The sequence below is a fragment of the Serratia sp. CY52157 genome (assembly GCF_052168495.1).
Lineage (GTDB): Bacteria > Pseudomonadota > Gammaproteobacteria > Enterobacterales > Enterobacteriaceae > Serratia > Serratia ureilytica.
Map to the genome: position 1 here is coordinate 1,470,381 of NZ_JBJNMO010000001.1, position 115,343 is coordinate 1,585,723.

Here is a 115,343-nt window from a genome sequence, read left to right on the forward strand (position 1 = left end):
AAAATATCGAACACCGAAATGTCGAAGCTCAGCGCGCTGAGCGCCAACCCGCGATCGTCCGCGCCGAGTTCCAGCTGGTGCAAGGTATCGATGATGCTGTTCACCGCGCCGCGATGTTCTATCGCCACCCCTTTCGGCGTGCCGGTAGAACCGGAGGTGAAGATCACATAGGCCAGCGCGGAAGGCGCCGGCAAGACCGGCTCACCCGGCGCCGCCGGCGGTAACGCGTTGACCGCACCTTGCGGATCGATCGTCAACAGTCTGGCGTTACCGTGGGCCGCCCACGCCCGGCTGCTGAGGATAATCCGGGTCTGCGACTGCGCAACGATATCCAGGCGGCGGCGTTCCGGCCAGGCGCCGTCCAGCGGCAAATAGGCCTTGCCGGCCATCAGGATCGCCAGCACCGCAATGATTTGCGCCCGCCCTTTGTCCACCATCACCGCGATGGTGTCGGCGCGCATATCCGCATGCTCGCGCAGCTGCAACGACAGCGCCAACGCACGCCGATACAGCTCACCGTAGTTCAGCTCACCCCATTCATCGACGATCGCCACCCGCTGCGGATCGCGCTCGGCCTGACGGATAAAATCATGATGGATGGCGCGTTCGAAATCGTAGGCCGGCGGACAGGATTGACGGAAGGCGCGCTGCCGCGCCGTTTCACTCGCCGATACCAGCGCCAACTGACTGACGCGCTGCTCCCCGTGATTGACGATCTGCGTGAGGATCGTCAGATAATACTCACCCAACAGCGCCAGCGTGGCCGGTGCAAACAGGGCGGTGGCATAGTTGAAGATCGCCCTGCCGCCTTGCGGCGCCGACTGTATGCTCAGCGTCAAATCGAATTTGGCCGCCTGATAGTGTGTCAACAGATCCTGCGGCGCCAGCCAGGCCGGCGCTTCACCCGCCTCTTCCAGCGCGAACAGCGTCTGAAACAGCGGATGGCGCGACAGATCGCGCGGCACCTGCAGCAGCTCAATCAACTGATCCAACGGTAAATTCTGATGCCGCTGCGCCTGCAGCACGCCGTCAAAGACCCGATGCACATAATCGTTCAGCGACGCCACATCGTCTATTTGCGAGCGCAACGGCAGCGTATTGACGAAGAATCCGATCGCCGAGCGGATCTCCGCCACCGGCCGGTTAGCGACCGGCGTGCCGACCAGAATGTCTTGCTGGCCGCTGAAGTAACCGAGCAGCAGATTAAAGGCCGCAAGATACAGCGCAAACGGCGTGACGCCTTGCCGCCGGGCGAACTGCGCCGCCTGCATCGTCAGGGCCTCCGGCAGCGCGATGACGTGATTGGCGCCGCGATGATCGAAGCGCGCCGGCCGCACGAAATCGAGCGGCATCTCCAGCGCCTGCCACCCATCCAGCGCTTGTCGCCAATACGCTTTCGCCTCATCCGCCAACGCGGAGTCCAGCCAGCGCCGCTGCCAGACGGCATAGTCGCCATATTGCAACGGCAACGCCGCCAGCTCAGCCTCCCGCCCTTGCCGCTGCGCCTGATACAGCGCATCCAACTCCTGCAGCAGCACCGGCTGCGACCAGCCGTCAAACGCCAGGTGGTGCACCAGGATCAGGCTGTAAGTCACCCGCCCGCCATCAGGCTGCACCACCTGGTAAACGCTCGCTCTGATCGGCAACTCCGCCTCCAGGGCAAACGGCCGATCGATATCCTGCCGCAGTCTGTCCGGCCAGCGCGCCGCCTCCAGCGCCACGCGCTCCAGCGAAAGCGTTTGTTCACAGGCCCGGGCGACGGCAATTTGGGACGGCTTCTGGGCAATCAGGCTGTGCAACACCTGATGCCGGGCGACGACCGCCTGCAGACTGTGCTCGTAAGCCGTCAGACAGACCTCCTCGCCGAGACGGAACAGCATCGGCACATGATAAAGATTGCCGCCGCCGTTCAGGTTCTCGATAAACCACAGCTGCAGCTGTGAGGCGGAGAGCGGATACTCGCGTTGCCGCAGCGGCGGGATCGACATCGGCGCGGCGCTCTCCCCCTGCCGCAGCAACGCACGGCACAATGAACGGATCGTCGGGAACCGGCCCAGCTCGCTCAACGTCACCTCGTTCCCCAACCGCTGACCGATCTGGTAACAGGCCTGGATCGCCAGAAGGGAATTGCCGCCCAGCGAGAAGAAATTGTCCTCCACGCCGATATCCTGCCGCTGCAACAGATCGCGCCACACCGCCAGGCAAGCGTTCTCCCGCTCGTTCTGCGCCGCGACAAACTCGCGCGCCGTCCTTTTCGGCGGCGGCAACGCCTGTCGGGCTATCTTGCCGTTTTCGGTCAGCGGCAGCTGTGCCAGCTGCATCAGTGCCTGCGGCACCATGTAAGGAGGCAGTTGGCTGCTCAAATGCTGCGCCAAATCCTGCGGGGCGATCGCCTCATCGGCAACGAAGTAAGCGGCCAGACAGGGCTGAGGGTCGGTGACGAGCACGCAACAACAGGCGGTCACCCCCGGATAGGCAAGCGCGGCATGCTCTATTTCACCCAGCTCGATGCGGTAGCCGTTCAGCTTGACCTGCTGATCGAGACGCCCCAGGAACTCCACATTGCCGTCCTCGAGCCACCGGCCCGCGTCGCCGGTGCGATACACCCGCTCCTGCAGCTCCTCATGCCAGAAGAAACTCTCGGCGGTGCGTTGCGGATCGCCGTAATACCCGCGCGCCAACCCTTCACCGGCCAGATAGATCTCCCCGCGCACGCCCGGCGCCGCGGGCCGTCGTCCGGCATCCAGAATGTAGCAACGCTGGTGCGGCAACGGTTTACCGTAAGGGATGCTGACCGAGCGAATTTTCTCGCCTCGCGACACCTCATACAGCATGGTGAAGATCGCCGCCTCCGTAGCGCCGCCGGCGCTGCAGAAGCGGACGTGCGGCGCCCAGGCCAGGCAGCGTTCCGGCAGCGAGGTGGCGATCCAGTCGCCCCCCACCATCACAGCCCGCAGCGCCGGCGCAGGCCCGGCCGCCAGCCCCTCGCCGTTTACATAGTCCAGCAACAGCTCCATCAGGGCCGGTGCGCTCAACCATTGCGTCACTCGATGTGTCATCATCAGCTGATACCAGGCTTGCGGATTGACCCGATCTCGCTCGGCCGGCATCACAACCGCACCGCCCGCGCTCAACGGGCTGAAAATATCGAAGATCGCCAGATCGAAGCTCAACGCGCTAAGCGCCAGGCTGCGATCCCGCTCGTTGAACCCGAAATACCGCCGAACGCCTTCCAGCATGTTCACCGCGCTGCGATGTTCGATCGCCACGCCCTTGGGCGTGCCGGTCGAGCCCGAAGTGAAAATGATATAGGCCAGGCTGTCAGGACCGGCCTCCACCGCCGGCAGGCGCCTCTCCGGCAGCGGCAACTGCGCCGCCAGCCCGTCGGCATTCAGTTCGACCAGGTTGATCTCGTCGCAGGCCCAGGGCGCATCGCTGAGCAACGTATTGATGCCGGCCTGCGCCATCACCTTCAGCCGCCGCTGCGGCGGCCATGTCGCCTCCATCGGCAAAAACGCCTTGCCGCACATCAGCGCCGCCAACAGGGCGATCGGCTGCCGGCGCCCCTTGTCGGCGACGACGGCGATGGCGTCGCCGGTCATCTTGCCCTGCACACGCAGTTGAGTGGCCAGCGTTAACGCCGCCTCGTGCAGTTCGCCGTACGTCATTTCCCCCTGCGCGTCGATCACCGCGACGGCCTGCGGATTGCGCTGCGCATGCCGCACGAAATCCTGTTGCAGGCAACGTTCAAACGCATAGCTAAAGGCCGGCGCCGCAGGCAGCGCCGGGCTCTGCGGCTGCAGACGAATATTTTCCAGCGGCCAGTCATCGTGGCGCGCCATCTGTTGCAATAGGGCGAGATAGTAGCCGGCCAACCGCTCCATCGACGCTTTGCTGAACAGCGCCGACGCGAAGTTGAAGCGCGCGCGCATCTGCTCCCCCTGCGGCGTCAGCGTGAGCGTCAGATCGAACTTGGCGGTGCGCTCATCCGCGCTCAGATCGACCACCGACAGCCAGTCCGGACGCGTCGGTGCGCCGCTCTCGCCCTCCAGCGCGAACATGACCTGGAACAGCGGATGCCGCGAAAAGTCGCGCGGCAGCGCCAGAGCGTCCACCAGCGCCTCCAGCGACAGCGTCTGATGCTGCTGCGCCCGCAGCGTCGTGGCCGCAACCTCTCGCACAAACTCGGCGACGCCCTGACGCGTGTCGATCTGCCGGCGTAAAGGCAGCGTATTGACAAAGAATCCGATCAGATTCCCCAGCTCAGGGCGATTGCGGTTCGCCAGCGGCGTGCCCACCATCACATCGTTCTGACCGCTGTAGCGGGCAAGCAACAGCATGAACCCCGCCAGCATCACGGCATGCAGCGTCACGCCCTCTCGGCGCGCCAACGCCTCCAGCGCCTTCACCAGCGCCGCCGGCAGCGGCACTTCGCTGTTGTCGCCGCGTACGTCGAAGACCGCCGGCCGCAAAAAATCCACCGGCAGCGAGAGCGGCTGCCAGCCCGCCAGCTCTCGTTGCCAAAAGGCCAATTCGTCGGCCCGGCGCTGCACATTTTCCGGCGCGTGTTGCCAGCAGGCATAGTCGAGGTATTGCAGCGCCGGCTCTGTCGCTTTACGCCACGTTCCCCGATAGCGCGCGTCCAGCTCCTGCAGCAGCACCTCAAGCGACCAACCGTCAAAGACGATGTGATGGAACACCAACAGACAAACGGCCGTTTCCCCGCCCGCCGCATCGCGGTAACGATAGCGCGTGGCGCGCAGCGGCAGCTCGCGCGTCAAATCCATCGGCCGGCTGCAGGCCTGCGCCAGCGCCATGTCAAACTCAGCGCTGCTCACCGTCAGCAAAGGCACCGGCAGCACGGCGTCGCTGACCCACTGGCTGGCTTCGCCCCGCTCATTCTGGCGAATCAGGCTACGCAAGATCTGGTGGCGCTCGACGATCGCCTGCAGACAGTCCGCAAAACGTTGGTCATCGATGTCCGGCGCCAGCCGCAGCAGCACCGGCGACAGATAGTGCGTGGCGTCCGCCGACAGTTGCTGAACAAACCACAATCGCGACTGCTGAAGCGACAACGGCCCCTCCCGCAGCCCGCCGGCGAGGATGGGCGGCTCATCCGACGGCGCCTGCCGTTGAGCGGCGATATGCTCGCTCAGCGCGGCCACCGTCGGATGCTGATTCAACGTCAGCACCGAGATCTTCGCCCCCGGCAATTTATTCACTTCGTGACACAGCCTGATGGCCATAATGGAGTTGCCGCCGAGGCGGAAGAAGTTGTCGTCCATGCCGACATGGCCGCCCAGCAGCCGATTGAACAGTGTAGAAAGCTGAGTCTCCAGCGGCGTGCCCGGTTGGCGAAACGCCGTTTGCCGCTCGACCGGCAGCGGTTCCGGCAATGCCCGGTAATCGACCTTGCGGCTCACCGTCAGCGGCAGCGCCGACAGCGCCGACAGCGCCGACGGCAACATATAATGCGGCAGCTGCGCCGCCAGGCGTTGCAAGATGTCGCCGGCCTGCGGCGTCGCGCCGGGCTTCGGCACATACCAGGCCGCCAGTTGGTCCGTCGTGCCGGGGCGCAGGGTCACCACCGCCTCGGCCACCTCGTGCAGCGCGCGCAGCTGCATTTCGATCTCGCCCAACTCGATGCGATAGCCGTTGATCTTGATCTGCTGGTCGTGTCGCCCAAGATAGTCCAGGCTGCCGTCGGCCAAGCGCCGTACCCGGTCGCCGGTGCGATACAGGCGCCGGTAAGGCTCACGCAGTTCAAAAGGATTGGCGACGAATGCGGCTTCCGTCAGCGCCGGCAGGTTCAGGTATCCGCGCGCCAGGCCGGCGCCGGCCAGACACAGCTCGCCCTCCGCCCCCAGCGGCAGCAGATTGTCATGCTCGTCAACCACATAACAACGCATATTGGCGATGGCGTGGCCGATATTGCGCGCGCCGTTGCGGCGATAAATATTCAGACTGGCGCTGACCGAAGCCTCGGTCGGGCCGTACAGATTGGCAACCTGCATGCCGCAGGCCAGGTAATGGTCGAGCGCCTCCTGCGCGGTCGCCTCGCCGCCGGTCGCGAGATAGCGCACCGAAGCCGGCAGGTCAGGCAAAGTGCCAAGCAGCGCCGGCGGCAGGAAACAGGCTTCGATGCCCCAGGCCGCCATTTGGCCGCACAACAGCGCCGGATCGCGCCGCTGCGCCTCGCCCGCGATGAACAGCCGGTGGCCGTTGCTCAGGGCCATGAACACTTCAAACACGTGCGCGTCAAAGGCCAGCGACGCGAACTGCAGGCAGTTGAGCGCGCCCGATTCATTGCGCAGCAAACGCTGCGTATGGCCCCTTACCATGTTGGCCGCGCCCCGGTGTTCACACAGCGTGCCTTTCGGCCGCCCGGTGGTGCCGGAGGTGTAAATCACATAGGCCAATTGCCGGGCTTCGACATGCGGCAGGCTCGCGGCATCCACATCGGCAAGCGGTTCATCCGCCGCCAGGCAAACACCGTCCGGCGCCAGTCGCTGCGCCGCCCCTTGCAATGCGCTTTCCGTCAGGACGATGGGGCTGTTCACCTCTTGCAGAATATATTCCAGGCGCTGCGCCGGCGCCGCGGGATCCAGCGGCACATAGGCGCCGCCCGCCTTCATGATGGCCAGCATCGCCACCACCGCTTCCGCGCTGCGCTGCAGATACAGCGGGATCAGCGTCTCTGGCGGCATGGCGGCGCCGCGCAACCGGCGATATTCTTCCCTCAGCCGTATTGCCAGGCGATCGCTGCGCTGCGCCAGTTGGCGGTAGCTGAGCGAACCGTTGGCATCGGTTACGGCGATGCGTTCCGGATGACGGCGCGCCTGGCGGGCCACGCCGTCGAGCAGTGTCGCCCCTGGATCGGCCGTGTCCGGCTCGCTCTCCCAGGCGTCGCGGCAGCGTAAAACCTGCTGCGCCGTGAGCTGCGGCCACGCGGCTATCGGCGCGTCCGGTTCGGCTAGCGCACGCTGCAATAGCCCGAGATACTGATCCGCCATCTCCGCCATTTGCGTGGCGTCGAACAGATCGGGCCGATAACGCAGGCGAAACTCAAAGGCCTGCTCGGTCGGCTGATACTCCAGCAGCAGTTCCGAACCGGCCAGATCGACGTTGTAACGGTGATTGACGCCGATGCGGCAACCGTCAAGCGCCAGCGGCGCATCTTTCAGGTAAGCCTGAGTGAAATTGACGTTCAGCTCGCGCACCGGGCTGAGGTTCAGCATGTCATAAACCGGCAATTGGCTGTGCCGCAGCTTGCCCGTCGCCTTGAGCGCTTTGCTGTAGGCCAGCGTCGCGCGGTACAGCTGGTTGAACGTGGCTTGCGGGGCGAGCGTTAAGGGAAACACCGCGGTGTTGACCTGGGCGCCGAAGAACAGCGGCTCGCCGCCGTCCGGCGCGACGGGATAACCGATATGCACCGTGTCCTGCGCGGATTGCCGGGCGATCAGCAACGCCCACAGCGTTTTGAATATCAGGAATGGGTTGGCATACCTGACGCCGGACTTCAGCGCCTGCCACTCGGCGAACGGCAACGTAAAGCGCACTTCGCCGGCGCCGGGGGCTTCGGGGGCTTCACCGGGGAGATAAGGCAACGCTACGCGCGGGGCGCATTCGGCCAACCGGTCGCCCCAGAATGACGCGGAAGCGAAGTCCTGCTTCAACGCCGCGATATCCGCCTCATAGCGCCGGTACAATCGACAAATGTCCGTTTCATCCGCCTGCGGCGGCGCCACGGCAGCCCCGCGATTGTAATAGGCGGAAACGGCGTTGTAGAACTCCTGGCCGGACAGGCCGTCGATCAGGATGTGATGAACGACAATGATCAAATTATAGCGCTGCGGCGCCAGCTTAATCAGGTAGAAGCGGCACAGCGGCCCCTCCCGGAGATCGAACGGCGTATTGATTAATTTACCGACATCGCAATCGGCATCAAGCGTTTCCAACGCAATTTTCTTCTCCGTCTTTACCCAGCGTAATTGCGGCGAGCTGTCGTCGAGGACATGGTGAAACAGAATATAGTCCCGGCACACGCCCTCGACCGCCGCGCGCAGTCGATCGACGTCCAGCGCCCCCTCAATGGTCTGATCCAGCACCAGGTTGTACTCGCAGGAGTGTGGATTAAGGACGTATTCATTCCAAAACGTGTGGGTATAGGGTGAAGCGATGATCGCGCCCATGAATCAATTCCCTTTTAATATATTCAAATAATATATGAATAGATATTTATGCATGGCATAAATACCGTGATGGTTATGCGATTGAGCTGTTAGGCGAAAACTTAAAAAACATAAGAGCGAATATTATTTTATTTTTATAAAAAATAAAGCCACAAAAAAATAAATAAACTAAACCCATTAAAAACAATGACATAAAAAATAATTTACCATTTAAAAATGAATCCTGGCTTTTCATTCATAAATAAAATAACTATTGTAAATAAATTAAAATCAAGGATGGGAATATATTTAATATAAATAAATCTAATTTAAAGGCATCGCAGGAAAAGCGATAAAAAAGAGAATCTTCTTAAATGAAAACACGCATCTTTCAGTTGCGCTATTCCAAAGCGTACGGTGTCGGAATATCCTATACTCGTTGCAGGATGCAGTTTCCCTCCCATTGAATGCCAGTACAGGGAGTCACAAATGGCTATTTTCGCCCACTTGCGGGCAATTTTTTCAGCATTATTGGCAGAATTATCTGATGAATAAAAAACGTCCCGTCTTGACCCCGGCAACCCTGTTATTGCTGCAGCCGGTCTGCATCGGTTCGGCCCTGGCGGCGGATCAGAAAGACAGCGATACGCTGGTGGTAATGGCGCAACCCATCGGATTGACCGAGCTGGGATCGCCGGTGTCCGTCAGCGTGATCGACGGCCAGGACCTGCGCAACGCCGCACCGCAGATTAACCTGTCGGAAAACCTTGGCAGCGTGCCGGGTCTGCAGCTTCAAAACCGACAAAACTATGCGCAGGACCTGCAGCTGTCGATACGCGGATTCGGCAGCCGTTCGATGTTCGGCGTGCGCGGGGTGCGCATGTACGTCGACGGCATCCCCGCCACCATGCCTGACGGCCAGGGACAAACCTCCAACATCGACATCAACTCCGTCGAGCGCATCGAGGTGCTGCGCGGCCCCTATTCCGCGCTGTACGGCAACGCTTCGGGCGGGGTGATCAACGTTGACACCCAGACCGGCGCCCAGCCGCCAACGCTGGAGGCCGGCAGCTATTTCGGCAGCGACAACACCTGGCGCTACGGGGTGAAAGCGACCGGCGCCACCGGCGACGGCACCCAGGCCGGCGACGTCAACTACGCTATCTCCGGCACCCGCTTCACCACTCAGGGCTATCGCGATCACAGCGCCGCGCGGAAAAACCTCGGCAACGGCAAGCTCGGCGTGCGGTTGGACGACGTCAGCACCCTGACGCTGATGTTCAACAGCGTCTCCATTGACGCCGGCGATCCGGGCGGCCTGACCGAAGCGGAATGGAAGGAAAACCCGCGCCAGGCGCCGCGCGCGGATCAATACAACACCCGCAAGTCGCTCGATCAGACCCAGGCCGGTCTGCGCTATCAGCGCCAGATGAGCGAGCGCGACGAACTGACGCTGACCGCCTACCACGGCGAGCGCCACACCACGCAGTACCAATCCATTCCACGCGGGCCGCAGCTCAACCCTACCCACGCCGGCGGGGTGATCGTGCTGGAAAGAAAATATCAGGGCATTGACACTCGCTGGAAGCATGAGGATACTCTCGCCTCGTTACCGGTAACACTGATCGGTGGTCTGGATTATGAAACCATGACCGAACGCCGGCAGGGGTTTGAAAACTTTATTCTGCGAGACGGCACAGTGGACTACGGCGAGAAAGGCGACCAGCGGCGCAACGAGAAAAACCGCATCTGGAACCTGGATCCTTACCTGCAAACCTCCTGGCAACTGACGCCGCACTGGACGCTGGACGCCGGCCTGCGCTACAGCACGGTCAGCTTCGACTCGACCGACTACTACATCACGCCGCGCAACGGCGACGACAGCGGCAGCAAACGCTACCACCAGTGGCTGCCGATGGGCTCGCTCAACTATAAAATCAATCCGGCGTGGAACGTTTATCTCTCCGCAGGCCGCGGCTTTGAAACCCCGACCATCAACGAACTCTCCTATCGCCCCGACGGCCAGGCCGGCCTGAACCTCGGCCTGCAGCCGTCCACCAGCGACACCGTCGAACTGGGCAGCAAACTGCGCCTCGGCAACGGCCTGGTGAGCGCCGCCCTGTTCCAGACCGATACCGACAACGAGCTGGTGGTGGCGGAAAGCAGCGGTGGGCGCACCAGCTACGCCAACGCCGGCAAAACCCGGCGGCGCGGCCTTGAACTGGCGCTGGATCAAGAGTTCGCGCTGGACTGGCGCCTGCATATGGCCTGGACGCTGCTGGACGCCACCTACCGCAGCGAAATGTGCGGTAAATCCGGCTGTACCCCCGCCGGCAATCGCCTGCCGGGCATCGCCCGCAACATGGGCTACGCCTCGCTGGCCTATGCCCCGCCGGAAGGCTGGCACGCCGGCGCGGAACTGCGCTACATGAGCGACATTCAGGCCAATGACGCCAACAGCGCGCAGGCTCCCTCTTACACCGTGGCCGGCGTAAACGCCGGTTATCGCTTTACCTGGAACCGCTGGGCGCTGGACGTGTTCAGCCGGGTGGACAATGTTTTCGATCGCCGATACGTCGGTTCGGTGATCGTCAACGAAGGCAACGGCCGCTACTTCGAGCCGGCGCCGGGGCGCAACTGGGGTGGCGGCGCCACCTTGTCTTATCGCTTTGAATAAGGCAAAGCACCTTAAGGTTAAAAAACGGGATGGGTTTTACGTCACCCTAGCGGCTTCTCGCTGAAATAATAGGGAGAAACCGCGTGTTTTTTCCGATTTGGCTTAATCTCTAAATCGGGGACTTTCATTTTTGGTAAGGGTATTGCTATGCAAAATAAAGCGTCACTATCGCCGCTTATCGTCATAACGGCGCTGTTTGCCGCGCTGAGCGGGCTTTATCTGCTCGGCGGCGGCATCTGGCTGGCCAAGTTGGGCGGTTCGCTGTATTACATCATCGCCGGGCTGGTGCTGCTGGCGACTTCCTGGCTGCTGTTCCGCCGCCGCGCCACCGCGCTGCTGCTGTACGCGGTATTCCTGCTGGGCACCACGATTTGGGCCCTGTGGGAAGTGGGCCCGGACTTCTGGGCGCTGACGCCGCGCCTGGACGTCACCTTCTTCTTCGGCCTGTGGCTGGTGTTGCCGTTTATCTACCGCAAGCTGGTGGCCAACGGCAAATTCGCCTACGGCGCGCTGAGCGCGGCGCTGGCGATCACCGTCATCGCGCTGGCCTATGCCGTGTTCAACGATCCGCAAGAGATTAACGGCACCCTCGACGCCGCCCAGGTACAACCGAAAGACGCCACCGGCGCCGACTGGCCGGCCTATGGCCGCACCCAGGAAGGCACCCGTTACTCGCCGCTGAGCCAGATCAACGACAAAAACGTTGGCCAGCTGCAAGAGGTTTGGCGTTTCCAGACCGGCGATCTGAAGACCGCCAACGATCCGGGTGAGATCACCAACGAAGTCACGCCGATCAAGATCCGCGATACCCTTTACATGTGTACGCCGCACCAGAAGCTGTTCGCGCTGGATGCCGCCACCGGTAAAGAAAAATGGAAGTTTGATCCGCAGCTGAAATACAACCCAACCTTCCAGCACATCACCTGTCGCGGCGTGTCTTACCACGAAACCGCCGCAGCCGCAGGCGCCGCCGGCGACGCCGCTCCGGCGATGTGCGCACGCCGCATCATTCTGCCGGTCAACGACGGCCGTCTGTTCGCACTGGACGCCGAAACCGGCAAACCCTGCCCGGACTTCGCCAACAACGGTGAGCTGAACCTGCAGAGCAATATGCCGTATGCGACGCCGGGCCACTACGAGCCGACCTCGCCGCCGGTGATCACCGATAAAGTGATCGTCGTCGCCGGTGCCGTGACCGACAACTACTCCAACCGCGAGCCTTCCGGCGTGATCCGCGGCTTCGACGTCAACAGCGGCAAGCTGCTGTGGGCCTTCGATCCGGGCGCGAAAGATCCGAACGCCATCCCGGCGGACGAGCACCACTTCGTGCCGAACTCGCCGAACTCCTGGGCGCCTGCCGCCTATGACGCCAAGCTGGATATCGTTTACCTGCCGATGGGCGTTTCCACTCCGGACATCTGGGGCGGCGATCGCACCCCGGAAATGGAACGCTACGCCAGCGGCCTGTTGGCGCTGAACGCCTCCACCGGCAAACTGGCCTGGTTCTATCAGACGGTCCACCATGACCTGTGGGATATGGACGTGCCGGCGCAGCCGACCCTGGCGGACATTACCGACAAGAGCGGTAAAAAAGTGCCGGTCATCTATGTGCCGACCAAAACCGGCAACATCTTCGTGCTGAACCGCACCAACGGCGAACTGGTGGTGCCGGCGCCGGAGAAACCGGTACCGCAAGGCCCGGCCAAGGGCGATCGCCTGTCACCGACCCAGCCGTTCTCCGAGTTGACCTTCCGTCCTGAGAAGAAACTGACCGGCGCCGACATGTGGGGCGCGACCATCTATGATCAGCTGGTCTGCCGCGTGATGTTCCACAGCCTGCGTTATGAAGGCACCTTCACCCCGCCTTCCGAGCAAGGCACGCTGGTGTTCCCGGGTAACCTGGGCATGTTCGAATGGGGCGGCCTGGCCGTCGATACCGATCGCGAAATCGCCATCGCCAACCCGATCGCGCTGCCGTTCGTCTCCAAACTGATCCCGCGCGGCCCAGGCAACCCGATTGAGCCGCCGGAAGGCGACAAAGGCGGCAGCGGCACCGAGTCCGGCGTACAGCCGCAGTATGGCGTGCCGTTCGGCGTCACCCTGAACCCGTTCCTGTCGCCGTTCGGCCTGCCGTGCAAACAGCCGGCCTGGGGTTACATTTCCGCCGTGGATCTGAAAACCAACGACATCGTGTGGAAAAAACGCATCGGCACCGTGCGCGACAGCTCACCGTTGCCGCTGCCGTTCAAAATGGGCATGCCGATGCTGGGCGGCCCGGTGACCACCGCCGGTAACGTGTTCTTCATCGGCGCCACCGCGGACAACTACCTGCGCGCCTTCAGCGTGACCAACGGTGAAAAACTGTGGGAAGCGCGCTTGCCGGCCGGCGGCCAGGCGACGCCGATGACCTATGAGGTCAACGGCAAGCAGTACGTGCTGATCTACGCCGGCGGCCACGGTTCCTTCGGCACCAAGCTGGGCGACTACGTGGTCGCTTACGCCCTGCCCGATCAGAAGTAACCACCGCCGTTAGTACCCCGCAAAGCACGCCGCAAGGCGTGCTTTTTCTTTTCCCGCCCCGCCGGCTGCCCCCTCGCAATACCCTTAATTTTTTCATCTCCATTATTGATAATGGTTATCATTCGCAATATTATACCTCTGCGGCCCCGGCAGCGGCTGCGATCCTCTCCAGCTTAATGGGCAATACAACGATCGGCCGCCTTTGGGCGGCCCTATTCGGAGGCGCATGGTCGACCATACTCGGAAGCATCGAAAGAAGATTTTGCAAGCGGCGGTGAAAACGCGACGCGCCGGCCTGACGTTCGCGCCGGCATCGCCAGCCACTTCGCCCTTTATCGGCCAGCACCGCCAGACGCAAGCCGTACTGATACACCTGATCGGCCATGATGACGCCCAGGAGGAACATGAATGAACCTGCAGCCCTTTACCGCCATGCTGATGTTCGCCTATGTGCTGCTGATGGTGCCGCTGCTCTACGTCATCGACAGCCGCCTGAGCGCCAGCAAACTGGTGCGCAAAGCCACGCAAAATCTCATCATCATCGCCTTGACGCTGTTGTTCTTCAGCGCGATGACGCTGCTGTATTGACGCTTCCTGCCCCTCAGGCGCCAAATTGAGCGCCTGAGCCGCCCTCTCATCCGCGCGCCCGCTCTACGGTTTTCAACCCGCCCAACCGCAACCAATGGTAGAGATCCGCATTGCGTTTAAATCCCAGTTTTCGCATCGCCGCCTGTTTGTGATTGCTGACGGTTTTCACGCTCAGATGCAGGTTGCGCGCGATGGCGGTCTGCGGCAATTCACAGGCCAGGTAGCGCATGACATCCTGCTCACGGCGGGTAATGCGCTGCCGTTCACACCAATAGCACCGGTGCTCTGCGTCGCGGTTCGTCCGCGCCGCCAATGCCCGCTCCAGCTGGCTTAATACGCTGTCCGGCGAGTCGTTGCGGAAAATAACGCCCGCCTCACTGATGCAACGCGGGTTATCGCGCCAGCGGGTATCGCCGGGTTCACGCAGCGCAAAGTTGAGCGGTTGGCCGCCGCTCACTGAACGCAGGCAGAAACGCGCCTGCCAATCACGCTCTACGGACTGGAACACCACATCCGCCCGATGCGCCTGTGTGGCGTCGAGCACCTGAACCCGCATGCCGCGGCGCGCAAAATACGCCAGCAGCAGCTGCTGCAATCCTTCAATAAAGAAACGGTCATTATCGATAAACGCCAGAGTGATGGTAGTTTCCATCGGCACGCTCCCTTTGAAATCATCCTTCCCGGTCGCCGCCGAGCGCGATTCCCCCCCCTGATGGCGGGTGACTCAACGGCATAATGCAACGGCGCGCGGCGCGGGTAATGCGGCTACGGCAACGCCAGAATGGCGACCGATTGCCCCGAGTAATTGCCAGCCTTGATCGTTCCCGTCACGCCAAGGGTGGAAGTGATCGGCACCGTGACCCCGCGCGTATCCGCGGTGAACTGATAACCCAGGTTGCCCAGGGCGCCGTTGATGCGCAGCGTGCTGTAGACGCCGGAATTCCCCAGATCCAGGCGGCCATTGCTGCCGACGCGGATATACATGACGATGTTCATCTTCTGCGAGCACACTACGCGCAGGCTGCCGCGCGCCGTATTGCCTACCAGGTCGGTATCCGGCAACACGCCGTGGTTCAGATCGAGCTGTTGCTCATCGATGCCGCAGACCCCGACCGGCGGCGGCGCGATGCCGCAGACGCTGCTCGGCATCAACCGTGCGCTGTTGCCTTCAACGGCGGAGGAGGACGAGGTGGTATAAAACAGCCCGACACACTCCTGAGTGATGGCATCCCCCACATGAGAAGTCGCACCGACGATCGGCAACGGATAAATGCTCTGGTAGAAGCGGCTGAGTTCACCCATCGTCCGCAGTTGGGTAATCTGCGGGTAGCGCCCCGACCCGACGATAGAGGCCGAAGGCGTCACGGCCGTGCTGCCGCCCGTATTGGCGCTGGTGTGCCGGTGGTTGATCCCCACAGCGCACATGCTTTGCTGGTAGCAAGGATTAGGCGATGAGTCATCCTTATCCCAGCTCTCAAGCACATACTCATAAGCCGCATTGCTGGGAGAGCCGGTACTCTTGGTCACATAGGAATAAATTTGCGCCGAGCACAGCCCCGGCAGCAGGCCGAGCAGTAAATACATCCCTCTGAAGTGAAAACGCTGCATCGCGTCATATCCTTATTCTGTTTTGCCGAAGCCCGGCGCTCATTGGTAGTCCAGGCTGAACGTCGCAATGGCGCTGAAAGCACCGCGACCGATGGTTCGCTTTGCCAGCGCTTCCGGTTCGCCGCGCACATAGGCCTGCACGCCAATCACCGTGCCGCCGTCCTGCAACGGGTACTTGCCGCCTGCGCTGTTGAGCGGTAAAGGCTGCCCCTGCAGCGTCTCCATGCCGATGGCGATCCCGCGCGCCTGGCTGCTCGCCGCCAAAGCCAAAAGCCCCGGCAGCTGCGCATTCTCCGTCCCTTTGAAGGTGATCGACACCGTCTTGCCCAGGCTGAGATCGCACTCCGCCAGCCGCAACTCGAACGGTTGCCCCTGCGTGCGCTGGTTCAGGTACAGGTACTTGTCGACCAGCGTGCCGAAATCCAGCGCGATGCTCTCGTCGCCCGGCTGAATGACGCAAGGTTCCGCCACCAGCGCCCCGCGCATGCGCAGATTGTCCGCGGCTTGCGCTGCGCCGTTCACGGCCAGCGCCAACAGCAACAGGCCGATAACGCCCCAGCCGCCTTGTGTTGTTTTCACGCTCGCCTCCTCCTTCATTGATAGTCGGCCCGCAGCGTCGCCGTGGCCTCGAACGCGCCTTCCGTCAGGGTTTCGCCCGATTTGCCGACCGGCACCGCTTCCAGCACCGGCGGTTTGGCCGGATCGATAGGCAGCGCGCTGCCCACTTTGAACGGCTGTGCGTTCTGGTAAATGCGGATGCCGAGATAGCGCCGGTTGGTTTGCACCGCCGCTTCGTCAAACGTTGCGGCGTTGCCGGTCAGACTCAGCAACATGTCCCATTTGCCGATCCCCGGCTCGCAGCGAATGCGGTAGCCGATGCTTTGCCGATAGTTCGCACCATCGACCTTGTTAATGCCGACACGATCGCCGAAGTTCACGTCAATGATCCCGTCATCGTTGATGGTGCAGGGCGGCGGCTCGATCAACGTGCCGCGAAACTGCATGTCGACCGTTTTCTCCGCCCAGGCGAGATGGCATGCCATCCCTGCGCACAGCAGCACGCTCGCCGTAAAACGTTGTTTCATGCTCTCGCTCCCGCGTTACTGATAATCCACCTTCATGGTGGCGCCCGCGGTGAATTCACCCGCCGCCAGCCTGGCGGTGGCCGATTTCACCGGTACCGCCTCAAGCGTCGGCGCGGCCGGATAGGTAAAGCTCAACCACTGGTTGATCGGCCAACGGCGGCCGCCGTTCAGCAACGCAATGCCCAAGCCGTCTTTGCTGGTGCGCAGCAGTTGGCCGTCGAAGCCGCTCGCCGCCCCCTGCACCTGCAGTTTGAGCCCGTTGCTGCTCTGCCCGCTGCACGTCAGCGTGTAACTCACCGCCCGCCGATAGTTGGCGCCATCAATGCGGGTGGTCATCACTTCATCGCCAAAGTCCACCTCGATCGGGCGTCCGCCGTTGATGATGCAGGGGGGAGAAAGCACGGTGACCCGTACGTTCACCGTGGTCGCCTGCGCCGGCAGTTGGCCCAGCGCCAGCACTCCCGCCAGCCAGAAAGGCACCCGGCCGCGTCTTATCCTCGGTACCATCGCCTCGCCTCAGTCATAATTCAGCCTAAAATCCACCGTCGCCCGATACGCGCCGGCCATCAGCGGCGCCGCGGTTCGCTCCGGTGCCACGCTGTAGCTCAACGCCTCTTGCCCTGGCGTCAGCAGCAGCGGCTCGCCGCGGCTGCCCAACCGAACGTCGCGACCGCGGCCGTCCAGCAGGCGCAACCCCAGCCCTGAAGTGCCCTGCGCTTTCACCAGCTGCGGATTGTCGCTGTCCGCCGTCGAACCGAAGCTGACCGTCACCGCCGGTTGATTCGGCGCCCAGACCAACGCGCCGGTACGCGCATCTCGCTGGCCCCCCGGCGTGCGCAGGCAATCCTGCAAACGCAGCTCGAACGCCACCGGCTGCCCGCGATCGCCGGCCTGACGCAAGCGCGCGGTGCCGGTCTCACCTAGCCAGATGTCCTGCCGCGCACTGCTCATCTCCAGCCGGCAGGCGCTTTCCGTCAGCGCGCCATATACCTGCAGTACGCCATTGGCGCCCTCCACCTGCCAGTTGTCCACCACGTCGGCCTTCGCCGGCGGCATCGCTATCACACCCAGGCTGAGCGCCAGCATCAACGCGCTCCCGCCGGCCTTTTTCCGTTCTCGTTTCATCCTTTCCCCCTGAATGGCTCTCCCGTCGGCACCGCCTGCGGCGGGTTATGACGCCGTCCGTTTCTCCGGCACCACCTTGCAGCTCACGCCGCTGCAGCTGAAGCTCAGCTGCGGCCGGCCGCCGTAATCGTTGATGTAGGTCAGCACCGGGCTACCGCCCAGCCCCGCTGCGCCCACGGTCAGGCGCGCCTGGCTCTTCGGTGCGATCATGAAAGGCTCAAATCCCTTTACGCCCTCCCCCCCTTTTTTGCTGCCCGCATCGACGATCGTGATGTAGTACGGCGTCGGGTTATTGACCTGATAGCTCTCCCCTTGCCGCGTCAACGTCAGCTGCTCTTGCCATGGCGTCGCCATATCGGTGCGGTTCGGCACGATCGCCGCCGGGCGATAGAACAGCTTGATGCGCGTCTGCAGCGCGATCTGCAACGTATTGGGCTTGTTGCTCTTCGGCGGTATCTCGCGCAGGTTGAAGTAGTACAACGTCTCCCGATCCTGCGGCAGCTGTTTGGCCGCCGGCAGCGCCTGAATCTTGATCTGGCTCGGCTTGCCCGGCTCGATGCGCTGCACCGGCGGCAACACCACCAGCGGGCTCTGGATCTTGTTGCCCTGCTCGTCCTCCAGCCAGCCCTGCGCCAGGTACGGCAGCTGCTTGTTCTGGTTGCTGAGATTCAGGCTGACCGAGTTCTGGCCGCCGTCGAAGATCACCCGGGTGCGATCGAGCGCGATTGCCGCCTGCGCGTGCTGCGCCGCCGTGCCGCCCAACAGCGCGAGCGCCGCGGCGGTTTTAAGAGAAAAAGTTTGCATGTTGTCGATAACTCCAAATTCAGGGTGATGGGTTTATTCAACCGGGGCCGATGGTGCCGCGGCGATCGGCCGACACGGCAGCAGCAGCGTACGCGTCAGCATGTCGGCCGGCAGCGTTGCGGGCAGCTGCACCTGACACTGTGCCGCGCCGCTCCAGTGCAGCGTCATGATCTCCCCGGCGTTGATGCCGCTCAGGTACACGCTGCCGCCATCGTTGACGATGCCGGTTTCTTGTTTGCGGGCGTTCAGCACCGTGGCGCCGAACGGCGGTGTACTGCCGTCCGCCAGTTTGACGATCGCCATCGCTTTTTCGCCCGCGATAACGTCAAACTGACGGTAGCCAATCGCCCCTTCGGTCAGGGTGGCCTGCACCACCGAACGGGTGGCTTCGGCGTTGTCGCCCAGTTTGTCCAGATCGATGCTGGCCTTGTTGCGGTAGTAGCTATTGACGTCCGCCACCACCGCCTTGCCGAAGCGGTTGGTGCTGACGGTGCTGCCGTAGCCGCGCACCGGCACACCGGCCACGCCGTTGGTGTCCACCAACAGGCGCGTACCGCCGATCATGCCGACGCGGTGCAACGCGCCGCCCTCCGGCGTCAGCGTCATGCCGCCCTGCGCAGACAGCCCCACGGCGCTGTAGCGCCCTTCCTGATAGCTGGCGTTGGCGCTCAGGCGCGCCGCATCGCCCTCGTGGTTGTAGTAGCCGCTCAGGTTAGCGCCGCGGCGGGCGCTGCCGGCGCTCAGTTGGTAGTTGTTGTGTTCATCGATTCGCTGGTAGTACCCCACCCGGTTCGTGGTGTCGTTGCGGTTCACCGTGCTGTTGTAGCTGAGCGTGGCGCCGTTGCCCCACGGCATCGACAGCGACAGATACATGCCGTCATCGTTGGTATCGTTGTAACGGTTGCGATAAGCCGACAACGACAGGTTCAGGTTTTTTATTTCGCCGAGATCGAAATAGCGCGACAGCGTCAGGTTGTAACGGTCGTTGGACGGGCGATCCCAATAGGTCTGGTGGCTGTAGTTGAGATAGCTGCTCAGGCCCCAGTCGCGGAACTGTTTGTTGAAGGTGATGGTGTACATCTCCTTGTTGTTGCCGACCCGGCTGCCGTAATAACGCGCGTCGAGATATTCGCTCATGCTCATGAAGTCCTCTTCCGAGAAGCGATAACCGGCAAAGGTGACCTGGCTGTCCAGTTCATCGAACGTCTTCGAATAGCTCACCCGATAAGAGCCACCGCTGAGCGTCTCCTCCCGCTGCGGCAACCGCGCCCGCGATTGGGTGGCGTCGAACGAGAGCGCGCCGAACATCATCAGATCGCGGCCTATCCCCAGCGACAGCGCGTTATAGTCGCCGCCCAGCAGTGCGCCGCCATACAGCGACCAACCGTTGCTGACGCCCCAGGAGAACTCCCCGGTGCCGAACAGCGGCCCGCGCGAATGGTGCTGCCAATCCGACGGTTTGCCGGCGGCCAGCTTGAAGCGCCACGATCCGGGCCGCGTCAGGTACGGAATGCTGGCGGTGTTGACCTTGAACGCCTGTACGCTGCCGTCCTGCTCCTCGACCCGCACATCCAGTTCGCCGGTGATGGCATCGTTGATGTCCTGAATGCGAAACGGCCCCGCCGCCACCTGGGTTTCATAGATCACCCGCCCCTGCTGGCTGATCGTCACCTTGGCGTTGGTCTTGGCGATCCCGACCACCTCAGGCGCATAGCCGCGCAGGTTCGGCGGCAGCATGTTGTCGTCCGATACCAGGCTCGCGCCGGAAAAACGGAAGCTGTCGAAAATCCCCGAATCCAGATAGTCTTCACCCAGCGTCAGGCGCGAGCGCAGCGCAGAAATGGCCCGATAGGCGTAGTAACGGCTCCAGTCCAGGCGTTTGTCGGTGGATTGCCCGCTGCCGGTCTGGTGATTGATCTGCCCCTGCCAGTCGGCACGCAGACGCCAGGCGCCCAGGTTGGCGCCGGCGGTGCCGTTGCCACTGACGCTGTACCCGCGCGTGCCGCCCTGCTGCTGCTGCCGACTCTGGGCGTTGACGTTGTAATCGAACAGCAAGCCCGGGATGCCTTCATCCCAGCGCGACGGCGGATCCCAGTCGTCGGAGCTGTATTCCAGATAAGCCTGCGGGACGCTCAGATACAGCGAGCCCGTCGCCAGATCGCCACGCGACACCATGCCTTTCAGGCTGGACTCATCCAGACATTCCCCCTGATGCCACCAGGTCAGCGCTTGCAATGCCGCTGGCTTCAACCCCAACTGCTCGACCAGCGCTTTGCCCACGCAGGCGCGGCTGCCGTCAGGAGCGTTGTCCGGGGGATAAAAAGGGATCTTCTGTTCGGGCAACTCGCTTTTATTGAGATGGACCACCATGCCGTAACTTCCCGGCATAATGTATCCGCTGCGGGAAAATTGGCTTAGGTCGATATTTTTGCGATCGTTCACGTCCAAAATGTCGGCATTAAATTGAATACCGTCTTCGGCATATACCCACGTTGATGAACTTCCCACCGCCAGCGTGATACATAACCCCAGTACCTGAAAACGAAATAGCTTCCCAGCAGGCGACAACATCATATCCCTAACCTTATATCGTATAATTCTGGCGTTGCGGCTTGCCGCAATAACAGCGCTCAGTAATAATCCAGCTTGAACCGCACGGCGGAAAAATAGTCCCCCGCATGCATCGGTTGATTATTGGCAACCAATTTAATGGAGTAATTAAGCGACATGCTGCCTGGCGTTATATCCCCCAGCGGCAACGGACGACCGGGCGCGGCGATATTCCCCATATCATCGGATATTTGCAGCGCGATGCCTTTCGCCTCCCCGTGCACGCCGAATAAGTCGCCATCGGCATCGCCATCGAAAACCACCTGAAATTGTCGCCAGTCCGGCAAATTCGGTTTCGGGCGTTCAAGCGTGCAGTTGATTAATTCGATGGTGAACGGATGCGTATTGCCTAAGCCATCACGCATGATATTTCCCGTCGGCATCACGGCCATATCGATAGTCTGCTCGCGGCTGCCGGCGGCAATAGCGCAAGCGGTATCAATAATGGCTCCTTGCATATTTACGCGTCCCCAGCCCTGAGAACCGGATGCCGCCGGCGCGGCCGGGCTCATCAGCGTAGCCGTCAATATGCAAGGAGACACTAAAGGGTGAATAAACCGGCGCATTGAACCTCCTGACACAGACCTTCCGTCTGGGAAAAAGCATGCGGGGAAGCCCCGCATGCAAAACGTCACGCCAATGGCGCAGGCTTACTGGTATGCCAGCTTGAAATCGGCAACGGCGGTGAAATCACCCGGAACGACGGTGGCGGAAGCGCCGTCACCCTGCAGGTAAGCCGCGAAGCGCAGCGTGTTGGTGCCGGTGCCCAGGTTCTGTGGGGCCGTTGCGTTGCCCAGTTTGATCGGGTTGCTGGCGGTGTCGGTGATGGCGATGCTGGCGCCGCTGGCGGTCCCGACGATGCCCAGCAGATCCTTATTGGCGGTAGAGGCTTTGCCTTCGAAGGTGGTGGTGACGGTTTTCAGCGTCGAGTTGTCGCACTGTTCCAGTTTGATATCGAACTGACGCGGCGCTGATTTACCGCCATTTTTCAACGCAACGTTGGATACCTGGCCCATATCCACGGTCTGGTCCACGGTCTCAGGAGAAATGGAGCAAGGCGCATCAATAATGGAACCGGTAAACGTCACTTTGCCATGCCCTTGGTCGGCGGCATGCGCCAGAGAAGAAACGCCAAACGCCAGAACTGCTGTCAGCATGATTTTGTTCAGTTTCATAATTCACTTATTCCTTTAATTTATGTAAAAAGCGCAGGATCGCTCCCGTTCCTTTAACGGTTATTTATACAATCCAGAATGAAAACGGTATTACCCGCAGCCAAAGCAAACCCTCACGATAATTAAATCGCGACCTTTATTTCATCATCACCCATTTTAGGTATTCAACGAAAACCACACTGATGAGAAAGAAAACAACCGAACCAGTAAATTCCCGCAAGATTTTAACCCTTGCCATGGGAATTACACTAAGATTCAACTTACCGCTTGTTTTGGCCCAAATATTGTTACAAAAATCGTTGTAATTTGAAAAGTCATTCAAGGCAAAAGTAATAAATACGAGATATAAGCCCAAAAACCACAAGACAACTATATTTTTTCGAGACAACAGATCGTAAAATTAATAACGATAGTAGATTATCTCGTAAAATATATATCACACGACATTATTGATCGCCTTTTTTCTATTTGCGGTATAATGATTTGGAAAAGAAAAGGGAGGCTTATCAATTCGGTCTGGTAAAAACCAGCACCGGGCAGTAAACCATGGAGAAAAACGATGAAGTACAGCCATTACGCACAGCAGGCTGAAAATTTGGCCACCTCATTACCGCTCCCGATCCGTGAACGCCGCTGGTTTATTGCAGTGGAAATATCGGGTTCAGGCAAGTGTTCGCTACCGGTTCAGGAAGAGTATTGCCGGGACAGGGCATTATTTTCCGGGCGACGCTTATCGTTATATCAAAATTCGGCTGAAGTTTAAGGGAGGCTGACATGATAAAACGCACGTCAAAACAACAAGAATTACAAAACCTGCAGCAGCATTTATTAACGACGCTGCACCGCCTCTGCCCTTCGGCCAACGGCACGGCGCCTCCCCCTCCCGGCGAGTGGCCCACGACCCGCCAGTTGGCGGAGTCTAACGACATCACGATCTATCAGGCGCGCAATCTGCTGTTGAATCTGGTCGGCCGAGGTAAGGTGTTGGTCACACCGGGGCCGGTCAAGAAGTCATTGCGTTGGTACCCTTCCCTCTGAATAGAGGTTCTTCCTGCCGGTGCCTCTCAGGCCGCCGGCAGGCTGCGCGCAGGCGAGCTTATTCGGCGTCCGAGCGCCTGGCCCGCGGATATTTCCACAGCCAGCGCCCGCTGACCATGCGCCAGTAGAATAAGGCGCCGCGCACCGCCCAATCGAGGAACATCCCCAACCAGACGCCCACCACGCCCATGCCCAGTTCGATGCCCAACGCGTAGCCGGCCACCACGCGGCACCCCCACATGCCGAGCATCGTCACCCACATGGCGAAGCGGGCATCGCGCGCGCCTTTCAACCCGGCGGGCAAGACCCAGGAAGCGGCCCAGATCGGCATAAAGGCGGCGTTGAGCCAGATCAGGGTTTTCACCACCGTTTTCACATCATCCTGCGAGGTATAAAACGCGGCGAACACCCCGGCCAGCGGCGCGGTGCCCCAGGCGATGGCGGTCAGCCCAAGGGTCGACAGCCAGAAAATATGGCGCAGCTGCCGCTCCGCCTGGCCGATCTCGCCTTTGCCGAGCCGCCGGCCGACGATAATGGTCGAGGCCGATCCCAACGCGTTGCCCGGCAGGTTGATCAACGAAGCGATGGAGAAAGCGATAAAGTTGCCGGCGATCACGTTGGTGCCCATGCCGGCGACAAACATCTGCGTCAACAGCTTGCCGCCGTTAAACAGTACCGACTCGACGCTGGCGGGAATGCCGATCCCCAACACTTCCCACAGGATACTCATCTTGAGCGGCGTGAAATAGCTTTTCAACGTGATGTGCAGCGCCGGATTAAAGCCGATCGCCAGCACGTAGAGTATGGCGATGGCGCCGATATAGCGGGAAATCGTCAGCCCCAGCCCGGCGCCGACGAACCCCAGGCCATGCCAACCCAGCATGCCGTAAATCAGGATGCTGCTGATGATGATATTGAGGATATTCATGCCGCCATTGATAAGCAGCGGGATCTTGGTGTTGCCCGCGCCGCGCAGGGCGCCGCTGCCGATCAACGCAATCGCCGCCGCCGGGTAGCTCCACACCGTGGTTTGCAGGTAAGAGAGCGCCAGCGCTTTCACCTCCGGCGAGGCCGCGCCGGCGATCACATCAATGATAGGCTCGCCCGCCAGGTGAATGCCCGCCGCCAACAGCAGCGCCACGCCGGTCATCAGCACCAGCGACTGACGCGCCGCCGCTCGCGCCCGCCGGCGATCGCGCTTGCCGAGGCTGAAGGCCACCACCACGGTGGTGCCGAGATCCACCGCGGCGAAAAAGGCGATGATCACCATGTTGAAACTGTCCGCCAGCCCCACCCCAGCCATCGCCTCTTTGCCGAGCCAGCTCACCAGAAAGGTGCTCAGCACCCCCATCAGCAGGACACAGGCGTTCTCCAGAAAGATGGGCACCGCCAGTGGCGTGATCTCGCGCCAGAACAGCACGCGGTAGCTTTTCCGTTTGGCGTACCAGCGCGTATTTTCCACGCGCTGACGCAGTGCGGCATACAGGTTCAAGATGGGCTCGATGGGTAAAAGTGAAACATCATTTCAAATGATGATCGATAAATCGTTATCCTGCAAAGAATTTTGGGGCGCCCATAAAGCGCGCCCGAAAGGCATGCCGGCGCGCTACTCCATGTAATCTTCCTGATCGGCCTGCGCCGCCGCGATAAAGCGGGCGGTGCTGCGGCTGAGCGCAGCGCATTTTTCCGTCAGCAGCTGATTGTCCTGTTGCAGGGTCAGGTAACGCGCCTGGGTAAGCGCCGGCAACTGCCGATACCCTGCCGCCTGCGTGTCCCAGCCGCGGCGCTGCGCCGCGCGCATTGCGGTGCGCTGCAGCTTCACATCGTCCGGTATCTCGCTGCGCCCGCAGTCCACGCGCAGGAAGTGTCCGCCGGCCAGCATCGAAGCGATGTGATCCAGCTGCGCCTGCAGCGGCGGCGCCGGTTTATGCGCCGTCTGCTGACAACCGGCGAGCAGCAGCAATGCCACCGCGCCGCAAAGAGACGTGCGAAACAGAGTCGACATGGGGGCTCCGGGAAAACCTGTGGGTGATGAGATGATCTTAGGTGGGCGGACGTCGGGCGGCAAGGCGAGCAGCACGCGCGGCCCGCTTAACGTCGGCCGCTGCTGACCTTGGTGGCGCGGGCGGGATTGCCGGCGACGAATTCCAGCGTGGGGGAATAGTAAAACGGCAGCCAGGCGTTATAGCCGCTCTCCCACTCCCATTTGACCGGGCAAGGCCACAGCATGTCTTCATGCAGGATGTAATAGATCCACCGCCCGGGCGGGCGGCGCGGTTTGCGCGTTTTCATAGCGGGTTCGACGGCCTGATGGAATGCGATAGGGTCAACTGCTGCATTTTACCGCGATTTTCGCCATGGGGACAGCCTGCATTGCCGGCTTCGCCCCGGCGCCGGCAAGCGCCCTTTATTCACCGCCGCCTGCCGGCGCGCCGTTCTCGGCCCCCAGCACCACTACCCTGTCGGCCGAGTCGATGGTCGACTTTCTGTGGGCGACGATCACGCGCGTAATATTCAGCGAAGATATCGCCCGGTTGATCGCCGACTCATTCTCAACGTCCAGATGGCTGGTCGCTTCATCCATAAACAGCACGCTCGGGCGGCGATAGAGGGCGCGCGCGATAAACAAACGTTGCTTTTGCCCGCCGGAGATGCCGTTACCCAACTCGCCGATCAGGGTTTCGTAGCCCATCGGCATCTGCATGATTTCATCGTGGATATTGCTGTGTATCGCGCAGGCCATGATCAGCTCTTTATTGGCATTGACCTCAAACCCGCTGATGTTTTCCGCAATGGACCCGGAGAACAGCCGGTCGTCCTGCAGCACGCAGGCGATCGCGTTACGGTAGTTATTCACCCCGACTTTATGGATATCCATCGCGTCGGCCAAAACCTGGCCGGAAGTGGGGCTGAGCAAACCGCACATCACCTTCAGCAAGGTGGTCTTGCCCGCGCCGGAGGCGCCCACGACGGCCACGCTTTCGCCGGCCGCAATACGCATGTTCAGGTCTTTGAAGATCGGCCGCGACAGCGCGTCATATTGATACGTAAGATTTTTTACCTCAATGGCAATCCCCGTGCCCGAGGGGAAAACCTGTCGCGGCGCGGACTCCGTCTCCGCATCGGTAAAGACGATGTCGGATATCCTCTCATTGTGCAGCGACAGCATGCGCAAGCCGATCGCCAGGTCGATCAGGCTCGAGGCCCGCTGAGAGAACTGGCCGCGATAGGCATTGAACGCCATGAACATGCCGAGCGTCATGGAATTGTCGATGACCATCATGGCGCCAAGCCACAGGATCGCCACCTGATCGAGCGTCGTGATAAAGGTATTGATCCCGCCGAACATCATATTGAATCGGGTGATTTTGATATTGGTATTGGCGGCGTCGACGTTCAGATTGAGCCAATAGCTGGAGCGCGTTTCCTTGATGCCCAGCGCCTTGACGGTCGAGATGCCGTACAGCGTCTCCATGAAATGCGAGTTGGCCTTGGCCGCCTTGACGATCTGCTCCTCCGAGAATTGACGGTAGGTTCTGTAAGTCATCATCCTGATGAGGATGTAGATCAGAGTGAAGCCCGCCACGACCCAGACCAGCCAGCCGCCGTAGACCATCATCATCGCGAACAGCCCGACCGTCATGATGCCGTCGATGATCCCGCTGACGATATTATTGGTAAAGGTGGTTCTGATCGCATCCAGCGAGGAAAAGCGCGATTGAATGTCCCCCAGGTGCCGTTTCTCGAAAAAATCCAGCGGCAGCTTCATCAGGTGTTCAAACAGCGTCGTCTTCCACTGAATATCGGTCAGCGTCCCGAGCACGATGGAGATCCAGGCCCTGGCGATGCTGACCACCGCGCGGAACAAGGTGAAGAAGATCAGCCCCAAACAGATGACCGTCAGCAGGCTGTAGTCATGCGCTTGAATGACATGGTCGGTCACCAGTTGGGTTCCCACCGGCAGCAGCAGGTTGACCGATTCGATGACTATCGATAACGCAAAGATCTTGAGCAGCGTCCCCGGCAGGCCCTCGATGTTTTTCATCAAATCCAGCAGGCGCAAACGGGTCTTGAGGGTCTCTTTTTGAAAGGCCCTGTCGGGCCACAGCTCCAACGCGATGCCGGTAAAATGATTCGACATCTCCTGCAGCCCGATCACTCTGCGCCCGAAGGCCGGATCGTGAATGACAAAACCGGCGCGCTGCACCTTAACCAACACCACGAAGTGATTCATATTCCAGTGCAGTATGCAGGGCGTTTTCAGCTGATTGATTTCGTCGATGTCCAAGGACAAGGCGCGCGTCTTCAGCTGGATTTGCGACGCGATTTGAGAGATCGTCCCCAGAGTCGCGCCCTGGGTGGAAATGCCGAATCGCTGCCGCAGGCTCAGCATATCCACATTAAACCCGTAATAGGAGGCGATCATGGCGAGGCACGCCAGGCCGCATTCCGATGACTCCGACTGCAAGATGCTCGGCACCCGCTTGCGCAGTGAGAATGTTAACTTCTCGTTGATCCGTTCAAAGAGATTATTGTCCTTCATCGACTCGCCCCACGACGCTGTTTTTTATGTCATACAAAGGCGCGATCGCCCACTGATAAAGCGGTTTCTTATCCAGGAAGACGATGACCCTGGCCTGCAGCCCGCTGCTGATTTCGAGATATTTGCCTTTATCGCTGAATTGCGTGTCGCTGATGGACGCCAGCACTTTGTAGTAGGCGTTCCTTTCCCTTTTATTTCCGCTGCTGTATTCCGACATTTCCTGCGGGGAGGCGGGGACCGACGAGATGGATTCTATTTTTCCCGGAAACTGACCGAATTTATCCGACGGGAAGGCTTCATAGCGAATGTTGATGCCATCGCCGATTTTCACGTAGGGCAAACTGTTATTCGGCAGCCATAGAACCAGATAATATTTGATGTTATCAATCGGTTTGATTTGCGCCAGACTGCTGCCGCTCTCGACCACCTGCCCGGCGGTCACGCTCAGCGACTCGATTTTCCCCTTGAGCGGCGCTTTGATAATGACCTGGCCGCCGGCATTGGACTCCGCCAGCTGGCGTTGTAAATCACTGCGTTGCGATTCGCTTTGCGATATCTGATTGTCGTAATCGGCGGCGCGAATCAGCAAATCGCTGCGCAACTGCGACAGTTGAATATTTTGCTGGATCTTTTGGCTGTAGAGCGCCTGATACGAGCTTTGCTGTTGTTGAAAGAGCGAGCGCTGATAATTTAACTGATCTTTGGTGATCAGGCCTTTCGTCAAATAGTGTTCGTAATTTTTCAGGCTATCGCGCATTTTATCCATCCCCTCTTTGGCGCTGAGGTTCAGTTTCTCGGTTTCTTTATAGGCGTTTTCATAGCTATTGATCTGTTTGCGCAAATTATCCAGCATGGCGGTTTTATTTTTATTCAGCTTGCTGATTATCGAATCCAGATTGCTAATCTGTTTGCTTATTTCGCTGGCCGCGATATGGCTGACATTGCCGGACGTGGTGCTTCTCGAGACATCAATCACATACAGCGGCTCGTCCTTTTCCACGACGTCACCGGCTTTATGGAATGCCTGGCTCACGTAACCGTATTGGGAGGAAAACACATTGGTGGAATGCGGGATGCTGATCACCTCGCCTTCAACATCGACCCGGCGCGTGTACTCGCAAAAATAGAGTGCGCCCGCCAGGATCAGAATAAAAGTGAAACAGGTGGCGGCAATCACATGGCTCGACGCGCCGGAAATTAACAGCGCCCTGCCGGTCCATCTTTGACGTTGATAATTGACCGCCTCCTGGCGGAAAATATTCCTGCTCTTATTATCACTCATAGGAAGAACCTGCGCTTGCCTGACCGGGAGACAGCCGCAGCGAGAACGCTGCGGCTTTGGACCGCGTATGGATTTAGCTGATGGTGCCGTTAATCAGCCCATCGAGGCCTTTTTTGGAGTATTCCAGCGTGGTGTCCCAGCCAATAACGGCTGCGGCCACGCCGCTGGCTACGCCGCCCAGGATGCCGCCGGCGACCATGCCGACGCCCTGGCCAATCGAGCCGACGCCCAGCAGGCCGCCGCCGTCGCCGCCGTGCTTACCGCCGATGACGGCGCCCGCCATGCTGCCCACGGAGGCGCCCAGAGCGATGGATGAAACGGCTTCCGCGGCATTGGAGACGGCGCTGCCAATCAGCCCCGACAGTCCATTGCTCATATCCCAGGAATAAGCGCCTGACACTTCATTCATTTCGATAACAGACAGTTCTTTCATTGGTTAATCTCCATATTTAAACGGACAAACACTGCCATACATGCGTGTTGTCATTGCATTGGCATCGGCCTGCAGCGCCTGATGCCACCAATAATGTCGCGCGAACAGACGACATTATATTTTTAATAGGGGTCTCTTTAATTCTGCGTAATGGTGAATGTCATCACCGCGTCGGCCTGTCCGGGGCTAATGGCTCCCGTTTGCTTATAGCGCGCCATCAAGGGGATCCTGATCTCTTTTTCAGCCGCGGTGTGGTAATTGATCGGTCTGGAAAACGTTAATGGATTACGGTTCTCATCCAACACTTCCACGGCGACGCCCTTCGCCGCATCGGCGCCGTCGGCGATATCAATCATTCCCACGCCTGGCGAATTTCCGGCCGCCTCGAACGTGACCTGAACCGGAATATTGTCCTCCTGACATTGCAGAACCACGGAAAAATTGCGTTCGGAAGACGCCGCCGTGCTGCCGACGCCGTTAAACTCGCTGCGTTTAGGGCTGCCCAGATTTACCGTTTGATTTTTATAGTTCAAATCAACCAGGCAACTTTTCTGAATGACCTTCATGCCGGAAATACTGATATCCAAAATGGAGGTCGAATCCAGATAATATCTGGCGATAATTTTCCCGCCCATATCGCCGCCGGTTTTGATCGGGCCGGTTTTAATAAACGTCAGCCGAACATCGTTTCGATTGATCCACGGCGTCAGCAAGTTGGGCGAAATCGCCGTGTTGACGGGCACGTTCTTATTGCTCTGCCATAAGTCTGAAATCGTCACCCCCACGCCCTCGATGCCCGTTTCAAATACGCCGGGCAGCGCGCTCGGCGTCAGCGGCGACATGGAGCGATAGGCGACCGAACCGGAACAAAGAAAAGAAAACGTCGTGCCGTTAATGCTGTTCTCCGTTCGAACAGCCAACTGCTCGCCGACTTCAATGCGCGGATCCACGGCCAGCGTCAGCAATCCCATACGGGCGGTTTTCGCGTTGGTGGTACAGGTGCCGGCATAAACCGCCGTCGTGAGCGTCGCCAGCCACACCAGGGCGCCGTAACCGAATATCCTGAGAAAAACGTTCATTTTCACTCTCACTTAAAAGTCATGATGGAAATAGAGCGAGATCTATTGGCAAACGCCGTTTAGGGTTTGGAGACCCGCTGACGGCGGCTCCGCCGGCAACTGGTAACGGATGCGGCATTGGTTCTCGCCATTCCTGCCCCACTGCGCGATGAGCAGGCCCTTTTCCGCCATGCCGCTCAGATAGACCACGCCGTCGCCGCCGACCAGGAACGGCTGAGTCGCCCCCTCGGCAAGACGCAGGCTGGCGCCCAGCGGCAGGGGTGCCCCCTGCGAGTCCGTCACCTTCATCAAAATCCGTCTGCCGACGTTGGCTTTGAAATTCGCCCGGCTCACCGCGCCGCGAGTCGGCGTGACCGACTGGTTCGTCAACTCGAGATCGACATCATCCGGCAAGCTGTCGACATCGAGGCGAATCGAATTGTTGCGATAAGGCGTGGCGTAAGGAACGATCGCGTAGCCGCGCCAGTCGGTTTTCACCCCGACCTGATTGCCGACCGCCACATCGCTCGCGCCGGCCGCCTGTACCAGGGCGACGGTTTCGCCGAACGGTTGACCGAAGGTCACACCGTCTTCATGGGCGATCACCCCGCCCTTCACCCCGTAGTTGACGCGCTGTTGACTGCGATCGTAGGCATAGCCCGCCGTGAGTTCGCCGTACGTCGCGCGCCAGTCGGCGTTGGCGTTGCCGCTGTTGCCCTGGCCCTGGCTGCCATACCCTTCCTGTACGCTCCAGCTGAGGTTGCCGCCGGCCAGCGCCGTGCCGTTGAGGCCCGCCGTATGGCTGGTATTGCCTTTTTTGCTGGTGTTGAGGTTGTAGGTGGCGTAGGTGTTGCTCAGCCATTTCTCTAATGGCACGCTGATGTTGAAAGCGAAGATCTGATCGCGATCGTAAATGCGCCCGCGGTTCGAATCGCCGTAAGTAGCCTGTGAATTCCGGCTGTAGCTGTAGTTAAAACCGTAGCTGATGCCATTCCAACTATTGTTGTAACCCGCGCTCAGCGACTGCATATTGCGCTCGGAGCCCCAATAGTCTTCGGAGACCGCGCTGAGTGAAAGCGACCCCGCCCCTTCCCATAAATTCTGGTTCAGCGTGATTTCGCCGCGATTTTTGCGGCGGTCTATCGGGGCGTAACGGTTGCCGCTGCGATAGGTGTCCAGCACTTCCTGCAGCCCATAGTAGCCGCTGGTCGAATAGCGGTAGCCGGCGATGGCGAAGTTCGTCCCCGTCTCGACGATATTTTTGCTGTACCGCACGCGCCACGACTGACCATCGCTTTTCGGTTGATGCTCCTGCTTTGCCCACGCCTGGGTGACGTCGGCCGACAGGGCGCCGAACTCGCCCAGGTTCTTGCCCAGACCCAATGCCAGCGATTGATACGGCCCGGCGAATTGGCCGCCGCCATACAGGGTGAAACCGGCGGGCAAGCCATAAATCAGGCTGGCCTGCGAGAAGATCTTTTTATCCACGCTGTGATCGTAAGTGCGGTATTGCCCCGAGGTCAGCGCATATTTCAGCCGCCCTTCGCGTTGCAGCACCGGCAGGCTGGCGAAGGGAACGGTCAGGTGCTGTTCGCTGCCGTCCGCCTCCTTGATAGTCACCTCCAAATCGCCGCTGCCGCCGGTCGGGTACATGTCCGAAATTTCAAACGCGCCCGGCGCAACGTAACTCTGGTAGATGACATAGCCGTTTTGGCGAATGACCACTTGCGCATTGCTGCGCGCGATGCCGCGCACCACCGGCGCATAACCACGCAGGCTTTCCGGCAACATGTCGTCATCGGAAGCCAGCTGCGCGCCGCGAAACGACACGCTGTCAAACACATCGGACGGGCTGCTGCTTTCGCCGAGCGTCAGCAAGCTTTTCAGGCGGATGATATTGCGCTGGGCGTAGGTATAGACGGAGTCCCAACGATCCTCCGACGCTCGCCCGCCGCCGGCGCTGTTGTAGCTCCAGGTGGTGTAGTTCCGCACTCGCCAGGCGCCCAGGTTGAAGCCCGGCCGCAGGTTGAGGTAATAACTGCTTGCGCTCTGGGTGAATCGATCGCGCCCCTTGCTGTTGCTGCCGGTGAAGCCATAGTTCAGCAGCATCGCCGGCAGGCCTTCATCCCATTGTTCCGGCGGAACGTATCCACGCACCTTATTTTCCAACGCCGCCTGGGGGATACTCAGCATCAGGCGTTGGCGGTTAAATTGAAATTGCGCCGAGGCCTGCGGGATCGCGGCCAAATTCGCGCAGCGATCGGCACCGGCCAAACCGGGAAACAGCTCAACTTTCACCCCAAGCCGTTTCAGATCTTCCCGCGTCAGACAAGGCTGCAGATCGGCCTTCTCGTCGCTGCCGGCCCGCCGAGCGAACGACACCTCGCGCGTTTCCAGCAGCATGTCGTTCACCCAAATATCGACCCGATACGTGCCGGGAACCTGCTGGCCATTTTCAAAAATCGACAGATCGACGTGCTGCTGACCTGAGCGCCCGGTTTCCAGCAACGCCGGATTAAAATAGTCACGAGAGAAGGCGGGATTAGCCATGTTGCCGCATACCGCCGTTGTTGCCGTGAATAAGGCTATGCGTTTCAGCCAAGCATCCCGCTTCGCTAATATACGCTTTTGAGTTATCATTCATTAGCTCCATTATTGAAATGTTTTATCCCTCTGTCTGCCTTCCCTTACAGATTAAATACCTGACTGATGTTCTTTCCCTGTGCCGCCATAATCATTAATTAATTTCCAGCTTACCGACGTTGCGCCCGCCACGGGCAATGCAAACATTTCGCTGCTCATCGGCGCGATATACGCCACCTCTTTCATTTCCCGCCCCCCGATGCGGACATAATGAAAGTTCATATAATAAGGCGTTGGGTTGGTGAGTTTTAATTCTGAACCGACACGCTGCCATTTCAGCTGCTGCGTCACTTCTTCGGGCACCTGGCGGAGCAGCGGCGCCGGCCGATAAATCAATTTAATGCGGGTCTTGACCGCTATTTGCAGCGTATTCGATTTACCCGCCTGGGTTGTTGAAGGAATGGATTTAATATTCATCCAATACAAGCTTTCTTTATCTTTCGGTAAGTCATCGCCCACTTTCACGATGCGCAGCATATTTTCCTGGTTGCCGTCCAGCCGAAATAAAGGCGGCGTAACGATAAACGCGATTTTATCCACCCCGCTTTGTTGATTCTCCAGCCAGGACTGAATCAAATACGGTTCTTTATCCGGATTCTCCACGCTGATTGACGCTTCTTTTTTTTCGCCGTTGAATATCACCCGCGTCCCGCCAATCACCACGCCGGCGTGAACCGTAGACGCAAACAATAAAATAATGAAAGCCGCTAAGGCGCCGTAGCGATTAAAACGCATAATATTATCTCCGAGGCAATACAGCCCGCTGTGAACCAGCGGGCAAGAAAATATTATCAGTTATAATTCAGCGTAAAGGTGGCGACGCTATTAGCTTTACCGGCGGTAACATCTGCCTGCGTGGAAATATAGCGGGCGGTAAAATCGAGGTTATTTTTCACGCCGCTACCGGAAGCCAACGGATAAGCCGTCGACGCCGTGTAAAGCGGCAGAACACTGTTAGAAATATCAGACAGTTGGATACCGACGCCGGTAGCGACATCCGTTTCCTGGGTCAGCTGCAATACGTTGCTGTCGCCGTTATCGGCCGCGCCGTCGAACTTAACGGTGGCGCTTTTTACCGTATCCGGACAATCGGTGACTTCCAGCGTGAATTTTGTCGCGCTGGACGTTGATCCCTTGCCACCCGCAAATGCCGTTCGGGCCACATCACCCAAAACAACATTTAATGGATTACTCAAGTCATTCGTGACCTTGCACGCAGCATCGACAATATTCCCGGTAAAATTAACCTGACCATCTGCTGCCAGAGCAGGTAAAGCGCTTGAACACGCTGCCGCGACAAATGCCAACATAATCACTTTTTTTTCCATCATGGGTACTTCTCCTTTTGATTAGACAGACTTCAAAATATCCCCGCCACGGAGAACCCGGACAGGGAGAATAGGAGCTCCGCTCCTTTCACAGTTAATTATGCTTAGCTTTCCCCCTTTAGCAATACATAAAATCAATGTAAAGATGAGAAAAGATAATTACCCCAAATAGAATTAGCATCATTCTTAATTTTATTTTGAAAAAACCGCCAAATCGGCGTTTCTTGATTCAATCCTCTGGCCGCCAGGGAATTTATTCTCGCGCTATTCGAAGGCGCTTTCGCCAGATCCCCCTCATTTCCCCCTCAGCCGGAAAATCGGGCGACATCGCCGTAAAATGAAAGCCGGGCGATAAAACTCGCCCTGAAATAAATGACATTTATATTACGAAAGGCATCACGACGCGGCGGCAGCGAGAGGGGCGGAAAGAATAGGAAAAGCATGGCGATAGCGGTTTATCGAACAGGAGGGAGAATAAGGCATTCGCCGTTCGTGAAACCGGCGCGGTCATGTGACAACGAGAAAATGGCGTTACGCAGAAATATTCTGTCTGGCGCCGTTCACTATTTCGAAAACAAGGCGACAATGCGCTCTGTCGCGCAGAATAACGCATTGCCGCCTTATTGTTTTTCGGCGCCGCTAATTAATCGTCATGGCGATAATCTTCACCCAACCCTCTGCCAGGTAAAGTTTCACACGCCAGACCATCGCCCGCGGGAACGGCGGACGGATAGTTATCGTCAGGCGTGATAAAGACCGGTGTGGTCGCGATAAACCCATCGTTGAACACCGCCTCGATAAAGGTGGCCTCCCAGCCTTGCGCCGGGGCGGCCAGACGAAACTCGCCGCGATCGGCCTCCGCTGTAGCCAACGGCTCCGGGGTAAAGCGTACGCCGCACGAATAACGAAAATCTCGGGCCGTGCGGTTGTGCGCGCTCCAACGCCGCACGGTGGCCGGCGGTTCGGAAAAACGCAGCGTGCGCACCGCAGCATCCGCGGCGCTGCCTTGCACCTCGATCGTCGGCAACGCGATATCGCGCTGGCGGCGCTTGATCATCGCCAGTATGGCGCGTTCGGCGGCCGGCCGGCTTGCCGCGCGATCCCCGTCGGCAATCGCGCGCAGCGAAGCCTCACCCGGTGAGGCGCTGAAATAGAATCGCGTGCTGTCCGGCGGATAACGTTCGTCGCCGCTGGCGATGATGACATATTTCGCCGCCGCTGGCCGCTCACCCGCCGTCGGCGGCGGATAAGCGGTGGGATCCGCTATTTGCATCAGTTTGTCGAACGCCGGCGTCTCTATGCGCCGATCGATGCCGAGTTGGTAATAAGGATGAAACGCCAACGGCCAACGGCCGCCATACGTACGATAGGTATGCTTCAAGACCTGCCGCGCCGCGACCCCATCCGGGAACATGGCGACGACGGCATCGATGCGCTCATCCGACAATGACGCCAGCCACGCCGCGGTTGCGCCGCTCGCCGCGCCCGCCACGATGAATTGATCTATCCCCCATCGGCTCAATTCGCGCTGCGCCAGCGTCATGGTTTGCGACAAGGCCGCCGTCATGGGGATCGCCAGCGGCATCATCAAGTATTCATCCGCATCGTCCAGGAACAATCGCCAGCCTCGGGCCTGGCTGTCCTCCCCCGCACGACGCCGCCCCTCATTTTGATATTCCAGGTACGGATAAGGCAGCCGGTTGACGACAATCACGATGGTGTGACTTTCCGCCGCCAAGGCCGCCGGCGTAGCGACGGAAAACGCCGCATTTTGCTTGCCTGGCCCGCTCGCCCCTGCGGCGGCGCAAGCGCAGTCATCGCTCATCAGCACCAACGCTTTACGGGCAAGCGCCCCGTTGGGGATATAAATATCCACATCGTGCCACCATTGCGTCGGCCGGATGGCGTCTTGCGGCGACCAGGATTGCGACATCAACCGATAATGGCGTATCGACACGTCATGGCCGTTATCCACGCCCTTTAACGAATATGACAGAGGCAATATGGCCAACTGATTGTTATAACAAGGAATAACGGTGTGCAAGGCGGGATGTTCGTCCGCAAAGCAGCGGTCTTCCTCTGCCGCCATGGCCTGCCGGCCGCCGATTAAGGCCAAGCAAATCAGCGCGATGTATCCGATGCGTTTCAGCATTTTTTCCTCCCCCTTTGTCCGTGGCAAATCCCTTTTACGCCGCCTGGCGGCAGGAAACCTTCCGCGCGCCTAGAGCACCTGATGAAAGCGTATCGGATAGCCAAAGCTGTCCTTTTCGAACGCCACGTCTCTGTCGTTCTCGCCCAGCAATAGGCTGTAAACGCCGTTTTCCTCATAACGGCTCATGGCGATATACAGCACGACCTCCCGATGGTCAGCGATCGTAAACTGTTTGCGCCTGGCGTTGATTTCCAAGGTAAACGCCACCACAGGATTGTTGTTCAGAAATACCGAGGTCTGCTGCATGGAGACGATCCTGCCCTGCGCTTTCTCGGTCACCTGAAAGGGCGTGGCGTCATTGGGGGCGCGTATATCCACCTTCTTTTGGATATAAATAAAGTTAAACACCGCCAACGCCACCGCCACGAACAGATTGATGACCATGATCAAGATGATTTTATTCGCCATGAACTCTCCCTTTGCCGTTCTTCCGGCTCCCGACATGAGCGAGGTAAAAGTGCCCTTGCGGGCACTTTTCATTAAGGGCCGGGCTTATGACGATTTACGGCCAAACAGCTGCGAGAAGGCGCTAATCCCGGCATCGATGACGGCGCCAATGCCCTCACCGAGTTTGGCGCCGGCGCCCGCCGCATCCGCGTGGATCCCGAATAGACCGGTACCGGCATCTACGATGGCGCCAATGCCATTGCCCAGGATTTTGCCGGCATCGGAAGCGATGCCTGCGCCGGAAACCGCCATGACTTCTGCTTCAGTCAGTTCTTTCATACTGTCTCCTTTGTATTTATCGACATGTTTAGTAATGAAAAAATGAAACCCTCACTGTTTGTTCACCTCCTTGTTATCTGCCCACGAAAGACCCTGTTGCCAATGCGTTCACCCGCGCGGCGGTGACAATGTCAGAACAGGCCGAACTCACGGCAGAGATAATCGGCGACGCCATTGCGGCTGTTGGGCAGCGCAATCGGGTTAAACGGCAGCGCGCGCTTCAATTCGCCCATGGCATTGCCCATCACCACCCCCGTTCCGGCCCAGCGCAGCATGTCCAAATCGTTCATCGCATCGCCGAAAGAGAGGCAATCGCGCATCGCTATCTGTTTGGCGCTCAGATAGTCGGCCACGCTTCTGGCCTTGGAAATATGCTTATCCATGATGTCTATCGTTTCCGCAGAGGACTTACAGATGGACAGCGTTTTTCCGAAAGCCTGACTGACCTCGTCGTAAAACCGCTCGATCAGCGCCGCTTCACCCTGCAGCAGCACTTTCAGGATCGGTTGCCGTTTCATCGCCTCCGGCTCGACATAGCGGCAAGCGACGCCCGAGGTCTTGATATAGTCGGCAAAATGCGGATTCTCTTCGGCCATCATCCATCCTTCCTGGGTGAACAACGTCACGTGGAGCGGACAGGCGAAGAGGTAATCCATCAACATCATTTGGCTGTCGCGAGGCAGGAAATAGCGTTTATCCGCCACCGGCCGCCCCTCGATATTGACCATCGCGCCATTGCAGGAGACGATCGCCGGCGAGAACCCCAAGCCATCCACAATCCCGCGCGCATCCGCATCGCAACGGCCTGTCGCGATGACGATTTCCAGCCCGCGGGCATGCAGGATATTGAGCGTTTCCACCGTCAGATCAGACAGATTCCCGGCAGGATCCAGCAAGGTTCCGTCAAGATCGCTCACGATCGCCCGGTATTTTATTTTGCCGTCGATAGCAAGCCACATATCATGCCTCCTCCGCCTGGATAATCCCGTCTTCGGCGCGGATTTCGCTGTCGGGCGGAAGGTGGGCGATCGCGAGCGCAATGGCCTGAAAACGGCGTCCTACCGCAACGATGGTCTCCTGAGCTATCTCGTGAGAATCATAAAACAGTGAAATGGCGAGCCGTTCCGCTTCGGGGAACAAGCACAGCACCGTTTGGTGGTTGCTGCCGCTGACGATATCCGTCACCCGGAACGTAAACGGCAAGCGCGGATCCTTCTGCGGTTGCGGCATGTTTTCAAACACAAACAGGCTGCCGAACGGCGAAGTGGGCACCCATTGTTCGTCGTAGCGGTTCAGTTCGGAAAAGGCGTACTTCTGCCTCAGCGTCTGGGAGTCCGCGATATCGGCCAGCAACGCATAAATGGGCCGGCGGCGAATCGCCTGCAGGCGCAGCACCGGGCTGGCGACACACAGGCCAAACAGCGTCTGCACCTGCTCAATATCCGCCGGGCGCTCGCTCATGGTCGTGCCGATCGCGATATCGTCACAGGCCAGCGCTTCGGCCAGCGCCAGCATCCAGGCCAGCTGCGTCAGTTGATTGACCGTGATCCCCTGGCGCCGGCAAAACGCGGTGAGGCTTGCCACCTGTTCCGCGGTGAATTCCGCGCCATATTGCCGCATGCGTCGCCCCTGCGGCGCGGCATCCGGCGCAGCGCTCAACGGCAAACGTTGGTTGACCGGCGCTCCGCGCAAATAGTCCGCCCAGAACGCCTGCGCTTCGGGATCGTCGCCGTGCGCGCGCACATAAGCGGCGAACGGCTCAAATCGGTTAATTTCCAGCGTCGGCGCGCCCCCTTCCAGCAAGGTGAGGTAGTCGTTGAACCAGTGTTCGAACAGAACGCCGAGGGACCAACCGTCGAACAAGATATGGTTAAAGGTCTGCACCAAATAGTGCTCATCGGCGTTCAACTTGATCAGGCGCCAGCGGATCAACGGCGGCGCATCCAGCTCAAACGAGGTTTCTCGTTCCCGGGCCAACAGCGCTTCCATCCTTTCTTCCAGCGAGGACGGCGGCGCATCGGTCCAATCCTCGATCGCGATCGGCGCCTGCAGCGTCTCGCAGATGAAGACGTTGGGCCGCCCACGGCGGGTTTGATCGCCAAACCCGGCGCGCAGCATTTCAAATCGCTGCAGCGCCAGCGACCAGGCCTGGTTCAACAGCTCCGGCTGCAGCGGGCCGGCCACCTCATAAACGGCCTGATCGATCTGATACTCGCGGTTAAGCCGGTTGAAATACATCAGTTCCCGCTGCGTAACCGTAGCCTCGAAAACGGCGGCGATGCGATGACGTTGCTGCCAGTGGTCCAACTCGGCGAGGCTGACGTCGGCATGGGGGAAGTCCCCCGGGCTGGCGAGGCGAACGCCCTGGCTCGCCTCGTGGCAACAGTGTTCGACCAGCGCCGACACGCTCTCCCTATAGTGCGAACCGATCCGGGCCAGCGTCGCCTGCGGCAATAAGCCCGACATCACGATGCTCAGCCGGTCGCCGTGCACGTAGAGCACCAGATCCAGCACATTGTCGCTCGCCGGCAGCGCGCCGTTTTCCAGATCCGCCGTTTGGTCGATCAAGGCCCACAAGGCGTCGTCAGTCTGTTCGTTAAAGACGCCGAGATAGTTGAATGAAATGGCCGGCAAGCGGTGGCGCCGCAGACAGGCTATCGCTTCGTCGTCCGACGCTGAACCGTATTTCAGCGCCGAATAGCCGATGCCGTGATCCGGCATCTTTCTTAATGTGTCCTTGATGGCGCGCAGCGTGTGTTTTGGGCTCTGATGCGCGGTGATGCGCAAAGGCAGTAAGGCGGTGAACCAGCCGACAGTGTCGTCGAGCTGGATCTTATCGTCATTGATATCGCGGCCATGGTGTTCGAGCGTCAGGTAACTGTCCGCACGGCCATGCCAGGCCTGCAGCACCGGCGCCAGCGCCGCCAGCAACACCTCGCGGGTCGAGGTACGGTAGGCCTGATGACAGGTGTCCATCAACAGCGTCGTCAACGCCGCGTCGCACTCTAAGCGGCAAAACGCCGGACTCTGCGCCCCCTCGCTGAGCGTGGCGTAATCGGGTTGCCCGGCGATCATCGCCAACCAGTAAGCGCATTGGTCATGCCGGCTCGCCGCGTAGTGCCTTAACGTCTCGCCCCACTGCCGGTAGCTGGTGCCTTTCGCCGACAGCGATTCGCCCTGATGCAACCGTCGCATGTCTCTGACGATGATGCGCCAGGACACCACGTCGATGATCAGATGATGGAATGCGCAGAACATCAACGCGTAGCCGGGCGCGCTGCTGTCGAAAATGTAGACGAAGCGGCACAGCGGCCCTTCTACCGGATCAAACCCCGATTGCCATTGATGCAGAAGTTCGGCGCGGCTTTGGCGACAAAGCGCCAGGTCATAGTATCCCCATGAAGGGCCGCCGTCGGCCACCGACAGATAGCGCTGCGCGACCAGCGCGCCGGCATCGTCGGCGCTAAACCGCGCGCGCAGCATGTCATGGCGCGACGCCAGCCCGTTCACCAGATCGGCCACGCGCTCGGCGGACATCGGCGGCACCCGCACCAAAAAAGTCTGGTTGAAGAAGGCGCGATGTTGCGGCGGCTGCTCGTTGTACCAGCGCTGAATCGGCAACAATTCGAATTCGCCCTGCAGCTCGCCCTGTTCATTGAGCGGCGCAATCGCGTCCCGTTGCTGCAAGATGCGCTTGGCCAGTGCCCGCGCATTCCGGGTTTCGAACACCGCACGCGAGTTGCTGTGATAGCCCGACTTGCTCAATTCGCTGGTGAACACGATGCTTTGGATCGAATCGCCGCCCAGACGAAAGAAGTCGTCATCCACCCCAACCCGTTCAACGCCGAGGATCTCCGCCCACAGGGCGCAAATCAACGCCTCCAGCGCATTCTGCGGCGCGGCATATCGCTCGCTTTGCGCGAATTGCGGAGCGGGCAGCGCCGTGCGATCCAGCTTGCCGTTCACCGTCAGCGGTATCTCGTCGAGCGCAACATAGCTGGACGGCACCATGTAATCCGGCAGGATCCGCTCCAGCCGGGCGCGCAAATCGGCAGGATCCAGCGGCTCGCCCCGCGCCATCAGCACATACGCGGCAAGGCGCTTGCTATCGCGATGGACGACATCCACCACGACGCATTTCTCGACGCCCTCCAGCGCATTGATCGTATTTTCTATTTCGCTGAGTTCAATTCTGAAACCGCGGATTTTTACCTGGCAATCGTTTCTGCCGAGATACTCCAGATTGCCGTCGCGCAACTCTCGCACCCGATCGCCGCTTTTATACAAGCGTCGCCCGTTCAGCGTAATGAAACGCTCTTGCGTCTGCTGCGGCTGGTTGAGATAGCCGCGCGCCAGCGCGTCTCCGCCGATATACAGCTCGCCGGCCAGCCCTGGCGGCAACGGCTGCAGCCAGCGATCCAGCACATGAAGTTCGCGCCCCGGTATGGCTCGCCCAATCGGGATGCTGCTGCGGGTTTCGTCCGCCGCGATGGCGTACATCGTGGTGAACGTGGTGCATTCCGTCGGGCCATAGCCATTGATGACCTGCTGCGGGCGGTTGGCTTGCCGCACCAGGCGCTGCATCAGCGTGGCGGTCAGCGCCTCCCCGCCCACCAGCAGACAGCGCAGCCCGGCGAACAGGTCGGGGTGACTGAGGTAAAGATGATCGAACAGGCTGCGCGTCGCCCACAGAATCGATACCTGCTGCCGACGCAGCAAGGCCTCCAACTGCGGCACATCGCCGGCGATATCCTCCGTATCGCGCACGACGACCAATTTGGCGCCGTTGAGCAATGCGCCCCACACCTCGAACGTCGCCGCGTCGAACGCCGGGCTCGAGAGGAAGAGCAACACGTCATCGGGCGTGACAGCGATGCCGGATGCGGTCGCCAACCCGCACATCGCGTGTTGCTCGAGCATCACGCCTTTCGGGATCCCCGTCGATCCCGAGGTATAGATCACCGCGCCGAGCCGGTCGGCGCCGGTGACGGCCGGCAGATTCTGCCGCTCGTGCGGCAGGCGGTTCAGATCGCCCAGCGTGAGGACGGACACGGCGTGCGGCATCATCGCCGCCAGCGCCTCGGCGGCCGACTGCAGGCTTTCCCCGGCGATGAGCACCGGCGCACGCGTTTCTTCGAGAATATGCCGAATGCGCGCCTGAGGATAATTGCAGGAGAGCGGCACATAGGCCGCACCGGTTTTCAGCACCGCCAGCAGCGCCACCACCATTTCCAGGCTTTTCTCGCTGTACAGCGCAATCAGCGTGTCCGCCTGAGGGGCGCCCCCGGTCAGCGCTTGGTAGCGGAGCGTAATTTCGCGCGCCAGGCTATTCGCCATGCCGTTCAGCTCACGGTAGCTGACATGCAGCCCCTCAAACTCCATCGCAATCTTATCCGGATAACGCAGCGCGATCGCCTCAAACCGGGCGCTGAGGGTTTCTCTCGGCAACGCAGGGACCGCGTCGTCATCTGGCGGCATGTCGGCGGCGGGATAAAAGGCGAGGTGGCGTAAAGGCGCGTCAGGCGCGCGCATCGCCGCTTGCATCAAACGCATGAAATGTTCCGCGCAGTCGCGCATGTCATCTTCGTCAAACATGTCCTGACGAAAACGCAGCCGGAACTGCAAGGCATCGCTGTCGGCCCGATCCTCATATTCCAGGGAAAGCGACGCGCTGGCCATATCGTGGTTGGCTTCAAACAACGGCGAAGTGGCGCAATCGGCCAGCGCCAATGCCGCATCGCGCAGGTTGGTTTGGGCAAAGGAAATCGGCATCGCGCGGATCCCCAACGCCTGCACCACCTGTTGCGTGGGCAGTTGGTTAAACCGTTGGCGCGAGTGCGGCGCCGCGGCGGTAATAAACGCCAGCGCGCGTTGATAAACGGCGGCGAAGCCTTCGCCGTCACGCAGCGCGAGGGGCATCACGCTGGTGTTGACATGCCCGCCAAGCGCAAATCTTTGCCCCTTTTTAATCGACACCGGATAGCTGATATAGACCGTTTCCTGATTGCCGCTGCGCGCCATCAAGATGCCCCACAGCACCAGCAACGCCAGAAAGTCATTCATTCGCCGTATTCCCGCGCTCTGCTTCAGCGCTTTCCATTGCGCTTTGGGCACCTGGAAACGCAGCTCGGCCGCCTCATCGTTTCGCACGGCGCCGCTTTTCTCAAAGGGCACGTCTATCGCGCCCAAATTTGCCGCTTCGGCCCGCCAGTGGGCCAGCGCTCCATCGGCGGCCAGTTGTTCCACCTCGCGCTGCAGCTGCCGGTTGATGGCGGCAATCTCGGCCGCCTCGAGGCGGGTCGATAGCCGCTGTTGACCATAGTACTGGCTCACCAATGAGAAAAACTCGTCGGAAGACGCGCCGTCGATCACCAGATGATGGCCCACCAGCGCCAGGGTATAGCGCCCCGGCCCCTCGGCGAAAAGCGCCCAACGATAAAGCGGCCCGCGGTAAATGTCGAAGGGCTGGCGAATCACTTGGGTCAGCAGCGTGCGGTCCGTGTAATGCTGCAAAGGATGGATTGCGTCATTGCGACGCCAATACAGTTCGCCATTCCGTTCATGAATATGGCTGTTCAGCAGGACATGATCTTGCACCAGCGCATTCAGCGCAGCTTGTAATCTGATGGGATCCAGCGCGCCCTCAATACGCTGCAGCACCAATACGTTGTAATTACAGCCCTCTGGATGGCGGTCATATTCATCGATAAAAACTTTTGAATAGGGTGATACAGGAATCTCTTCCATGACAAACACTCCATTTAGAATACACGTGCCCTGCTTAACGGCGATCCATGCGGCATACCCAAACCTCTTTCGGCATCAGCTCGCTTATCTTTTCTGAGTAATAACCGATCAGCATGTTGATGCGCTTTTCTGCAATGACCTCCGCCGCCTGAGCGCAAATCGACTTGTAAAAACCAATAGGGATCATCACTTTGCAACGGCTATGCAGGTGCCGACAAACGCCGATGGCCCAGGAAAAACACTCCCTGGAAGGATTGGAAATATCCAAAAGTTCGGCACACTCACTGGAACAGCCAATCACAGCGTAGAGATTGCCTTTATTGATATAATGAATTTTATGATACAGAGGATGTTTTTCAATATATTCAAATGCGCGATGATCTTTTTCTCGCCCCAGATTATTGATAAAGCTGGCCTGCCGCGCTTGGTCGCCCTCGGTAAAACGAAAGGCCATAAACTTATCAGGCTTTAAGGTTAATTCGACGAAGGGATAGATTTGCGTATTGGTCGTTAAATACTTTCTAAAAATCTTTTCATAAACCCTGATCTTCCTGTCATCGGAAAAGCAGATATCCGCCGCCACATCCGAACGCCTGGCCTGCAGGAAAAAATCTTTCAAGACGGTGGAAGATTTGACCTGACGGTGGATCCCAAGATCGCCAAGCATATTGACATCAAAAGACAACCCATTGATTTTAAAAGGATAAAAACTGGATACAAACATCCCGAGATAACGTTCTTGATCCTTGTAAAATATGCCCGTTTTTTCCATCGGCGCCCCACAATGCGGATCGAGCAAATGCTTCCAGTGCAGGAAACGCTCCCCGCCCAAATCTCTGCCATAAAGCTCTTGCAATAATTTGAAATGATTATGAGAAACCGCTTCTCTCACAAAGACAGCCATGTTTTATCTCCCTATAAAACCGATTCCATGCCGGGCGGAAATCAATAAAAGATGACCGCTCAGCGCCGCTGATAATACGGCGCCGGACCGTTCGCTTCCTTTCCCTGATTAACAAGAGTCGCTGTGCATTTTTAACCAGCGCAAGAATTCAATATTATTATCAATGTTCAGTTTTCTCATGGCCGAACGTTTATGAATACTCACCGTCTTCGGGCTGATGCCGAGCAACATCGCCGTTTGGTTTTGTGAATAGCCCAGATGGATTAAACGGCACACTTTCCCCTCGCTAAAGGTCAACTGGGTACGACAACGCGGGCAATAGCTTGAAACCAAACTATTTTTCTTGCGATAGCAGAACATGACCTTGTCCACGATCGCCGCCACGCTGTCTTTGCGCGTAATACTTCCGGCTTCCAAATTGCAATGAATTTTAGGGAATGTCTTTTTATGCTCCAATATTGAAAAATAGAGCGGAATAGAAGAAAAGTTGCCCTGCAAAAGCTGGGTATGACAAAAATTTATGGACACCCGCTTGTCCGGCGCCCTGAATATGATGTTGGCACGTTCTTCTCCCGTGATCTTGGCCTTAATGCCATTCGTGAGAAAACCTTCTTGCAAGGCAAGACTCAACCCCAGCTTGAAGAATTGATTTTTATCCACAATAGCGATATTGACGCGCTCCATTAACAAACCTCCCTTTTGACTACGCTTGCTCACTCTCCTTACTGCAATATCATTGCTGTGATTATTTTTTGTTTTAACGTGCTTTTTAATAAAAAAGCGTTATAGGCGAAGCAAAAAAGACCTTGCCTCGCAAAAGTGCATTTTATATATAGGGTTATATAAATCATCTGCCCTGGAGAGCATACAAAAGCAAGACGCGGTAAGCTGCCGCGCTTCGCAAGGGAAATTGTTATCGTAAGATATATTTATAAGGCATCATTGCCATCAGCATCACGGTGCTAAGATTTTTCTCTGATACGTTAATTTTACTCCAAGAGCGCAATATATCCAGATAAATATCGAAAAAACACATAATATAGAACATAACATTGCGCGACATTGATTGTTAAGAGAATCCGTTTATGCATTAGGAATTTACTTATGATAAAGGCAGGATAATGCTTTTTTCGCGCGAGGCGGTGGGGTCATCGCAGACCCTATTAAACAGAGTATAACCATATTCATTTTATTGTAAAAAAATTGCATAAAAAAAAGCTACACTTTATGGCAGTAAGTGATTCCCGCCCTTTCATGTAGACGGCAACAAAAAAGAAGAAGGCGAACCCATCGGCCGCCCGCGCAAGAAATGCCTGGTAGGAGTAAAGATTTTTCAGGAGTGATGCGCAGCGCAGAAAGATAACGCGGCATCGTTGACGAGCGGGATGATTTATATTTTTTTTATCCTCATCAATTTTTTAGCCTCCAGGCAGGAAACCAACCCGAGGTGATCTTTTTTTAGCTGCTTGTCGCTCCCAAGAGGAAGAATGACTTTGAACGTTTGCAACTTACCGTGATTATTATAGATATCAAAGACTATCACCGGCGGGCCATAACCCAGGATCATGCAGTCTAAAAACCGCAGAACGGCGCAGCCCAAGCGGCTCCTGGCCTCCCGGATGATTTTATCCGCAAGCTCATCATACCGGAAAGGTCTTTCCGGCGTCGTCAATACCTTCATAAGGTCTCCCTTCTGGTATATATCATTCCGATTTAAAATAATAACCTCATAAAACCGCCGCCGTTCAAGGCGAGTAAGATATAAAAACCCAGGCTTCGGCAATATATAATCTAACGATGCAAAATCAATCTAACAAAAAACACAATAGTATAAAAAAACAGCACGAGTTTTATTGAAAAAACGACCTGATTTGCAATAATGAAATTGCCTGAAGTAAAGGGCTAACTGAAAAAGGAGTTTCAATCATGAAAGAACTATCCGCAGTAGAAATTGAACAAGTTAACGGTGCTGGTTTTTTTGGTGACGTAGGCACACTGATTGGCAGTGCGGTAGGTACAGGTATTGATACCATTTCCGCGATTGCCGGTGTTAACCCGGATGCCAAAACCGTTGTCGGCACCATCGGTAAAGGTATTGGTCTGGCCGTCGATGCGCTGATTTCCAGCGGATTGCAGATCATCTCTAAACTGTAATAACAACTCATAATCATCCCTTCCTATTTTTTAATTCGCTTCATTTTAAGCACCTTCGCGGGTGCTTTTTTTTACACCAAAGAATCAAAAAATAGATAAGGTCAGAAAAACCAATATCCAAAAAAACAGGCTGGGTATCACCATGATAAAAAAACCCATGCGTTTATTGGCGTTTTTGAGCATCCAGTCATAGATCATCGCAACACTCCTTGTGAATACCAGGAGGCATTTCCGCCTCCCGGTATTTTATCCATCGAGTTTTTGATTACAGTTTCGGCACTTTGGAAAAGAAGTCCGCCATTTCGTGCGGGAACCCTTTCGCAATCGCCGGACGAAGATCGTCCATGGAAACATTAAAATCTTTCGGCTGCTCACTCGTTTGCATTTTTTGGTGTGCGTTCACATTCGATTGCAGACCATTAAAAATTCCCTTCATATTGCCGAACATATCATCGCAAGATTTTGTCACATTACTCATGACCGACTTGGCCGCATCCGGCCCCGACATTTGAATATTGCTGACGCCTTGCATAAACGGTTGACTCAGCGACGATTGGGAATTGGTGCCCAAATTGCCGCCGGCCTTCATGGTTTCTAAAATTTTGGCTGGATCTAACATGTTTATCACCTCTTTACGGTTGTGTTTACATCGCTTTCGGGCACGAGAATCCTCGCAAAGCCCGTGACCAAAGTGGGAAATCTTTCATCGTCGAGCGCAATTCCAGTTTGAGCACGCCCACCACCGACGACATCGACATCGTCAGCTCTCGCCTGTCGCTGGCGAGCGGCACGGGATTGCTGGCGTCGAACATCCGGAACAAGGCCCAGGGCCCGTCGAAACTGGCGACCTGGATCTGGCCGGTGCCGGTGCGGAAGGTGAGTCGAACATAGCTGCCGCCTTTCGGGCCCGGCCAATCGATACGGGTAGGCTGGCTGAAGCCATGGCTGTAGTTAATCACCTGCCCATCGATATCCAGGGTCGCTTCCGTAATGGTCGGCGTCAGGGACAACGGCCTGATGAACATGGAGAAGGACAGCTTGTCGCCGGCGGTGAAGAAGGTGTCGCGGATCAGGCGTGCATTTTCAAACGCGCCCAGCGTGCTGGCATTGACGATCCCCTCTGAACCCGGTTTGGCATTCCATTTCTGCGCGTTGACGTCCACATAAGGGGCCAGGTTCTCATCGAAGAACTGCTGCATCGCGCCGCTTTGGCCAAACATGCGCGAGAAGTCCTCGATGCCGACCTCCGCTCTGGCGTTGCGCGAGAACGGATAACGCCCGCTGATACTGCTCTTGCACAAGCCGGAGGCCAGCGACGAAGCGCCTTTGCTCAGGTTCTTTTGGCTCTGCTGAATAGTCTGGCTGTCCCCGACCTGCAACAGATCCATCATCACGCTGCGCACCGGTTCCGGCTGGCGCGCCGCATCCAACTGCAGACGCTTCAGCGTGCCTCCGGCGGGCACCACCTGGCCGCCGCGCAGCGAGGTGGACAAGGTGGTCAACTGGCTGTACAGCGCTTCGAAACTGCGGCTCAGCGGATCGTTGCTGGCGTTGGTGGTCTGCAACAGCTGATAGCCCAGGCGGCGCAGCAGCTCGAAGCGATCTTCCACCGCGCGTTCCGGCGTGAGACGAAAACGCGCGCGCTCGCCGGAAATCTCGCCGAGGATGTCGCGCCGCTGCTGCTCGATGCGGTTGCGCTGGCGATCGAACCAGCTTGCCGCATCGCCCTGGTTGGTGCCGGTCATGCTGGTTTCGCGCGCGGCGAAGCGCACCAGATTGGCCAGCGGGGAAGAAGGGTCGGACAGTTGACGCGCCAGGATCGCCGCATCCTCAAGCCCGTTGACCGGCCGGGCGCGCACGTCGCGCATGAAAGCATCCCATTTGTCGGCATACTCGATGAGGTATAGCTTCCTCGCCTCGTCGGCCAGCTTCTGCGCCGAAGCCAGCGAGTTCACCGCGTTTTTCCCTTCCGCGCTGTCGCGCAGCACCCAGGACTCTTCTTCGATCATGTCCTTGGCGGCGTCATCGAGCTGCGCCAGGAAAACGTCGCGATAGCTGGCGCGGGTATAGAACCCCGGCACGGCGGTATCGGTGACCGTCGCCTGGCTCTTGCGGCGCAGCATCAAGGAGACGTTCGGCCCGGCGGCGTCGGCTAACGAAATATCGTTGATCGCCGCCGGCAACGGTTTCTCTTCGATGCGGCGCACCACCCGCACTTGCATCGGAATGTTCATCGCTTTCACCCGCGCCAGGCGCAGCAGATCGCCGTTCATCTTCATGACCGGCGCGTCCGGCAAAGAGAACATCTCCCGCAGATGGTAAGCGAAGATGCCTTTGTTCATGTCGGTGTAACCCTGCGGCATAAAGGTTTCCCAGCGCGCCATGAACCAGTCGACCAAGGCTTCGGCGGAGCGGTGCGAGGGTTCGCCCATCATCAGGTACACTTTCAGGGTGCCGTAGACGTCCTTGTTGGACGCCGAGACGTCATTCTTGAGTTCGTCCGCGATATAGTTTTCCACCGCCGGCCAGAAGATCTGCAGCAAATGGCGTTGGTAGGTTTTTTGCGCCGCGCTGTTGATCAGCTTGTGCTCGAAATAGGGATTCGGCACCGGCGACACTTCGCCGCCCAATTGCGCGTTCATGTACCCCAGCTGCTCATAGGCGGAAATGACATCGTCGCTGACGCGGTTAGTCACCGGAATTTCGCGCACGATGCGCTTTGTCTCATCGAAGCGCGCCGCAATGTAGGAGATGTAATCGCTCTCCCACAGGTAACGCATCGCCAGCAGGTTAAACGAGACCGCCAACAGAATGAGCACCAGCACATAGCGGCCCAGGGAGCTCATGCGGCTGCCGAGCGGCCTGGCGTGCGAAGACTGCTGCATCACCCCGCGTTCTTGCCGGGCATAATCCAGCTCCGGGTGATAAATGCGCCCGGTCGGGCGAGCTTCATAGATATCCGCCGCTTCCGCGTTGTAGATCGCCCCCTGCGGCGGCAAGGCGATGGTGCTGCCCAGCCACACCTGCTGCAGATGGCAGGCGTAGCCCACCGGCGTTTGCGGGAAGATCTGCTCTAACAGGGAATACAGCGGGTTGCCCAGCGACCCCAGCGATTCAGTGAAGAACAGCAGCTGTTGGCGGTTTTGGCCGTCCGGCGCATCGTGCAACAGTTCGAGCACGTGATGGCTGACGCGCGCCACCATCTCCCGGTAGAGGGTTTCATACTGCTCGAAGGGGGTTTCTCCCTGTTCGGCGCGGTTCAGGCTGAAGCCCATGCCTTTTTGCAACAGATCGTCGCCCAGCATGGACAGGAAGGTCTCGCCGCCGACCAGTTGATCGAGGTGGCTGATGGTGAGATAGACCGGCAGCTCGCTGCGGAACCACGAGGCCATCTCCAGCAGGCGCACGCGCAGCGCGTCGGCGACCGACTTTCTCTCCGTCAGCGAGGCGTGCAGCAACCAACGCGCATCCAGACACAGCATGATGCCGTCGATGCCCGGATGGCGGCGATGGCGGCGGATCAGTTTGAACAGGGTGTCGCGCGCCCTGGCGCCCTCTTCCCCCAGGCCGTTCAACTGCAGCCATTCGCCGGAGGTGTCGACATACACCGAATTCTCCGCCAGCCACCAGTTGCAATCCTGGGTCGGCCCGACGTCCACCGTCTGCTGCAGGCCATAGTGCTCGGCCAGCAAGAAGCGTTCGCCGCTTTCGCCGATCAGCGAGGTTTTGCCGCTGCCCGGCGGCCCGATGACCAGAAACCACGGCTTTTCGCTGACGTAACGGCGCGTCAGGCGGTATTTGAAGCGCTGCCAAGGGGTGCGCTGCTTCGCCGTGCCGACGTACTGCAAGGTGCGCAAGGCGTCGTAAAAGCGCGAGGTCACGCGATCTCGCTGGGCGGTCTTGCGTTTGGCCGGGGCCGGCGCTCGCGCGTGGCGGAACACCCAGGATAAGAACGTCGCCACGAACGGCCACAGCGCCCAGCACAGGATCAGCGTGATGATGATGCCCCTGACCCAGACCGACAGCAGCGGCCGATAGGTGCCGATGGCGATCAACGGCCCAATCCACCACACCACCGCACACAGCAGCAAGGCAATCACCAATATGAATGATCTACGTATCATATAATTTCCTTATTATCTCTACGCCGGCGGATGTCTTAGTTATCCTCGGGGACCTCGGCGGCTACCCCTGCCTGATTTAACGTTGCAGACGGTGAAGCCATCTCCCTCTCGCCGATTTTCCAAAGGATGTCCACGCGGCGGTTGCGGCGGCGCCCTTCTTCCGTCGCGTTGTCGTCCAGCGGCTCCTGATCGCCCTTGCCGACCGATGTCACGGTGCGGTTGTATTTACTGTTGGCCAAGGATTCGCGCAGCTTGTCGGCGACCGTCTGCGCGCGAGCCTCGGACAGTTTCAGGTTGGAGTTGTTGGAGGTGTTGCGATACGGTTTGTTGTCGGTATGCCCGATGACCTCCAGATCGCCCGGCCACGGCGCCAGCGCTTCCCCCAAACGCTCAATGTTGCGTTTCTTTTTAAACTCTTCCGACAGCTTCGACTGCCCGGTGGCGAATGCGCCGTCGGAGGTGAAGATCAACAGCCAGCCGCGCGGATCGGCGCGCACCTCCAGCCACCCTTCGCTGAGGATTTGCGGCAGCGGCTGCGGCAGCGTCTCCATGATGTTGATTTTGCGCGGCTGCGGCGGCGTCCAGGCCAAAATGGCGTTGCGCAGCGCGCGGGACTGATCGTGCAGATACCAGGCGGCCGAGGCATACGCCAGCAGCGCGATGGCCAGGCCGTAGCACAGCAGCTTCAGCGGCGTGATGCGGGTCGCCTTGCGCACCACGTTGCTCGGCTCGGCATCGGCCAGCGTCTGCGTCGGGTTCTGGCTGTACAGATAGCCGTCAAGACGGTTGCGCACGTCGGCCAACAGCACCGCGCCGCGTTCCATTACGTGGTATTGCCCTTCGAAGCCCAGCGACAGGATCAGATCGTAAAACGCCAGGATCTCCTTGTTGCGCGGCGAGGCGGCCAGATAGGCCTGCAGGTGCTCGAAGCATTTTTCCCCGCCCCAGGCGTCGCGATAAAACTCCACCAGCAGGCTGAGATTCAGTTCGCCGGATTCGAGCGTGCTCATGCAGCACTCATCCACGTAGGAGCACAGCAGATAGGCCAGCTTGTCCACATCGCTCGGCGCGATGTGATCCGCCAGCAGCGTCTGCTGAAACTGTTGGATCTCACGCACGATCTGCGCGCGCACCGCGCCCGGATTCAGCTGTTTCTGATCGCGCACCCGCTCCACCTGCAGCAGGACCGGGATAGCGGCGGCGATCAGCGGGTTGTCCCAATGGCCCATCATCACGCCGGGCTTGCTCAGCGCGGCGCGGCCGAACAGCCCGCTCGAGGTCGGCGCCGCCTCGGCCGGGCGCTCGCCCGGCGCGGGCTCGCTGCTTTCCGGCGCAACGCTTTCCGCTTCATAAGGCTTGGGTTCGGGGGGCGTCGCCACCCCGGCGCTTCCCGGCCGCAGCTTGGCGGCCAGCGCCCGCGCGCCGAAGGACAGCGCGGCGATCTCCGCCGTCGTTTTGCCCACCGAGCCGGACGCGGGAAGGCGCGGCGTCGCGTTGTTGCGCGTTACCGCCATCGCCTCGCGTATTTTTCTCTCGAATTCGTTCATCCCACCCTCCCTTGCCTTAATCCCCAGACGTCAAAACGCAGGTCGGGGAAATCACCCACGATGCTGAGCGCCATCGCCGAGCCGGCCATCATTTCCTTATAAATCGGGTCGGCATGATCAACCTCGAAATAGATGCTGTTCGGGTAATACGGTATGTGCCGCGGCGGCGAGGCCATCGGCAGCAAGCGAGCGCCCGGTAATTGCAGATCGATCAGCTGAATGATTTTCTCGACCGGCCCCAGTTTGACCTGCGCGGGGAAATACGAGCGCAGATGCTCGATGGACAAACCGCAGCTGACGGCGAACACCAGTTTTTCCAGGCGCAGCTGCGAGTCGTTCGGGCACAGATAAATGCTGTCGCCGCGATCGATAAACGGCAACGCCACCGCCGGCGCTTCGATCACCAGCGACAGCGCGCGGCGAATCGAGGCGAACAGCTGGAAGTAGCAGTTGTGCGGTTCATCGTGCAGATACACCAAATCGGCCCGATCCCAGAGGCGTTCGCCGCCGGGAATGATGCTGAGCCGCCCCAGCAGGCTCAGCAACGTGTCGAACAGGGTTTCAGGATGCACCTGCGGGCTGGCCAGCAGTTGGCTGATGCGCAAATTGAACTCGCTCAAGGTTTGCAGCAGCAGCAGTTCCAGCAGCTCCAGCAGCTCGGAAAGCCCGCCGATCGTCATATGCACGTCCGGGCGGAAAACCGACTCCAGACGCTGGCTGATCAGCCCAAGCAATTCGGTGGTGAAAGCGGGCAGCCAGCCGATGGCGCGGAAATCCAGCATCGGCGGCAAGGCGCGCTCATCCAGCAGCACCCGACGATCGCTGGTCAGCTCGCGCACGAAACCGACCGGCAGCACGCTTTCCGCGCTGCTGACCGCGTCCTCCAGGCTTAGCCGCGTCACCAGGCTGCCCAGTTGCATCGTGCACACGCGCGGGGTCCCCTCCAGGCTGACGCCGTGGTTGCGATCCGGCACCTCGGCGTCCATGGTGCGAAAACGGCTGCTTTTTCGCGCATCCTGGATAAGATCGATCTGGGCGTTGCCGGCGATGTCCATCAGCACGGACAGGCACACCACTTTCCCCTGGCAGCCTTCTCCCAGCACCAGCGGCGGCGGCAGCGGAATATCCTCAGGCATGCTGAACGCCGTGCCGTCGGGGAAAACGCCCTTGGCTTTCTTCAGCGCAAACTTGCCCTGTTCCAATAGCCCGTTGTCGATCTCCAGCGTCAGGAACCCCCAGGTGAAGGTTTCGACGCTGCGCAAGCGCGCTTCAATCAAGTGCTCGAAAAAACGTTCCTGCTGCTGGAAATGCTGCGGTTCCATCAACATGCCTTCTACCCAGGCGACGCGTTGTTTAGGTAACATGTCATTCATCCATTTTGTCGTTAGTCACTATGCTGAGTGACGTCATCCCCACCATCACCTTCATTTGCGAATCAGCCTGCGCAGGGGACTTTTGCTCGGCGAGCGGCAGTACGCCGCTGATTTGCTGAAACTCCGCCCCGACGACGACCCATCGCTCTTGCCCCGCCGGCACCTCGAAGCGATAACGCAACGTCTCCCTCGGTTGCAAAATGCTCTGGTGCCGGCTCAGCGCCCCTTCCGACGGCGCCGTCTCGCGGCAAGGGGCGCCGTCGCCAATTCCCTCAGGCATCCACCCCGAGCGATTGGTTTCTATCACGCACACCTTGACCGGCTGCGCCTCCCCGGCGGCATTCGGGTTCACGTTGTCGTTGGCGGTCACCTCGACGTCGATAAACCGCAACCGACGCCCCGCATCCGCAGCCTCATCGTGAGAAAACCAGCTGCATCCGCCGAGCATCCCCACCGCCAACAGTCCCCCTGTCGCAATCCCCCGGAGCGTTTTCACCATGCTGAACTCCTATGCATTAACGAAACATTTGGTCTGGCTCGGCGCGACCTGAGTGCAGACCATGTTGTTGTTGTTCGTCGTGCTGGAATCACCTAGCCGCGTGACCGGCATGCCGCCGGAGAAATACTTACCCGATCCCTGCACCGGCTGCGCCTGGGCCGAATGCGTCCCCGAGGCAGCGCCGATCACTCCGCCCGAATCGGCGGTGGCCACACGAGTGGTGCCGAGGTTTTGTTCATTGCCGCCGGAAATGAAAATGTTAGGCACGTTCGGTATGCCGGTGTTGTTGGGCGAGGTGTTCGGGCCCGGCGCCGGTATCATCGGGTCGCAGCCGGCAAAGCCGATCCCGCCCATGTTGGTATTGGCTGCAGTCATGGTGGTTTACCCCATATGTATCTGGCCACCGTCGATCTTCAGCACCGCCGAAGACTTCAGGGAACCAATTTCACTGTTGATGACGAGGGATTGCCGCGCATCCTGAATGATGTGCTTGGCCAGCACCTCGTCGGTTTCCTCCACCCGCCGGCTCGCGTGCTTGCTGCGCACAAACAGGCGTTGAGAGATTTGGTGCAGCGTTTCGGCAACCCAACGGCTGCTGCGCGTCAGCAGCGTGAAGTGCGGGCTGCGCAGCGTCAGCCGCTTGCCGCCCTGCAGCTCTATCTCCGGCGCCACGATGCGCAAGTTGGCGCAGCGGCTGTCCAGCGTCATAACGGCGTTCGCCTGTTGCCGCGACAGGATCTCGGTGATGACCAACTTGTCGCCGTCGGCGATGACGCAAACGCGATCGCCCGCCAGCGGCTGAACCAGGCAGCTGGTGGCGACCGCCAGACAATGCGCGCGCATGCCGTCGACATACAGACCGCCGTTGGCGTCGGCCGCCAGCGTCACCACCTTGCGCCCCCCTTGTTCGGGAAGCGGAGCGCTGCGCACCAACTGCAAAGGCGTCACCCTGGCGTTGGCATAGACCTTCTGATGCTCTCTTCTGGATTTATACATATCTGCTTACTCCTGTTGGCCGTTGATACGACGGTTGCCGCGGCCCCGGTTGTTGATGCGCATACCAGGCGTCGATCGCGCTCAAGAACGGATCGGCGGTAAGCGGCACGTTTTCGGCGCGATGACGCTGCGCGCCATGCAGGCGAGCGCTCTGTTGCTGAGCGGCGGTCAACGGCTGTTCGATCAGGTTCGCTTCCCGCAGCTCGGCCTGCTCAAGATTGGCTAACGCCAGATCGCACGCCCTGAATTCCGCTTGCGGCAAGATGGCGCGCCCCCAGTTGGCGCCGCCCATCGCACATTCGCTGAACCGGGCCTTCTGCCCCTGCGCCAGGATCAGCGTCGCGCGCTCGAAATCGCAGCGCAGCGCCTGCGCTTCAGCGAAGATCGCCGAGGTCAGATCGCTGTCGGCGAACGAACACCCCTCCAGCTCGCTACGGTGAAAACTGGCGCCCTGCAGCTGTAGCTGAGCCAAAGTGCAGCCCGACAGGCGGCAGGTGAACCAGATGCGCGCCTGCCCCGCGATCGTCTGCCAGCTGCACGTCTCCAGCCGGCAGCTCCCCATGATGTGGCGCTCGAGGGTCGACGCCTGCCACAGGCACTGCGTGAGTTGGCAGGCGTACCAGTTGGCGTCCTGTATCACGTCCTGGTGAAACATCAGGTTGGTCAGGGTGCTGGACTGCACGGCCAGATGCCCCAGGCTGCTGCGTTCAATTTCCGCGCCGTTGACCTCGCACCGGATCAAACCGCAGTCATCCAGCAGACAATCGCCGACGTAACACCCCTGCAGCGTGGTGTCGTTGCACGCCAAATTGCACAGCAGCCCCTGTTGCAGCATCAGGTTCTCAAACCGGCATTCGTTGAACGACAGGCGCATCAGGCTGCCGCCGACCACGTTGACCTGCTGCAGGGTGCAGCCCTCAAAGCGCACCGCCCGCAAATCACAGCCTTCAAACGTGACGCGTTCGAAATGACAGTCGATGAAAAAGCAGTCGCTCAGCGTCAACCCTTTCAGCTCGCGATCGTGAAACCGGCGTTTCTTGAAGATCCGCGGCATGGGCGGCGTCTGCGCCACCGCCTGGGCGACCTCCAGTTCGATCGCCTCTCGGTCAGGCAGCGCCTGTTGAATCACGCGGCTTTCAGTTTTCATGCACATAGTCCCCATGAATGATTCTGCGCGGCACCCAACACGCGCGCTCCAGCAGACAACCGCTGAACCGCGTGCCGGCGTCCTGCCAGGTCATCGCCAGATGCGCCGCCGCCAGATTGCACTGGTCAAATTCCGCATCGCGCAGATCGGCGTTATAAAACAGGCCTTGCTGAGCGCTGCTGTTTTGCCAACGTGAGTGCGTCAACAGGCTGTCTTTAAACCGCACGCCGGCCAGATCGCAGCTGGCGATCGCGCAGGCCGTCAGATCGGCCTCGTCAAAGTTGCATTCAGTGAAAACGCTGTACAGCAGTTGGCACCTCTCCATGCGCGCCGCTTTCAATCCCACTTTGGTGAAACAGCTATCGCTGAACACGGCGTGGGAAAAGTTCGCCTGCATGCCCGCCGTCAGGCTCTCGACGCGGCAGCGTTCGAAGCGCACGCCGCGCCAGTTGCCGCCAAGGAACGAGTTTTTGGTGAGCGTCATCTCCAGCGCAACCGCCTCTTCGGCGAGGCAGCGGTTAAACACGCACGCGTCCAGCTCGCCTTGCAGAAACTGCGCGCGGATCAGCGTCGCGCCATTAAACATGCCGTTGCCGATCGCCGCGTGTTCAAAGCGGCTCGCGGTGAAATCGCCCCGTTCGAAAACGCAGTTATCCAGCTTCACGTGGTCGGCGCGCAGCCCTTGCCCCTGAGGCTCCGCCAGCGTCACCCGTTCGAAGACCGCCTCTTGCCACACGCTTTCCGCCAGCAACGGCTTTTGCAGCGTGCACGAGATCATGCGGATCTGGCGCAGCGCCGCCTGCGTCAAATTGACCGCATCAAAAACGCAGTTTTCGAAGGTGCAGCCGTCGAGGGAAGCCTGCGAGAAATCGCAGCGCTCAAAGCGGCACTGCAGAAAATGCCGGCCCGACAGCGCCTCGCAGCGCAAACCGGTGAAAGTCTTCCCTTCCACGGTCGCGCTATCGGGGAAAAACGCGTCATTGCCGTCTTCAGCGGGAAGATCCGGCAGATCGGGCAACGTCACGGAAGCGGGCTCCGCCGCCGCTTGTTGCTGGTGCAAGGCGATCGCCTCGCGGATGCGTTGATAGAACACGGCGGAATCGCCCAGAGAGGTGGGCGACGGATCGTAACGCAAATCGCTGGGGTGATCCGACACCGCCTGGATGACGTTCAATCCCATCTCCGCCGGCATCAGATCCGGATCGAACAGAAACTCAAAGGGCGAGGCGTCATCGTCGCTGCGCTTGCGGAATACCTGTTGGAAATAGTCGAACGAGCGCGGCGCATCGCAGCGATCCAACGCCAGCATGACGGACTCGATGGACTCGTCCAGCAGATGCGTCAACGGCGCATTGCCGGTGAAGATAAGCAAAGCGATGTCGCTGTCGGGCAGGAACCACAGCGTTTTGCGCTGCAGCTCGATTTCCTCGAGGCTGTCGCTATCGTGACGGCGGATGAACGCCCGTCCGCGCACCGCCGGCAGCTCGCCGCGAATCGCCTCGCTTTGCGCGCCGACGCCCTGCAGCTCGAAGGGCACCCGATCCGGCCACGCCGCTTCCGGCAACCACTGCGCCGGCGGCGCCATCTGGAAATAACGCCGATCGATATTGGCCGGCAGCCCGGGGAATGCCGTCTCGAGATAGGCTTTGCCGGCGATCTGGCCCGCCACCTTATCGATGTGCGCCTTGCGCAGCGCAAACTCGTGCGGCACCGGCGCCGGCGCCGCCAGCGGAGAGCGCTCCTGCGCGGTCCCCTCGGGGGACAGCGTCATCAGCAGCGGCCGCAGCCCGTCATTGCAGCCGCGGCCAAACGGGTTCTCCTTGTTGTCTTTGCCGCCCCAGGCGGAGGTGTGATCCAGCGGCACGCTGAGGAAGGGTTCCACCTCCATCGCGCCGCGCCGTCCCTCGCCCTCGACCCGCCAACGGCGCTTCAGCCCGCCGATGTCGGCGCTGACATTCAGCGTTTTCACCGGCTGACCGATGCCGGCATGGCCGACGATCAGGTATTCGGCGAACGGCTTCGGCTCGGCAACATCCAATATCGGCAGGCTGAGCGGCACGCGCTTCCATGCCTCCCAGATTTCGGCTTCGTTCACGAAGTGCTCAGGCCGGGACAGGTAGCATCCGGCCACGACGCTGATGCCGAGCCGGCTGTCTGTCCCGATCTGGTAACTTCCTTTAATCGCCACCAATTGCTGTGGCCGTATGATTCTCATTGCCGCGCCTCGTTAGTTTTTGCTTTGCATCCCGACTTTTTTCAAATCGACGCCGGTCTCGGACAGTGACGCGCCGGTATAGCTGATCGACACCCCTGTCGTGCTGGTGCTGCTGCCGGTATTGCTGACGCTGCTGCCGGTATTGCTGACGCTGCTGCCGGTGCTGCTGACGCTGCTGCCGGTGGTGCCGACGCTGCTGCCGGTGGTGCTCACGCTGCTGCCGGTGGTGCTGATGCTGCAGCCGGTGGTGCTGGTCGACGATCCGGTGGTGCTGATGCTGCAGCCGGTGGTGCTGGTCGACGAGCCGGTGGTGCTGACGCTGACGCCGGTAAAGCTGGTGCTGCTGCCGGTCTGGCTGGTGCTGACCGTGGTGTAGCTGTTGCTTTCGCCGGTCATGCTGTTGCTGATGCTGGTGAAGGAGTTGCTTTCGCCGGTCATCGAGTTTGATACGCCGGTGCAGCTGGTGCTCTGCCCGGTGAACGAGGTGCTCAGCCCGGTGAACGAAGTGCTCACGCCGGTAAATGACGTGCTCACGCCGGTGAACGAGGTGCTGACGCCGGTAAACGAGGTGCTCACGCCGGTGGCGGTGAGGCTGACGCCGGTCATCGACGCGCTGACGCCTTTAATCGAGGCGTCAAACCCGGTAATGCTGAAGACGTAATCCTTGTAAGAGACGTGGTTGGTGAACCAGTCGGTAAAGGTGCGGCGGATGATGTCGAACTTGTCCATTCCCACCTCGGTGGCCTGGTTGCGCTCCACCGTGGTTTGCAGATCGCGTTCGGCATGCAGCATGACGCGTTCGTTGTTGCGGTTGTCATCGAAGGTCAACTGGCTGGCATGCTGCGGCTTGCCGAAGCGCAGCGAACGCGACACCATGCCCGAGTAGTTGATGTATTCAGGTAACTGATAAGGCGGCGGGTTGTCGCCGTTATACACAATCCCGGTCACCATCGGACGATCGAGATCGCCGTCGACATAGGTCACCAGCACTTCCTGACCGACGCGCGGCATGGCGATCACGCCCCAGCCTTTCCCGGCCCAGGCCTGCACCACGCGGATCCAGCAAGAGCTGTCTTCCTCGGTGGTTTTGTAGCGATCCCAGTGGAAATGCACGCGGATGCGCGCAAATTTGTCGGTATGCACTTCGGAGTTGGGCGCGCCGACCACGGTGGCGCTCTGGATGCCCGGCATCTGCGGCTTTGGCGTTTCGCGCAGCGGGCGGAACGGCACGTCGTCGTTCAACGCATTGAAACGGCAGGTGACGTTGCGGCCGTCGCTGCTGCTGTCCGGGCCGTCTTGCACGAACACATAGTCGCAGCGAGTCAGCTTGAAGCGGCGGTTGCGGTTGGCGTCCGGGTGCAAAATCAAGGAGAAATCCTTGCCGGCCATCAGCCCGACGGCGTTGCTCTCGCCAAACAGCAGATGGCCGTCGCTTTGCATTTCTTCAAGGCGCAGCCGCGCCAGGTTTTCACCGCGTTCGGTATCCACATAACCCGCCGCGTAGTCGTACCACTCCAACGGGGTGTTCTGCAGGCCAAGGCGGCTCTCTTCCACCTTGGTTTGCAGGTTCTTGCGCGGGTTCTGGAAGTCGAAGTCGCGCAGCACGATTTCATTCGGGCGCACTTTGCGTGAACGCTGGATGCGCTGGATCCCTTCGCGGATGGCGCGGTTTTCTTCGCTGTCCGGCATGAACGGCAACACGGCGTAACCGAAATCCAGATCGTCGAAATTCTGCCGGTCGGTGATCACCAGCGTGTGTTTATCCTCGGCGTGATCGAAGTAATACCAGATGCCTTCGTCTTCAAGCAGGCGGCTGATAAACGCGAAATCCGTTTCGGAAAACTGCACGCAATATTCACGCGTCGGATAAGTGCCTTGAATATCCAGACGGTAGTCGGCAAAACCGTAGCGCGAGAAGATTTGCTCGATGATGTCGAGCACGTTCAAATCCTGGAAAATGCGGCTGTTGCGGTTCTGCATCAAAAACCACAGCCAGGTGCTCAGCTCCAGCTTATAAACGAACTTATCCTGATGCTGCCCCGAATCGGAGGCGCCGATCACGTAAGCGTAAAACGGCCGCGCGCCGAAATCCGGCCTTTCTATTTGAATGCTGATCCCTTGACCCAGCAGAGATTCATAATCAACGTCCGCCTGTTCACATTCGAATTCGAGCGTATATTGCGAGTTGCTCGACAACCCTTCTTTGGTGGTGAAGCTGAGTGGAAACGCATTTAATTCGGCTAACACCGGGTTATCAATTTCGATTAAAGGCATAACAACCTCTCTGATCCGATATCGAACCCCGCCCCGCGTTTGCGGGCCGGCGGCAAATTAAAAATCAGTCGAAATAAACACTTAAACTATCGTTCTCGACCATGAGTTGGATATTCTGCAGTTCCTGTCCCGTCCGTTTGCGCTGCAGCACTTCATTGCTGATGGGCGGCAAAATCGCCTGCTGCAGCAGCGACTCGACCGCTCTGCCGCGCGAAGGATGGGCGCTGATGCGTTTGGCTATCCAGCCTGGAATGTCGCCTTCCAGCACCAGCGACACGCCCACTTCTTTGTGCAAACGCTGTTGTAAACGCGAAATCTGTTTGGTGGCGATATGGGTTATCGCTTCGGTAGAAAGCGGCACGTAGGGAATGACGTTCATGCGCGCCAACAGCGCCGCCGGGAAGAAGCGCGCCAGCACGTCATGCAGCATCGGCCGCAGCGCTTCGGTTTTCAGATCCGGCGTTTCCGCCAGCGTCGCTTCTATTTCGCCGGCGCCGATATTGCTCGTCATTAAAATGAAACACTGGCGGAAGCTGATCATGCGGCCCTCACCGTCTTCCATCACGCCCTTGTCGAAGACTTGATAAAACGCCTCGTGGATATCGGGATGCGCCTTGTCGAATTCGTCGAGCAAGACGATGGAATAAGGTTTGCGGCGCACCGCCTCCGTCAACTTGCCGCCCTTGCCGTAGCCGACATAGCCCGGCGGCGCCCCTTTCAGGGTGGAAACGGTATGCGATTCCTGAAACTCGCTCATATTGAAGACGATCAGGTTATGCGCGCCGCCGTACATCGCCTCCGCCAGCGCAAACGCGGTCTCCGTTTTGCCGACGCCGCTCGGGCCGGACAGCATGAAAACGCCCAATGGCCGATCGTGCGCCTGAATGCCGGCGCGGGAGATGCGCACCGCCTGCGCGATTTCATCGATCGCCGTCTGCTGGCCGAATATCTGGCGGCTCAGCAGTTGGTTGAGATTGAGCGCATTGTCCAGATCGCTTTGCAGCATGCGGCCGGTGGGGATGCCGGTCCAATCCGACAACACCTCCGCCACGACGCGGTCATCCACCCACGGATACACCAACGGCAGGCCACCGTCTTGCAAGGCTCCCAGCTCGGAGGCCAACTGCGGCAAGCGCTCCGGCGACTGCCGCTCCGCGTCGAGCAAGGTGGTGACCGCCTGTTGCTCCTGCGCCTGCCGCTGACGCAACGCATCCAGTTCACCTTCCATATCGCTGAGGGTCTGCTGCAATTCAGTGATGCGGGTGAGCGCCAGATCGTCGAATTTGCTTTCCTCCTGCAGGCCGTTCATTTCGGTGCGCTTCACCGCCAACCCGGCCTCGAGCGACTCGATTTTTTCAGGCAGCGCATGCTGGCTCAGCGCCACCCGCGCGCAGGCGGTGTCCAGCAAGCTGATGGCTTTGTCCGGCAGTTGTCGCGACGGCAGATGGCGCAGCGACAAATGCACCGCCGCCTGCAGCGCCGACTCGCGGATCTTGACGCTGTGGTGCTGCGCAAAATGCGGGGCGATGGCGCGCATCATGTTCACCGCATTCTCTTCGTCGGGTTCAGAAACCAACACGTACTGGAAACGGCGCGTCAGCGCGGCGTCCGGCTCGATGAACTGTTTGTATTCCGACCAGGTCGTCGCCGCCACCATGCGCAGCGCCCCCCTGGCCAGCATCGGTTTCAACAGGTTGACGGCGTCGCCGGTGCCGGCCTGCCCGCCGGCGCCCACCAGCGTATGCGCCTCGTCGCAAAACAGGATCACCGGCACCGCCGAATGCGCGATGGCGTCGATCAGCGCTTTCAGGCGCGATTCGAATTCGCCCCTCATGCTCGCCCCGGCCTGCATGCGCCCCAGATCCAAAGACAGCAGCCGGGCGCCCTGCAGCAGCGGCGGCACCTGCCCCTGGGCTATCTTGCAGGCCAGCGCTTCTGCCACCGCCGTTTTGCCGACCCCGGCTTCGCCCACCAAAATCGGGTTGTTCTGCCGGCGACGCAGCAAGATGTCGATCACCTGGCGCAGCTCCGCTTCGCGGCCAATCACCGGGTCGATTTCACCGTCGCGCGCCTGGCGGGTCAGATCGGCGCACCATTTATCGAGAATATCGACCGTCTCGGACGCCTCCGGCGCATCGCCGTGGGCGCTGTAGACCTCTTCTTCCTCTTCCTCATGCTCGACGGACTCCGCCAGAATCGCCGGATAATCGTCGAACAGCTGCGGGATCGGCAGTTTTTTGAACTCGTCGCTCAGCCGGTACAGGCTGCGCTGCAACGTGGGATCCTGCAGAATGCCGACCAGGATATGAATGGTGCGCACCCCGCCGGACGGCGTTTCGGCGAGCTGGCTCATCAGCAGCCCTCTTTCCACCACCGTTTCCAGTTGCGTCGACAGATCCACCACCGCATTCGTCCGGTTAGGCAAGGTATGAAGAATGCGATCCAACGCATCGCTGATGCGCTGACTGTTGATGGCGTAGTGCGCCAGGATCATCGGCAAGTCGCCGCGCTCCTTGTCCACCAGGACTTTCAGCCAGTGTTCCAGCTCCACGTATTCGTGCCTGAAGGTTCGGCACAGCTTGGTCGCTTCGACGAACGACTGATAGGCAAAGTGGCCCAATCGCGAAAAAAGACGTTCTCGTTGATACACCTTAAATTTCCTTATATTAAGTTGTTGATTGATAAACCAGCTGCCTAAACGTCCCTGTCTTAGGTTTCAGCCAGCTGTCTTTACTCAGCGACTTGCCGCCCAGCTGCGCCGCCATGCCCGGCTCCGTGGCAATCAGCAGGCTGACATCCAGCATCAGCTGATGGCTCGTAAAGTCATGACAGATGCTCACCAACGCCTGCAGCCGCCGGCTGCCGCGCTGATACTGCTGATACTGCGGGGCCCCCAGCGGGCCGATCTGAATATGCGCGCCGTACTGGGCATCGAAAAAGCGGCTGCCGATGCGCGTGCTACCCAACTTGCCCAGCTTTTGGCTGTCGCTTTGCTTGCCGTCGTCGATCCACTTGGCGTAGCGCGGCGTAATCGTGATGGGAACGGCGAAATAGGCCGCCAACATCTTGTTGAGTTGCCGCAGCGAGCGGCGACCGGGCAGATAAGTGCCGGGATACGCCTCGCGCAGGCGCTGGATATGCGGGTTCACCGTCAGCGCCGTATCGACGCCCACCGTCTGGCGCAAATGGCGCAAGAACGGGTTTTTATCATCGTCATGCTCATGGCCGATCATCGCCTTCAGCTGCGCCCAGGCCCGGTAGTGCAATACGGCGAAGCGCTGGCTGACGATGCCGACGAACTGCTGGAACGCCTGGTTGCGTCTGGCGATGACTTCGGTGCGCGCGTGCTCGGTCACATGGATCGGCAGCGGGCCGTAGGGGGCGAACATGCCGAAATGCCGCGCCTGAATCAGCACTTGCTTAGGGCGCTGCACGATAGAGGCGATTTCACGCGAAGCGAACGCCATATCCGCCGGCTGGGTAATGCAGAGCCTTTCGCGGCTGCGATCGTTGGAGACGCCGAGCCGCGGCGCATCCGGCTGCGCGCGTTCGATACGCCGCAGCAGCTCGAAAAAATCCTGTCGATTGGACAGCCCGCGGATTTCGGCCTGGCCCGCGCTTTCGCTTTGCGCCCCCGGCGTCGGCGCCGGCTCCAACGAGAGCGCCGTTTCACGCATCAACGACATATCAGCCATAGTAGAGCGCCCCCCAGTCGGCGTGGGTTTCCCCATCCAGCAACAGCTTCATGCTTAACGTTTGGTTCAGGTCGCCGTATTGGCTCAACGCGTGGTGCAATATTTTGCCGAACAGATAGGCGCCGTGGTCGGCATGATGGTTGGCACTTAAGTTGACGGCGATCTCGGCTCCGCGGATCCAGGCCAGCGGCCCCGGCCCCTGATTGCGTTCGAAGTGGTGCTCCACCCAGGCGTTTTTGATGCTGGCGATGCGCTTGCGCTGGCTGGAGTCATCCTGATGGCAGAACAACGACAGCCAGTCGCGCAACAGCGCCGAACAATCCTGAACGTCGGGGCGCGCATGGCGCAAAGGATTGGAGGCCAGCATCTGGATCGCCTGCCACGCCTGGCTGATGTTCGGCACCGCGACCGGGTTGCTCGGGTAGCGGACGATCTCCACCTGGTGGATCGGCATCGCCGTTTCCAGCTGGAAATGCGGCTGCTGAAGGTGCGCCGGCACCAGATGCCGTTCGCATACCAGCGCCTCGACGCTGAGCGACGTGATGTCGTCGATGTCGATGCCGCTTTTGCCCGGCGAGATGGCGATGAAGGTATCTTCGTTGGGCAGGTGCGGATTATTGTACTTGGAGGGCGACGGCTCCCGGCGACGGTGCAGCGTATAACCGGCCGGCTCCCGCTCGCAGTCGTACTGCACGTCGGCCTGCAGTGAAGAGAAAATCACCGGGTTGCCGTCGGGCAGCATGCCTTTCACTTGTTTTACGCTGTGTATCTCATACAGCGAGGTGTTCAAACGATCGACCACCAGCTGGTGCTCCGTGCGCTCATCCGTCAGCAGCACCGGCGAGCAATGGCGGCGATACAGGTTGATGACCGGGGTCGCGAAAAGATGAAAATCCCTGGCGTTGACGCGACCGATCAGAGTAAGTGGGCGTTGCTCCAGCGCGAACAAGATCTCGAACTCGTGAACGCGTTCACATTGGCGCAGAAAATCCTGCACGCCATGCAGCTCCAGGCTGAAGAAGCGGCTTGGCGCGGCGAAGTATTCGCGCATCAGCCGGTTGCCGGGCAGTTCCCCCACCACGGTGGGCAACAAGGCTTCTTCATCGCTGACGCCGCCCAGGCGCAAGCTGTCCGGCTGCAAGACTTTGACGATTGGCCGGTCGTCGCTTTTCGCCCATAGCACGATGCGCAAGGTGCGATTAAGCAACGCGGCCAGCAGTTGATTGGCCCGCACCGTATCTTCCGCCAGCGTCAGGTGCAGCGGCTCGAGATCCAGCTCCGAGACGGGAAGCACGCCGTGCGTCGTCAGGCATATCCTGACGTAGGCCGAGCAATCCTGCATGTGTCTGGCGGCGCCGTCAGGCAAATGGTGCGGCGGCAAAATCTCACATTCCGCCAGTGAAATCTCAACGGGCTGCACTTTAATATGCCGCGCCGTGGTGAACGTGGCGGGTTTGTTGTTCAGCGAGATATCGTTGAGGGTCATGCGGCTCCCGCGCGGCAGGTCAACCTGGCTGTGCCACTGGGGAAAAGAGAGATCGGGCTTAATCGCGACGGTAGCGATCGCGGGAACCGGCGTATACCACAGCGGCGCCAGGCGTGAGAGCATTTGCAGGGCAAATTCCGGCTGCTCATTGTTCAGCTTTTCCTGGATGCGGGTGCAAAGGAACGCGGAGCCCTCCAACAGACGCTCAACGAAAGGATCCAGCACGCCGTCGATATGCATGCCTAAATGCTGGGCGACCTGGGGATGAGAAGAGGCGAACTGACGACCGGCCTCGCGAAAATAACGCAGCTCATCATTATATAATTGGAGAAAGCGCTCACTGAACATAGTCACCCCTATTAATCAAATACGTGTACGGCGCCACAGGAATAATCAAGAGCGATGCGCAAATTAACCAGCATTTCGTCACCCGGTAATGAGCAGGTGCCATAAATATCGAATAAAATCGCCAGCACATACGATTGGCGTTCATTCACTACAGGCACCACACGAATCGTTTTCGGATCCAGACGCGGCTCAAACGAAGTAATGATTCTTTGTATATGTCTCGCCAGCGTTAACGGATCGGTATTAATCGGTATGCGTTGGCTCAGCGACGGCAGGCCATAATTCAATACCGAACTTTCGCTGTGCGCATAATCATGAAGTTTCAAATCAGCGCTGCGCGATGCGTCATTCAGTAAAAATTCGATATCACGCACCAAAACACGCCGCCAATTATCGGCGCTGGCGCTTTGATGTCTCACGCTGAGCTTATCGAATAGCATGGGCAATGACGCTTTCATTTAACACCTCGCGATAAGGCTTATGTCTGCCCGCAATCGCTGCGGGCAGACAGCCTGCAATTAGTGTTGTGACATCAATGATCAGATACGGGCATTAAGCTTGAGGTCATACCCCGTCTTAATTACCGCACCCATGGAGCCATCATTGTTTTGCTCTTTGTACTCAACTTCGATACGTGCGAAATTCAGCTTGATAACGTCGGTTGGCAGCACGGTATCGATTTCAGTACCGATGGTGGAATTCAGCGGCATATTACCCACGGTCTTGAATGAGGAAACCAGGCAGTTGCTGAAGGTCACGGCAATGAAGTCTTGCTGACCCTGGCCTGATTTACGGCAAACAAGTTTTGCCTGAGGAATATGCTCGCCGGTGGCGCACATCAGGAACAGTTTCGGCGAAGCCTTATTGCTCACCATGCGAAACTCAAAGTCTTTCATCTCGACTTTGCCTGAACCGCCGCCGCTCCCGAACCCCCAACGGCCGGCGTTTTCTTCCGCCCATTGCCAGGCTTGCAGCTGAATCCAGCCAGGGTAGGTTTGGTCGGGTGATTCACCATCAACACCCTCAATTTTCAAAAAATAGTCTACTAAAGCTTTCGTGCTCATTTTTTGTCTCCTTGACTGATAGGTCTACTTCGTTAATTGAAAAGTCTATTCAGATAAGTCGTTATATTGCCTACGCGATCATTGAAATAGCGACAATGAGAACCCATTAGCCATTAATAAATAGCAATAGCGTAAAAAACAGCGCCACTAAATTTCAATGAAATATCAATTCCCACCAACGCCATTTAATAATTAACGTCGGCAATATCCAAACCAATGACCAGCCGTAACTTATCTGCTCCCATCTTTTTTGGCTGACGGAAGTTTTGATACAAGTCGCAAGGACACGGTCATGCCTTCCAACTGGTAATGCGGGCGCAAATAGAAATGCGCGCGGTAATAACCCGGATCGTCTTCCACATCCTCAACGCGCACCTCGGCGGCGGCTAATGGACGACGCGCCTTGGTCGCCTCGGTCGAGACGGAAGGATCGCCATCGACGTAGTTCATCAGCCAGTCATTCAGCCACAGCTGCATATCGTCCCTGGACCGAAAAGAACCGATTTTGTCGCGCACGATGCATTTCAAATAGTGCGCGAATCGGCACGTGGCGAAAATATAAGGCAAGCGCGAAGACAGCTTGGCGTTGGCCGTCGCGTCGGGATCCTCGTATTTCGCCGGCGCGTGCATGGTGCAAGAACCGATAAAAGCGGCGAAATCGGAATGCTTGCGATAGACCAGGGGCAAGAACCCGGCGTCGGAAAGCTCTTGCTCGCGCCGATCGGAAATGGCCACTTCCGTCGGGCACGTCAGTTCATATCCGCCCTCATCGGAAGGAAACGCGTAGGCGGGCAGTTCTTCCACCGAGCCGCCGGATTCGATGCCGCGAATCTTCGAACACCAGCCGTACTCATGGAACGCGCGGTTGATGTTGACGCCCATCGCATACGCCGAGTTGGCCCAGGAAAAATCATCATCCACATCCGGCCTGACAGACTCCTCGAAAGCGAACTCTTCGATCGGGTTGGTTTTCGCCCCATAAGGCAAACGCGACAGGAAACGCGGCATCGTCAACACCAGGTAACGCGAGTCGTTGCTTTCGCGCAGGCGGCGCCAGGACGCATATTCCGGCGTGGTGAAAATCTTGCCGATATCCCGCGGGTTGCCCAGTTCGTTCCACTTGCTCATCTGCAGCAGCGACGGCGACGCGGCGGAAATGAACGGACAGTGCGACGCCGCGGAAATTTTCGCCAGCTCGGTCAGCAGCGTGACGCTCATCGGGCTGTGATCGAATTCAAAATCGCCGATGATGCAACCGAAAGGCTCGCCGCCGAACTGACCATATTCCTGTTCGTAAATCTGTTTGAACACCGGGCTTTGATCCCAGGCGGAGCCCCGATAGCGGCGCAAATTGCGCGTCAGCTCATCCTGACTGATGTTCAACACCCGGATCTTGAGCGTTTCGCTGACGTTGGTGTTATCGACCAGATAACTCAGACCTTGCCAGGCGGACTCCAGCTTCTGGAACTCCTTGTGGTGCAAGATATTGTTCATCTGTTGCGAAAGCTGTTCGTCGATCTGGGCAATCAACGATTCAATGGTCAATACGACATCCTGGCTGACCTTGACCTTGCCTTTATTGGCATATTCGGACAGCGTGCCGATAGCCCGACGAACCGCTTCCGAAGCCTCGTTCGTTCTGGGCCGGAATGAACGCTTGAGCAAACCGTCAAGCTCATTTTCCGTTTCCTGCGTTTCAACTTCAGCGACTGCCGTAGCCTGCTGCTTAGCCGAATAGCGTCGTTGCCTCGCTCTCATTCCTCATCTCCTTTATTGCCGGAATCCTGCACATCCTGTTCCGCATCCGCGACCGTTTTACGCGCATCCGTCACCAAACGATGCAGAAAATCGGGTTTCTCCAGCAGATTCTTCACCACTTCTTCCGCGCTGGATTTACCATCCATATAGGTGATCAGCTCCGTGAGATGCTCCCGGGCTTCAAGCAGGCGTTGCATCTGCGGAACCCGTTTGGCGATGGCGCCAGGCGTGAAGTCATCCATCGATTCAAACTCCAATTCCACGTCCAGCAACGCATCGTCTTCGCTCAGGGTGTTCTCTACGTAAAATTGCAGACGAGGCTTGATGGCGCGCATGCGATCGTTGAAGTTGTCCTGATCAAAGGTCAGGAATTTCCGCTCTTCGATCGGCAGCAAAGGCTTTTTCCGATGCCCAGAGAGATCGGACATGACCCCCGTAACAAAGGGCAACTCCACTTTCTTTTGTGAACCGTAAAGCTCTACGTCATATTCAATTTGCACGCGCGGCGCGTTATTTTTACCGATAAATTTCTGAGAGCTTGAGTCCTTAGCCATTGGAAAACTCCTTTGTGATAAAAATTACTTCCCGGACAATTGATTTAACGAGGCCAGAGATTCCGGCAAAAGCTCCTCAACAATCGTCGCGAAGTCCATACCGATCATTTTTTGTGAACGTCGAATAAGAATGGGGGCCGGATGGCTGGGCTCATAGTTTTGGAAATAGTCCAAAACCTGATCCAACAGCAAGATGACATCCTGCCGGGAACGGATATATTTGCCGGGCATGGCGACAGGCGCGTCAGCATCCGGCGAGTCAATCTCCGCGTCATCCCGTTCAGCCGGCAATTCCTGCTGTTCCAGTGAAGCCAGCTGGCGGTTGAACTGTTTCAAATAGTCGCGCACCTGCCGGCAGTCCAAACGATAATCTTCGGCCTGCAGATTGGCGTAATTCTCGACGCGCTCCAGCGCATCGATTTCCAGCGCCAATTGCTCTTTCAGCGAAGGCAGATTTCTGCCGGCAAAATAACTGTCGGCTTGCCCCAGCACCTTTACCACCTCCGAAAAATGCAGGCTTTTGCCTTCCTGCTCGTCAAGTCGCATATTCAGCAGCTCGTCGGTGGTTAACGGCGTGTCGGGAAAAATCTTGCTGTTCTTGATTTCGTGCAGACAGGACGATGTGGCGAGCCACCCTAATGCGGCCGCATGAAAGCTGTCCGATGAGGGTTCCATATCCGCCTGAGGGAAAATGGTGGCGCCCTCCTCGGCATATTTGGCGTCAATATCCTTAATGCCCTGGTAGAAGGCCGAAAAACCGTCGATATGAAGATTGGCACGCATAAACCACAGCACGACATGTAAATCGAAGCACTGTTCCAGCAACGCGGCAGACTGCTCGCGAATGGCGTGCCAATTGATATCACGCGCATTGTCTACGGCATTAAGCGGATCGGTTTGGCTGTCATATTCCGAAAGCGTGAATTCAATTTCACTGTATCGTGGATCAAATTCGACGCCATTCACTTCCGTTGAGATGACTTCATTCATGGCCTGATATCCTTTTCAATCAGCACTAGAAACATAAAGCCTAATAAAGCGGGCTTTTACGTTCGCCAGTCTTTCCCAGAGTCCTTTTAGCGTAAGTTAGTCGTCACCAAGCTCGCAAATTGTTTAGATGTATTAATATTAACAACAATAATAGATTGAACCTATCAATAGAATCGCAGTGATCGGTTTAAACTATTTTACATTTACATATTTATTTTTTCCTTTTAAAATCAATAAATTGCAAACGATAATTATGCAAGCTAAGAATAGGAAAAAAATCAAAAACTGCCCTAAAAACAACGTTTCATCCTTGGTAGGATAATTCCAGTAATACCACTGGATACAAATAATTTAATTAGCAAATGATAACCACGGTAAATAGTGAAATTTTTTCATAAAACCATGACAGCCAGTCGTTTCTTGCAAGCGGGTAGCACGCAATGATCAATAGAAAACGATGGCAGTGTGACTTTCATTTCCAGCACTCAGTACTTACACATGCGAAACCTGGTGTGAAAATAAACAATTTGGCGAGAGTTTTGATTATTAATTTTAAAGCTAAAGCACAGATTAACATTCCGCCGTGGTGCACCGAATACCTATTGGTACACAAACAGCCTGGTGGATAAAGTATCGTTCTTTTATAGTTAACTCAGGGTAATGATCAGAATAATTTAAGATTCAATTCCCCTTCATGTGTGTTCTCATACGTCTTACCGCGGCAAAAGCACCACTGCGGTAAAGGGTCTCGCAGACTAAAGTGGCATTAGAGATATCATTTACTATAACCGCGAAATAACCACGTAAGCGCTGCAATGACAGTAACCGTGTTAAGACCAGCGATCTGTTCCATATACAAGAAATGTTTCCCTAACTGATAAGACCACTAATTTGATACTAGCAAAGGCAAACCCAATATCAAGAAAAAATATTATTTTTTTAATAAAAAAATAACAAATCAATATACATAAAACAAACAATTCAATAACTTAAAACAGCGCTGAATCGATTACTTTTACGCCAGGAAAAATAGTTCATGGAAATTTACACCCACTCATAACCCCCTCAGTCAATCTCACTCATTCTCTTCGGCATTGAATTGTCATCAAAAAATAAGAAAATCTATAAAAATAAAACCCGCCACTGGCCGTGCGCCCCACAGGATCAACTTTCGCAAGGCAAAATAAGCAAGATAATTCCCAATAAAAAGGCCGTAAAAAAGCCTTAATGATTTAGCGGTTCAAAATAAAAATAAAGGTAACTCTATTGGGTGATTAAAGCGAAAACGCGCACCTTTTCATTGCTGCAAAAAAACCTTATGAATCTTTACGTTGCCTGTCCTTTGACAATCATTGATGAAAACGCAAATCAGGTAGCCAACACATACAGAAAAGAGATGGGCTACGCGGCGGGCCAACCCTGCCGATGACTTTTCTCATCCCCGGTTCGGCCCGTGCGCACAGGTTATTCCGCCTAAAAATCAGGCCGCATCGCTGGCCTCGTCCGGCGATTTAACGCCAAGCCCGCCGTTTTCCTGATCCAGAACAGCTTTCGCATTCATTCGACTGATATATTGATTGAAAATCATTCCTATTCAGGAGAAAAAGCCATGGTTAAGTCACTCAATGCGGCATTCACTCGCTTTTTTGACCACCCGGACGCAGGCAAATTGGCGCTCAGGCTAACCTTCGGCGGGCTGATGCTGTTTCACGGCGTCGCGAAAATTCAGCATGGCGTCGGCTGGATCGCCGATGCGTTACAACAACAAGGGCTGCCCGCCTTCATCGCCTATGGCGTATATATTGGGGAGATCCTGGCGCCGATACTGATCGTTTTGGGGCTGTTCACCCGCCCCGCCGCAGGGGTTTACGCCCTCACGCTGGTGGTGGCGTTTTTGATGGTAGGCACCGGCAAGGTCTTCACCGTCACCGACGTCGGCGCCTGGGGCATTGAAAACGAACTGGTGTTCTTTATGGGTGGGGTCGCCATACTGCTGCTGGGCAGCGGGAAGTATGCCATCGCGCGCAATGAAGCCTATCGATAAACCGCGCTATCAATAAGGAGGTTTCTGGTCTGAGCCTCCTCTTTATCTATAACGGCCATTAACGGTCGGCCAGCCGGTAAACCGGTACCTTGCGCGTCGTGCCGGTCAGGGTGTCGAAAATCTCCGTTTCCGCTGTCACGATCGTCATGCCGGTTTTTCTTAGCCTGCGCACTTCGGCGGCGATGCGCTGTATGCCGAACCAGAACAGTCCGTCCAGCGCCGTGACGCGCAGCCCCTGCTCCAGCGCCAGCTTAAGCCGCTCACGCGGCGCCTTGAGCGCCTTGGCGATTTCACGGTAGGGCAGCGCGTCCACGCCCGACGCCGAGGTTCGGTGAATGCGGGTCGACAGACCGTATTGGAAGGCCTCGGGCACGTCGCTTAAATCGCTCTTCAGGCTGTAAACGCAGCCAAAGCGCTTGCCGTTGAACACCACATTTTTTTGACTGATCGACAGCTCATCGCGCAGGCCGGCAATCAGCTGCGGCGCCCGCACCAGCAATAAGCGAAACGGCAATTCGAAACTGGTCACATAGTCCACGTTGAGCAACGCAATGCGCAGGCGCTCTTCCGCGCCCGCCTGCGTCTGGCGACACTCGTTCAACACCTCGCTCCACTGGCGCGCAAGCCGCGGGGCTTCATCCAGCGGCGCGAAATGGTATTTCTCGATGTGGTAGTCGATTCTTTCGTTCATGTCCGTTGGCCCCCGCGTCAGTCATCATGCCCTCAGCAAATTACCTTACCCGCAGCCCACAATACAACACCGCATCGCGCCGCAAGATGCGGAAAAAATCGGGCGCATACGCCCCCTGCGCGCTCGCTCAAGGTGAGTCGTGCAACAGCAGCGATATCTCTTCGGCGGCCGAGCGCAACAAAGGCAGGTGGTGCTGGTGCAAACGCTCTGCGGAAACCTGACCGGCATGCACGCCGACGTTCAACGCCGCGGCGATGCGGCCGTCCGGCGTGGTGAGCGGCACCGCCAGTGAACGCAGGCCAATCTCCAGTTCCTGATCGTTGATGGCATATCCCTGCTGACGCACTCGCGCCAGCTCTTCCCGCAATGCGCTGACGCTCACCAGGGTATGGCTGGTGTAACGCAGTTGAGTCAATCGCGCCAAATAGTCGTTCAACGTCTCACTGGCGAGCCCGCTGAGCAGCACCCGCCCCATCGACGTCGTGCTGGCGGGTAAGCGACTGCCGACGTGCAAATCGATGGTCATGATCCGCGAAGTTGATGCGCGGGCGATATAAAGAATGTCATCGCCGTCCAATATGGCCATGGAACAGGACTCATTGAGCGTCTGGCTGAGTTGCCTCAACACCGGCTGCGCGGCGTTGGCCAACGGCGAAGCCCCCAGCCAGTTGTGACCCAGCGACAAGACGCGCGGGCGCAGCTCATAATTTTTGCCGTCTTCCGCGTACACAAAGCCCAGCTTACTCAGGGTGTAAAGGCAGCGGCGCACCGCCGCGCGCGGAATGCCGGTACGCTGGCTAATCTGCGACACCGACATCAGCCGCCGCTGCGGCGTAAAAGCCTGCAGGACCTCCAATCCTCGCGCCAAAGAGGCCATAAAGTCGGGATCCCCCTTCCAGGGATCGGTGCTGCTGCGCGTAATTTCCTGTTCTTTTTCCATTCTCGTTACCCCGCTGTCTGCCTGAAATATCGGTGTGCTGACGATCACACCTGCGAATGCCCATTAAAGAATAGCCGATAATCGCACACTTTTTCGATAATCGGTATTGTTTGCCTGAAAGGGACGATCTACTTTTCCCATTGACGATAAACACTCCCCCGGCGGGCGCCGAATGAAAGGAACAACAGATGATCGATAAAAGTGTGGCCACCCTGGAAGACGCCGTGTCCATCATTCCGGACGGCGCGAGCATCATGATTGGCGGCTTTGGCCCCGCGGGACAGCCGCTGGAACTGATCGATGCGCTGATTGAACACGGTGCCCGCGAGCTGACGGTAATCAGCAATAACGCCGGCAACGGCGACAGCGGCCTCGCGGCGCTGCTCAAGACCGGCTGTGTGCGAAAGATGATTTGTTCCTTCCCGCGCCAGGCCGATTCGTGGGTCTTTGACGACCTTTATCGCCGCGGCGCGATCGAACTGGAACTGGTGCCTCAGGGCAACCTTGCCGCCCGCATGCAGGCCGCCGGCAGCGGGTTGGGCGGCATTTTCACCCCAACCGCCTTTGGCACGCCGCTGGCGCAAGGCAAAGAAACGCGTGAAATCGACGGACGGCATTACGTGTTTGAAACGCCCTTAAAGGCGGATTTCGCCTTGATAAAGGCCCATCGGGGTGACCGCTGGGGCAATCTGGTTTACCGCAAAGCGGCGCGTAATTTTGGCCCGGTGATGGCGATGGCCGCCGCCACGACGATAGCGCAGGTCGCTGAATTGGTGCCGCTTGGCGCACTGGATCCGGAAAACGTGATAACGCCGGGCATCTTCGTCCAGCGCCTGGTGGCGGTGGCGCACCCCGCGACCTTTTCCCTCTCTGCCTGAGGAGTCATAACATGCAAAAATTAACCCGCGACCAATTAGCCCAACGGGTAGCGCGCGATATTCCGGAAGGCGCCTACGTCAACCTCGGGATTGGGCTGCCGACCCGCATCGCTAACTACCTGCCCGCCGACAAAGAGGTGATTCTGCACAGCGAAAACGGCCTGCTCGGCATGGGGCCGTCACCCGCGCCGGGCGAAGAAGATCCGGAACTCATCAACGCCGGTAAAGAACTGGTGACCTTGCTGCCCGGCGGCAGTTATTTCCATCACGCCGACTCTTTTACCATGATGCGCGGCGGCCACCTCGATATCTGTGTGATGGGGGCATATCAGGTCTCGGCTGCCGGCGATCTGGCCAACTGGAGCACCGGCGCCGAAGACGCGATCCCGGCGGTGGGCGGCGCCATGGATCTGGCCATCGGCGCGCGCAAAGTCTATGTGATGATGGACTATCTGACCAAGACCGGCGAATGCAAGCTGGTGGAACAGTGCAACTACCCGTTGACCGGGTTGGCCTGCGTCAGCCGCATTTATACGGATATGGCAATCATTGATATCACCCCGGACGGCCCGCAGGTGCGGGAGCTGTGTCCGGGGCTCACCTTTGACGCGCTGCAAGCGTTAACCCCGATACGTTTACTGCAATCTGACTTGATCCCCGCTTGAGGAAATCGCCATGCAACAGGCTTTTATCTGCGATGCCGTTCGTACGCCATTCGGCCGTTACGGCGGCGCATTATCCGCGCTGCGCGCCGACGATTTGGCCGCTCTGCCCCTGAAGGCGCTGCTTGCCCGACTGCCGCAGTTGGATCCCCACGCCATTGATGACGTTATTCTGGGGTGCGCCAACCAAGCCGGTGAAGACAACCGCAACGTGGCGCGAATGGCGCTGCTGTTGGCCGGATTGCCCCACACCGTGCCGGGCACCACCCTCAATCGCCTGTGCGGTTCGGGATTGGACGCGGTAGGCATGGCGGCGCGCGCCATTAAATGCGGCGAAGCGGAGGTCATCATCGCGGGCGGCGTGGAAAGCATGTCGCGCGCGCCCTTTGTCACAGGCAAAGCGGACAGCGCCTTCAGCCGATCGCTGAAAATGGAAGATACGACGATGGGATGGCGCTTTATCAACCCGCAGATGCGCGCGCGGTTCGGTGTCGAAACCATGCCTGAAACCGCCGAAAATGTGGCTCGCGATTTCGCCGTCAGCCGCGCCGATCAAGACGCCTTTGCATTGCGCAGCCAACAGCGCACCGCCCGCGCTCAGGAGCTGGGCCTGTTTGATGAGGAACTGATCGCCGTCAGCATTCCGCAACGCAAAGGCGAGCCGCTCAGCCTGGTTCGCGACGAACATCCCCGCAGCACTTCTTTGGCCGCGCTGTCCGCCCTGAAAGGCGTCGTGCGCCCCGAGGGGAGCGTCACCGCCGGCAACGCCTCGGGCATCAACGACGGGGCCAGCGCCCTGCTCATTGCCAGCGAACGCGCGGCGGTGCAGTATGGACTCGCCCCGCTGGCGCGTGTGGTCGGCATGTCCGCCTGCGGCGTAGAGCCGCGCATCATGGGTTACGGGCCGGTTCCCGCGGTCCGCAAAGTGCTGGCGCAAACCGGTTTGAGCCTGGCGCAAATGGACGTCATCGAGTTGAATGAAGCCTTTGCCGCCCAGGCGCTGGCCGTGACGCGCGCTCTGGGACTGCCGGATGACGCGGAACAGGTCAACCCTAACGGCGGCGCTATCGCGCTGGGGCATCCCCTGGGGGCATCCGGCGGCAGGTTGGCCATGACCGCCGCTTATCAACTGCGGCGCACCGGCGGGCGTTTTGCCCTGTGCACCATGTGCGTCGGTGTCGGGCAAGGCGTCGCCTTGATTCTGGAACGGATATAACGAATGTCTCTCTATAGCGCAATGTTTATGGCTTCGCCATTAACGCCCTGCTTCAGCGACACGGCGCTGCTGCAGGGCATGCTTGATTTCGAAGCCGGTCTGGCGCAGGCCCTGGCGTCTGCAGGGATTACCGATGACGCGTCCGCGAAGATCATACGCAGCCACTGCCAGGCGGAAAAGCTCGACGCCGCCGCGCTGACGCAGTCCGCCGGATTGGCGGGCAATTTAGCTATTCCCCTCGTCAAACAATTGACGGCGTTGGTGGCGCAAACCTCACCGGAAGCGGCGCGTTTCGTTCACTGGGGGGCGACCAGTCAGGATGCGATTGACAGCGGGCTGATGCTGCAACTGCGCAGCGCGCTCGATAAAACCGACGCGCTGCTCAATCAGCTGATTGCGGCGCTGACGGCGCAATGCCGGCGCCATAGCGCAACGTTAATGGTGGGCCGCACCTGGCTGCAACACGCTTTGCCAACGACGCTGGGGCTGAAGCTGGCCGGCACGCTGGACGCCTTGCTGCGCTATCGGGCGCGTCTGGCTGAAATGCGGCCACGCGTGCTCGCGTTGCAATTCGGCGGCGCGGCCGGCACGCTCGCCTCGCTCGGCGAACAGGGTGAGCGCGTTGAGCGGGCGCTGGCGCAAGCGCTGGCCCTGCCGCGCAGCGCCACGCCGTGGCATACCCAACGCGATCGGTTGTTGGAGCTGGCGAGTTGGTATGCCGGCCTGACGGGCTCGCTCGGCAAGCTGGCGCGCGACATGTCTTTGTTGATGCAGACCGAAGTCGCTGAAATCAGCGAGCCGTCGGCCCCCGGACGCGGCGGCTCCTCCACGATGCCGCATAAGCGCAATCCGGTACTTTGCGCCGCCATCCTCAGCGCGGCCAACCGTCTGCCTGCGTTGATGTCCGGATTGTATGCCGGCCTGGTGCAGGAGCACGAACGCGCGCTGGGCGGCTGGCAGGCCGAGTGGCAAAGCCTGCCGCAGCTCCTGGTGCTGAGCGGGGCGGCATTGGCGCAAAGCCTGGATCTCATTAACGGTCTGGAGGTGCATGAAGCGGCGATGAGGCGCAATCTGGCGCTGACGCAGGGGCTGATCATGGCTGAATCGGTTACCCTGGCCTTAGCCCCCTCCCTCGGCCGTCAACAGGCGCACCATCATATAGAACGGTGCTGCCGGCAAGCCCTGGCCACCCAGCAACCCCTGTTAACCCTTCTGTGCGCCGATGCGGAAGTCTCTTCCCGACTCAGCCGGGAAACCCTGGAAACCTTGCTCGATCCGGCCAATGCCACCGGCAGCACGCAGCGTTTCATTCAACAAGTCCTGGCGATGGCCGAGAGGGAGCAATCATGTTGAATTATGTCCTTGAGGGGCCTGAAAACGCCCCGGTTATTCTGTTTGGCAACTCGCTGGGCACCTCATTATCAATGTGGCAGCCGCAGCGCGACGCGTTCATCGCCCACTATCGCATTCTGCGCTACGACGTTGCCGGCCACGGCGACTCTGCGCCCGATGAACAGCCCGGCTCGCTGGCGCGACTGGGCGAACAGGTGCTGTCCCTGCTGGACACTCTGGCGATTGATCGGGTGCATTTCTGCGGCATCTCCATGGGGGGGCTGACGGGGTTATGGCTGGCGCGCTTTCATGCCGATCGCTTGCTGACGCTGACGATCGCCAATAGCGCCGCGAAAATCGGGGTGACGGAGCATTGGCGAGAACGCGCCGCGCAGGTGCGCCAGCGCGGCATGTCCGCCGTCAGCGATGGCGCGGCAGCGCGCTGGTTCACCCCGGCATTTTGCCAATCCGCCCCCGTCAAGGTGCAAACCGTCGTGCAACAGCTCACCGCCTGCGATCCCGAGGGCTATGCCGCTTGCTGCGACGCGCTGGCGACCGCCGATTTACGCGCCGAGCTGGCAGGCATCCGCGTTCCGACGCTGGTTATCGCCGGACATGAGGATGCGGTAACGACCGTCGACGATGCAAAAGCCTTGGCGGCAGGCATTCCCGACGCGCAATGCGTCATCCTGCCCGCCGCCCACCTGTCCAGCATCGAAGCCTGGCGGGCATTTAACCGCGCGTTCCGGGCCTTTTTGGATGAGCAGCTCACGCAGCGGCAACGTTATCAGCAAGGCCTGACGGTGCGCAGAGCGGTGCTGGGCGATGAGCATGTCGATAATACCCTCGCGGCGCTGTCGCCGCTCAACGAGGAGTTTCAGCATTTCATCACTCGCTACGCCTGGGGGGAAATATGGACGCGTCCGGGCTTGTCGCGCCATACCCGCAGCCTGATCACCATCGCGATGCTGATCGCCTTGAATCGCGAAGCTGAGCTGAAAATGCATATCCGGGCCGCCTTCAATAACGGCGTCACGCGTGAAGAGATCAAAGAAGTTCTGATGCATGCGGCGCTTTACTGCGGCTTACCCGCCTCGAACGCCGCTTTTCATCTGGCGCAATCCGTCTTTGCCGAACACGACGCCGGGCGGCGATCGGACGACTAGAAGACGCGGTTATACCGGCACATCCAGTACCCTTTGGCGCAGCGCAGCAATCAGGCGCTGCTGCTCAGGGGACGAGAGCGCCTCTTGCCGGGTAATGATGCCCAGCGGCTCGGCCATGCCCTGGGTAGGCAACGGCAGCGCACGCAGGTGATTGCTGAACAAGTCGTCACGCACCGCGCCGTAAGGCACCAGCCACACATAGCCATACTGTAGCGTCAGGCAGCGCGCCAGCGTGACCGACAACGTCTCGACGCACCCTTCCGGCACCGCCAGCCCGTGGCTGACAATGAGCGCCTCCGCATTCTGACGCGGCACGGTACCCCGCGGGGAGAGCACCAATGGCCAGCTCAACGCCTCCGCCAGCGAGACATCCGAATGCAACAGCGGATGATGAGGAGCAACCACCAGCCGCAGCGTTTCATGGTACAGCAGCTCGAAGTTGAGCCCCTCCATGCGGGAGGGGTCTGACATGCGCCCGATGCCTAACGTTAATTGCCCCGATCTCACCGCCATCATCAGCGCATCGTTGGCCAGCGTCGTAACCTGCATGCGCCAGCCGGGGGATTGCTGCTGCAACCCCACCACGACCGGCGCGACCAGGCTCACCAGCGTGGTGGGCAGCGCGCCGATATGCAGCGGCGCCGGCAGCGCCTCGCTGTCCGAGGCAAGCGTGCGCCCCAACACATTCAGCGCATCCAAAACGCGGCTGGCATCCTGCAGGAAACGCGTTCCGGCGGCGGTCAGTTCCGCCCCCTGCCGATTGCGCGAAAAAAGGCGCTCGCCGGCCAGGCTTTCCAGTTCGTTGAGCGTTTTAGAGAGCGCGGGCTGCGTGATGCCCAATTGCTGTGCGGCGCGCACCAACGTCCCCTGTTGTGCGGTAGCGACAAAGGCGTGCAGATGACGAAGGCGGATGCGTTGGCTAAAGCGAGAAGTCATGTTCATGATTTATAGTATTAACTTGCCGCCGGCGCGGCAAGCTCATTGTCAGGGCGAACGGAGGATCAAATATCAAAAAAAACGGTTTCGTTCTCGCCCTGTAACCAGATGTCGAAATGGTACACCGTCTGATCCCCGCGCTGCCGCCTTTGCGCCAATAACGTGCTGCGCCGTTTTTCCCACTCGATGAGATTCAACACCGGATCTTCGGCATTGGCCGCCTGTTCGTCGGCAAAGTAGAGACGCGTGTTCAACCCGATGTTGATGCCGCGGGCCACTATCCACAGATTGAGATGGGGCGCCATCAGCCGGCCGTCGCGCCCCGTCACGCGCCCCGGTTTAATCGTTTCGAATTGCCACAGGCCGCTGGTGAAGTCCGAACAGGTTCGCCCCCAGCCGCGAAACGCCGGATCGTCGGGCTTATCCAACTGGCCGTCGGCGGGGTGCTGATATCGCCCGGCGGCGTTGGCCTGCCAGACTTCGACCAGCGCGTCTCGAACCGGCGTGCCGGAGCCGTCATAGACATGCCCTTCCACCACGATGCGCTCCCCGCGCGTCTCCGGTTGCGTCAACACATGGGTAAAATTACGCTCGAAAATATCAAAGCCGGCGGCATGCGGCGCCAAACCGATGTGCACATAAGGCCCGGCGGTTTGCGAGGCCGTTTCAGACAAATACTTTTTCATCACGCGGCTCCCTGTGTACGGTTCTCAAACCACGTGGCTCGATGGCCCCGCAGCACCAGATCGAAGCGGTAAGCCAGACTGTCCAGCGGCACGGCGGCGTGCATATCCAGCTCGGCAATCAGCGTGCGCATCGCATCGTCACTGCCTACCGACTGCAAGATGGGGCAGCGAACGAGCAACGGATCGCCTTCGAAATACATCTGCGTGATCAAGCGCTGCGCGAACGCCTCGCCGGAGAGCGAGAAGTGAATATGCGCCGGACGCCAGTCGCTGACCTGATTGCGCCAGGGATACGGGCCCGGCTTGATCGTACGAAAACAGTAATACCCGTTGTCGTCGGTCAGCATCCTGCCGCAGCCGCCAAAGTTGGGATCGATAGGCGCCAGATACTGATCTTTCTTGTGGCGATAGCGCCCTCCCGCATTGGCCTGCCATACCTCGACCAGGGCGTTGCGCACCGGCGCCCCGAAGGCATCCCGCACAAATCCATGCACGATGATCCGCTCGCCGATCGGTAAGCCTTCTTTGGCGTAATTCAGAATCAGATCGTGATCCAGTGGGCCGATATCCGTTGGCGTGAAGACGGGGGCGGTCAGTTCAGACAGCGAGTTTTGCAATGAAATTAATGCATTGCGCGGCGACCGCAGCACGCTGGTTTTATACAGCGGCGCCAGCGCCGGCGGGTGATGACTGTAATCTCGATGCACCAGTTCTCGCGCCATCCAATCACTTTTCATCCCGGTATCCTTATTATTTGAGGGTACATGTCGTCAGAGTGTAGGAAGCGCAATATGTAAAAGTAAAGTGAGAAAAACGATCGCTTTATATAACAAAAAGTAATGGAATGTTCTGAATTGACGAAACATTTCATTTGGTCCATAACATGATTCAATTCCCGTCGGTGGTCCGCCTCGCTGCTGAATGGTCGCTTTCAGGTCATCCATGACCGCTTAACTGGAGGCAATGATGAAACGTTCTATCGCGACGGTCTCGGTATCGGGTTCGCTGCCGGAAAAACTGCGGGCTATCGCCGCCGCAGGCTTTGATGGCGTCGAAATTTTCGATAACGATCTGGTCTACTACCCCGGCTCACCGGCGGAAATCCGTGAATTGTGCGCCGAACTGGGCCTGGAAATTTTACTGTTCCAACCGTTTCGGGACTTCGAAGGAGGCCCGCGCGAAACGCTGGCGCAGAACCTTTCCCGCGCGGCGCGCAAGTTCGAAGTCATGCAGCAACTGGGCTGTTCTCGCATGCTGCTCTGCAGCAATGTCTCGCCCGACAGCAGCGAAGACATGGCCACGCAAGTGAGCGATTTGCGCGCGTTGGCGGAGTTGGCCGCCGAGTATGATATTACTGTCGGTTATGAAGCGCTGGCCTGGGGACGTCACGTGAATATGTGGCGCGACGCCTGGGCGCGCGTGAAGGCCGTAGATCATCCGGCGTTGGGGATCATTCTCGATAGTTTTCATATCCTGTCGCGCGGCGATAACCTCGATGGCCTCGAGGACGTGCCGCCCGAAAAAATCGTGTTTGTCCAACTGGCGGACGCCCCGCTGTTGAAGATGGATGTGCTCGCCTGGAGTCGCCATTTCCGCTGCTTCCCCGGCCAGGGGGAGCTGAATCTGACCCAGTTCATGACCCAACTTTCCGCGCATGGCTATCGCGGCGCCTGGTCGCTGGAGATATTTAACGATGGTTTCCGCGCCTCGCCGGTGCTCCCCACGGCCCAGGACGGTTTCCGATCGTTGTTGTGGCTGGAGGAGCAAACCTATGACTGGTTGGCCAAACAGCCTCTGCTGCCCAACGCCATGGCCTCGCTCATGGAACGTTCCTTATTCCATTCGCAGCCGCATCCGCCCTTGCTGGCGCTGGAGTTTATCGAATTTGCCGTCTCGCACAACGACGGGCTGGCGATGGGCCAATGGCTGACGCAGCTGGGATTGGTTCACGCCGGCGAGCACCGCTCCAAAAGCGTCGCCCTCTATCGCAACGGCAAAGTGAATGTCATTCTGAATGCCCAGCCGGAAAGCCAAGCGAGCGGCTATTATCACCTGCACGGCATTTCCCTGTGCGCCGTGGCGTGGCGGGTGCGCGGCGTAGCGCGTTTACTGCAACGGGCGCAAGACTACGGGTACGCCATCTGGCAAGGAGAAACCGGCCCCAACGAGCGGCAAATCCCCGCGCTGTGCGCACCGGACGGCAGCCTGATTTATCTGGTGGAAGCGGACGAAGATCCCAAGAACGATATTTATCACGCCGATTTTCATCTGACGCATCGCAGCGCGCCGCCGCCCGCGCTGCAAAGCATCGATCACCTGGCGATTGCGCTGGCTGATGAATCGAGCGGCAACTGGATCATGTTCCTGCGCAGCGTGCCGGGTTTTGTGCAGGACAACGAGTGGGAATTGCCCGATCCGCTGGGTTTGGTTCGCAGCCGCGTCTTGCGCAGCCCCAACGACGCCATCCGGCTGCCGCTGAATATGTCGGTGAGCCGGGAAACGCAAATCGCCCAGGCGCTAACCGCCTATCAGGGCGCAGGCTTGCAGCACGTCGCCTTTGGCTGCGAGGATCTGTTCAGCATGGTGAAAGCGGCGCAGGCGCGCGGATTAAAAACGCTGCGTATTCCCGATAACTACTATCACGATCTCAGAGCGCGTTTCGATCTGGACCCCGCTTTCCTCTCACAGCTGCAAGCGGGCAATGTGCTCTACGATCGAGACGATCAGGGCGGTGAATTGCTGCATGTCTACACCGTTCCCTATGAAAAAGGCCGCTTCTTCTTCGAACTTCTGGAGCGCCGAGGCGGCTACCGCGGCTTTGGGGCCGCCAACGCCCCGGTTCGGCTCACCGCCATGCGTTAATCGCGCGGGCCATCAAGGCCCGCCTGTTCTTCCATCTTACTGAAAAGGTTAATGATCGCGCTCACACTCTCAGTGGCCTCCGGCGCCGCCATTCTCACGGCAATCCCTTTTCATAACATGAAGTTAACACTGCCTCGTCATTCACCGCCGGCTCAGCTGTCCGATAAACGCACATTTTTTCGATTATCGCCGTTTAACGTCCGCCCAGGGGCTGCTTATAGTGATGACACTCAACTACTGCACCGGGAGCACCCCATGTCGGGAAACAACGCAATCAATGTTCGGGCGCTGATCGACGACCGCCCGTTAGGCAAATGGCAAAAGATGATCGTGCTGCTCGGCTTTTGCATCATTGCTCTGGATGGATTCGATATCGTTATCATGGGATTTATCGCGCCAGAGCTTAAGGCGGATTGGCAAATCACTAACCGCGAACTGGGGCTGGTGATCAGCGCGGCGCTGATTGGCCTGTCGCTGGGCGCGATGCTATCCGGGCCATTGTCAGACAGATTCGGCCGCAAAGTCGTCATCATCAACAGCGTATTCTTTTTTGGCGTTTGGACGCTGGTGACGGCGTTTTCTCAAAATATGGAGCAGATGATGTTATTTCGCCTGCTCACCGGATTGGGGCTCGGCGCCGCCATGCCGAATGTCGGCACCCTGGTGGCGGAGTTCGCGCCCGCCCGACGCCGCGCTTTCTTGATTACCGTGGTTTTCTGCGGCTTCACCTTTGGCGCCGCCTTGGGCGGATTCGCCGCGTCCTGGCTGATGCCGCGCTTCGGCTGGCATGCCGTGCTGCTGCTCGGCGGGATCTTGCCCCTGCTGTTCGCGCCCGTGCTGATGGCGGCGTTACCCGAATCGGTGTGTTTCCTGGTGGCGAAACGGGCAGATCAGGGCGGTATTCAGCGCATTCTGGCGAAACTGGCACCCGATCGCGATTTTCGACATTCTACCGTCGTTCTGCCCCCGCCGGGCCAGGTCTGCACTCATCCGGTTAAACTGGTGGTGAGCGCACGGTACCGCTTCGGCAGTTTAATGCTGTGGGGCGCGTATTTTAGCGCGCTGTTTCTGTACTACACCTTAGGCAGTTGGCTGCCGCTGCTGATTAAAGACAGCGGTTTCAACATCGCGCAAGCGGCGGTCATCACCGCGCTGTTTCAGGCGGGCGGGACATTAGGGTCGCTATTTTCCGGGTGGTTGATGGACAGATCCGAACCGCATCGCGCGTTGGCGTCGATTTATGGGTTGGGGGCGCTGTTCACTCTGCTGATGGGGATGGCGATGGGTTACCCCCTCCTGATGGGCGGCTGCGCGATGGCCATCGGGTTCTGCATCGGGGGCGCCAACACCGGCATGAACGCGTTGTCGGCCAGCTTTTACCCCACCGAAGCGCGGGCCACCGGCTCCAGCTGGATGCACGGCATCGGCCGTTTGGGCGCTATCTTAAGCGCGCTGGCCGGGGCTGAAATGCTGGCGCTCGGTTGGAGCTTCAGCACCATTTTCGCCGTCCTGGCGCTTCCCGCCCTGCTGACGGTGGCGATGATCGTCGCCAAGCGGCGTCATCAGGCGCGTCAAGCGACAGAGCATCAATATGCCGCCTATCTGGATGCGCGTTCGAATGATGTTTGATTGCGTCGGGAAATAATCGAGAACAAAGGGGAAGGCGTGTCGGCCTGCAGGGCCGGGGCGCTTTAACTGTGATGGGGATCGTTGAAAGATTTTTTCGTAAGTGATTGAATAATGGCGGAGAGAGGGGGATTTGAACCCCCGGTAGAGTTGCCCCTACTCCAGTTTTCGAGACTGGTCCGTTCAGCCGCTCCGGCATCTCTCCTGACAACGCTTGCTATCATGCCCGCTTTTACGGCATTTTTACAGCATTAGCATACCGCTGAACGTTCAAGTGACGACTTTACGAGCAACCTGATGATTAAATGGCCGTGGAAAGCGACTCAACCTTCTCAACCCGAGGCGGATACCCAGGCACAGTGGCGGGACGCGCTGGCGATCCCGCTGCTCTCGCCGCTGAATGAGCAAGAGCGGCAGCGGCTGGTGGCCGTCGCCGGGCAGATTTTGCAGCAAAAGCGCATCGTGCCGCTGCAGGGGCTACAGCTCACCTCGCAGATGCAGGCGCGCATCGCCCTGCTGTTCGCCTTGCCGGTGCTGGAGCTGGGCGCGGAGTGCCTCGACGGCTTCAACGAAATTCTGCTCTACCCCACCCCCTTCGTGGTGGAAGACGAATGGCAGGACGAGATCGGCCTGGTGCACTCGGGGCCGGTGGTGCAGTCCGGCCAAAGCTGGGAACAGGGGCCGATCGTGCTCAACTGGCAAGACGTGCAGGACTCTTTTGACCTTTCCGGTTTCAATCTGGTGATCCACGAAGCGGTGCACAAGCTGGATATGCGCAACGGCGGCGTCGCCACCGGCGTGCCGCCGATCCCGCTGCGCGAGGTGGCCGCCTGGGAACATGATCTGCACGCCGCGATGGAAAGCCTGCAGGACGAGATCGACATGGTCGGCGAAGAGGCCGCCAGCATGGATGCCTACGCCGCCACCGATGCGGCCGAGTGCTTCGCCGTGCTGTCGGAGTACTTCTTCAGCGCCCCCGAGCTGCTGGCCGAACGCTTCCCGGCGCTGTATCAGCACTTTTGCCGCTTCTACCGCCAGGATCCGCTGGCGCGCCTGCTGCGCGCCCAGGCAGAAAACGACGCGCAATGGGCTGATTGACAGGCTTATTGCTCAGATACCGAGCAGTCGCACCGCCTGGGGCAATTTAGCGTTGACACACCTGGGGCAGCTGGATATGATGCGCCCCGTTCACACGATTCCTCTGTAGTTCAGTCGGTAGAACGGCGGACTGTTAATCCGTATGTCACTGGTTCGAGTCCAGTCAGAGGAGCCATATTTAGAAAAGCCCGCTTAAGGCAACTTAAGCGGGCTTTTTGCTATGGGGCGTTTACAGCCCGCGCTTTTCCATCAGCAGCGCCAGATCGACCAACCGATTGGAGAAGCCCCACTCGTTGTCATACCAGGCGAGCACCTTCACCAGATTGCCGCCGATCACCAGCGTGGACAGGCCGTCGATGATCGACGAGCGCGCATCGCCCCGGTAGTCGCTCGACACCAGCGGCTCATCGCTGTACCCCAGGATCCCTTTCAGCGGGCCGGACGCCGCCGCCGCGCGGAACGCCGCGTTGATCTCCTCCGTCGTCGCCGGGCGTTTCAGCGTCACCGTCAGATCGACGATGGAAACCACCGGCACCGGCACCCGTAATGAGTAACCGGTCAGGCGGCCGTCCAGTTCGGGGATCACCTTGCCGAGCGCCTTGGCCGCGCCGCTGGAGTAAGGCACGATCGATTCCGCCGCCGCCCGCGCGCCGCGCAGATCTTTTTCCGGCTGATCGTGCAGCGCCTGGCTATTGGTATAGGCATGCGTAGTGTTCATCAACCCGTATTCGATGCCGAACGCCTGATGCAGCACCTGTGCGGCGGGCGCCAGCCCGTTGGTGGTGCAGCTGCCGTTGCTGACCACCTTATGCAGCGCCGGATCGTAGAGGTGATCGTTAACCCCCATCACCAGCGTGATGTCGTCATTCTTGGCCGGCGCCGAGATAATCACCCGCTTGGCGCCGCCGTGCGTGATGTGCACTTCCGCCTTGGCCTTGTCGGTAAAGAAGCCCGTCGCTTCGATCACCACGTCCACGCCCACGCTGTGCCAGGGGATCTCGGCGGGATCGCGCTGCGAAAACACCTGAATCGGCCGGCCGTCCAGCAGCAGCTGGTTGTCGCCGGCTTCGACCCTGGCGGCCAAGGTGCCGGAAAGCGTGTCGTATTTCAGCAGGTGCGCCAGCGTCTTGCTGTCGGTCAGATCGTTGATCGCCACCACTTCAAAATCGCTGCGCCCCAGCGCCGCGCGCAGCACGTTGCGTCCGATCCTGCCGAATCCATTAATGCCTACTCTCACCATGATGCACTCCTCGTTTTGGGCTTTGCCTCAACTCTAGCCCTGCCCCGAAGCGGCGTAAATGACGTTTACCGATCAATTTACGCCAAATTGCGCGCATGAAAGCGTTCGCGGTATTCGCTCGGGGTCAGTTGCAGTTTTCGCTCAAACACCCGCCGCAGGTTAAGGCCGTTGCCAAAGCCGGTGGCCAAGGCGATCTGTTCGATGCCTTGCGCACTCTGCTCCAGGCGCTGTCTGGCGGTATGCAACCGCCCTTCTTCGACGAATTTGGCGGGAGAAATGCCCGTCTCGCGGGTGAACACGCGGGTAAAGTTGCGCGGGCTCATCGCCACGCGTTCGGCCAACCGTTCAACGCTGAGATCGTCGGCGAGATTCTCCAGGATCCAGGACTGCAGGTCGCGGATCGGGCCCGGCGATTTGGCCTGGTTGAGCGGGTAGCGGCTGAACTGCGCCTGCCCGCCGGGGCGGCGCAGAAACATCACCAGATCCTGCGCCACTTCACGCGCCTGCACGAAGCCGTAGTCGTCCTCCACCAGCGCCAGCGTCAGGTCGAAGCCGGAGCTGACGCCGCCGGAGGTCCAAATCGGCCCGTCCTGCACGTAGATCGGGCCGTTTTCGACCTGCACCTGCGGGAAGCGCGCCTGCAGCGTTTCCGCCAGTCGCCAGTGGGTGGTCGCCCGCCGTCCATCCAGCAACCCGGCTTCGGCCAGCAACAGTGCGCCGCCGCAAACGGAGGCGATACGGCGCGTCTGCGGCGCCGCGCGGCGCAGCCAATCCGCCACCAGGGCGCCCTCTTCTTCGCTCGCCCCTTTGCCGGCGACGATCACGGTATCGCGCGGCAGGAACGGATCGAGATCCGCCAGGCGATGGTCGGCCAGCAGGCTCAGGCCTGACAGGCCGTGCACCACTCGGTGAGATTGCGTAGTGGCGACCGCGATCTGATACAGCGGCGTCTCGGCAGCACTCAGGCGATTAGCCTGCATCAGGATATCGGCGATGCCCGCCGCTTCGAACAGCATGCCCCCTTCAGGGACGATAATCAGGAATGTGTGCATGGCGATAATAGAGAGAACGGTCAAAACAGGTCAGGAAGCCACTGTATAAGAAAAGCGCCACCGGTTCACCCTGCGGGCATAAAAAAGCCCGCCGATAACCCCGACGGGCCTGGAAGGAATAGTCATTTAAATCTGTGGCAGAGTCACCCCGCCGGCGCGCGCCAATTGCGCCAGCAGCGCCGTTTGAAACGCCTCGTCGTGTACCGCCGCGTGAGGCTCGAACCGCTGCTGATGATGCCAATAGCCGCCGGACGCCAGGGCCTGAGGTTCATCGCTGCTCACCAGCCATGCCTGCGTCACATGCCCCAGCGCCAGATCGTCGGGCGCGTCCGCGCCGCCCATTTTGGTCGGCACCCAGCCGGGATCGACCGCGCTGCTGATGACGTCGGGCCACTGGCGCGCCACGGCGGCGGCCAGCGTGGTGACGAACAGCTTGCTGTCCGAATAAGAACCGGCAGCACCGCCAAGCCAGTCTACGCCATTCAGCTCCGCCACGCCGTCAAAGTGCATACTGCTGCTCAGGTAGACGATACGCTTGGGACGTTCGATCAGGGCCGTCAGCAGGTAAGGCGCTATGACGTTCACCGGCATCACCTGCGGCCCGGTAAACATACCGGCATTGTGGATCACCGCGTCCGGACGGCCGAGGCGATTGACCTGCTCGGCAAGCTGCCGAGTCTGCTGCACATCGGACAAATCGCCGATCGCCGCCTGTGCACCGCGATCCAGCAGATCGCGCACCGCGTCCAGACGGCCGGGTGCGCGCGCATGCAGAATCACCTGATGCCCTTCGTCCAACAGCGTTTGCGCGGCGGCGCGGCCCAGCCCGTCCACCGAACCGGTAATGAAAATGCGTGACATGCCACCCTCCGTTTAGCGCCAGCCGAGCGCCGGCGCGACATGGGTTAAAATCGATTCGATGACGTGCGCGTTGTATTCCACGCCCAGCTGATTAGGCACGGTCAGCAGCAACGTATCCGCTTCGGCGATGGCCTCGTCCTGCGCCAGCTGTTCGATCAGCGCGTCAGGTTCTGCGGCGTAACTGCGGCCAAAGATCGCCCGGGTTTGCGCATCGATATACCCCAGTTGGTCGCCTTCCTTACCACTGCCGCCGAAGTAGTTGCGATCCCGCTGATCCACCAGCGCGAAGATGCTGCGGCTGACGGAAACCCGCGGCTCGCGCGCATGGCCCGCCTCTTGCCAGGCCGCGCGATAGGCGCGGATCTGCTTGGCCTGCTGGATATGGAAGGGTTCGCCGGTTTCGTCGTTCTTGAGCGTCGAGCTTTGCAGGTTCATGCCCAGCTTCGCCGCCCAGACGGCGGTGGCGTTCGAACCGGCGCCCCACCAGATACGGTCGCGCAGCCCGGCGGAAAACGGCTCCGGCCGCAGCAGCCCGGGCGGATTCGGGAACATCGGCTGCGGATTGGGTTCGGCGAACCCTTCGCCGCGCAGCGCTTCCAGGAACACTTCGGTATGGCGGCGGGCCATGTCCGCGTCGGTTTCGCCGTCGGCCGGGGCATAGCCGAAATAGCGCCAGCCGTCGATGACCTGCTCCGGCGAGCCGCGGCTGATGCCAAGCTGCAGCCGCCCGCCGGCGATCAGATCCGCCGCGCCGGCGTCTTCCACCATGTACAGCGGATTTTCATAGCGCATGTCGATCACGCCGGTGCCGATCTCGATGCGTTGGGTTTTGGCGCCGATGGCGGCCAGCAGCGGGAACGGCGATCCCAACTGACGCGCGAAATGGTGCACGCGAAAATAGGCGCCGTCCGCGCCCAGATCTTCGGCGGCGACCGCCAGATCGATGGACTGCAGCAGCGCATCCGCCGCTGAACGGGTGCCGGACTGGGCGGAAGGCGTCCAGTGGCCAAACGAGAGAAAACCAATCTTTTTCATCGGGCATCATCCTCAAAGGCAAAACATGGGCCTACAGTGACAAAAATCGCGCGCTTTGCGCCAGCAAAATCGCCCCCGATCGCACTAAACGAACCGATTGCCGCCGCGCTGCCCGGCGATTGTAATCAAAAAACAAATGTCGTATAACAGGCAGCTCCGAGGGGTGTCCTGTTACGGGCTGAGATGGCGCAAGCCGAACCCTTTGAACCTGATCTGGGTCATGCCAGCGAAGGGACGGTTAGGCAACCGCGCGATCACCCGTTGCCTGTTCATACCTCAGCGTGCCCGGATCTCCACTGACTCAAGGAGGTCCCATGTCCATCACCACCCTGTTCGAAAGCGGTCTTTACGGCCGGCTGCGCCAACAGGCCGGCAGCCACTGGCAAAATTACGTCGAACACCCGTTTCTGCAGCAGTTGGCCGCCGGCACCTTGCCTGAACGCGCTTTTCGCCGTTACCTGACCCAAGACTACCTGTTCCTGCTGCACTTCGCCCGCGCCTACGCGCTGCTGGTCAGCAAGCTGCGCACCTTGCCGGAAATGCGCGCCGCCACCGCCTCGCTCAACGGCATCGTCGCCGAGCTGCCGCTGCACGTGGCCTACTGCGCCGAATGGGGGCTGAGCGAAGCGCAGATCGCCGCCCAGCCGGAGGCGGCGGAAACCATGAACTACACCCGCTACGTGCTGGACATCGGCCATGCCGGCGACGCCCTCGATCTGCTGGCCGGCCTGCTGCCCTGCGTGGCCGGTTATGCCGAAATCGGCCTGCGGCTGCTGCACGATCCCGCCACGCAAATGGAGGGCAATCCTTACGCCTCCTGGATCCGCAACTACGGCGACGAGGGCTATCTGGCCGGCGTGCGCGCCGCCATCGAACTGCTGGAAACCGTCGGCCACCAGCGCGGCGCACAAAGCCGCTTTACCGAGCTGGCGCAGATTTTCACCACCGCCACCCAGCTGGAAGCGGCATTTTGGCAAATGGGGCTGAACGCCTCATGACCTCCCCGCGCCTCCCGCCCGGCATCCAGGTGCGGGATCTCACTCTGCGCTTCGATCAACAGACGATCTTTGAGCGGCTGAGCTTCGATATCGCCGGCGGCAGCTTCGTCTCCCTGCTCGGCGCCAGCGGCGCCGGCAAAACCAGCCTGCTGAAGATCATCGCCGGGCTGGCGCAGGCCAGCTCGGGTACGGTGAGCGACAGCGACGGCCTGCCGATCGCCGGGCGCATCGCCTACATGGGGCAAAAAGACCTGCTCTATCCGTGGCTGAGCGTCGAAGACAATGTCGCCCTCGGCTCGCGGCTGCGCGGCGAAGCGCCGGATCGGGCATGGACCGCGCACCTGCTCGAGCGCGTAGGCCTGGCCGCGCATAGCCGCAGCCTGCCCGCCGCGCTGTCCGGCGGCATGCGCCAGCGCGCCGCCATCGCCCGCACGCTCTACGAACGCCAGCCAATCGTGCTGATGGACGAACCCTTTTCCGCGCTGGACGCCATTACCCGCGCCGAGATCCAGAGCCTGGCCGCCGAGCTGCTGGCGCAAAACACCGTGCTGCTGATCACCCACGATCCGATGGAGGCTTGCCGCCTGAGCCACCGGCTGCTGGTGCTGTCGCCCTGGCCGCTGGGCCTCGACGATACCCACCGCATCAGCGGGCAACCGCCGCGCGCGCCGGATGACGCCGACCTGCTGAAAAGCCAGGCCGAGCTGCTGCTGCAAATGGTGAGGGCGGCGCAATGAATATCGCCAAAGAGCGCGGCTTCACCCGCCTGCGGCGTGGGTTGACGGTCTTCATCGGCCTGCTGCTGCTGTGGTGGCTGGCGGCGCAAAGCGGCATTCCGGCCTTTCTGCTGCCCACGCCGGGCGCGGTGGCGCAGGCGCTGTGGGACGGACGCGGCTATCTCGCCTGGCACACGCTGGTCACGGCTTCGGAGATCGTCAGCGGGCTGGCGCTCGGCGTGCTGCTCGGCGCGGCGCTGGCGCTGTGCATGATCTTCTCGCCGCGCCTGCAGCGCTGGCTGATGCCGCTGGTGCTCACCAGCCAGGCGATACCGGTGTTCGCCCTGGCCCCATTGCTGGTGCTGTGGTTCGGCTTCGGCATGAGCGCCAAAGTGGCGATGGCGGTGCTGGTGATCTTCTTCCCGGTGGTGTCGGCCTTTTTCGACGGGCTGCGCCGGGTCAACAACGACTATCTCGATCTGGCGCGCACGATGCGCGCTTCGCGTTGGGCGCAGCTGCGGCACGTGCGGCTGATGGCGGCGCTGCCGGCCTTCGGCTCCGGCCTGCGCATGGCCGCCGCCGTCGCGCCGATCGGCGCCATCATCGGCGAATGGGTCGGCTCGGCCGAAGGGCTGGGCTACGTGATGCTGAACGCCAACGCGCGCATGCAGACCGACGTCTGCTTCGCCGCGCTGTTTATTTTGGTGCTGATGACCGTGCTGCTGTGGGCCGCGGTGGATGCGCTGCTGCGGCGCCTGATCGCCTGGGCGCCGGAAAACGACTGATGATTGCAACCATAACCAGGGATAAAGGAACGACCATGATCAAACAAACCGTTTGCGGGCTGCTGCTCGGCGCCGCCCTCACCGGCCAGGTCGGCGCGGCCGACAAGCTGACGCTGGTGCTCGACTGGTACATCAACCCCGATCACGCGCCGATTATGGTGGCCGAGCAGATCGGCGCCTTCAAGGCCGCAGGGCTGGACGTCAAGATCGTGCCGCCGTCCGATCCGGCGCTGCCGCCGCGGCTGGTGGCCGCCAAACAGGCCGACCTCGCCATCACCTATCAGCCGCAGCTGCATTTCTTCGCCGATCAGGGCCTGCCGCTGATGCGCGTCGGCACGCTGATCAACACGCCGCTGAATACGGTGATCGCGCTGGACAAAAACATCACGTCGCCGGCGGATCTCAAGGGCAAAACGGTGGGCTACTCGGTCAGCGGCATCGAACAGGCGACGCTGGCCACCATGGTCGAGCACGAGCACCTCAAGCCGCAGGACATCAAGCTCATCAACGTCAACTTCCAGCTGACCAGCGCCCTGCTGGCGGGCCAGGTCGATGCGGTGATCGGCGGCTATCGCAATATCGAAGCGCTGGAGCTGAAGCTGCAGGGCAAAAAGCCGGTGGTGTTCAACGTCGAAGACTACGGCGTGCCGGCCTACGACGAGCTGATTATCGTCGCCAACCGCGATGCGGTGAACGAGCCGAAAATCCGCAAATTCCTCGCCGCGCTGAAGCAAGGCAGCGACTACCTGCATGCACACCCGCAGGACACCTGGCTGGCGTTCGCCAAGGCGCACCCGGAGCTGAATACCGAGCTGAACAAACAGGCGTGGCAAGCCAGCCTGCCGCTGTTCGCGCGCGATCCGGCCAAGTTGGATCGGGCCCGCTATGAGGCTTACGAGCAATTCCTGTTCGACAACAAGCTGATCAAGAAAATCACCCCGGTAGACCAGTATGCGGTGGAGCTGAACTGATCACGCCGAGGCGGCCGGCGGCGCCACCGTCACCTCGCCCTGGCCGCTGCGCTGCAAGGCCGCCTTCACCAGCCCGTTGGCCTTGCAGCGTTCGATAAACGCGTTCACGTAGGCGGCGCCCTGCGTTTTTTGCCTCGGCACCGCCATCGCCTGGCGAATGGCGGTGAAATGCCCATCCAGCACTCGGTAGCCGGGATGGGCGGCCGCGGCGGCCAGCAGCGGTTGACGCACGCCGGCCGCCGCCTCCAGCCCGCGTTCGAAAAACAGCGCGATCGCCTCGGCGGAAGTAGCCGCTCGCACCAGCTGCGCCTGCTGCAGCGTGCGCGACAAAAACAGATCGTACGCGGCGCCCTGGCCGACCGCAATGCGCACCTCCGGCCTGTCGAGCTGCGCCACCTCAAAGTAAGGCGCGTCGTTCGCCACCAGGTAAGTCCCCTCAATGATCACGTAGGGTTCGCTGAAGGCAATTTGCGCCGCGCGCACCGGTTCGATGGCCATAAACGCCAGGTTCCAGGCGCCGCTGTCCAGGTCGGCGAACACCTTGCCGGCCGCGTCATAGGTCACCAGCTCCAGCGCCACGTCCAGTTCGCGAGCCAGCGCGGCGGCCAGCTCCACCGAAGCGCCTTGCGGTTTACCGCCGGGCCCGGCCTGCGCCAGCACCGGATTGCCGAGATTGATCGCCGCGCGCAACACGCCTTGCGGGGCCAGATCGTCGAGTACCGCTGCGGAAACCGTCTGCATACTTCCTCCTGAATGGCTGATGGACGCGCCGTCGTGGCGCTCATTAAGCGTAGAGCGAAACCTCCGACCAGCAAGATTTCGCCGCCGCGGCCGCCGCCGACGTGATTAACGTCACACTATTGTCATAAAAATGTACAATAGCCGCCGACCGTCGGCCGGAGCGGGACATCGCGCGTTGTTCCGCCGCCGACAATAGGCTATACCCTTCACTTTTCGCGCCGCGGCACGGTCGGCGGCGCAGACCAGGGCAGCAACGTTTTTTTCCAATCAGACAAGGTTTGGCGGATGGTTCTCGCAGTCGTTTCGTTTGTTCTTTTTTTGGCGTCGATTTTGATTTATCGCACCCGGGCCGCCGCCAACCGCTGGTGGTTCGCCATTCTGCTGACGCTGCTCGGCAGCTATCTGGTGCTGAACGTCATTCTGATCGCCAGCAACTACTTCACCGGCGACGGCATCACCGATGCGGTGATCTACACCGTCACCAGCAGCCTCAAAGGCGCGGGCATCAGCAAATACGTGCTGCCGTTCATCGGCCTGCTGGCGGCGCTGGGGCTTATCTTCGCGGTGCTGGCCCGCAGCCTGCTGCGCCGCAAGGCCAAAGGCAGCAGCGTGGCCTACAGCCTCGTCGCCGTGCTGCTGGCGCTGTTCTCGGTCGGCACCACCCCGGCGTTTCAGGACATCTCGCTGCTGGTCAAGAGCCAGATCGTCGGCGATACCGCCGATTTCACCACCTACTACAAGGCGCCGAAAAAGACCGTGCAGGGCAAACGGCCGAACCTGGTGTACATCTATGCCGAGAGCCTGGAGCGCACCTACTTCGATACCGAGCTGTTTCCCGGCCTGGCCGACGAGCTGAACGCCCTGCGCGCAGACAGCATCGATTTCAGCAACACCCAGCAGCTGCCGGGCACCGGTTACACCATCGCCGGCATGGTCGCCTCACAGTGCGGCATTCCGCTGTTCGCACCCTTCGACGGCAACGCCTCCAGCGCGGTCTCCACCTTCTACCCGGAGAACGTCTGCCTGGGCGACGTGCTGAAGGCCGCCGGCTACAGCAACTTTTTCTATCAGGGCGCCGAGCTGGCGTTCGCCGGTAAAGACACCTTCCTGAAATCCCACGGCTTCGACCACGTTTACGGTTTCAAAGAGCTGCGCGAACAGGTCGCCGATCCGAGCTACAAAAACGACTGGGGCTGGTACGACGACAGTGTGCTGGACGTGGTGTACGGCAAGTTCGTCGAGCTGTCCAAACAGCGCCAGCCGTTCTCGCTGTTTACCCTGACCGTCGATACCCATCACCCGGACGGTTTTATCTCCGCCGGCTGCAGCAAGAAAAGCTACGCCTGGCAGAACAAGGAAAACCGCTCGCTGAGCGCGGTAGCCTGCAGCCAGCAACACATCGCCGCGCTGATCGACAAAATCAAACGCTCGCCCTATTTCAGCAACACCGTGATCGTGGTGTCCTCCGATCATCTGGCGATGAACAACACCGCCTACGACATCCTGACCAAACAGAAGCGCCGCAACCTGTTCTTTATCATCGACGGCACCCGGCCGCAGGCGGAGCAGCGCAACGAGAAACGCAGCACGCTGGATAACGGCGCCACGGTGCTGGACGTGATGGGCGGTGACAACTATATCGGCCTCGGCCGCAGCAGCCTGTCGGCGCCGTCGCTGTCTACGGTGTTCCTGAATATCGAAGAGAAAATCAACGGCTGGAAACCGGCGGTGATCAATCAGTGGGGCCTGCCGAACCACATCAGCGACTACAGCGTGGACACGCGCCAGCGCAGCTTCAGCTTCTCCGGCGTCACCTACAAGGTGCCGTTCATTCTGCGGGTGGGCGACAACCGCATCGAACCGATGTTCAACGTCTACCTCTCCACCCCGCTGCGCAAGCAGCTGGCCGGGCTGGGGGCGGGGGAGAAATTCGTCTGGGTCGATAAATGCTACGAGATCGGCCGGGTCTGGGCGCCGCAGCTGGCGCTGAGCACCGACATCTGCGTGGCCGCCGGCACCCTGGCCTCGCCGCCGCAGATCGTGCAGGCCAGCGGCGAGCGCTTCCGCGGCAAGGTGAACTTTACCGGCCCGGCGGCGGACAGCGTCGCCGATTACCAAAACGCCGTCGCCCGCCTGCAGGTGGACGACGCGGCGATGAAGTACCGGGCGGACGCCATCGAGTTCATGCTGCCCGGCATGCCGGAACAGGTGAAAGCCATTACCGGCGTCTCCGCCGTCGAGGAGTGGGGCCGCTGGTCCGACGCCAACCTGGCGCCGGCGGTCGACATCGATTATGTCGATCCGCTGCCGAAAACCTTCGATCTGGTGCTGCGCGCCCGCGCCTACGGCAACAACGTCGGCGAACCGATTTCGGTGCGCGTCGGCGACGAAGAGCGCTTCGTGTCGCTCGGCGAGCAGGACAGCACCGTCACCCTGCGTTTCGACAACCCGCGTGGCGCGCAGAAGATCAGCATTACCCCGCCGGCACCGACCGAGCCGAAAGAGAGCGCCAGCGGCGGCTTCACGCCGAAGAAGCTGGGCATCGGCCTGGTATCGCTGAAGGTCGAAGCGGCCGCTCCCGCCTCCTGATTCCCCCGCCTTCACGGGCGCGGTAATTTCTTTGCCGCGCCCGTCATTTCGACCAAGCTTTTACGCCCTGCTTCGGCTAACCTGTGACGGTGAAACGCCGCCAATCCCGCCCCAGAGCCGGGACATCGAAGGAGAAAGTATGAGCTATGCCCCACCTCGCAGCGGCCTCAGCGCCGATCAGGCACTCGATCAACTGGAAGCCTTGTATGACGCCGCGGTAGACGCGCTGCGGCAGGCGGTCAGTGACTTTATCAGCCACGGCACCCTGCCGGACCCGCAGGCGCGCGCCGCAGGGCTGTTCGTGTATCCCGAGCTGCGCGTCAGCTGGGACGGGCAGCAGTCCGGCCCGAACAAAACCCGCGCCTTCGGCCGCTTTACCCATCCCGGCAGCTACAGCACCACCGTGACCCGGCCGCAGCTGTTCCGCCACTATCTGGCCGAACAGCTGGCGATGCTGGAACACGACTACGCCGCCCATATCGAAGTGGCGCCGTCGCAGCAGGAGATCCCGTTCCCTTATGTGATCGACGGCTCCAGCCTGGCGCTCGATCGCTCAATGAGCGCCGGTATCGCGCAGCATTTCCCCACCACCGAGCTGGCACAGATCGGTGACGAGACCGCCGACGGCCTGTATCACACCACCGACAACCATTTCCCGCTGTCGCATTTCGATGCGCTGCGCGCGGATTTCTCGCTGGCGCGTCTGCGGCACTACACCGGCACCCCGGTGGAGCATTTCCAGCCGTTCGTGCTGTTCACCAACTACACCCGCTATGTGGACGAGTTCGTGCGCTGGGCCTGCGCGCAGATCGCCGATCCGGCCAGCCCGTACATCGCGCTCTCCAGCGCCGGCGGTACCTACATCACGCCGGAAACCAGCGCGCCCGAACAGGCGGTGTCCGATCTGGCGTGGAAAAACCACCAGATGCCGGCCTATCACCTGATCTCGCGCACCGGCCAAGGGATCACGCTGATCAACATCGGCGTCGGCCCGTCCAACGCCAAAACCATTTGCGATCATCTGGCGGTGCTGCGCCCGAGCGCCTGGCTGATGATCGGCCACTGCGGCGGCCTGCGCGAAAGCCAGAAGATCGGCGATTACGTGCTGGCCCACGCCTATCTGCGCGACGATCACGTGCTGGATGCGGTGCTGCCGCCGGATATCCCGATCCCGAGCATCGCCGAGGTGCAGCGCGCCCTGTACGACGCCACCAAGATGGTCAGCGGCATGCCCGGTGAAGAGGTCAAACAGCGTTTGCGCACCGGCACGGTGGTCACCACCGACGATCGCAACTGGGAGCTGCGTTACTCCGCTTCGGCGCGCCGCTTCAACCTCAGCCGCGCGGTGGCGGTCGACATGGAGAGCGCCACCATCGCCGCTCAGGGTTACCGCTTCCGGGTGCCGTACGGCACGCTGCTGTGCGTCTCCGACAAACCGCTGCACGGTGAAATAAAACTGCCGGGCCAGGCCAACCGCTTCTATGAAGGGGCAATCTCCGAGCACCTGCAGATCGGCATCTGCGCCATCGATCTGTTGCGCGCCGAGGGCGATCGCCTGCACTCGCGCAAGCTGCGCACCTTCAACGAACCGCCGTTCCGATAACGGTGCTCAGGCCCGCTGCGGCGGGCCGTTTTTTCCTCAACGCACCAGCGCCAGCGCGCGCTTCTCCTGGCTGCGGCCACCGGCGATCGACAGCAGCAGGTCTTTCACCAGCAGCGCCGGGGCGGACAGCGACTGTTGGCCCGACATGCACAGCGACAGCGGCACCGACATCGTCGGCGCATTGATGCGCGCCATCCAGGCCTTGGCCGGGCCGATCATCGCGCGCGCCACCGACTCCGGCAATACGGTCGCCCCCAACCCGCCGGCGATCGCGGCGCTCAGCGCGCCCGAGGATTCAATCTCCCCCACCACGTTGACAGCCAGCTTGCGCAGCGCCATCGCCTCCTCCAGTTGGTTGCGCACCGCATCCCCCTCGCGCGGCAGGAACAGGTTCAGCCGCGCCACGTCCAGCAGCTCGACGCTGTTGCCGGGATGCGGCACCGCGCGCGTCGCCACCAGATAGAGATCCTCTCGCATCAGCGCGACGGTGTGCAGACCGGCGGGCATTTTGGCGCCGTAGACCATCGCCATGTCCAGCGTCTGGTTGGCCACCTGTCCGGCCAGCGCCGCGCCGCTGTTTTCATGCAGGCTGAGCAAAATGCCCGGCTGCTGATCGCGCAGGGTTTGCAGCAGCGGCAGCGCCAGCTGCGCTGCGGTGCTCCCCGACGCCAACCCGAGAGACACCTGGCCGCTCATCGCCTGCCCGGCGCTGTTGACCGCGCTCTGCGCCTGCTCGCACTGGCGCAAAATGGTTTGCGCGTGGGCATACAGAATGTTGCCGGCCTCGGTCGGCTGCACCCCGCGCTTGGTGCGGATCAGCAGCTGTTGCTTCAGCTCCCCCTCCAGCGTCGCCAACTGCTGGCTGAGCGCCGGCTGGGCGATATGCAACACCTCCGCCGCCTGGGTCAGGCTGCCGACATCGACGATTTTCACGAAGTACTTCAGACGTCTGAGATTCATAGTGCCTCCAGCGAGCCGCTAAATTGAGAATGCCGAAATCCGGTCATGCAACCGCAGCAAGATCCAGGCCAGAGTCGTCAAAAGGCCAAAAACGGCGGCAAATGGCCGATTATCGGGCGAGGCGCGCCACAACGCAGGGCACGCGTTGCACCACCGGCAGGCAACGGCGCCGCCTCAGCGGGCAATCCGGCGGCGCTGCGCGTGAGATAAGCGATAAAAGCGAGAAAAAGCAGCAGGTTGGGCAATCTTACAGCAAACGCGCGCGCCGGGCGTTTTCGCGCTTTACAAGCCGCAACCGCCCCGCTATTATTCGCCCCGTTCACACGATTCCTCTGTAGTTCAGTCGGTAGAACGGCGGACTGTTAATCCGTATGTCACTGGTTCGAGTCCAGTCAGAGGAGCCATATTTAGAGAAGCCCGCTCAGGGAAACCCGAGCGGGCTTTTTGCCTTTCAGCCGCCGTCAAAAGCTGCGCTTCGCCACCAGATAGGCGCCCGCCACCAGCAACAAGGCGCCGAACAGCGCCGGCAGATTCTCGCGCAGCGCCGCCGGGCCGGCGCGGTAGACGTCCACCAACAGCCCCATGCACAGCTGGCTGGCGACCAGGATCGAGATGGTGGCCGCCGCGCCCAGTTTTTGGTAGCCCAGGATGCCGGCGAACACGAACAGCGATCCCAGCAGCCCTGGCAACAGCATCCACCATTTGGCGGCGCCGGTCACTTCCGCCACCGCGCCGAGGCCATTTTTGGCCAGCAGCAACCCCACCAGCAGCAGCAAACCGACGCTGGAGTTGATCACCAGCGTAATGAGGATGGTCGAGACGCTTTCGGTGATGCGCACCATCAGCAGATTCTGCACCACCAGCCCCATCCCGGCCGCGATCAGCAGTAACAGCATATTCATCGCCCTGTCTCCCGGGATCAGCGCGCGGGCGGCGTCGCCCGTTCGTCGAGCCTCAGTTGCAGGAACGTCAGATCCAGCCATTGGCCGAATTTAGCGCCCACCTGTTCCATGCGCCCCACGTCGCGGAAACCCAGCGCCAGATGCAGCTTAATCGAGGCCCGATTGCCGGATTCGATGCCGGCCACCATCACATGTTTGCCGATTTCCCGCGCCCGTGCGATCAGCGCCAGCAGCAGCGCCTTGCCAATCCCTGCGCCGCGATGCGCCTGATGGACATACACCGAATGTTCCACGGTGTGGCGATAGCCGTCCCAGGCGCGCCAGTCGCCGAACGACGCGTAGCCGATCGCTTCGTCCTCGGCGTTCACCGCCACCAGCACCGGGTAACCCGCCGCCTGCCGTTCGCCGATCCACGCCGCGCGATTGGCCGCATCCACGGTTTGTTCATTCCAGATGGCGGTGCTGTTCAACACCGCGTCGTTATAGATAGCGGCAATCGCCGCGCTATCGTTGAACGTCGCATTTCGTATAATCATGGTTTACCCCGGCCAATTGTCCACTATAATACTACGATATGAATATTAAATTAGACAATCTAAATCAGCTGATCGGCGCACGCATTCGCATTGAACGCGAGGCGCGCCACTGGTCGCTGTCCGATTTGGCCGAACGGGCGGGCGTCTCACGGGCGATGGTTCATAAGATCGAGCGCGGCGAGAGCAGCCCGACGGCGATGCTGTTGGGCAGACTGGCGGGCGCGTTCGGCCTCAGCATGTCCAAGCTGATCGCCCGAGCGGAAACGCAGGAAGGCCGGCTGCTGCGCCGGGAAGATCAACCGGTCTGGGTCGATCCCGAGAGCGGTTACGTGCGGCGCCACGTGTCGCCCCGCACCGATTTGCCGCTCGATCTGGTGCGCATCGAACTGCCGGCCGGCGCGGCTATCCCGATGCCGGCTTCGGTGTACGCGTTCAAACGTCAGCTGATCTGGGTCTTATCCGGCGCACTGGTCTTTATCGAGGGTGACGCGCGCCATGAGATGGCCGAGGGAGACTGCCTTGAGCTCGGCCCGCCGGCGGACTGCCGATTTGAAAATCAGAGCGACCAACCGTGCGTGTATATGGTGGCGGTGCTGAGCGCCGCCTGACGGCCGTCTGTCCTAACCCTGCGCCGGGCGGTTATAGCCGGCGCGGAAAAACTTCTCCGCCAACCGGCTGTCGCCGCCGGAGAAGAACTCGCTCATCGGCTCGCTGCCAAGCCCATAGGCGCGGCTGAGCTGCCCGGCCTCGAACGCCGCCCGGTTCTCGTCGCCGCAGCGCTGCGCCAAATGGTGCGCATAGCCGAGCACGAAACCGCGCTTGTAGTCGGAGCAAAAGCGCGACAGCTCCGCCTCCGGTTTCAGGTTGTCCGCTTTTAATCCCGCCAACAGCCCTTTGCCAAAATGATCCCCCATCGGTTCCTCCTTATCACGCAATCGCTATATAACAAAATATACAGCGAATAGGCGAACGCGAACATACTCCCAAAGTTTTACTCGCAGCATAAAAAAGGCCCGCCAAGCGGGCCTCGGCGAGAACGCGCGATCACAGCGTGAAATTCAGCCCTTCGCTGACGGTGTTGCCCAGCGGCAGGCGGCCCGACGGCGCCTCTTTTTCCTGCAGGAAATCCGGCAGGCGGGATTTGTCGCCCGGTTTGCCGATCGCCACCATGGCGTGCACCGCATAGTCGTCCGGCAGCTGCAGCGCCGCTTTGATCTTGTCGTGGTGAATGCCGCTCATGCAGTGGGTCAGCCAGCCTTTCAGGTGCGCCTGATGCGCCAGGTTGGCCCAGGCGGCGCCGGTGTCGAACGCGTGGGTCGGGTTGTCCACCAGCCGCTCGCCGTTCAGGCTGGTGGTTTTGGAGACGATCACCACCAGCGCCGAGGCGTGTTGCGCCCAGCCGCGGTTGAAGTCGATCAGGAACTCCAGGTAGTTCTCCCAGCTGTCGGAGCCATGCTTGCTGTAGGCAAAACGCCACGGCTGAATGTTGTAGGCCGAAGGCGACCAGCGCGCCGCTTCAAAGAAGCTCAGCAGCGTTTGATCGTCGATGGCGTCGTTGGTCATCGCGCGCGGCGACCAGCGCTCGATAAATTGCGCGTCAATCGGGTAATCGGAGATTCTTGGCTGGCTCATGATAGGTTCTCGCAGTGAAGTAAAAACAAAAGTTCGCTGATATTCCCACAGCTTAGGACGGTAAAACTTTTATTTCGTGCCATTGTCCTGCGGCAATTCCTGCTGCAGCCAGGCCAGAAACGCCCTGACCGGCGGATGCCGCTCGCGCCCCGGCGCGCACAGTACGCTGTATGCGGCGCCCGGTACGCGCACCTCGGGCCGGTACGCCGCCAGCAGGCCGTTGTCCACCATCTCGGACACCATCACCGAGCTGGCGAGCACCCACCCTTGCCCGGCCACCGCCGCCTGCAGGGCGTAATGCTCCTCGTGATAGCTGCGCATCGCCGCATGGCGCCGCCACCAATCGACCCCGGCGGCCCGGCACCAGTCATGCCAGCCGCTGTCGTACAGCGCCGAATCCCCCCACTTGACGGTGATCAGCACCGGATTTTCCGGCTCGGCAGCGGCCAGCCCCGGCGCGGCGTAGACGCCAAAGCTTTCCTCCAGCCGCGCCGCCTGATGCAGCGCGGGATAGTGCGCGCGGCTGTAGCGCACCGCCACGTCCACGCTGGCGTCTTGCTGCAGATCGATCACCTCGGCGCAGGCCTCCAGGCGCACCAGATAGTGCGGATACGCCTGATAGAAGCGCCCCAGGCGCGGCACCAGCCACAGCGCCGCGAACGAGTGCGTCACCGAAACGCACAGCGATCCTGCGCTGTGCTGCGGCCGCAGGCCTTCGAGCGTGGCGGCGACGTCCAGCAGCGCGCCGTGCACCCCGGCAAACAGCGTTTCCCCCTTCGGTGTCAGCCGCACGCCGCGCGGTACCCGCTCGAACAGCGCAAACCCCAACTGCTGCTCCAGCGCTTTGATCTGGTGTGATATCGCCGTCGGCGTCACCGCCAGTTCGGCCGCCGCCAGTTTGAAGCTGCGCAGGCGAGCGGCGGATTCGAAGGTGCGTAATGCGTTGACGGGCAGCGTAGCGAACATGGTGAAGCCTCTCCAGATGAGTTGAATTCATCCTGGCAGAAAAGCCGTCATTTGTCGCCCGCCGGGATTTGTTTCTAGAGTAAGGCTGAATTCATTTCACACAGAGGAATATGACATGAATGCAACTCATCAACCCAAGCGTTTGGCGGTGCTGGTCGGCAGCCCGCGCCGCGACGGCAACAGCGCCACGCTGGCACAGGCGATCATGGCGGGCGCCGCCGAAGCCGGCACCGTCGCCAGCCTGCATTTTCTCGACGATTACCTGAGCGGTTTTCTGAGCGATGAACGCCATACGCCTCCGCCGGCCGATCGCTACGCCGAGTTGTTCCTGGAGCACTTCCTGCCGGCCGACGGCGCGGTATTTTGCACGCCGATTTACTGGTACGGCATGTCGGCGCAAACCAAGGCCTTTTTCGATCGCTCATTCAGCTTCTATTCCAATGCCTACCCTCAGGCGGCGGACGTGCACCAACGCATGAGCGGCAAGCGCATCGGGCTGGCGGTGGCGTCGGAAGAGACCTACCCCGGCGCGGCGTTGGGCATCGTGCATCAGATCCAGGAGTTCAGCCGTTACACCCATTCCGCCTTCGTTGGGCTGGTGCACGGCGCCGGCAACCAGCGCGGCGAGATCGCCCGCGATCCGCGCAACCCGCTGCGGGCCGCCCGCGAGTTGGGGCGCGAGTTCTTCACCCGCCCCTATTCGGATTATCAGATGGACAGCCCGCGCAGCACGCAGGTGTGGGCGGACTGACGCTTGAGCCTGCCGGCAAATCGCACTGTCACCCTCCGGCGGCGATCGCCGCCAGCAGATGACGCGCGACGCTTTCGGCGTGTTCCGCCACCTGCGGCAGCCCCATCAGTTCGCCAAAGCGGCCGCGCGCCGCCGGGCCGGCCACCAGCAGGCGCGGGTTGGCCAGGCCGTCGCCGCCGATCGCCTGGCTGTCGGCATTGACCCACAGCCCCAGCCCCAGCGGATCGGCGCGCAGCGCCCCCTGCTCCGCCAGTGAACGGAGCAAGGGGCTGGCGGCGATCAGCCCGGCATGGGCCGGGCCCGTGGTGATCAGCAGCCGCTGCGCCTGCAGCGCCCGCTCTGCGCCTTGGCGCGGCAAAATCGTCAACCTTACGCCCTGCGGCGTTCGCTCCGCCCGCCGCAAACGAGCGGCCAATACCTGCAGCGTGCCCGCCGCCTGTTGCTCCGCCAGCAACGTGCTCACCTGCGGCGCAAGGCGATAGCGATGCACGTCCCAATAGGCGCGCAAATGCCGCAGAAAGCGCTGCTGTTCGGTCGGCGTCAACGCTTGCCACAGGCGCTGCCCCTGGGCGCGCACCGCGTCCAACACCGCCTGCCACGGCACCCGTTGCCGAGCGGCGCGCGCCACCTCAAGGCGCACCTGCCGCACCCCAGCGCGCAGTCCGGCGGACGGGGCAAACGACCATGTCGGGTACTCCCCTTCGGCATTGGGGCGCGGCAGCAGGCCGTGACGAGAGAAGGCGGTAATCGGCCCGCGATGCCCGCGGCGGTGCAACGCCGCCACCGTATCGGCCATCGTCAGCCCAGTGCCGACGATCGCCAACGCCTCACCGGGTTCAACTTCGTCCAGCGCCTCCGCCGCCCAGGGATTGGCGATCAGACGCGCATCGCGCGCCAGCTCCGGGGCGATCTGCCGCGGCAGCGCGGGCGGCGGATGGCTGGTCGCCAACACCACATAGTCGCCCCACAGCCGTTCGCCGCCGGCGGTGATGACGGTCGCGCCCTGCGCCTGCGGCTGCAGGTGCAGCGCCCGATCGCGCAGGTGCCGCAAGCGGGCCCGGCCCGACTGCGCCGCCTGATGGAAACGTTCCTCGACATAGCGGCCGAAGGCGCCGCGCTGCGGATAGGCTTTACCGTCGCGCCACAACGCCTGTGGATCGGCCACCAATCCGCCGCCCAGGCGATACCAGCGGTCAAAATCCCCCGCCGGCTCATCCGCCAGCTGCATCCGATCGGCCGGGACGTTGATGCGGTGGGTCGGTTCAGTGGTCGAGTAGGCCACGCCATAGCCCGGCGCCGCGCGCGGTTCGATCACCGTGACATCCACCGCTCCGCGCGCCAGCTGGATCGCCAGCGCCGCGCCGGTGAAACCGCCGCCGATAACGATAATATGGGCACGCTTCGCCATCAGCCCTCCCGCTGTACCGGGCCGGGACGACGATCGCCGCCGATGGTTTCGCCGAACGGGCCGGTATTGATCGTGCGGGCCGTCTGATGGGCCGGCTGCGCCAGCGGCAACAGCGGCATCACCAGTTCGGCGAAGCGGTGGGCCTCTTCCAGATGCGGATAGCCGGAAAGGATGAAATTGTCGATGCCCAGCGCCTGATACTCGCGTATGCGCGCCGCCACCTGCTGCGGATTGCCCACCAACGCGGTGCCGGCGCCGCCGCGCACCAGGCCGACGCCGGCCCACAGGTTGGGGCCGATGCGCAGACTCTCGCGCGAGCCGCCATGCAGCTCGCTCATGCGGCGCTGGCCGGTGGAGTCCATGCGCGCAAAGATCTGCTGCGCCGCCGCGATGGTGTCGTCATCCAGATGCGCGATCAGGCGCTCAGCCGCCGCCCAGGCTTCGTCTTCGGTTTCGCGCACGATAACGTGCAGGCGAATGCCGTAGCTGAGTTTACGTCCCTGCCGCTCGGCGCGCTGGCGCACCGCCGCCAGCTTTTCCGCCACCTGAGCCAGCGGCTCGCCCCAGGTCAGGTAGGTGTCGATCTGCCCGGCGGCGATGTCGATCGCTTCCGGCGAGGAGCCGCCGAAATAGAGCGGCGGGCCGTTTTCCTGCACCGGCGGGAACAGCAACTCGGCGCCTTCGACGCGAATATGCTTACCGCTGAAATCCACCTTCTCCCCTTGCAGCAGCCGTTGATACACCGTGAGAAATTCCTGTGTCACCTCGTAGCGTTCGGCATGGCTGAGGAAGATGCCATCCCCTTTGTTTTCCACCGGATCGCCGCCGGTCACCACGTTGATCAGCAGGCGCCCGTCCGACAACCGGTCCAGCGTCGCGGCCATGCGCGCCGCCAGGCTCGGCGGCTGCAGGCCGGGGCGCACCGCCACCAGATAGCGCAACCGACGGGTGAGCGGTGCCAGCGCCGCCGCCACCAACCAGGAATCCTCGCAGCTTTTACCGGTTGGGATCAGCACGCCGTAATAGCCGAGGTTATCGGCGGCCAGCGCCACTTGCTGCAAGTAAGGCAAGTCTACCGGGCGCCCGCCCTGCGCCGTGCCCAGATAGCGGCCATCGCCGTGGGTCGGCAGAAACCAGAAAACGTTGATGCGTTCTTTCGCTGACTCAGTCATTTATGCTTTTCCTATATAACTATTCTCAATATTTATCGATAGAAAAATCTTGCTTGGTTATAAAACGAAAAGCAGGATGCATGCCACAGTGGCGGATTTTAAAAATCAATATATATCAATACGTTGAAAAGATATCACCGCCCAAACGCTGCTGCATTGGCAGCAGGCGGCGGCGAAAAGCTGTTGCCAATGCAGCACCGTGCGCCTTTTACCCTCTCGCGGCCGCTCATGGGTTGGGATAAGATTTTTTTCCCCCTTCGCCGTCAGCCAGGAGACGCCCATGTACGATCCCCAACCGTTCGCCGCCGACAAACCGGTGCTGATCGATCCGGCGTCGCTCGCTCTGCAAAGCGTGCTCGATCGGCTGGCCCCCACCGATGCCACCGTACTGATCGTCGGCGAAACCGGCACCGGCAAAGAGGTGGTGGCGCGCTATCTGCACCACCACAGCGCGCGCCGCCATCGCCCTTTTTTGGCGGTCAACTGCGGCGCGCTGACGGAAAGCCTGGCGGAAGCCGAATTGTTCGGCCATGAGAAAGGCGCCTTCACCGGCGCCGTCGGCACCCATCAGGGCTGGTTCGAAGCGGCGGAAGGCGGCACCCTGCTGCTGGACGAGATCGGCGAACTCAACCTGTCGCTGCAGGTCAAGCTGCTGCGCGTGTTGCAGGAACGAGAAATCACCCGCGTCGGTTCGCGCAAACCGCTGAAGATCGATGTGCGGGTCATCGCCGCCACCCACGTCGATCTGGCCGGCGCAATCCGCCAACGGCGCTTCCGCGAAGATCTCTATTACCGGCTGAACGTCGCGGCGGTGACCTTACCCCCGTTGCGCCAGCGGCCGGAGGACATTCCGGCGCTGACCAGACACTTTCTTGCGCTGTACGCCCACCGGCTGGGACGGCCGCCGCTGCAGTTGACGGTGGAGGCGCAGCAGGCGCTGCTGGACTACCCCTGGCCCGGCAACGTGCGCGAGCTGGAGAACACGCTGCATAATGCGGTCTTGCTGAGCCAGGAGGGGCCGATCGCCCCGCAGCAACTGCGGCTCACGCAACGCCTGACGGATCACGGCGGCGGCGGTGACGACGCCATCGATCGCTTCGTGCAGCAGCAGTTACAAGGCGACAGTACCCAGCTCTACCAACGGGTGCTGGATGCGCTGGTGCGCAACGCCTTCGAACGCAGCGGCGGCAACCAGCTGCAGGCGGCGGCCTTGCTCGGCGTCAGCCGCAATACCCTGCGCACCCATTTGGCGCATCTTGGCCTGATCAAACCGCGCCGCCGCAGCGCCCGCGCGCCCGCGCATTCGCCGGCCATCAGAGCAGCGCCGCTGCCCGAACGCGAACTGCGCATCGGCTATCAAAAATTTGGCAACCTCGGCGTGCTCAAGGCGCGGCAAAGCCTGGAACAGCACTTCGCCGCACAGCGCATCAGCGTACTGTGGAGCGAGTTTCCCGCCGGGCCGCAGCTGCTGCACGCGCTCGACGGCGATGAGATAGACTTCGGCACCACCGGCGAAGTGCCGCCGATCTTCGCGCAGGCGCAGGGCAACGCGCTGGTGTATGTCGGGTTTGAGCCGCCGGCGCCGCAAAGCGTGGCGATGGTGGTGCCGCAAGACAGCCCGATACGCAGCGCCGCCGATCTGCGCGGCAAACGCATCGCGCTCAACAAAGGCTCTAACGTGCACTATTTATTGCTGCAGATGTTGGACGAACAGGGACTGACGTTGAACGATGTGCGCATCGTCTATGCGCCGCCGAAGTATCCGCTGTCGGCGACCGACCTGCAGGCGGTGGACGCCTGGATGATGTGGGATCCGCTGCTCAGCGACGCGCAGCGCAGCGGGGAACTGCGCGTGATCGCCGACGGCACCCAACGGGTGCTCAATCAGCAATTCTATCTGGCGCGCCGCGAGTTCGCCGAGCGCTCGGGCGATCTGTTGCAGCCGCTGATGCAAGCATTGCAGCACACCGGCCGCTACATTGCCGCGCAGCCGAGAGAAGCCGCTCGTCACCTTTCCGACGAACTGGGGCTGGCGAGCGCCTCGCTGGAACTCGCGCTGTCGCGCCGCAGCCACGAGATCCGCGCCATGGATTTGCAGGTGATCCGCCAGCAGCAAAGCATCGCCGACCGCTTCTACGCCCTGGGGCTGTTGCCCAAAGCGATCGCCGTGCGCGAGGCGGTTTGGCCGCTGGGATCTTAGCCTGGCTTCGGAGGGCGTAGCATCGGCCGCCCTTTCTCCTCTGCGCACAAACTCATTCCGCCGTCGGAGCCGGGCGGTAATGCCAATGCCGCAAAGACATTTTTAGGTAAAATATACCGCCGATGTCAGTGCTAGGATTAATTCGCTATCATTTTATGTGCACTTTCAATTAACGTTACCCTGTTATTTTCGCATTCGCCGGTCGTCACGACCGGCTTTTTTATTTCCCCGCTTCCCTGCCAAAAATATCGTTTTTTGGTAAAAAAAAGCGCGCCAGGTAGGATTACATAGCAACTGCATGGCCTTATTTCCCGTGTAGGGCCGTGCATCTCAGAGAGATTGTCGATGTTTCATTGGCCGGCGTTAATCGCCGGCTTTTTTTATCTTCATTTCATGACGCCTGCGCGTCGCAGGCCCCACGTCTTATTGCCAAAGAGGATGCGCGCATGCCGAGTCTATTGTTCCGTGAGATAACACTTTTCGGTAAAGACAAAACCTCAACGCGCGCTATTATTTAATTGTAGTGTTGTCATACCTATTGAATACCCCATGCTTACCGACCCTCGCGGTCGGTTTTTTTTCTTCTTCACCAACCGTTCCGTTGGCGGCAACAGGCTTATGGGGCGTTGACGGGAGGGCGCCATCAAAATATCGATGGCATAACCCAAGCTTTCCGTTGTGATCAGGCAACCTGCTGCCGCGCGCGATAAACAGAGCTCATTTTATCGGGATGAAATACCACATGCTGACATTTTCCTTTTCACCGGGGCAGTGATCGTGAATTTTAAAGATTACGCTTTGCGTGATGAAGATATCCAGGGAAGCCAACACCCCCTCATAGAGCGATAGGATGAACTCGTTTTCGCTCATCTTTTTTTCATTGCGTCTGATCGCAATGTACTTTGCCGATGCGTTGTACAGGCTACAGGTTATTGGATTCTTTACGTTTACCTTCATCTGCCCCCGGCTGATTACCGGCGAAAGCAGTTGCACGATCCTTTTATTCTCGTAATACTCATGCAGATTCAAGTACACGATGCTGCTGGGGAAAGGCTCTTTATCGAAGCCAATAATCGGTTGATAATTGAGAAAAGGCCAATCGCGCAGGGTTCTGAATGTTCTTGGCGGGCAACCGAATTGATTTGAAAACGCACGGCTAAATGATTGCTGAGAACTAAATCCGGAGAGCAACGCGATTTCATAGATCTTCATATCGGTACATTTCAGCAATAACGTCGCGCGGCTTAGTCTGCGCTTTCTGATATAGGTCCCTATCTTCATCCCTTCATACAAATAGAACATCCGCTGTAAATGCCCGATGGAATACCCTGACTTAATGGATAGCGCCCTTATTGATACATGGATTTGTGTATCAATGGCTTTTTCAATGATAGCGATTATCTCATCTAAAATATTGCGTCTGAACTTGTTAGAACAATCCATAGTAAAGCCTGTCATCTTGCTATTTTTATTATTGAATGCATCTCTCTTCTTGCGGAACCAAAAGCTGTCCGGCTTGCTTTCTTTCGAAGAATGGCATTCCCATATCCGTTCAAATATATCCACGCATCACGTTGCACTGAAATCATTTCCAGGGCGAAAGATGCCGATTCACCTCTCGCACAAGATGAGATTCACAAAGAAGTCGTGTGGAAAAACGCTGATAAACCACGGACGCCAAGACAGAACAACGCTCAGCGTTTATTCTGCCTCAAAAAACGCAGGCCACAGCCAGAAGATAAATAGCAAACGCTATTTTTCGTGAAAATACCCCCCTCATACTCCTCCCTGAATGTCATTATCCTTGATACCCCCTTGGATTAACCATTATTTAATTGCGCAATCCCCTGCCTGGCCTATTTGCCGCTTAACCACCCACTCTTAAACATAGAATAGTTAATTATTTCGATTCGAAAAGATGTTACTGTCAATAAATTGACAGCCATATAGAGTTTTTATCTATCAATGAGCAAAAAATGTGCTCCCACTACCTTGATTCATTCATGCAAATTTATAAAAATCAATAAATTAATACACTTAAAATGTATCCCTGCACTTTCTCCTTCTTCGCCATACGCTGCTATTTGGTAAATGACACTTTTAAGTACATTTTTTTTAATTTACCGCGTTAATATTGCAAGCGTTCTATACTCAGGATATTTCCTAAAAGAACGGATAAATTGGGGACTTATCGCTGAATACCGATAACGCGTTATTTTACCCAACGCAACCATTAGGCAGATAACTAAAAGGGAGCTCCTGCATGTTTATAACCAAAGTCATTGAGGAGCTGCTCGCCTGGGTGGAAGAAAGTGGGTTCAATGAGAAGCTCACCGTTGAGATGCTGTCAGAAAAAAGCGGATATTCACGCGGGCATATCCAAAAAGCGTTTAAAGATGAAACAGGGATGACTTTCGGGAGCTATGTGAGGGGCAGAAAACTCATTCGCGCCGCATTTATGTTGAAAGCGACGAACCTCTCTATTTCCGATATCGTTAAAGCGCTGAACTTTCAGTCATATCAATCCTTTGAACGGGCGTTTCGCAAGCAATTCAGAACCTCGCCGATGCAGTATCGCAAAAGTAAATCGTGGGACGTGTCCTCCGCCATCCCATTGCTGTTTCTCGACGGCATTCCCGAGCATCGCTATGTGCACCTGCCAAAATTTTTCGACGATTCAGGGGATGGCGTTGATGCAGAGATAGATCACTTCCATCCTGCGGTTTCCGCGCTGCGATTGGCGGCAATTGATAACATGAAAAAAACGGATAGCGGCGTGATTAACTTTTTCAATTTTGGCGCGAGCATCAAGAAAGAAAATTACGTCAGCATCTATTTGAAGACCCTCTATATTTCTGAAGAAGACTGTCTTGGCAGCGTGCTTGCCTCTCTGGCCGACGCCCAGGGAAAAAAAGACATGCAACTTTATGCAGAGTTCTGTTTTGACGGCGCAAGCGATGAGGCGCAAAAATTCACGCAAAGTATCTACACCAAATCATTCCCGATAAATAAAGTTGGCATGATCGATCGCTTTCTCATTGAAATTATCACCCCCAAAGGCGGCGATAGAATAGAGATGAAGACCTATATCCCCATTGTCTTCCCTATCAAGCACAGAGAGAAAGAGGTAGCGCCAGGGCCAGCGCGGTAACCCTGTCACTATCGGCGTTGCTATTTATTAAAAAGGGTAATGATTTATATTAAACAATAAAGAGTTATGATGAAATTAGGCTCAAAACCACTCATTACCCACTCGCTGCAAAGCGCCAACTTTAAGACTTATCTAATTGGAAAACACATCGATATCGCCCTGAAGATCGCGCCAAGATGAGTTCTTCTCGCCCCCACAAGGAATCACCGCTTATCCGTTAAGCGTTGACTTCGATATGACTTACGTACCAAAACCTTAAATATCAATATGTTACCCACATTTGCTTTTTGTGCGGCCGATTGGGTAACTTATTGTTTTTATTACATTTGCGCTAAATACCCCGCCTGAGCGCAACCGGCATTTTTCGCTTTATCCCGCCCGCACGCTTGTAGACATCCCCAGGTAGTGACGATATTTTATTTCTACGAGACTTATTTTTACGGGTGCTATCAATATGCCTTAAACAAGAATAAAGTGCGTCAGGAAAATAGAATTATGAGTATTCAAGTATGGTCTAAAAACCTAAAAAAACACTATCCTAATGTTAATGTTGAAAAAGTCACCGTCGGCGAACGCGGGAAAGGTTATATTGTCTATGTCGATGGGGAAAGAATGGCATTAAATCATTTTTTTCGCCGTTTCTATCGACACCGGCTTGATAAAGAATGACGTTTCACCCTGAACTCAACGCAGGATAAACCTCTACGCAACCTCGTGATTAAAAGCAATTTCGCATTCATCATCACTCTAAATAATTAGTCCAGAGAGGCTCTTTCATTCAATGCGCTTATCACTGCAATAAAATATCGGATTGCCCAGCGCACCCAAAACCGTATCTCTGCGAGACGGTTACAACCCGGTATTAAATAAAAATGTTGATGGTTATTTTTATCGCGCGCGTTCTGTCATCGCCCAATAAAAACCCCTTATCTTGGTCTGGCGACTGATCCAAGCCGCAATGGCCACTGTTGAAATGGATATCAAAACGACAACTCAATGCCCCTAAAGCGTTAAAGAATAAAAAGTCTCAAGGCGGGACATGCCTTGCCTTTCGCGCCGGCATTTTACGCGTTGGCAGCGATGGGATGGTGATCCAATGTGGATTTTAAAGTCAAAGGAAAACATATGATTAGAACATCGTTTGGTAAGAGAGCCGCAATAATCACGTTCTTTTGCTTGCTGGTTTTTTCTGGCGTCGCGTTAACCGTGGGGGGAATTTGGCTGATCGCCCTCGGCGGATCGTTCTACTATGCCATTACCGGGATAGGCTACATCGCCGCCGCAGTGCTGGTCCTCAAGCGCAGCAAATCGGCTTGTTACTTAACCGGCCTGCTGTTTTTGATGACGGTGCTGTGGGCGCTTTGGGAATCGGGGCTTAACTACTGGGCATTGTTCCCTCGTCTGCTGGTGCCCGCCGGCCTCTCTATTATCGCCGC

Annotated in this window: 94 protein-coding genes, 3 tRNA genes and 1 riboswitch (2 of these 98 cut by a window edge); of the genes, 30 read left to right on the forward strand and 67 right to left on the reverse strand. The window is 59.5% G+C overall.

The window, feature by feature from the left end; genetic code table 11:
- Positions 1-8,192: the 5' portion of an amino acid adenylation domain-containing protein gene (locus ACJ8IP_RS07060; protein ID WP_442524340.1), read on the reverse strand. 1,825 nt of this gene lie to the left of the window's left edge; only the first 8,192 of its 10,017 coding nucleotides appear in the window; its start codon is at positions 8,190-8,192; the stop codon falls past the left edge of the window.
- Positions 8,193-8,718: 526 nt separating this feature from the next.
- Between ACJ8IP_RS07060 and pqqU the strand changes: the two genes are divergently transcribed.
- The 4 genes from pqqU to ACJ8IP_RS07080 all read left to right on the forward strand — a co-directional run bounded on the left by pqqU (position 8,719) and on the right by ACJ8IP_RS07080 (position 13,956).
- Complete coding sequence (gene pqqU, locus ACJ8IP_RS07065) at positions 8,719-10,848, forward strand: TonB-dependent receptor PqqU (RefSeq protein ID WP_442524341.1); 2,130 nt, start codon at positions 8,719-8,721, stop codon at positions 10,846-10,848.
- Positions 10,849-10,995: 147 nt separating this feature from the next.
- Positions 10,996-13,368, forward strand: coding sequence for a glucose/quinate/shikimate family membrane-bound PQQ-dependent dehydrogenase (locus tag ACJ8IP_RS07070; RefSeq protein WP_033650791.1), 2,373 nt, complete (start codon positions 10,996-10,998; stop codon positions 13,366-13,368).
- 226 nt (positions 13,369-13,594) lie between these two features.
- On the forward strand, positions 13,595-13,780 hold the full coding sequence (locus tag ACJ8IP_RS07075) for a hypothetical protein (protein WP_033643635.1): 186 nt from the start codon (positions 13,595-13,597) through the stop codon (positions 13,778-13,780).
- Positions 13,777-13,956: a hypothetical protein gene (locus tag ACJ8IP_RS07080; protein WP_015378373.1), complete on the forward strand. Its 180-nt coding sequence runs from the start codon at positions 13,777-13,779 to the stop codon at positions 13,954-13,956. Before ACJ8IP_RS07075 ends, ACJ8IP_RS07080 begins: the two co-directional genes overlap by 4 nt.
- A 46-nt stretch (positions 13,957-14,002) precedes the next feature.
- Here ACJ8IP_RS07080 and ACJ8IP_RS07085 read toward each other — a convergent pair whose 3' ends face one another.
- From ACJ8IP_RS07085 to ACJ8IP_RS07130, 10 genes are all read right to left on the reverse strand, one after another.
- Positions 14,003-14,608: a helix-turn-helix transcriptional regulator gene (locus ACJ8IP_RS07085; RefSeq protein ID WP_033643636.1), complete on the reverse strand. Its 606-nt coding sequence runs from the start codon at positions 14,606-14,608 to the stop codon at positions 14,003-14,005.
- Between the two features lie 113 nt (positions 14,609-14,721).
- Positions 14,722-15,564, reverse strand: coding sequence for an MrpH family fimbial adhesin (locus tag ACJ8IP_RS07090; RefSeq protein WP_033643637.1), 843 nt, complete (start codon positions 15,562-15,564; stop codon positions 14,722-14,724).
- Positions 15,565-15,603: 39 nt separating this feature from the next.
- A complete protein-coding gene (locus ACJ8IP_RS07095) occupies positions 15,604-16,161 on the reverse strand; it encodes a fimbrial protein (protein WP_099782158.1) in 558 nt (185 codons plus the stop codon).
- A complete protein-coding gene (locus tag ACJ8IP_RS07100) occupies positions 16,158-16,649 on the reverse strand; it encodes a fimbrial protein (RefSeq protein WP_042784943.1) in 492 nt (163 codons plus the stop codon). The genes ACJ8IP_RS07095 and ACJ8IP_RS07100 overlap by 4 nt, the downstream gene beginning before the upstream one ends.
- A 15-nt stretch (positions 16,650-16,664) precedes the next feature.
- Positions 16,665-17,156 carry a fimbrial protein gene (locus ACJ8IP_RS07105; RefSeq protein WP_050594428.1) on the reverse strand — a complete coding sequence of 164 codons (492 nt, stop codon included), beginning with the start codon at positions 17,154-17,156 and terminating at the stop codon, positions 16,665-16,667.
- 9 nt (positions 17,157-17,165) lie between these two features.
- Positions 17,166-17,735 carry a fimbrial protein gene (locus tag ACJ8IP_RS07110; RefSeq protein WP_042785747.1) on the reverse strand — a complete coding sequence of 190 codons (570 nt, stop codon included), beginning with the start codon at positions 17,733-17,735 and terminating at the stop codon, positions 17,166-17,168.
- Between the two features lie 84 nt (positions 17,736-17,819).
- Positions 17,820-18,578 (reverse strand): fimbria/pilus periplasmic chaperone, encoded by a 759-nt coding sequence (locus ACJ8IP_RS07115; RefSeq protein WP_164057822.1) that lies wholly within the window; start codon positions 18,576-18,578, stop codon positions 17,820-17,822.
- Between the two features lie 33 nt (positions 18,579-18,611).
- Entirely contained in the window at positions 18,612-21,152 is a 2,541-nt protein-coding gene (locus tag ACJ8IP_RS07120; protein ID WP_164106680.1) for an outer membrane usher protein, read from the reverse strand.
- 56 nt (positions 21,153-21,208) lie between these two features.
- Positions 21,209-21,754, reverse strand: a complete 546-nt coding sequence (locus tag ACJ8IP_RS07125) for a fimbrial protein (protein WP_164106678.1) — start codon at positions 21,752-21,754, stop codon at positions 21,209-21,211.
- A gap of 84 nt (positions 21,755-21,838) precedes the next feature.
- A complete protein-coding gene (locus tag ACJ8IP_RS07130; RefSeq protein WP_164106676.1) occupies positions 21,839-22,363 on the reverse strand; it encodes a fimbrial protein in 525 nt (174 codons plus the stop codon).
- Between the two features lie 559 nt (positions 22,364-22,922).
- On the opposite strand from ACJ8IP_RS07130, the gene ACJ8IP_RS07135 reads away from it, so the two are divergent.
- Positions 22,923-23,126: a hypothetical protein gene (locus tag ACJ8IP_RS07135; protein WP_129992881.1), complete on the forward strand. Its 204-nt coding sequence runs from the start codon at positions 22,923-22,925 to the stop codon at positions 23,124-23,126.
- A gap of 11 nt (positions 23,127-23,137) precedes the next feature.
- The gene (locus tag ACJ8IP_RS07140) at positions 23,138-23,401 is read left to right on the forward strand and encodes a FaeA/PapI family transcriptional regulator (RefSeq protein ID WP_042784947.1); all 264 of its coding nucleotides are present in this window, start codon (positions 23,138-23,140) and stop codon (positions 23,399-23,401) included.
- A gap of 58 nt (positions 23,402-23,459) precedes the next feature.
- On the opposite strand, the gene ACJ8IP_RS07145 is transcribed toward ACJ8IP_RS07140, so the two are convergent.
- The 18 genes from ACJ8IP_RS07145 to ACJ8IP_RS07230 form a co-directional block, all read right to left on the reverse strand.
- A complete protein-coding gene (locus ACJ8IP_RS07145; RefSeq protein ID WP_033643643.1) occupies positions 23,460-24,893 on the reverse strand; it encodes an EmmdR/YeeO family multidrug/toxin efflux MATE transporter in 1,434 nt (477 codons plus the stop codon).
- A 114-nt stretch (positions 24,894-25,007) separates the two neighbouring features.
- The gene (gspS, locus tag ACJ8IP_RS07150; protein ID WP_164106674.1) at positions 25,008-25,406 is read right to left on the reverse strand and encodes a type II secretion system pilot lipoprotein GspS; all 399 of its coding nucleotides are present in this window, start codon (positions 25,404-25,406) and stop codon (positions 25,008-25,010) included.
- An 86-nt stretch (positions 25,407-25,492) separates the two neighbouring features.
- Positions 25,493-25,693, reverse strand: coding sequence for a hypothetical protein (locus ACJ8IP_RS07155; RefSeq protein ID WP_015378375.1), 201 nt, complete (start codon positions 25,691-25,693; stop codon positions 25,493-25,495).
- 115 nt (positions 25,694-25,808) lie between these two features.
- Positions 25,809-27,944, reverse strand: a complete 2,136-nt coding sequence (locus ACJ8IP_RS07160) for a peptidase domain-containing ABC transporter (protein ID WP_164106673.1) — start codon at positions 27,942-27,944, stop codon at positions 25,809-25,811.
- Positions 27,931-29,226, reverse strand: coding sequence for an HlyD family secretion protein (locus tag ACJ8IP_RS07165; protein WP_004935276.1), 1,296 nt, complete (start codon positions 29,224-29,226; stop codon positions 27,931-27,933). Before ACJ8IP_RS07165 ends, ACJ8IP_RS07160 begins: the two co-directional genes overlap by 14 nt.
- A gap of 73 nt (positions 29,227-29,299) precedes the next feature.
- Positions 29,300-29,659 (reverse strand): hypothetical protein, encoded by a 360-nt coding sequence (locus tag ACJ8IP_RS07170; protein WP_004935280.1) that lies wholly within the window; start codon positions 29,657-29,659, stop codon positions 29,300-29,302.
- Between the two features lie 137 nt (positions 29,660-29,796).
- Entirely contained in the window at positions 29,797-30,738 is a 942-nt protein-coding gene (locus ACJ8IP_RS07175; RefSeq protein ID WP_033643645.1) for a fimbrial protein, read from the reverse strand.
- A 42-nt stretch (positions 30,739-30,780) separates the two neighbouring features.
- Positions 30,781-33,357 carry a fimbria/pilus outer membrane usher protein gene (locus ACJ8IP_RS07180; RefSeq protein ID WP_197782778.1) on the reverse strand — a complete coding sequence of 859 codons (2,577 nt, stop codon included), beginning with the start codon at positions 33,355-33,357 and terminating at the stop codon, positions 30,781-30,783.
- Between the two features lie 54 nt (positions 33,358-33,411).
- Positions 33,412-34,095, reverse strand: a complete 684-nt coding sequence (locus ACJ8IP_RS07185) for a fimbrial biogenesis chaperone (RefSeq protein ID WP_033632666.1) — start codon at positions 34,093-34,095, stop codon at positions 33,412-33,414.
- Positions 34,096-34,151: 56 nt separating this feature from the next.
- Complete coding sequence (locus tag ACJ8IP_RS07190; RefSeq protein WP_004935293.1) at positions 34,152-34,691, reverse strand: fimbrial protein; 540 nt, start codon at positions 34,689-34,691, stop codon at positions 34,152-34,154.
- Positions 34,692-35,331: 640 nt separating this feature from the next.
- On the reverse strand, positions 35,332-36,840 hold the full coding sequence (locus ACJ8IP_RS07195) for a PhoPQ-activated protein PqaA family protein (RefSeq protein WP_164057817.1): 1,509 nt from the start codon (positions 36,838-36,840) through the stop codon (positions 35,332-35,334).
- A 69-nt stretch (positions 36,841-36,909) separates the two neighbouring features.
- Positions 36,910-37,308, reverse strand: a complete 399-nt coding sequence (locus ACJ8IP_RS07200) for a hypothetical protein (RefSeq protein WP_042784953.1) — start codon at positions 37,306-37,308, stop codon at positions 36,910-36,912.
- A gap of 84 nt (positions 37,309-37,392) precedes the next feature.
- Positions 37,393-37,626 (reverse strand): hypothetical protein, encoded by a 234-nt coding sequence (locus ACJ8IP_RS07205; protein ID WP_004935304.1) that lies wholly within the window; start codon positions 37,624-37,626, stop codon positions 37,393-37,395.
- 131 nt (positions 37,627-37,757) lie between these two features.
- The gene (locus tag ACJ8IP_RS07210; protein WP_033643650.1) at positions 37,758-38,585 is read right to left on the reverse strand and encodes a Cof-type HAD-IIB family hydrolase; all 828 of its coding nucleotides are present in this window, start codon (positions 38,583-38,585) and stop codon (positions 37,758-37,760) included.
- Between the two features lies 1 nt (position 38,586).
- Positions 38,587-44,373, reverse strand: a complete 5,787-nt coding sequence (locus ACJ8IP_RS07215; RefSeq protein ID WP_442524342.1) for an amino acid adenylation domain-containing protein — start codon at positions 44,371-44,373, stop codon at positions 38,587-38,589.
- Between the two features lie 34 nt (positions 44,374-44,407).
- Complete coding sequence (locus ACJ8IP_RS07220) at positions 44,408-45,277, reverse strand: hypothetical protein (RefSeq protein ID WP_442524343.1); 870 nt, start codon at positions 45,275-45,277, stop codon at positions 44,408-44,410.
- A gap of 108 nt (positions 45,278-45,385) precedes the next feature.
- A complete protein-coding gene (locus tag ACJ8IP_RS07225; RefSeq protein ID WP_004935315.1) occupies positions 45,386-45,961 on the reverse strand; it encodes a helix-turn-helix transcriptional regulator in 576 nt (191 codons plus the stop codon).
- A gap of 706 nt (positions 45,962-46,667) precedes the next feature.
- Complete coding sequence (locus ACJ8IP_RS07230) at positions 46,668-46,958, reverse strand: hypothetical protein (RefSeq protein ID WP_004935318.1); 291 nt, start codon at positions 46,956-46,958, stop codon at positions 46,668-46,670.
- Between the two features lie 245 nt (positions 46,959-47,203).
- Between ACJ8IP_RS07230 and ACJ8IP_RS07235 the strand changes: the two genes are divergently transcribed.
- Positions 47,204-47,431 (forward strand): hypothetical protein, encoded by a 228-nt coding sequence (locus ACJ8IP_RS07235; RefSeq protein WP_004935320.1) that lies wholly within the window; start codon positions 47,204-47,206, stop codon positions 47,429-47,431.
- Positions 47,432-47,696: 265 nt separating this feature from the next.
- Here the strand turns inward: ACJ8IP_RS07235 and ACJ8IP_RS07240 are convergent, their stop codons facing one another.
- The 18 genes from ACJ8IP_RS07240 to ACJ8IP_RS07325 form a co-directional block, all read right to left on the reverse strand.
- Positions 47,697-48,050, reverse strand: a complete 354-nt coding sequence (locus ACJ8IP_RS07240; RefSeq protein ID WP_033632662.1) for a DUF6277 family protein — start codon at positions 48,048-48,050, stop codon at positions 47,697-47,699.
- 25 nt (positions 48,051-48,075) lie between these two features.
- The gene (gene tssM, locus ACJ8IP_RS07245; RefSeq protein ID WP_147838481.1) at positions 48,076-51,555 is read right to left on the reverse strand and encodes a type VI secretion system membrane subunit TssM; all 3,480 of its coding nucleotides are present in this window, start codon (positions 51,553-51,555) and stop codon (positions 48,076-48,078) included.
- 35 nt (positions 51,556-51,590) lie between these two features.
- Complete coding sequence (gene icmH / locus ACJ8IP_RS07250; protein WP_033643654.1) at positions 51,591-53,102, reverse strand: type IVB secretion system protein IcmH/DotU; 1,512 nt, start codon at positions 53,100-53,102, stop codon at positions 51,591-51,593.
- A complete protein-coding gene (gene tssK / locus ACJ8IP_RS07255; protein WP_442524344.1) occupies positions 53,099-54,466 on the reverse strand; it encodes a type VI secretion system baseplate subunit TssK in 1,368 nt (455 codons plus the stop codon). Before tssK ends, icmH begins: the two co-directional genes overlap by 4 nt.
- 1 nt (position 54,467) lies before the next feature.
- Positions 54,468-54,974, reverse strand: a complete 507-nt coding sequence (locus tag ACJ8IP_RS07260; RefSeq protein WP_033643655.1) for a type VI secretion lipoprotein TssJ — start codon at positions 54,972-54,974, stop codon at positions 54,468-54,470.
- Positions 54,975-54,983: 9 nt separating this feature from the next.
- Positions 54,984-55,349: a PAAR-like domain-containing protein gene (locus tag ACJ8IP_RS07265; RefSeq protein WP_033643656.1), complete on the reverse strand. Its 366-nt coding sequence runs from the start codon at positions 55,347-55,349 to the stop codon at positions 54,984-54,986.
- 6 nt (positions 55,350-55,355) lie between these two features.
- Entirely contained in the window at positions 55,356-55,970 is a 615-nt protein-coding gene (locus tag ACJ8IP_RS07270; RefSeq protein WP_033643657.1) for a DUF3540 domain-containing protein, read from the reverse strand.
- Positions 55,963-57,117 carry a pentapeptide repeat-containing protein gene (locus tag ACJ8IP_RS07275; protein WP_442524345.1) on the reverse strand — a complete coding sequence of 385 codons (1,155 nt, stop codon included), beginning with the start codon at positions 57,115-57,117 and terminating at the stop codon, positions 55,963-55,965. The genes ACJ8IP_RS07270 and ACJ8IP_RS07275 overlap by 8 nt, the downstream gene beginning before the upstream one ends.
- Positions 57,107-59,332, reverse strand: coding sequence for a DUF2169 family type VI secretion system accessory protein (locus ACJ8IP_RS07280; protein ID WP_197801413.1), 2,226 nt, complete (start codon positions 59,330-59,332; stop codon positions 57,107-57,109). The genes ACJ8IP_RS07275 and ACJ8IP_RS07280 overlap by 11 nt, the downstream gene beginning before the upstream one ends.
- 12 nt (positions 59,333-59,344) lie before the next feature.
- Positions 59,345-61,606 (reverse strand): type VI secretion system tip protein VgrG, encoded by a 2,262-nt coding sequence (vgrG, locus tag ACJ8IP_RS07285; RefSeq protein ID WP_004935351.1) that lies wholly within the window; start codon positions 61,604-61,606, stop codon positions 59,345-59,347.
- 64 nt (positions 61,607-61,670) lie between these two features.
- Positions 61,671-64,256: a type VI secretion system ATPase TssH gene (tssH, locus tag ACJ8IP_RS07290; RefSeq protein WP_033643660.1), complete on the reverse strand. Its 2,586-nt coding sequence runs from the start codon at positions 64,254-64,256 to the stop codon at positions 61,671-61,673.
- 16 nt (positions 64,257-64,272) lie between these two features.
- On the reverse strand, positions 64,273-65,301 hold the full coding sequence (gene tssG / locus ACJ8IP_RS07295; RefSeq protein ID WP_197666014.1) for a type VI secretion system baseplate subunit TssG: 1,029 nt from the start codon (positions 65,299-65,301) through the stop codon (positions 64,273-64,275).
- Complete coding sequence (gene tssF / locus ACJ8IP_RS07300; RefSeq protein WP_033643661.1) at positions 65,294-67,135, reverse strand: type VI secretion system baseplate subunit TssF; 1,842 nt, start codon at positions 67,133-67,135, stop codon at positions 65,294-65,296. The genes tssG and tssF overlap by 8 nt, the downstream gene beginning before the upstream one ends.
- An 11-nt stretch (positions 67,136-67,146) precedes the next feature.
- Complete coding sequence (locus ACJ8IP_RS07305) at positions 67,147-67,593, reverse strand: type VI secretion system baseplate subunit TssE (RefSeq protein WP_015378391.1); 447 nt, start codon at positions 67,591-67,593, stop codon at positions 67,147-67,149.
- An 81-nt stretch (positions 67,594-67,674) separates the two neighbouring features.
- Positions 67,675-68,199, reverse strand: a complete 525-nt coding sequence (locus tag ACJ8IP_RS07310) for an Hcp family type VI secretion system effector (RefSeq protein ID WP_004935369.1) — start codon at positions 68,197-68,199, stop codon at positions 67,675-67,677.
- Between the two features lie 231 nt (positions 68,200-68,430).
- Positions 68,431-69,957 (reverse strand): type VI secretion system contractile sheath large subunit, encoded by a 1,527-nt coding sequence (gene tssC, locus ACJ8IP_RS07315; protein ID WP_033643662.1) that lies wholly within the window; start codon positions 69,955-69,957, stop codon positions 68,431-68,433.
- Positions 69,954-70,511, reverse strand: a complete 558-nt coding sequence (gene tssB / locus ACJ8IP_RS07320) for a type VI secretion system contractile sheath small subunit (RefSeq protein WP_033643663.1) — start codon at positions 70,509-70,511, stop codon at positions 69,954-69,956. Before tssB ends, tssC begins: the two co-directional genes overlap by 4 nt.
- A 24-nt stretch (positions 70,512-70,535) precedes the next feature.
- Positions 70,536-71,501 carry an ImpA family type VI secretion system protein gene (locus tag ACJ8IP_RS07325; RefSeq protein ID WP_033643664.1) on the reverse strand — a complete coding sequence of 322 codons (966 nt, stop codon included), beginning with the start codon at positions 71,499-71,501 and terminating at the stop codon, positions 70,536-70,538.
- Between the two features lie 1,609 nt (positions 71,502-73,110).
- On the opposite strand from ACJ8IP_RS07325, the gene ACJ8IP_RS07330 reads away from it, so the two are divergent.
- Complete coding sequence (locus ACJ8IP_RS07330) at positions 73,111-73,545, forward strand: DoxX family protein (RefSeq protein ID WP_442524346.1); 435 nt, start codon at positions 73,111-73,113, stop codon at positions 73,543-73,545.
- Positions 73,546-73,603: 58 nt separating this feature from the next.
- On the opposite strand, the gene ACJ8IP_RS07335 is transcribed toward ACJ8IP_RS07330, so the two are convergent.
- Positions 73,604-74,236, reverse strand: coding sequence for a helix-turn-helix domain-containing protein (locus tag ACJ8IP_RS07335; protein ID WP_033643666.1), 633 nt, complete (start codon positions 74,234-74,236; stop codon positions 73,604-73,606).
- Between the two features lie 127 nt (positions 74,237-74,363).
- Positions 74,364-75,176, reverse strand: coding sequence for an IclR family transcriptional regulator domain-containing protein (locus ACJ8IP_RS07340; RefSeq protein WP_033643667.1), 813 nt, complete (start codon positions 75,174-75,176; stop codon positions 74,364-74,366).
- Between the two features lie 188 nt (positions 75,177-75,364).
- Between ACJ8IP_RS07340 and ACJ8IP_RS07345 the strand changes: the two genes are divergently transcribed.
- From ACJ8IP_RS07345 to pcaDC, 5 genes are read left to right on the forward strand one after another with little or no spacing between them, the layout of a single operon-like run.
- Positions 75,365-76,054 carry a 3-oxoacid CoA-transferase subunit A gene (locus tag ACJ8IP_RS07345; protein WP_033651809.1) on the forward strand — a complete coding sequence of 230 codons (690 nt, stop codon included), beginning with the start codon at positions 75,365-75,367 and terminating at the stop codon, positions 76,052-76,054.
- A gap of 11 nt (positions 76,055-76,065) precedes the next feature.
- Positions 76,066-76,719: a 3-oxoacid CoA-transferase subunit B gene (locus ACJ8IP_RS07350; protein WP_442524347.1), complete on the forward strand. Its 654-nt coding sequence runs from the start codon at positions 76,066-76,068 to the stop codon at positions 76,717-76,719.
- Positions 76,720-76,729: 10 nt separating this feature from the next.
- Positions 76,730-77,932 (forward strand): 3-oxoadipyl-CoA thiolase, encoded by a 1,203-nt coding sequence (gene pcaF, locus ACJ8IP_RS07355; protein WP_047574595.1) that lies wholly within the window; start codon positions 76,730-76,732, stop codon positions 77,930-77,932.
- Between the two features lie 3 nt (positions 77,933-77,935).
- Complete coding sequence (locus ACJ8IP_RS07360; protein ID WP_442524348.1) at positions 77,936-79,285, forward strand: 3-carboxy-cis,cis-muconate cycloisomerase; 1,350 nt, start codon at positions 77,936-77,938, stop codon at positions 79,283-79,285.
- Positions 79,276-80,430 carry a bifunctional 3-oxoadipate enol-lactonase/4-carboxymuconolactone decarboxylase PcaDC gene (gene pcaDC / locus ACJ8IP_RS07365; RefSeq protein ID WP_442524384.1) on the forward strand — a complete coding sequence of 385 codons (1,155 nt, stop codon included), beginning with the start codon at positions 79,276-79,278 and terminating at the stop codon, positions 80,428-80,430. Before ACJ8IP_RS07360 ends, pcaDC begins: the two co-directional genes overlap by 10 nt.
- A 9-nt stretch (positions 80,431-80,439) precedes the next feature.
- Here the strand turns inward: pcaDC and ACJ8IP_RS07370 are convergent, their stop codons facing one another.
- From ACJ8IP_RS07370 to pcaH, 3 genes are read right to left on the reverse strand one after another with little or no spacing between them, the layout of a single operon-like run.
- Complete coding sequence (locus ACJ8IP_RS07370; protein WP_028128141.1) at positions 80,440-81,372, reverse strand: LysR substrate-binding domain-containing protein; 933 nt, start codon at positions 81,370-81,372, stop codon at positions 80,440-80,442.
- A 59-nt stretch (positions 81,373-81,431) separates the two neighbouring features.
- A complete protein-coding gene (pcaG, locus tag ACJ8IP_RS07375; protein WP_016927159.1) occupies positions 81,432-82,052 on the reverse strand; it encodes a protocatechuate 3,4-dioxygenase subunit alpha in 621 nt (206 codons plus the stop codon).
- A complete protein-coding gene (gene pcaH, locus ACJ8IP_RS07380) occupies positions 82,052-82,789 on the reverse strand; it encodes a protocatechuate 3,4-dioxygenase subunit beta (RefSeq protein ID WP_442524349.1) in 738 nt (245 codons plus the stop codon). Before pcaH ends, pcaG begins: the two co-directional genes overlap by 1 nt.
- Positions 82,790-83,018: 229 nt before the next feature.
- On the opposite strand from pcaH, the gene ACJ8IP_RS07385 reads away from it, so the two are divergent.
- Together ACJ8IP_RS07385 and ACJ8IP_RS07390 are read left to right on the forward strand one after the other, a co-directional pair.
- A complete protein-coding gene (locus ACJ8IP_RS07385; protein WP_033651815.1) occupies positions 83,019-84,914 on the forward strand; it encodes a bifunctional sugar phosphate isomerase/epimerase/4-hydroxyphenylpyruvate dioxygenase family protein in 1,896 nt (631 codons plus the stop codon).
- Positions 84,915-85,169: 255 nt separating this feature from the next.
- Positions 85,170-86,543, forward strand: coding sequence for an MFS transporter (locus ACJ8IP_RS07390; RefSeq protein WP_046687396.1), 1,374 nt, complete (start codon positions 85,170-85,172; stop codon positions 86,541-86,543).
- Positions 86,544-86,655: 112 nt separating this feature from the next.
- Here the strand turns inward: ACJ8IP_RS07390 and ACJ8IP_RS07395 are convergent.
- Positions 86,656-86,745, reverse strand: a tRNA-Ser gene (locus tag ACJ8IP_RS07395).
- A gap of 92 nt (positions 86,746-86,837) precedes the next feature.
- Here ACJ8IP_RS07395 and mtfA point away from each other — a divergent pair.
- Positions 86,838-87,638 (forward strand): DgsA anti-repressor MtfA, encoded by an 801-nt coding sequence (gene mtfA, locus ACJ8IP_RS07400; protein WP_033651816.1) that lies wholly within the window; start codon positions 86,838-86,840, stop codon positions 87,636-87,638.
- A 99-nt stretch (positions 87,639-87,737) separates the two neighbouring features.
- Positions 87,738-87,813, forward strand: a tRNA-Asn gene (locus ACJ8IP_RS07405).
- Between the two features lie 54 nt (positions 87,814-87,867).
- Here ACJ8IP_RS07405 and gap read toward each other — a convergent pair.
- The 4 genes from gap to ACJ8IP_RS07425 form a co-directional block, all read right to left on the reverse strand.
- Positions 87,868-88,878 carry a type I glyceraldehyde-3-phosphate dehydrogenase gene (gene gap, locus ACJ8IP_RS07410; protein ID WP_442524350.1) on the reverse strand — a complete coding sequence of 337 codons (1,011 nt, stop codon included), beginning with the start codon at positions 88,876-88,878 and terminating at the stop codon, positions 87,868-87,870.
- A 77-nt stretch (positions 88,879-88,955) separates the two neighbouring features.
- A complete protein-coding gene (locus ACJ8IP_RS07415) occupies positions 88,956-89,930 on the reverse strand; it encodes a GlxA family transcriptional regulator (protein WP_033651909.1) in 975 nt (324 codons plus the stop codon).
- Positions 89,931-90,056: 126 nt separating this feature from the next.
- Complete coding sequence (locus tag ACJ8IP_RS07420) at positions 90,057-90,791, reverse strand: SDR family NAD(P)-dependent oxidoreductase (RefSeq protein WP_442524351.1); 735 nt, start codon at positions 90,789-90,791, stop codon at positions 90,057-90,059.
- 12 nt (positions 90,792-90,803) lie between these two features.
- The gene (locus ACJ8IP_RS07425) at positions 90,804-91,826 is read right to left on the reverse strand and encodes an LLM class flavin-dependent oxidoreductase (RefSeq protein ID WP_047025387.1); all 1,023 of its coding nucleotides are present in this window, start codon (positions 91,824-91,826) and stop codon (positions 90,804-90,806) included.
- Between the two features lie 149 nt (positions 91,827-91,975).
- Positions 91,976-92,078, forward strand: a riboswitch (TPP riboswitch).
- 62 nt (positions 92,079-92,140) lie between these two features.
- On the opposite strand from ACJ8IP_RS07425, the gene ACJ8IP_RS07430 reads away from it, so the two are divergent.
- The 4 genes from ACJ8IP_RS07430 to ACJ8IP_RS07445 are packed head-to-tail and all read left to right on the forward strand — an operon-like array spanning position 92,141 to position 95,296.
- A complete protein-coding gene (locus tag ACJ8IP_RS07430) occupies positions 92,141-92,824 on the forward strand; it encodes a TenA family protein (protein WP_033643679.1) in 684 nt (227 codons plus the stop codon).
- Positions 92,821-93,561 (forward strand): ABC transporter ATP-binding protein, encoded by a 741-nt coding sequence (locus ACJ8IP_RS07435; protein WP_182074615.1) that lies wholly within the window; start codon positions 92,821-92,823, stop codon positions 93,559-93,561. The genes ACJ8IP_RS07430 and ACJ8IP_RS07435 overlap by 4 nt, the downstream gene beginning before the upstream one ends.
- Positions 93,558-94,325 (forward strand): ABC transporter permease, encoded by a 768-nt coding sequence (locus tag ACJ8IP_RS07440; RefSeq protein WP_042784966.1) that lies wholly within the window; start codon positions 93,558-93,560, stop codon positions 94,323-94,325. The genes ACJ8IP_RS07435 and ACJ8IP_RS07440 overlap by 4 nt, the downstream gene beginning before the upstream one ends.
- A gap of 35 nt (positions 94,326-94,360) precedes the next feature.
- Positions 94,361-95,296, forward strand: a complete 936-nt coding sequence (locus ACJ8IP_RS07445) for an ABC transporter substrate-binding protein (RefSeq protein ID WP_042784967.1) — start codon at positions 94,361-94,363, stop codon at positions 95,294-95,296.
- Here the strand turns inward: ACJ8IP_RS07445 and ACJ8IP_RS07450 are convergent, their stop codons facing one another.
- Positions 95,297-96,037 (reverse strand): transporter substrate-binding domain-containing protein, encoded by a 741-nt coding sequence (locus tag ACJ8IP_RS07450; RefSeq protein WP_108681408.1) that lies wholly within the window; start codon positions 96,035-96,037, stop codon positions 95,297-95,299. It lies immediately after the preceding gene.
- Positions 96,038-96,322: 285 nt separating this feature from the next.
- Between ACJ8IP_RS07450 and opgB the strand changes: the two genes are divergently transcribed.
- Both opgB and ACJ8IP_RS07460 read left to right on the forward strand, forming a co-directional pair.
- Complete coding sequence (gene opgB / locus ACJ8IP_RS07455; protein WP_108681410.1) at positions 96,323-98,626, forward strand: phosphatidylglycerol--membrane-oligosaccharide glycerophosphotransferase; 2,304 nt, start codon at positions 96,323-96,325, stop codon at positions 98,624-98,626.
- 139 nt (positions 98,627-98,765) lie between these two features.
- Positions 98,766-100,229, forward strand: a complete 1,464-nt coding sequence (locus tag ACJ8IP_RS07460) for an AMP nucleosidase (protein ID WP_033643685.1) — start codon at positions 98,766-98,768, stop codon at positions 100,227-100,229.
- Between the two features lie 36 nt (positions 100,230-100,265).
- On the opposite strand, the gene nac is transcribed toward ACJ8IP_RS07460, so the two are convergent.
- Entirely contained in the window at positions 100,266-101,189 is a 924-nt protein-coding gene (gene nac, locus ACJ8IP_RS07465) for a nitrogen assimilation transcriptional regulator NAC (RefSeq protein WP_033643686.1), read from the reverse strand.
- Between the two features lie 328 nt (positions 101,190-101,517).
- Here nac and ACJ8IP_RS07470 point away from each other — a divergent pair.
- Positions 101,518-101,593 (forward strand) — tRNA-Asn (locus ACJ8IP_RS07470).
- A 57-nt stretch (positions 101,594-101,650) separates the two neighbouring features.
- Here ACJ8IP_RS07470 and ACJ8IP_RS07475 read toward each other — a convergent pair.
- Together ACJ8IP_RS07475 and ACJ8IP_RS07480 are read right to left on the reverse strand one after the other, a co-directional pair.
- Positions 101,651-102,091 carry a DMT family transporter gene (locus ACJ8IP_RS07475; RefSeq protein WP_033651828.1) on the reverse strand — a complete coding sequence of 147 codons (441 nt, stop codon included), beginning with the start codon at positions 102,089-102,091 and terminating at the stop codon, positions 101,651-101,653.
- A gap of 17 nt (positions 102,092-102,108) precedes the next feature.
- Positions 102,109-102,627 (reverse strand): GNAT family N-acetyltransferase, encoded by a 519-nt coding sequence (locus ACJ8IP_RS07480; protein WP_033651829.1) that lies wholly within the window; start codon positions 102,625-102,627, stop codon positions 102,109-102,111.
- Positions 102,628-102,665: 38 nt separating this feature from the next.
- On the opposite strand from ACJ8IP_RS07480, the gene ACJ8IP_RS07485 reads away from it, so the two are divergent.
- Positions 102,666-103,235, forward strand: a complete 570-nt coding sequence (locus ACJ8IP_RS07485) for a helix-turn-helix domain-containing protein (RefSeq protein ID WP_033643689.1) — start codon at positions 102,666-102,668, stop codon at positions 103,233-103,235.
- 12 nt (positions 103,236-103,247) lie between these two features.
- On the opposite strand, the gene ACJ8IP_RS07490 is transcribed toward ACJ8IP_RS07485, so the two are convergent.
- From ACJ8IP_RS07490 to ACJ8IP_RS07500, 3 genes are all read right to left on the reverse strand, one after another.
- Positions 103,248-103,541 carry a DUF2623 family protein gene (locus ACJ8IP_RS07490; protein WP_033643690.1) on the reverse strand — a complete coding sequence of 98 codons (294 nt, stop codon included), beginning with the start codon at positions 103,539-103,541 and terminating at the stop codon, positions 103,248-103,250.
- Positions 103,542-103,671: 130 nt separating this feature from the next.
- Positions 103,672-104,259: a nitroreductase family protein gene (locus ACJ8IP_RS07495; RefSeq protein WP_033643691.1), complete on the reverse strand. Its 588-nt coding sequence runs from the start codon at positions 104,257-104,259 to the stop codon at positions 103,672-103,674.
- Positions 104,260-104,328: 69 nt separating this feature from the next.
- On the reverse strand, positions 104,329-105,225 hold the full coding sequence (locus ACJ8IP_RS07500) for a LysR substrate-binding domain-containing protein (RefSeq protein WP_089191983.1): 897 nt from the start codon (positions 105,223-105,225) through the stop codon (positions 104,329-104,331).
- A gap of 115 nt (positions 105,226-105,340) precedes the next feature.
- Between ACJ8IP_RS07500 and ACJ8IP_RS07505 the strand changes: the two genes are divergently transcribed.
- A complete protein-coding gene (locus ACJ8IP_RS07505; protein ID WP_042784975.1) occupies positions 105,341-105,976 on the forward strand; it encodes a flavodoxin family protein in 636 nt (211 codons plus the stop codon).
- A gap of 28 nt (positions 105,977-106,004) precedes the next feature.
- On the opposite strand, the gene ACJ8IP_RS07510 is transcribed toward ACJ8IP_RS07505, so the two are convergent.
- Both ACJ8IP_RS07510 and ssuD read right to left on the reverse strand, forming a co-directional pair.
- Positions 106,005-107,384: an FAD/NAD(P)-binding protein gene (locus ACJ8IP_RS07510; RefSeq protein WP_089191984.1), complete on the reverse strand. Its 1,380-nt coding sequence runs from the start codon at positions 107,382-107,384 to the stop codon at positions 106,005-106,007.
- The gene (gene ssuD, locus ACJ8IP_RS07515) at positions 107,384-108,556 is read right to left on the reverse strand and encodes an FMNH2-dependent alkanesulfonate monooxygenase (RefSeq protein ID WP_089191985.1); all 1,173 of its coding nucleotides are present in this window, start codon (positions 108,554-108,556) and stop codon (positions 107,384-107,386) included. The genes ACJ8IP_RS07510 and ssuD overlap by 1 nt, the downstream gene beginning before the upstream one ends.
- A gap of 280 nt (positions 108,557-108,836) precedes the next feature.
- Between ssuD and ACJ8IP_RS07520 the strand changes: the two genes are divergently transcribed.
- Positions 108,837-110,756 (forward strand): sigma-54-dependent Fis family transcriptional regulator, encoded by a 1,920-nt coding sequence (locus ACJ8IP_RS07520; protein ID WP_273974241.1) that lies wholly within the window; start codon positions 108,837-108,839, stop codon positions 110,754-110,756.
- A 717-nt stretch (positions 110,757-111,473) separates the two neighbouring features.
- On the opposite strand, the gene ACJ8IP_RS07525 is transcribed toward ACJ8IP_RS07520, so the two are convergent.
- Positions 111,474-112,322, reverse strand: a complete 849-nt coding sequence (locus ACJ8IP_RS07525) for a helix-turn-helix domain-containing protein (RefSeq protein WP_273974242.1) — start codon at positions 112,320-112,322, stop codon at positions 111,474-111,476.
- 697 nt (positions 112,323-113,019) lie between these two features.
- Between ACJ8IP_RS07525 and ACJ8IP_RS07530 the strand changes: the two genes are divergently transcribed.
- From ACJ8IP_RS07530 to ACJ8IP_RS07540, 3 genes are all read left to right on the forward strand, one after another.
- Positions 113,020-113,907 (forward strand): helix-turn-helix domain-containing protein, encoded by an 888-nt coding sequence (locus ACJ8IP_RS07530; RefSeq protein WP_442524352.1) that lies wholly within the window; start codon positions 113,020-113,022, stop codon positions 113,905-113,907.
- Positions 113,908-114,402: 495 nt separating this feature from the next.
- A complete protein-coding gene (locus ACJ8IP_RS07535) occupies positions 114,403-114,576 on the forward strand; it encodes a hypothetical protein (protein ID WP_154219870.1) in 174 nt (57 codons plus the stop codon).
- 456 nt (positions 114,577-115,032) lie between these two features.
- On the forward strand, positions 115,033-115,343 hold the 5' end (the start) of the coding sequence (locus tag ACJ8IP_RS07540) for a membrane-bound PQQ-dependent dehydrogenase, glucose/quinate/shikimate family (protein ID WP_273974244.1). The gene runs 2,029 nt beyond the window's last position; the window shows 311 of its 2,340 coding nt (coding positions 1-311); it begins with the start codon at positions 115,033-115,035; its stop codon lies off the right edge, out of view.

What these genes read in the sequence shown, in the direction of transcription:
- pqqU (WP_442524341.1), top strand. Translation starts at nt 8,719, where the DNA reads ATGAATAAAAAACGTCCCGTCTTGACCCCGGCAACCCTGTTATTGCTG.
- ACJ8IP_RS07070 (WP_033650791.1), top strand. Translation starts at nt 10,996, where the DNA reads ATGCAAAATAAAGCGTCACTATCGCCGCTTATCGTCATAACGGCGCTG.
- ACJ8IP_RS07075 (WP_033643635.1), top strand. Translation starts at nt 13,595, where the DNA reads ATGGTCGACCATACTCGGAAGCATCGAAAGAAGATTTTGCAAGCGGCG.
- ACJ8IP_RS07080 (WP_015378373.1), top strand. Translation starts at nt 13,777, where the DNA reads ATGAACCTGCAGCCCTTTACCGCCATGCTGATGTTCGCCTATGTGCTG.
- ACJ8IP_RS07085 (WP_033643636.1), bottom strand. Translation starts at nt 14,608, where the DNA reads ATGGAAACTACCATCACTCTGGCGTTTATCGATAATGACCGTTTCTTT.
- ACJ8IP_RS07090 (WP_033643637.1), bottom strand. Translation starts at nt 15,564, where the DNA reads ATGCAGCGTTTTCACTTCAGAGGGATGTATTTACTGCTCGGCCTGCTG.
- ACJ8IP_RS07095 (WP_099782158.1), bottom strand. Translation starts at nt 16,161, where the DNA reads ATGAAGGAGGAGGCGAGCGTGAAAACAACACAAGGCGGCTGGGGCGTT.
- ACJ8IP_RS07100 (WP_042784943.1), bottom strand. Translation starts at nt 16,649, where the DNA reads ATGAAACAACGTTTTACGGCGAGCGTGCTGCTGTGCGCAGGGATGGCA.
- ACJ8IP_RS07105 (WP_050594428.1), bottom strand. Translation starts at nt 17,156, where the DNA reads ATGGTACCGAGGATAAGACGCGGCCGGGTGCCTTTCTGGCTGGCGGGA.
- ACJ8IP_RS07110 (WP_042785747.1), bottom strand. Translation starts at nt 17,735, where the DNA reads ATGCTGGCGCTCAGCCTGGGTGTGATAGCGATGCCGCCGGCGAAGGCC.
- ACJ8IP_RS07115 (WP_164057822.1), bottom strand. Translation starts at nt 18,578, where the DNA reads ATGCAAACTTTTTCTCTTAAAACCGCCGCGGCGCTCGCGCTGTTGGGC.
- ACJ8IP_RS07120 (WP_164106680.1), bottom strand. Translation starts at nt 21,152, where the DNA reads ATGATGTTGTCGCCTGCTGGGAAGCTATTTCGTTTTCAGGTACTGGGG.
- ACJ8IP_RS07125 (WP_164106678.1), bottom strand. Translation starts at nt 21,754, where the DNA reads ATGCGCCGGTTTATTCACCCTTTAGTGTCTCCTTGCATATTGACGGCT.
- ACJ8IP_RS07130 (WP_164106676.1), bottom strand. Translation starts at nt 22,363, where the DNA reads ATGAAACTGAACAAAATCATGCTGACAGCAGTTCTGGCGTTTGGCGTT.
- ACJ8IP_RS07135 (WP_129992881.1), top strand. Translation starts at nt 22,923, where the DNA reads ATGAAGTACAGCCATTACGCACAGCAGGCTGAAAATTTGGCCACCTCA.
- ACJ8IP_RS07140 (WP_042784947.1), top strand. Translation starts at nt 23,138, where the DNA reads ATGATAAAACGCACGTCAAAACAACAAGAATTACAAAACCTGCAGCAG.
- gspS (WP_164106674.1), bottom strand. Translation starts at nt 25,406, where the DNA reads ATGTCGACTCTGTTTCGCACGTCTCTTTGCGGCGCGGTGGCATTGCTG.
- ACJ8IP_RS07155 (WP_015378375.1), bottom strand. Translation starts at nt 25,693, where the DNA reads ATGAAAACGCGCAAACCGCGCCGCCCGCCCGGGCGGTGGATCTATTAC.
- ACJ8IP_RS07160 (WP_164106673.1), bottom strand. Translation starts at nt 27,944, where the DNA reads ATGAAGGACAATAATCTCTTTGAACGGATCAACGAGAAGTTAACATTC.
- ACJ8IP_RS07165 (WP_004935276.1), bottom strand. Translation starts at nt 29,226, where the DNA reads ATGAGTGATAATAAGAGCAGGAATATTTTCCGCCAGGAGGCGGTCAAT.
- ACJ8IP_RS07170 (WP_004935280.1), bottom strand. Translation starts at nt 29,659, where the DNA reads ATGAAAGAACTGTCTGTTATCGAAATGAATGAAGTGTCAGGCGCTTAT.
- ACJ8IP_RS07175 (WP_033643645.1), bottom strand. Translation starts at nt 30,738, where the DNA reads ATGAACGTTTTTCTCAGGATATTCGGTTACGGCGCCCTGGTGTGGCTG.
- ACJ8IP_RS07180 (WP_197782778.1), bottom strand. Translation starts at nt 33,357, where the DNA reads ATGATAACTCAAAAGCGTATATTAGCGAAGCGGGATGCTTGGCTGAAA.
- ACJ8IP_RS07185 (WP_033632666.1), bottom strand. Translation starts at nt 34,095, where the DNA reads ATGCGTTTTAATCGCTACGGCGCCTTAGCGGCTTTCATTATTTTATTG.
- ACJ8IP_RS07190 (WP_004935293.1), bottom strand. Translation starts at nt 34,691, where the DNA reads ATGATGGAAAAAAAAGTGATTATGTTGGCATTTGTCGCGGCAGCGTGT.
- ACJ8IP_RS07195 (WP_164057817.1), bottom strand. Translation starts at nt 36,840, where the DNA reads ATGCTGAAACGCATCGGATACATCGCGCTGATTTGCTTGGCCTTAATC.
- ACJ8IP_RS07200 (WP_042784953.1), bottom strand. Translation starts at nt 37,308, where the DNA reads ATGGCGAATAAAATCATCTTGATCATGGTCATCAATCTGTTCGTGGCG.
- ACJ8IP_RS07205 (WP_004935304.1), bottom strand. Translation starts at nt 37,626, where the DNA reads ATGAAAGAACTGACTGAAGCAGAAGTCATGGCGGTTTCCGGCGCAGGC.
- ACJ8IP_RS07210 (WP_033643650.1), bottom strand. Translation starts at nt 38,585, where the DNA reads ATGTGGCTTGCTATCGACGGCAAAATAAAATACCGGGCGATCGTGAGC.
- ACJ8IP_RS07215 (WP_442524342.1), bottom strand. Translation starts at nt 44,373, where the DNA reads ATGGAAGAGATTCCTGTATCACCCTATTCAAAAGTTTTTATCGATGAA.
- ACJ8IP_RS07220 (WP_442524343.1), bottom strand. Translation starts at nt 45,277, where the DNA reads ATGGCTGTCTTTGTGAGAGAAGCGGTTTCTCATAATCATTTCAAATTA.
- ACJ8IP_RS07225 (WP_004935315.1), bottom strand. Translation starts at nt 45,961, where the DNA reads ATGGAGCGCGTCAATATCGCTATTGTGGATAAAAATCAATTCTTCAAG.
- ACJ8IP_RS07230 (WP_004935318.1), bottom strand. Translation starts at nt 46,958, where the DNA reads ATGAAGGTATTGACGACGCCGGAAAGACCTTTCCGGTATGATGAGCTT.
- ACJ8IP_RS07235 (WP_004935320.1), top strand. Translation starts at nt 47,204, where the DNA reads ATGAAAGAACTATCCGCAGTAGAAATTGAACAAGTTAACGGTGCTGGT.
- ACJ8IP_RS07240 (WP_033632662.1), bottom strand. Translation starts at nt 48,050, where the DNA reads ATGTTAGATCCAGCCAAAATTTTAGAAACCATGAAGGCCGGCGGCAAT.
- tssM (WP_147838481.1), bottom strand. Translation starts at nt 51,555, where the DNA reads ATGATACGTAGATCATTCATATTGGTGATTGCCTTGCTGCTGTGTGCG.
- icmH (WP_033643654.1), bottom strand. Translation starts at nt 53,102, where the DNA reads ATGAACGAATTCGAGAGAAAAATACGCGAGGCGATGGCGGTAACGCGC.
- tssK (WP_442524344.1), bottom strand. Translation starts at nt 54,466, where the DNA reads ATGTTACCTAAACAACGCGTCGCCTGGGTAGAAGGCATGTTGATGGAA.
- ACJ8IP_RS07260 (WP_033643655.1), bottom strand. Translation starts at nt 54,974, where the DNA reads ATGGTGAAAACGCTCCGGGGGATTGCGACAGGGGGACTGTTGGCGGTG.
- ACJ8IP_RS07265 (WP_033643656.1), bottom strand. Translation starts at nt 55,349, where the DNA reads ATGACTGCAGCCAATACCAACATGGGCGGGATCGGCTTTGCCGGCTGC.
- ACJ8IP_RS07270 (WP_033643657.1), bottom strand. Translation starts at nt 55,970, where the DNA reads ATGTATAAATCCAGAAGAGAGCATCAGAAGGTCTATGCCAACGCCAGG.
- ACJ8IP_RS07275 (WP_442524345.1), bottom strand. Translation starts at nt 57,117, where the DNA reads ATGAAAACTGAAAGCCGCGTGATTCAACAGGCGCTGCCTGACCGAGAG.
- ACJ8IP_RS07280 (WP_197801413.1), bottom strand. Translation starts at nt 59,332, where the DNA reads ATGAGAATCATACGGCCACAGCAATTGGTGGCGATTAAAGGAAGTTAC.
- vgrG (WP_004935351.1), bottom strand. Translation starts at nt 61,606, where the DNA reads ATGCCTTTAATCGAAATTGATAACCCGGTGTTAGCCGAATTAAATGCG.
- tssG (WP_197666014.1), bottom strand. Translation starts at nt 65,301, where the DNA reads ATGGCTGATATGTCGTTGATGCGTGAAACGGCGCTCTCGTTGGAGCCG.
- tssF (WP_033643661.1), bottom strand. Translation starts at nt 67,135, where the DNA reads ATGTTCAGTGAGCGCTTTCTCCAATTATATAATGATGAGCTGCGTTAT.
- ACJ8IP_RS07305 (WP_015378391.1), bottom strand. Translation starts at nt 67,593, where the DNA reads ATGAAAGCGTCATTGCCCATGCTATTCGATAAGCTCAGCGTGAGACAT.
- ACJ8IP_RS07310 (WP_004935369.1), bottom strand. Translation starts at nt 68,199, where the DNA reads ATGAGCACGAAAGCTTTAGTAGACTATTTTTTGAAAATTGAGGGTGTT.
- tssC (WP_033643662.1), bottom strand. Translation starts at nt 69,957, where the DNA reads ATGAGAGCGAGGCAACGACGCTATTCGGCTAAGCAGCAGGCTACGGCA.
- tssB (WP_033643663.1), bottom strand. Translation starts at nt 70,511, where the DNA reads ATGGCTAAGGACTCAAGCTCTCAGAAATTTATCGGTAAAAATAACGCG.
- ACJ8IP_RS07325 (WP_033643664.1), bottom strand. Translation starts at nt 71,501, where the DNA reads ATGAATGAAGTCATCTCAACGGAAGTGAATGGCGTCGAATTTGATCCA.
- ACJ8IP_RS07330 (WP_442524346.1), top strand. Translation starts at nt 73,111, where the DNA reads ATGGTTAAGTCACTCAATGCGGCATTCACTCGCTTTTTTGACCACCCG.
- ACJ8IP_RS07335 (WP_033643666.1), bottom strand. Translation starts at nt 74,236, where the DNA reads ATGAACGAAAGAATCGACTACCACATCGAGAAATACCATTTCGCGCCG.
- ACJ8IP_RS07340 (WP_033643667.1), bottom strand. Translation starts at nt 75,176, where the DNA reads ATGGAAAAAGAACAGGAAATTACGCGCAGCAGCACCGATCCCTGGAAG.
- ACJ8IP_RS07345 (WP_033651809.1), top strand. Translation starts at nt 75,365, where the DNA reads ATGATCGATAAAAGTGTGGCCACCCTGGAAGACGCCGTGTCCATCATT.
- ACJ8IP_RS07350 (WP_442524347.1), top strand. Translation starts at nt 76,066, where the DNA reads ATGCAAAAATTAACCCGCGACCAATTAGCCCAACGGGTAGCGCGCGAT.
- pcaF (WP_047574595.1), top strand. Translation starts at nt 76,730, where the DNA reads ATGCAACAGGCTTTTATCTGCGATGCCGTTCGTACGCCATTCGGCCGT.
- ACJ8IP_RS07360 (WP_442524348.1), top strand. Translation starts at nt 77,936, where the DNA reads ATGTCTCTCTATAGCGCAATGTTTATGGCTTCGCCATTAACGCCCTGC.
- ACJ8IP_RS07370 (WP_028128141.1), bottom strand. Translation starts at nt 81,372, where the DNA reads ATGAACATGACTTCTCGCTTTAGCCAACGCATCCGCCTTCGTCATCTG.
- pcaG (WP_016927159.1), bottom strand. Translation starts at nt 82,052, where the DNA reads ATGAAAAAGTATTTGTCTGAAACGGCCTCGCAAACCGCCGGGCCTTAT.
- pcaH (WP_442524349.1), bottom strand. Translation starts at nt 82,789, where the DNA reads ATGAAAAGTGATTGGATGGCGCGAGAACTGGTGCATCGAGATTACAGT.
- ACJ8IP_RS07385 (WP_033651815.1), top strand. Translation starts at nt 83,019, where the DNA reads ATGAAACGTTCTATCGCGACGGTCTCGGTATCGGGTTCGCTGCCGGAA.
- ACJ8IP_RS07390 (WP_046687396.1), top strand. Translation starts at nt 85,170, where the DNA reads ATGTCGGGAAACAACGCAATCAATGTTCGGGCGCTGATCGACGACCGC.
- mtfA (WP_033651816.1), top strand. Translation starts at nt 86,838, where the DNA reads ATGATTAAATGGCCGTGGAAAGCGACTCAACCTTCTCAACCCGAGGCG.
- gap (WP_442524350.1), bottom strand. Translation starts at nt 88,878, where the DNA reads ATGGTGAGAGTAGGCATTAATGGATTCGGCAGGATCGGACGCAACGTG.
- ACJ8IP_RS07415 (WP_033651909.1), bottom strand. Translation starts at nt 89,930, where the DNA reads ATGCACACATTCCTGATTATCGTCCCTGAAGGGGGCATGCTGTTCGAA.
- ACJ8IP_RS07420 (WP_442524351.1), bottom strand. Translation starts at nt 90,791, where the DNA reads ATGTCACGCATTTTCATTACCGGTTCGGTGGACGGGCTGGGCCGCGCC.
- ACJ8IP_RS07425 (WP_047025387.1), bottom strand. Translation starts at nt 91,826, where the DNA reads ATGAAAAAGATTGGTTTTCTCTCGTTTGGCCACTGGACGCCTTCCGCC.
- ACJ8IP_RS07430 (WP_033643679.1), top strand. Translation starts at nt 92,141, where the DNA reads ATGTCCATCACCACCCTGTTCGAAAGCGGTCTTTACGGCCGGCTGCGC.
- ACJ8IP_RS07435 (WP_182074615.1), top strand. Translation starts at nt 92,821, where the DNA reads ATGACCTCCCCGCGCCTCCCGCCCGGCATCCAGGTGCGGGATCTCACT.
- ACJ8IP_RS07440 (WP_042784966.1), top strand. Translation starts at nt 93,558, where the DNA reads ATGAATATCGCCAAAGAGCGCGGCTTCACCCGCCTGCGGCGTGGGTTG.
- ACJ8IP_RS07445 (WP_042784967.1), top strand. Translation starts at nt 94,361, where the DNA reads ATGATCAAACAAACCGTTTGCGGGCTGCTGCTCGGCGCCGCCCTCACC.
- ACJ8IP_RS07450 (WP_108681408.1), bottom strand. Translation starts at nt 96,037, where the DNA reads ATGCAGACGGTTTCCGCAGCGGTACTCGACGATCTGGCCCCGCAAGGC.
- opgB (WP_108681410.1), top strand. Translation starts at nt 96,323, where the DNA reads ATGGTTCTCGCAGTCGTTTCGTTTGTTCTTTTTTTGGCGTCGATTTTG.
- ACJ8IP_RS07460 (WP_033643685.1), top strand. Translation starts at nt 98,766, where the DNA reads ATGAGCTATGCCCCACCTCGCAGCGGCCTCAGCGCCGATCAGGCACTC.
- nac (WP_033643686.1), bottom strand. Translation starts at nt 101,189, where the DNA reads ATGAATCTCAGACGTCTGAAGTACTTCGTGAAAATCGTCGATGTCGGC.
- ACJ8IP_RS07475 (WP_033651828.1), bottom strand. Translation starts at nt 102,091, where the DNA reads ATGAATATGCTGTTACTGCTGATCGCGGCCGGGATGGGGCTGGTGGTG.
- ACJ8IP_RS07480 (WP_033651829.1), bottom strand. Translation starts at nt 102,627, where the DNA reads ATGATTATACGAAATGCGACGTTCAACGATAGCGCGGCGATTGCCGCT.
- ACJ8IP_RS07485 (WP_033643689.1), top strand. Translation starts at nt 102,666, where the DNA reads ATGAATATTAAATTAGACAATCTAAATCAGCTGATCGGCGCACGCATT.
- ACJ8IP_RS07490 (WP_033643690.1), bottom strand. Translation starts at nt 103,541, where the DNA reads ATGGGGGATCATTTTGGCAAAGGGCTGTTGGCGGGATTAAAAGCGGAC.
- ACJ8IP_RS07495 (WP_033643691.1), bottom strand. Translation starts at nt 104,259, where the DNA reads ATGAGCCAGCCAAGAATCTCCGATTACCCGATTGACGCGCAATTTATC.
- ACJ8IP_RS07500 (WP_089191983.1), bottom strand. Translation starts at nt 105,225, where the DNA reads ATGTTCGCTACGCTGCCCGTCAACGCATTACGCACCTTCGAATCCGCC.
- ACJ8IP_RS07505 (WP_042784975.1), top strand. Translation starts at nt 105,341, where the DNA reads ATGAATGCAACTCATCAACCCAAGCGTTTGGCGGTGCTGGTCGGCAGC.
- ACJ8IP_RS07510 (WP_089191984.1), bottom strand. Translation starts at nt 107,384, where the DNA reads ATGGCGAAGCGTGCCCATATTATCGTTATCGGCGGCGGTTTCACCGGC.
- ssuD (WP_089191985.1), bottom strand. Translation starts at nt 108,556, where the DNA reads ATGACTGAGTCAGCGAAAGAACGCATCAACGTTTTCTGGTTTCTGCCG.
- ACJ8IP_RS07520 (WP_273974241.1), top strand. Translation starts at nt 108,837, where the DNA reads ATGTACGATCCCCAACCGTTCGCCGCCGACAAACCGGTGCTGATCGAT.
- ACJ8IP_RS07530 (WP_442524352.1), top strand. Translation starts at nt 113,020, where the DNA reads ATGTTTATAACCAAAGTCATTGAGGAGCTGCTCGCCTGGGTGGAAGAA.
- ACJ8IP_RS07535 (WP_154219870.1), top strand. Translation starts at nt 114,403, where the DNA reads ATGAGTATTCAAGTATGGTCTAAAAACCTAAAAAAACACTATCCTAAT.